We start from the raw sequence: 115343 nt of genomic DNA on the forward strand, positions 1-115343 counted from the left end.
CGCAACACAAAGCTCACGTGATGCAACGCAGATCAGTTTAATCAGCCAAGTGACTCAAGCATGGTTAAACTACTCATACGCGAATGCACAATTGAAACTTGCGGATCAAACGCTAAAAGCTCAACAAGACTCGTTTAACTTGAACAAGAAACGTTTCGATGTAGGTATTGATAGCGAAATCCCTGTGCGCCAAGCACAAATTTCAGTTGAAACGGCACGTAATGATGTCGCGAACTACAAGACTCAAGTTGCTCAAGCTCAAAACTTGTTGAACTTACTTGTTGGTCAGCCAGTTCCTCAGAACTTGCTCCCTCAACAACAAGTGGCGAGTATCACGCAACAAAACGTGTTTAGCGCTGGCTTACCAAGTGACTTGCTCAATAACCGTCCAGATGTGAAAGCATCTGAATACCAGTTAAGTGCTGCGGGTGCGAATATTGGTGCTGCTAAAGCCCAACTCTTCCCAACTATTAGCCTGACTGGTTCTGCAGGTTATGCATCAACAGATTTGAGTGATTTATTCAAATCAGGGAATGCGTTATGGTCAATTGGTCCAAGCTTGAATATCCCAATTTTTGACTGGGGTACACGTAAGGCCAATGTCAAAATCTCTGAAACTGATCAGAAAATTGCACTTGCTAACTACGAGAAGTCAGTACAGTCAGCTTTCCGTGAAGTAAATGATGCTTTGGCAACACGTGCCAATATTGGCGACCGTTTAACTGCTCAACGTCGTTTGGTTGATGCAACTAATACAACATACAAGCTTTCAAATGCCCGCTTCCGTGCTGGTATTGATAGCTATTTAACCGTATTGGATGCACAGCGTTCTGCTTATTCAGCAGAACAAGGTTTATTGTTATTACAACAAGCAAACCTCAACAACCAAGTTGAACTTTACAAAACACTTGGCGGTGGTCTCAAAGCCTCAACTAGTGAAACTGTAGCTCATCAACCATCGAGCTCTGAACAACATTACGCAAAAAAATAATTTCATCTTTTGCGAATAAAAAAAGCTCACTTCGGTGAGCTTTTTTATTGCAACCATGACCAATATTTCTTATCTTCAAACTCAATATATTGATGATTTAGAAAATACGATGTTACTAAGCAGTTTAGAGTCTGTACCTGGTCACGAAATCTTACGTCAACTAGATGTGGTTTATGGCAGCACCGTTCGTAGTAAACATGTTGGTCGTGATTTAATGGCAGGTTTAAAGAATATTGTGGGTGGTGAATTGACGGGATATACCGAATTACTAGAGGAATCACGCCAAGAAGCCACACAACGTATGATTGATAAGGCCAAAGCTTTAGGTGCCAATGCGATTGTCGGCATTCGTTTCTCAACTTCAAATATTGCCCAAGGTGCATCTGAGTTATTTGTCTATGGTACAGCGGTAGTGGTGCAACCGATTGCACCGAAACTTCCTGATCCATTCGGCGCATAGGCATAATTATGGATGGATTAATTTTTCAGATTGTCCTGTTTCTGATCCTATTTTCAGTCGGTTGGGGTTTTGGTCGTCATATCGAGCAAAAACACTTACGTGAGCTGGATCAGAAAGAAAAGCAATTTTCCCATATCCGTATTGATACCAATCGCTTTGTAGAAACCTCAGCCTATGGGCAAATGGTCAGTAGCAATGTGGTGATCTCCCACGATTATTTTAAGTATGTACTGGCAACCATTCGAAACTTCTTTGGTGGGCGCTTGGTCAGCTATGAAAGTGTGGTGGAACGGGCGCGGCGTGAAGCCGTGATTCGCCTGAAGCAAGAAGCGCATGCCATGGGTGCCAATCATATTATGGGAGTTCGACTCAGTACCACCGAATTAGGGATGCAAGGTGGTATGGTTGAAGTGTTTGCCTATGGTACGGCAATCATAGAATAGAGTTCTTGCATAAATCATTTTTTTGAGCTGTATTGAATACGCAATGAAAGTTCCCTCTCCTTTTTAAAGGAGAGGGCTAGAGGATTTATATGAAGAATCCCCCTCATCCTCTTACGGACTTTTAGCCCTCATCCCCAAGGGCGAAGGGACTTTCTACACCATTTTTACCAATGATTGATCATTTTCAACTTTTGAAAGAGCTCTAATAAACCCCTCTATTTTGGACGTTTGTCTCAGTAGCCTATTAGGGAATTACTGTAGTACCCATAAAATAAAAAATGCCTCAAATCATGAGGCATTTTTTATCGCTTAGATTTTTAAATTAATGAAATAAAACAATCGCCTTTTGCAAAGTAAACCAAATCCCTGCCAACAAAGGGAGACCCACCACCAACCAAGCAAGTACCACAGTAATGGTCTTGGATGGCGCATGTGCTACATTATTTTCTATGCTTAGATCTAGTGATACTTTCTCATGCGCTAAAGCCTTTTCTGCGGCTAATTCCGCATCAGTCATATATTGATCTTCATCAACAGGTTTAATCATGAGATTGAGCACAAACCCAACTGCCAACATCCCTGCCAAAATATACATAGCAACATCATAAGATTGAGCCTGAGTCACGCCATGTGCCAGTTGATAATCACGTATATTGGTAATCAATAAGGTCCCCAATATCCCTGCGACAGACCATGCGGTAAGCAAACGCCCATGAATGGCCCCAACCATTTGTGTACCAAAAATATCAGCCAAATAAGCAGGTACAGTGGCAAAACCGCCACCATACATCGACAGGATGACACAGAAGGCTAAAACGAATAATGGTAAATTTTCTGCATACGCCAAGTGTGGAATCGAGACATACAACAAAAAGCCCAATGCGAGAAAAATAAAGTAGGTATTTTTACGACCAATAAAGTCCGATGTCGATGCCCAAAAGAAACGCCCAGCAATATTAAACAAGGACAGTAAACCGGTGAAACCTGCAGCAAAGGTTGCTATCTGCATTTTTTGCTCTGCGTTTAATTCATTAATCCCCACATCTAAACCGAGTAGGCGTCCGCCAAATACCTCCTGTAACAACGGCGAAGCCATTGCCAAAATCCCAATACCAGCAGATACGTTTAAACAGAGTACGCCCCAAATCAACCAGAACTGCTTGGTTTTCCATGCCTTATTTAAATGCACATGACGATTGGTCACAAGACCCGTCGCCTGTGTTACTGCTGGTTGCCAGCCACTCGGCTTCCAATTTGAGGGCGGAATGCGATAACCAAAGGCACCGCCAATCATAAAAATAAAATAAACGGCAGCCAGTACCAAAAACGTTTGCCAGACACCCACAGAGGTATCCGTTGCAAAGAACTTCATTAACTTATCTGCCAATGGTGCACCAATCATGGCGCCTCCACCAAAGCCCATAATGGCAAGACCTGTTGCTAAACCACGACGGTCTGGAAACCACTTAATCAGGGTAGATACAGGTGAAATATAGCCAAGCCCAAGCCCGATGCCCCCTATTCCACCTCCCAACCACAATAGCCACAACTGATGCGTATAAACACCCAGCGCAGATAAGATCAAACCACTTGCCCAACAAAATGCCGCAACCACGCCTGCCTTTCGCGGTCCTGCATGTTCAAGCCAACCACCAAACAAAAATGCGGATGAACCTAAAAAGACAAAAAACAGCGTGTACATAATGCTTAATGTAGACACACTCCAGTCGCAGGTTGTAGTGAACAACTGCTCAAGCAGACCTATATTTTTACATTCGATTGGCGCATCAATTCCCAATGCTTTGGATAATGGCAACCAAAACACAGAAAAGCCATAGGCCATACCGATACTGAGATGAATTGCTAACGCGGCAGGAGGCAAGAGCCAACGGTTATAACCAGAGTGGGCAATCGTGCGCTCCTTGGCCAGAAGTGAAAGTCGTCTTTCCATGTACAATCTCCGTGCCTTCACTGCTAAAGAGAGGTTAGTATTATTCATTTGGATCTAGGCAGCGATTCGCGCTGATGCCAGAGCTTGGTATTATGCTTATTTTTCAGTGAAGACCGAATGATTGTGCAAAAAATATCTTGTTTTTATCAAGTAGTTTTTTTTAATAAAAAGTAAATAACAGGTTTAATGATTTTTAAAAATATCCTGTGTCATGCACAGGATATTTGCCTTACTCTGCAAAAATCGCTTGCCAATAGTGATAGATTTTCTCTTCCCCATCTTCTAACTTAAACTCGTATGACATCTGACGGATTTCAGCAATTTCAAATTCAACAGGATGCTTGAATAAACCGCCTGCATAAGCAAAAGTATGGTACTCGCCGTTTTCACCACAGACATCGACTTCGCTTGGCATCCGTTCAATCAAATCCGCATCGATATCTTGACCAATAAACGACTCATCTAACTTACTGGCATCAGTTACGATAATTTTGGTTTTAATGCCTGAATCTAAGAAATCCTGCATCACTTCAAGCGAGTTCAGATTCCATATCGGCTCAACCACTTCAATGCCTAAAGGATGTAACCGGTCTTCACGATATTTGCGCACATCGCTCAAGTAAATATCGCCAAAGATAAAGTGCTCAACGCCCTGTGCCTTAAAATGATTGGCTGCATCGAGCATCCGTTGCTCATAGATAGGCAAATTCTTCGGTAAAAATACAGGATAGAGTGGAATACCAATACTTTCAGCCTGCTTTTCAAGCAATGCATGCGGAATGGCATGCATGGATGACAATGCTGTTTCTTCATTGACCGTGGTTAATAAAGCAACCACCTCAAATTCATTTTGCTGTAAGACTTTATACAGTGCCAATGAAGAGTCTTTACCACCGCTCCAATTAAAAACAGCTTTCTTACGATTATTCACACTCATTTCACTTTCATTTTGCGAATCATCTTATACAACAAGTTTGGTGACAATCGAGAAACCAACACACCCAATTGTTCTTTTTTCCCACCGACCACAATATATTGCTCACCTGCCATCAAGGATTCCACCATACGCTCAGCAAATACATCGGCATCTAAACCATTTTCAATCGCTTCATCCTGATGGCCTTGAGGCTTGCCTTCACCATTTAAGGCATTAAAAGAGACATTGGTTTTGACAAAGCCCGGGAAGACCACCGAAACTTCAACACCTTCAGGTGCAACTTCAGCACGCAAACTGTTGGCCCACATATGAATGGCTGCTTTGGCTGCTGAATAGGTCGCGCGATATTGCGTACCGAGTAAACCTGCGACACTGGATACAAACACCACACGGCCTGATTTTTGTTTCAGGAAAGTTGGCAATACAGTCTTGGTAAAGAACACTTGCGAGAAATAATCAACCTCCATGATGGCACGTTCAGTTTGCATGGTGGTGTCTTGAATTAAAGCACGTTGACTTAAACCTGCATTATTGATCAGCCAATCAATACGCCCTTTACTTGCCAAAACTTGTTCATGAGCATGACGAACTTGGGCTTCATCGGTAATATCTGCGGCAATCGAAAGATGCTGTTCGGGTTTGAGTAATCCAACTCGCACTGCTTCCAGTTCATCATAACGACGCGAGGTCAGCATCACTTGTGCACCTTGCAATGCACATTCACGAGCTAAAGCTTTACCTAAGCCAGATGAAGCACCCGTAATCCAGACCACTTTATTTTCAAGAGTTTTGAGTTTTGCCATTTCCATGCCCTACCTATGCTTGATGACGCATAAATTTCAGGAAGTAATCTACATATGTTGCCGCTACTTGCTGATCAATTTGCGTGCCTAATTTTTCCAAACGTTTATAACCCAAATGTGTGGTCATATTAATCACCCCATTAAGAGTTTTATCGACCACAAAATTGAACTTGAGACATTTCTTTGGTTCACGAATCAAATGGGTGACACCAGCATCAATGACTTCGGTAAGAAGTTTGAGTGCATTTGAAATTTCTCGATGATCTCCTCCTGCCAACTTTTGGCTAGAAGCGATGACCTTTTGAGCCAAATGCTGCTCAACAGGATAAGTCATATATACCTGTTCATCTTCAAGTTGTAGGGTTTTAGAGAGATATTCCACCAAAGGGACTAAACGGTCATTGCCAAAAAATGAAATCGACCATGGCATATATTTGCGAATTGCTTCCAAAATTTGCTGAATCACTTTTTCAGATTCACCCGTTTGTGAATACTGCTGATTTTCTTGTAACAGCACCATAAATACTTGTTCAATTACTTCACAAGCCATTTCAGACAATACACTGCCCAAAGCATTGGCCTGACTTTCTTTACTTCCTTGCAATAATTGCGTCCGAATATGTGCAAAACGTGCATAAGTATCCGCATGAATATTTAAAAAAACGGCGGTGTTCATTCTCATAACCCTAATTGTAAGATTCCATAAAAAAAGAGCTTGTTCAACAAGCCCTTTAATCAGATCAATTTTTCTATCATTTTTGGCGTTGTACACGCCGAATTTAGCACACTCTATTCTGTATCGACATGCATAAATGCTAAAAAATGGTTGACGCAATCGGTTGCGGCATTGGCATCAACCTGATTGCCCATTTTCTCTAAACGCTTATAACTTAAATGTGCAGTCATATTGATCACCCCATTTAAAGTTTTATCGACTACGGTATTAAAGTTGAGACATTTTTTCGGTTCACGAATCAAGTTGGTCACGCCCAAATCCACAATCTGAATTAAGGTTTGAAATACATCAACCATGTCACTGATTTCATTATTCTTGAGTTGTGTGATCAATGTATGTGCCTGCTGCACCAACTGACGATCAATCGGATAAGACACATAAACCTGCTCATCGTGGTACTTGATCATATTGGAAAAATAATTGGCAAATGGACACAGACGTTCATTACCAAACAGTGCAATTGACCACGGCATATATTTACGTACCGCGCCAATGATCTGTTGAATGACTTTTTCCGACTCAACAGTGTACTTATGCGTCAATTGAGTTGGCTGACGATTCTGAATCAAGAGTACGGAAAACACTTGCTCGACAATATCACAGGCAATTTCGGATAACACTTCACCCAAGATTCGTGATTGACTCTCATGCGTACCTGCATTGAGCTGCTGGCGGATGGTTTCAAATTGTCCATGTGTGACGTCATTAATTTTCAACAGAATTGAATAACTCATGAGAAGCATCCCTTTTTTAGTTTTTCGCATTTTTATATTGTTGTTTTGAGCATCAATATTTTTAAGTTATGTGATGCATTACACAAATCTAATCCTATTTATTTAAAAATCCAACGCCTTTCATCGGCTTTTTTAGAAAAAAATGAAGTCTATAAAGTATTTATCTTGATTGAGCTGGCGATCATCAGTCATAAAAGCCAAATTATGAAGCTGTACTAAACACCTCCTCTATAAAAGCTCAAAAAACTGCAATTCAGACATTATTTAAGCAGCTTTTCGCATTAACACTTGGCATGGCTGAAATGCCTACAGAAGCGAGGATTTTTTGCTACAATAGATCTAATTTTTTATTCAATTTTAATCTTCTGTACTATGACTGACGCTCAATCTGCTCAAAATATTGCAACCACTTACGATCCAACCGAGATCGAAAAGAAATGGTATCAAATCTGGGAACAACAAGGTTATTTCAAACCATCAGGTCAAGGTGAATCATTCTGTATCATGATTCCACCACCGAACGTCACGGGTAGCTTGCACATGGGACATGGCTTTAACAATGCCATCATGGATGCACTGACCCGTTACAACCGTATGATGGGCAAAAATACCTTATGGCAGCCAGGAACTGACCATGCGGGGATTGCAACGCAGATGGTGGTCGAGCGTCAACTGGGTGCACAAGGTGTCAGCCGTCATGACTTGGGTCGTGAAAAATTCATCGAAAAAATCTGGGAATGGAAAGAGCAATCAGGCGATACCATCACCCGTCAGATTCGTCGTTTAGGCTCTTCAGTCGACTGGTCGCGCGAACGCTTCACTATGGATGAAGGCTTGTCTAATGCAGTAAAAGAAGTTTTCGTAAAACTGCATGAAGATGGCTTGATCTACCGTGGTAAACGCTTAGTCAACTGGGATCCGAAACTACAAACAGCGCTATCAGACTTAGAAGTTGAATCGGATAAAGAAGAAGCAGGTTCATTGTGGCACTTCAAATACTTCTTTGAAGATAAAAACCTTCGTACCCATGATGGTAAAGACCACATCGTTGTCGCTACCACTCGTCCTGAAACCTTGTTAGGTGATACCGCAGTTGCTGTGGCACTTGATGATGAACGCTATACCCACCTTGTTGGTCAGAAAATTATCCTGCCAATTACAGGTCGTGCTGTTCCAATCGTTAAAGATGAATATGTAGATAAAGAATTCGGTACAGGCTGTGTAAAAATCACCCCTGCACACGACTTTAACGACTATGAAGTTGGTAAGCGTTGTGAATTACCAATCATCAATATCTTCAATAAAAATGCAGAAGTATTGGCTGAGTTTGAATACATCGCCAAAGCGGGCGAGCAAATTTCTAAAACCATCCCTGCACCTGCGGACTATATTGGTTTAGAGCGTTTTGAAGCACGTAAAAAACTGGTTGAACAAGCAGAAGCTGAAGGCTGGTTAGATCAAATCCAATCTTATACGCTTAAACCACCACGCGGTGACCGTTCAGGTGTAATCGTTGAGCCATTATTGACAGATCAATGGTATGTAAAAATTGCTCCATTGGCGCAACCTGCAATTGAAGCGGTTCAAGACGGTCGTATCAAGTTTGTTCCTGAACAGTACAGCAACATGTACATGGCGTGGATGAACAACATCCAAGACTGGTGTATCTCTCGTCAGCTTTGGTGGGGTCACCGTATCCCAGCTTGGTACGACGCTGAAGGCAACATCTATGTGGGTCGTGACGAAGCGGAAGTTCGTGCCAAAAACAACATCCCTGCTGATGTTGTATTAAACCAAGATGAAGACGTACTGGATACATGGTTCTCTTCTGCGCTGTGGACCTTCTCAACCTTAGGTTGGACTGGCGATGCCAAGAAAGATGCGGAAAACTATTTCCTCAATACTTTCCACCCGACTGATGTATTGGTGACTGGTTTTGACATCATCTTCTTCTGGGTTGCTCGTATGATTATGTTTACGATGCACTTCATGAAGAATGAAGATGGTACGCCACAAGTACCGTTTAAAACGGTCTATGTTCACGGTCTGGTTCGTGATGGCGAAGGTCAAAAAATGTCGAAGTCGAAGGGTAACGTACTTGACCCACTTGACTTGATTGACGGTGTTGACCTTGAAACCTTGGTACAAAAACGTACGACGGGTCTGATGAACCCAAAACAAGCAGCGAAGATTGAAAAATCAACCCGTAAAGAATTCCCAGAAGGCATTCAAGCTTACGGTACTGACGCAGTTCGCTTCACGTTCTGTGCATTGGCGAATACGGGTCGTGACATTAAGTTCGATATGAAACGTGTTGAAGGCTACCGTAACTTTGCCAACAAAATCTGGAACGCGACTCGTTTCGTATTGATGAATGTTGAAGGTCAAACGGTTGCTCAAGAAGCGCGTCCTGAGCTGTGGGAACTTCCAGAAAAATGGATCATGAGCCGTCTGCAAAAAGCAGAAGCTGCGGTACATCAAGCATTCGCGACCTATCGTTTAGACCTTGCTGCACAAGCGATCTATGACTTTATCTGGAATGAATACTGTGACTGGTATGTTGAGTTAACCAAGCCAGTTCTGAATGATGCCAATGTTTCTGAAGAGCGTAAGGCAGAAGTTCGTCGTGTATTACTTGCCGTGATGGAAGCGTCTTTACGTTTGGCACATCCGTTGATGCCGTATTTGACTGAAGAAATCTGGCAAACGCTTGCACCGATGTTAGGCAAAGGCGGTGCTACGATTATGACTGCACAATATCCTGTGCCTGATCAAGCGAAAGTGAATGATCAAGCTGAAGCAGACATGCAGTGGTTACAAGGTTTGATTGGTGCGGTACGTAACATCCGTGGTGAAATGGGCTTAGGTAATGCGCGTTTATTGCCTGTATTACTCAAGAACATTTCTGATGCTGAACGTGAGCAAATCATCCGTATCGAAGCTTTATTCAAAGCATTGGCTAAAGTTGAAAGCATTGAGTTCTTAAGCAATGAGCAAGAGCCACCGTTGTCTTGTTCTAGCGTTGTTAGCCATGCATCGGTATTTGTACCAATGAAGGGCTTGATTGATCCTAAAGCTGAATTGGGTCGTTTGCAGAAGGACTTGGATAAAGTTCAAAAGCAACATGATCAAATTGCCAATAAACTTTCGAATGAAGGTTTTGTTGCTAAAGCACCAGCAGCGGTTGTTGAAGGTGAAAAAGTGAAATTGGCTGAGTTTGCTGATCAGTTAGCGAAGATTAAGCAAAGTATGGAGCAGATTGCTGCTCTGTAAAGTATTGTAATCTTAAAATTAATATGTAATATAAAGGGCTGATTATTCAGCCCTTTTTATTAAAAATAAATCTAAGTTTTTAGGTTCTTAAATTCCTTTCAAGTTGCGACATGTTGCCCTATAACTGATATACGATATTCCCTCTCCTTTTAGGAGAGGGTTAGGGAGAGGTCTTATTGGAAAGCGAACAACATTTATTCCATAAATCATCCAAAACTTTCTCAGTATTTTTTAAAATCTCATGATTCCAATATCTTACAACTCTAAAATCCAAAGCCTCTAAAAACTTAGTTCGTTCGGCATCATATTCAATCGCATCTTTAGTTCCATGCTGGCTGCCATCTAGTTCTATCACCAAACCCAATTCATGACAGTAAAAATCGACAATATAGGGGGCAATCACATGCTGTCTGCGAAATTTAAGATTCATAAATCGTTTAGCACGAAGTATTTGCCACATCAGGTGTTCTGCATCTGTCGCATTACTACGCATAGTTTTGGCGAATTCTAATAATTGTGGGTCTATTTTCATTTATTATTTTTACCTCTCCCTAACCCTCTCCTAAAAAGAGAGGGAACTTTCCTCATAAATTTTATGTAGGTATATAATAACTTGCAACTCCCTCTCCCTATGCGAGAGGGTAACTTATAATATCCCATGCCCCAATAACACCTCCACCCCACTCACCTTTTTCATATGCTTTAAACGTTCTTTTTCCCACTTCAATTGCTGCTTTAACTCAGCACAATCCGCATCTATGGCTTTATACACATCCCCAATATGCAGATGCTCAGCTTTGACTTTTTTCGCCAGCTGAAAAGAATCCAAAATCTCTTCAATTTGACTTTCAAGCTGCTGACTCTGAGCATCCAACGCCAGTTTATAAAACTTTACTTGCTCTGCCGATAACTCTTTAACTCCAACACCTTTGTTTTGCTCAAGCTGTAATTGAAGCTTGAGCAAATAAAACAAATCCTGCTGTTCATAGGCCTGACTCGCTTGCTGGAACAATTCAGTTTTTTCTTCTTTTTTAGTCTCATCTTGCTCACGGTCGGGGTGAATCATGGCAGCAATTTTTAAATATACGGTTTTCAATGACTGCGCTGCCATCTGCTCAGCTTGTTCACGTTTCTGCTGTTGTCGAAGTTGTTTGGCCTGTTCACGCGCCTGTTGTTGCTCGGCAGCATATTGCTCAAAGTCATCTTGTTCTAATGCTGCATCCTGCTCAGAATTTTCATCAGGTTCAAATTTGACTGACTGTATTTTTTTATTCTTTTTAGCCAATTGCTGGGCATGTTGCTGATAAAACATATCGATCTGCTTGACCAGCTTTAACTGTTCATCCTTCAACATTTTAGAACGCTTTAATATTTGGGCAAGCTGAGCAATTTTTTCATCCAGTTGCTGCATATCCGCTTTGGAAAACTCATGCTGCTGTAACAGCGTCCAAAGCTGATCTAACTGCTGAAACAATATTTCATGCAATTCACTATACACAGGCATCAGCTTTTGCCGTGTGTGTTGTTGAATCTCGGCTTGGGCATTCTGCCATGTGGCAAGGCTGATTTTTTGCTGTTCTATTTGATCAATCAGGCGATTCAGCTTTTTCTGCTGTGAGGAAGGTTCAGCCCTTTGCTTTAAACTGACTTTGAGATCAAAGGACATATGCTTCCGCCTAAAAATTAAAAAGTGTAGCAATAATCAGCCGACAAAGGCAGCAAACACCCTAAATATCGTGTTTGGAAAAACGAGTCGCTTAACTAAGCTTTACTCATCACCAAATAAGGCATTGGCTGAAACGACTTTGGTAATTTTAACCTTATCCTGTTTCAGCAAGGGATAGATTTTTTGTCTAAGTGCATCACTGGTCATACTGCCATTCAAATTCAGTAACACAGGCTCTTCGCTCAGTGATCCTTTGCCCAAGTACTCTTGATTCAAATCATTGGTGGTTGCTTGATTCACCACCACAAAATAGCCTGAAATGCCTTTGACCTGACCACAAGCCAAACTTTGTGGTGACCAATCCCCTTGGCGAATCACTTTTTGTAACGTATAGCCTTTGCTTTTTAATTGCTGCGTTTGTGCTGCGGTTGCAATTGGAAAATCAATGCGCTTTTGCTGTCCTTTCCAATTCACCAGCAAATAACTCGATTGACAAGATTCACGCATGACACCTCCACTTCCTCTCAATGCACCCTCATCTGGATCAAAACAGGATGAAATCACTTGAAAAGTTGCTTCACCACAATGCAACGGCTCAGATTGATAGGTCTTGAATGGCGTTGCTTGAGCGTGGCTCAACTGAGTTAAACATAAGGATATAAGACAAAAGTTGGCAAATTTATTGTTCATATAAGGTCGTATTAGAATTAAAGGCTGGTTCATTCTAACTCAAAAAATAGCGACTAAAGAAAGTCCTCATCCTCTTCGATTTGAATTAAACATTAAAAATGACAAACCCAACTTTTAAGCTAAAATCTGTTATATACATCATCATTTAAATACTCGAATTGTATGAAGAATAAAGTCCTATTACTCACCTCATTTATTTTGCTCACTGGATGTAATGAAAAACCTAAGCCTTCATCGGAAGGCGATCAACCCACACCAAAAGCAGCTCAGCAGACTCAAGCCGTATCAGAACCTGTGCTTATTCCTGCTACACCCGAATCCGATTATCTCGCCAATAATTCAACCCCACTACCAAAAGGCTATTCAGTCGATACAACCCATCTCAAAAAGCCTTTGTTTATTGATTTTGATGGCGATGGAGATCTGGATACCTTTCGAGTACTGAAAAACCCAAATAAAAAAGGAATGAAATATCTCTTTGAATTCCGTATCTCAAATAGCGACAAAGTTTATTACTACGAAAATACAGATAAAGATTATGACCTCGATATTTTCGGAACTTTTGAAGTTGCACCTAAAACAGATATTTACGTGGATGAAGACTATCGCTTTGATGAAGATGGAAATATCTTAGCTGATGAGCAAATTGACCCAAAACATTATCTAAAGTTCAAGGGTGATGGTATTTCTGTCAATGTTTTAGAAGAAACCTGTGCAACATCTGTATTTTTCTTAACAGATGAAAAAATTAAACGAATTGCGCTGTGCTAACTCATCACGTTCATTTCATAACAAAAGCCGCCCAATTGAGCGGCTTTTTCAATCACGTAAACGGATTACTGTGCGGTATAACCACCATCCATCACCACCGCCTGTCCTGTAATACCTGCGCCTTTGTTGCTGGCTAAGAAAATCGCATAGTCTGCAATTTCTTCAACGCTAAGTAGACGCTTCTGCGGTACCATCGCCAAAATCACATCTTCCAAAGCACTTTCCAGACTGACATTACGGGTTTTGGCTAAATCTGCAATTTGTCCACGCACCAATGGCGTATCCACATAACCCGGACATAATGCATTCACGGTAATGCCGTCACGGGCACATTCTAAAGCCGCCACTTTGGTTAAACCAATCACTCCATGCTTGGCACTGTTATACCCGGCCTTACCTGCAAAGCCAATCAAACCATTGATCGAAGACATATTGATAATACGACCATATTGCTGCGCTTTCATAATCGGAAAAGCATGTTTAATTCCGATAAATGAACCTGTCAACATTACCTGTACCAGTTTCTGATAAATCTCCGTTGAGAAGTCTTCAATTGCGGCGACATGCTGAAAGCCTGCATTATTGATCAGAATATCCAAACGCCCAAAAGTTTGTGTGGTCAAATCAATCGCGGCTTTATAAGCCTGTTCATCAGTCACATCACAAGGCGCAGACAAAGCCTCAAAACCCTGCTGTTTTAACTGCTCTACCGCTTGCTGGCATTTCTCTGCATTGACATCAGAAATCACCACTTTCGCGCCTTCCTGCGCAAATTTCTTCGCAATTTCCAAACCAATCCCACTAGCGGAACCCGTAATAAAGGCTACTTTGGCTTCGAGTTGTTGAGTCACTGTGTTACTCCTATTCTTGATGATCTTGATTGCTCACCCGTTAGTACTAGCAAGCTCAAATTAAAATTCAACTTAGACAATACCGAACCATGTAAATGCAGCAATCACCACAAATACTGCCAAGGTTTTAATAATGGTGACTGCAAAAATATCTTTATAGGATTGCTTATGAGTTAAGCCTGTAACCGCAAGCAAGGTAATCACCGCACCATTATGTGGGAGCGTGTCCATACCACCCGATGCCATCGCCACCACACGATGCATCACTTCTGGTGGAATGCCTGCCGCCAAAATTGCCGCGTTATAAGTTTCTGCCATCGCACTCAAGGCAATACTCATCCCACCCGATGCCGAACCTGTAATCCCTGCCAACACTGTCGTGGTCACTGCACCATTGACTAAAGGATTGGTAAAAGTGGTGCCCAGCGCATGACTAATCAAAGCAAAGCCCGGCAATGCCGCAATAATCGCACCAAAACCATATTCAGAAGCGGTATTCATCACCGCCAATAATGAACCACTGATACTGGCATTGACGCCTTCTTTAAAGTTGGTCACCACGCGCTGATAATCAAATAAAATTGCCGCAATAATCCCGACAATCAAGGCCAAACCGACTGCCCAAATTGCCCCAGTTTTCGCCACATCAACAGTGTAGTTGGCGAGACCAATCGCATTAAAATCAAAACCATTCGGATACCATTCTTTGATTGCTGTAGATAGATAACGGTTCATCACTGCAACCAGAATCAACGGCACAAAGGCCATGCCTTGACGTAGTACTGAACCATTGTTTTGGGTTGATGACTCAATATTGATTGCTGTTTGCGAGACGACATCTTCAGCAGCAAAACCTGCATAGCCTTCACCTGTACGAACAGCAGCTTTACGGCGTGACTCCAAATACAATAAGCCCATGCTCAAGACGAAGACCGCCCCAATGACACCCAAAAACGGCGCTGCATAAATATTGGTGCCAAAGAATGTGGTTGGAATCACGTTCTGAATTTGCGGTGTACCCGGTAAGGCATCCATGGTGAATGTAAACGCACCAAGGGCAATGGTGCCGGGAATCAAACGTTTTGGAATATTGGCTTGTTGGAACAACTGATTAGCAAATGGATAAATCGCAAATACCGCCACAAACAGACTGACACCGCTATAAGTCAAAATGGCACCAAGTAAAACAACCGTTAAAATGGCTTTCTTTGCGCCAATTAAATTGACAATGGTACGGGCAATCGACTCGGCAATACCCGACATTTCTACCACTTTGCCAAAGATTGCGCCTAGCAAGAACACCAAGAAATAGTCTTTAATGAAATTGACCATTTTCGGCATGAAAACGCCCGAATAAAACGGCAACACATTGGTGGGGTTAATCAGAAAAACCGCCAGCAATGCGCACAACGGCGCCATGAGAATCACTGAAAAACCGCGATAGGCCGTGTACATCAGCAAGCCTAAAGACAGCAGAATGACAAATAAGTCCCACATATTCTTTTACTCCATTCCAAAGAATATATGTCAGGGTCAACCAAATTATTTTTTTTATACTGTGTGGTGGTTATCCTAACCATAAATAAAATCAAGATACTGCCGATTGCAGTACAGAATATAAAACAATGGCGCATGTTAAAACGTATTTTAAAATAGCATTAAAATCACAAAAAACAAGATGATTAAAACAAAATAAATAATTTTAATTAATACTAAAAATCAACACCTTAAATAAATTAATATTAAATATTTTAATTGATTAATAAAACAAATTAACTATTCAAAAATACTCATCAATCCCATCGAGTTATATTTAGCTTATTCTTTTTAAAATCCATTTTTCGATATTGAGATAAAATAAATCAATAATCGCATGTTGGATTTTTAAAAATAAATGGCTTGCCACTCGCCACCGAATTAACAAAAATGCCAGTCACAATGTGCTGTTTTTTTTATAAATTACAGCATATAAATCAAAAACTTTCCGCATAGGTCGTCCACCATGACTTTAAAGCAACTCAAAGCATTTCTGGCTTTGACTCGTACCCTGAATTATGCAAATGCCTCTGCTGAATTGCATCTCAGTCAATCTGCTTTAAGTCTCAGTATCAAATCATTGGAAGAAGAACTGGGCGGCAAGCTGTTTAAACGCAATACCCGTCGGGTTGAACTAACCCAAGAAGGAAAATCATTGATCCCCTATGCCAAGAAGCTACTGGCCAATTGGGAAGATATGGAAAAAGACGTAAAACAGCGTTTTAAACTCAATCGCGGCACACTCAATATTGCCTCGATGCCCTTTGTCACGCATGCAATTTTACCGCAAGTGATTCATAGCTTTTTAGCCAAACATCCCAATATCAGCTTTTCCATTCATGATATTCCCAATGAGAAAGTACTGGAAAATGTTCAGGATGGCATTTTTGAAATTGGGATTTGTTTTGAGCCGCCACGCAATGATCAACTGGAATTTAAGCCTTTATTTGAGGAAGATTTTCTTGCGCTCTTACCAAAGACTCATCCTTTGGCAAGTACGGATTCGATCAGTTGGAAACAGCTGTGTGCCAATCCCTTTGTCACCTTACAACATCCCTCGATCGTTCGACATCTGATTGAAGAAAACTGTCTTAAAAACCATCTGACTTTAGATTTAAAAGTCGAATGTCATCAGATCAGTTCCCTCTCCAGCTTTGTGGCATTGGATATGGGGGTCAGTGCCATCCCCCGTCATTTTCAGAATTTTATCGACAAGGAACATAATGTCTTAATCGAAATTGAGGACGGCAAACTGCCCCAAGCGATTGGCATTGTCTATAAAAAAGACTTTGAGCTTTCCAATATTTCAGCCGAGTTTATCGAGATATTGCTACAACATGATTTTGGCTAAACCATTTCGGTCTCTACACCAACATAGACTCGCTCCGTCACAGTTCCTTTTGAACGGAATAGATGAAATTTATTATATTAATGAGTTTCCCTCATTAATCCTTTAAAAATTTAAACTTCTGTAAATAATCCCTGAGTGCTAAAACTATTAGAAACCAAGGAATTTACAGGTGAAAAAAATGAATAAAGTCTATTCAACCGCAGCACTGGCACTGCAAGATGTGGTGCAAGATCAACAAACATTTGCGGTTGGCGGTTTTGGCCTATGTGGTATTCCTGAGGCATTAATCCAAGCACTGAAAGAAACTGGTGTAACAGGCCTCACTTGTATTTCCAATAATGCAGGCATTGATGATTTTGGCTTGGGTGTCTTGCTCAAGACCCGACAAATTAAAAAAATGATTTCTTCTTATGTGGGCGAAAATAAAGAATTTGAACGCCAGTATCTGAATGGCGAACTTGAAGTTGAACTCACACCTCAAGGCACACTCGCCGAAAAATTACGCGCTGGTGGTGCAGGTATTCCTGCCTTTTATACCGCAACAGGTGCAGGCACCTTGGTGGCTGAAGGTAAAGAACAGCGTGAATTTAATGGTCGTACCTATATCCTTGAACCGTCACTGACCGCAGATGTGGCACTGGTTAAAGCCTATAAAGCCGACAAAGCTGGCAATCTGGTGTTCCGTAAAACCGCGCAAAACTTCAACCCTGAATGTGCAATGGCTGGAAAAATCACCATTGCCGAAGTCGAACAGATTGTTGAAATTGGCGACTTGGATCCAGATGAAATTCATTTAGCGGGCATTTACGTCAATCGTGTGGTACTAAATGCCACGCCAGAAAAACGTATCGAACAAAAAACCCTAAAAGCACAGGACGCATAATCATGGCATGGACACGTGAACAAATGGCACAACGTGCCGCGCAAGAATTACAAGATGGTTTCTACGTCAATCTTGGTATTGGCCTGCCAACACTGGTTGCCAACTACATCCCAGAAGATATGGATGTGTGGTTGCAATCGGAGAATGGTCTACTTGGGATTGGTGAATTTCCAACCGAACAACAACTCGATCCTGATTTAATTAATGCAGGCAAACAAACCGTTACTGCTCGTGCAGGTGCGGCATTTTTCTCAAGCAGTGAATCCTTTGCCATGATTCGTGGCGGACACGTCAATATCGCAATTCTAGGTGCTATGGAAGTCTCTGAACAAGGTGACCTCGCCAACTGGATGATTCCGGGCAAAAAAGTCAAAGGCATGGGCGGCGCGATGGACTTAGTTGCAGGCGTTCAACGTGTGGTGGTGCTGATGGAACACAATGCCAAAGATGGTACCGCTAAAATCGTTAAACAGTGCAGCTTACCACTCACAGGTCAAAAAGTCGTACATCGTATCATTACCGACTTGGGTGTTTTAGATGTTGTCGCAGAAGGCATCAAACTGGTGGAGTTAGCACCAGATGTCACTGAACAACAAATTCAAGATGCCACAGGTGTTGAGCTTTTGATTGAAGCCAAAGCTTAACGCTACACACCCTTTTATTTTTCTCGTTGAAGTGATGCTGTAATGGCATCACTTTTCGCTGTTTTCTCAACAGCAAAAACTCATTTAGGACAAATGAGTAAGGTGCAACAAAATTAAAAAAATGGATGCTAAAGATGAATAAACAACCTGCCCTGTTAGAACGGTTTGCCCTGCGTATTAGTAACTGGTCGGAAAAATGGTTTCCAGACTCTTATATCTTTGCCCTGCTCGGTGTGATTATCGTTTCCTTTGCTGCAATCAGTATCGGGGCTTCGGTACAAGATGTCGCCAGCTCCTTTGGGAATGGTTTTTGGAGTTTAATCCCTTTCACTCTGCAAATGACCATGCTGATTATTGTTGGCTATGTAGTTTCGGTTTCTGCACCTGTGAAAAAGCTGATTCAGAAGATGGCGCGTATCCCCCATTCGGGACGCAGTGCTATTGTATTGGTGGCTACGGTCAGTTTATTGATTTCTTTGGTCAATTGGGCGGTTAGTACCATTTTGACGGCTTTACTGGTGATTGCGCTGGCAAAGCGTAAAGAATTACAAATGGACTATCGTGCAGCAGCAGCTGCCGCAATCATTGGCATGGGTGCAACGTGGGCACTCGGTATCAGTTCTTCTGCAGCACAATTACAGGCCAATAAAGCCAGTCTGCCTGAATCGATCTATAACTTAACCGGTGTGATTCCATTTACAGAAACCATCTTCCTGTGGCAATCCATGTTAATGACTTTAATCTTGGTGATTGTTTCGATTGCGATTGCCTATTGGTCTGCACCTAAGGGCGACAATGTCAAAACCATGCAGGATTTTGAGCTGAGTTTTGAGGAAGAAGAAAAGACCGAAGTCAAATCGACCCGACCTGGGGATTGGTTGGAGAACTCACCGCTTTTGACCATTATTGTGGTGGCATTAGGCTTGATCTGGATGTTTATCGAGTTTTCAAAAACCAATCCTATCATCGCTATTTCCAGTCTCAATACCTATAACTTTGTGTTTTTGATGCTGGGTCTGGCACTACATCGTACCCCGCGTAATTTCCTCAATGCAGTGAGTCAGGCGGTGCCTGCGGTCTCAGGGATTCTGATCCAGTTCCCACTCTATGGCAGTATCGCCTTTATTATGACCCAAGCGCTGAATAGTCAGGATTTATCGCTGTCGCACTATATCGCTGAATTCTTTGTCTCGATTGCTTCCAAAGAGACCTTTGCGATTGTGATGGGCATCTACTCTGCGGTACTGGGTTTCTTTGTTCCCTCTGGCGGTGGTAAATGGATTATTGAGGCGCCTTATGTCATGCAGGCTGCCAATGATTTACAAGTGCATTTAGGCTGGTCGGTACAGATTTATAATGCGGCAGAAGCATTACCCAATTTGATCAATCCCTTCTTTATGCTGCCGATGTTGGGGATTTTAAAACTCAAGGCCAAAGACGTGATTGGTTTTACCGTGACTCAATTGGTGTTCCATCTTCCGTTAGTACTGTTCTTATTGTGGATTTTAGGACGTACCCTCAGCTATAGCCCACCTGTTATGTAAGACCAGCAACAATTGTACAGCGCTGCTTTTTATATTGAACATTACGGATATGAAAAGTGGCGTGAGCTGTTCTTGAACACAACAAAAAACATCTCCCCATTTACATTCAAATCCCTACGACTCCTTTCATTTAGAAGTGCCCAGAACTGTGCTATTTTTAAGCAAATTGCACCACTTTTCACCAAAATTACAATTTAATTTCTAAATTGGTGCGTTTTTTGCTTTATAAATTTCATCAAATTGAGTTGTTTCAATACAGCTTGAGTTTTTAGATTTACTAAATCTATTTTGGTGCAGAAAATGAATCAAATATTTGCATCAAAATAAAATTTAGCACTTTTTTTGAGCACCACTATGCAAAACGTAGATCTATTTTTCTTACTGCTCGGTGCAGTACTGGTATTAGCAATGCACGCTGGCTTTGCGTTCTTGGAATTGGGCACGGTACGCCATAAAAACCAAGTCAATGCATTGAGTAAAATCCTTACCGATTTTGCCATTTCAGCGATTGCCTATTTCTTTGTAGGCTATTGGATTGCATATGGTCAAAACTTTTTCCATGCAGGCAGTACCTTAGCAGCCGATCATGGCTATAACTTAATGCGTTGTTTCTTCTTACTGACCTTTGCCGCTGCAATTCCTGCGATTATTTCGGGTGGTATCGCAGAACGTGCCAAGATGCGTGCTCAAGCGATTGCAACATTGATCTTGGTAGCACTGATTTATCCTTTCTTCGAAGGCATGATTTGGAATGGTAACTATGGTCTGCAAAAGTGGTTAGAGAACTCTTTTGGTGCAAGTTTCCATGATTTTGCAGGTTCTGTTGTGGTTCATGCAATGGGTGGCTGGATTGCCCTTGCTGCGGTAATTTTGCTCGGTGCTCGTCATGGTCGTTATAAAAATGATGGTCGTGTCAGTGCCCATCCACCATCATCTATTCCATTCCTTGCTTTAGGTTCATGGATTCTGATTGTGGGCTGGTTTGGCTTTAACGTGATGAGTGCACAACGAGTTGAAGCCATCTCTGGTCTGGTTGCAATTAACTCTCTCATGGCAATGGTGGGTGGAACTTTAGCTGCCAATTTCATGGGCAAAGATGACCCTGGTTTCTTACACAATGGTCCATTGGCTGGATTGGTCGCAATCTGTGCAGGTTCCGATATTGTGCACCCAATTGGTGCGTTAGTAATTGGTGGTACTGCGGGTGCACTATTTGTTTACCTGTTTACTTACACTCAAAACAAACTCAAAGTCGATGATGTGCTTGGGGTATGGCCATTACACGGTGTATGTGGTGCATTAGGTGGCATTGCAGCAGGAATCTTTGGACAACAAGCTCTCGGTGGTCTAGGTGGTGTTTCCATCATTTCACAAATTATTGGTACCAGTTTAGGTATTGGCGTTGCGCTTGCAGGTGGTTTCATTGTCTATGGTCTACTCAAAGTAACCATAGGAATTCGTCTTTCTCAAGAAGATGAATACCGTGGCGCAGACCTTTCCATTCATAAAATTTCAGCGAATTCGGAAGAATCGATGTTCTAGTTTTTCACACCTTTTTAAGCGGCGGAAACGTCGCTTTTTTTATTTGATATCAAAAAGTATAAACTCAAATTTACGGATTCATTGCAACGCAAAAAAGCTGGTTGATTGGTCATCGCCAACGTTTGAAATACAACATCCCATACCGCTTTTTATGGTTGAATTAGAACTCTAAATCTACTTCATGGCACACATTATGCTTTATGTTTCTTGCAATTTTTACTGTAATTCATTCATTTAAAAATTGCTTAATTCATCGACAGTTACTATTAACAAAACGGTAAAGAATATCGCTTGAGCAATCGTATTGAAGTCTATTAAGATGAAAAATAATGTATTTTTTATGCATAAAAAAGAACACATTATTTTTCATAACAATGAACGGTTAAACCGCAACAATTACGAATGCGATCATAACGATACAAAAGGAGTTTTGTATATGACACCTAAACGCACCATGACCTCCCTGCTTTGTGCAAGCGCTCTGATGCTCGGATTAAGTGCTTGTAGTGACAATAAAGCACCCGCTGCGGGTGAAAAAGCTGCTGAAGGTAGTGCTTCCGCCTCTGGTACGTTAAACAAAATCAAAAGCTCTGGCACGATTGTGCTGGGTTATCGTGATTCATCTATTCCATTTTCCTATATTGCGTCCACCCCAAATCAGCCAGTAGGTTATGCACACGATCTACAACTTAAGGTTGTTGAAGCCGTAAAGCAGAAGCTGAACATGCCAGATCTGAAAATCCGCTATAACCTCGTCACCAGTCAGAACCGTATTCCATTGGTTTCGAATGGTACGGTAGATCTGGAATGTGGCTCAACCACCAACAATAAAGAGCGACAACAACAGGTTGATTTTTCTGTTGGTTTCTTTGAGGTCGGCTCTCGACTGCTGACTGCTAAAAACTCTGGAATTAAAGATTTCTCAGATTTAAAAGGCAAAAAATTGGTGACAACGGCAGGAACCACATCTGAACGCTATATCCGTCAACATCAACAAGAACTTGGGATTGGCGAAATTATTTCTGCCAAAGACCATGCTGAATCTTTCTTGATGCTGCAAAATGGTCGTGCTGTGGCATTTATGATGGATGATATTCTGCTCGCAGGTGAAAAATCTAAAGCCAAAGATCCAAATCAATGGGACATTGTCGGTACTGCGCCAATCCATGAAATCTATGGTTGTATGCTGCGTAAGGGTGATACAGGCTTTAAACAGGTCGTCGATGATGCCATCAAAGCAACCTATGCTTCTGGTGAAATCAATAAAATGTATGAAAAATGGTTCCAGCAACCGATTCCACCTAAAAATATTAATTTGAACTTTGCAATGTCCGATCAACTCAAAGCATTAATCAGCAGTCCGCATGATCGGGATCAATAATTTGTCCTTATAACCAAAATCTTATTATGGAACCGGGGAACAGTGGATGTTCTCCCGCTTCTTCTCAGGAGTTATTATGACTTATAGCTGGAACTGGGGAGTTTTGTGGCAATCTACAGGTATTGGGGATACAACCTACCTGAGCTGGATAATAACGGGTCTGGGATGGCTTGTGGTGATTGCTATTGTCGCATGGAGTATCGCCATGCTTCTCGGCAGTATCCTTGGCATTATGCGAACGCTCCCAAATAAAACAGCCAGAGCCATTGGTACAGCCTATGTCACACTGTTCAGGAACGTACCCTTACTTGTTCAGTTATTTATCTGGTTTTATGTGGTTCCCAACTTTCTCCCTGCACCAATCAAAAGCTGGTGGATGAATGATCTAGGTGCCAATACCACAGCCCTGATTTCTGCCAGTGTTGGACTCGGACTGTTTACGGCTGCTCGTGTTTGTGAACAGGTGAGAACAGGTATTGAAGCCTTACCCAAGGGGCAAATTAATGCAGGCTATGCCATGGGGTTTTCCACGGCACAACTGTATCGCTATATCATTCTGCCACAGTCTTTTCGTACCATTTTACCGCCACTGAGTTCAGAGCTGACCAACTGCGTGAAAAATACCTCGGTTGCCTCTCTAGTTGGGGTCGCGGAAATTATTTCACAGATGAAAACCATCAGTGAATATACCCAGAACACTATCGAAATTTATACCTATGTCACAATCATATTCATTGTGATCAATGTCTGTCTTATTTTTACCATAAACCTGCTGGAAAAACGTCTACGTATTCCTGGTTTAATATCAGGAGGAAAGTAGTATGGAATGGTTAACTTCTTTTCTAAATGATTTACAGCAGTCTGGACCTGCTCTCTGGTACGGTTTCAGCATTACCCTAAAAGTGGTTGTTCTGGCAACGATCGGCGGTATTGCGATTGGTACAATACTGGCACTGATGCGTCTATCTTCGATCAAGATTCTAAATTGGATTGCACAGGCTTATGTGGATCTGTTCCGCTCAATTCCCCTGCTGTTGGTGTTGATGTGGTTCTATTTCGCAGTTCCGTTTCTTTATACTGCGATCACAGGTCAATACCTGACCATTGATACTGCTCTGGTTTCAAGTATCGTGGCCTTTATGCTGTTTGAAGCTGCTTACTTTTCAGAAATTGTACGTGCCGGTATTCAATCTATTCCCAAAGGTCAAGCTGCTGCGGCTTCTGCATTGGGCATGAGCTATGGCCAATCCATGCGACTGATTATTCTGCCACAGGCTTTCAGAAAAATGACGCCGTTACTGCTTCAGCAAACAATTATCCTGTTTCAAGATTCGACCATGGTTTATGCCATTGGTTTACTTGACTTTTTCAGAACAAATTATGTTCGTGGCGATTTAATGTCCTTACTTACCCAATATATTTTATTTGCAGGACTGGTGTACTTCACCATCAGTGCTTTAGCGACATTCACAGTGAAACGTTTACAAAGGAGGTTAAGTGTATGAGCGACAATAACGTAATGATTGACCTCCAAAATGTCAGCAAATGGTACGAACAATTTCAGGTACTCACTGAATGTACGACCCAAATCTGTCAAGGCGAAGTCGTAGTGGTCTGCGGTCCATCAGGTTCGGGAAAATCAACCCTGATTAAAACCGTCAATGGGCTAGAACCATTTCAACAAGGTAAAATCTTTGTCGATGGCGTGCCAGTTCACGATCCAAAAACCGATATGACTAAACTACGTAGTCGTGTTGGTATGGTGTTCCAACATTTTGAACTGTTTCCTCACCTGAGCATTACCGAAAACCTGACTATTGCACAGATTAAGGTGCTTGGTCGTTCAGAAGCTGAAGCCAATAAAAAGGGACTGGCTTATCTAGATCGTGTCGGTCTGAGCGCTCATGCCAATAAATATCCTGCTCAGCTTTCAGGTGGCCAACAACAACGTGTTGCGATTGCCCGTGCCCTCAGTATGGACCCGATTGCGATGCTATTTGATGAACCGACCTCGGCACTTGATCCTGAAATGATCAATGAAGTATTGGATGTCATGGTCGGACTGGCCAAAGAAGGCATGACCATGATGTGTGTAACACATGAAATGGGCTTTGCCCGTCAGGTGGCTAATCGGATTATTTTCATGGACCAAGGCAAAATTGTTGAAGACTGTTCTAAAGATGAATTCTTTGGTACACCACGTGGCGAACGTGCCCAACAATTTCTGGATAAAATCCTACATTAAGCTGATCGTACTCAGTTAGAAAATAAAGCAGCCTTTTGGCTGCTTTATGCTGAGAACTCCATAAAATAAATGACCTCTCTTATTTTTCAACACTCACCATTCACTCTTTTAAGGCTCATTTAAGAGCCAATTAAGCTTCTCCGCATTAAATAACTAGAACATCATCCAGCCCTAACAGCCAGTTCCATGATATTGAAAGCACCCTTTTTTTTGTGGCTGAGTTTTTTGCTTTTCATCAGCTTTTTCATTCTGTTATGGGTGTTTCCTGTCGGAGGAACAATTGACTTAAACCTGATTCAGCCTTGGGTTAGCATGCATGGAACGTTCCCTTATAAGAATGATTGGTTCCTCGACAAACTGAACCACACTTATGTCAAACAACTGTTAACCGTTGTTTATGTCATTTTTTTCTTTTTATGGTGTGCTTCTTTTAAGCTTGAAAAACTAAAACCAAATCGTTGGCAATATGGCTATATGTTTTGGGTCAGTATGCTCTGTACTTGTATTGTCGGATTACTCAAAGCTCACTCTTATCATGCCTGTCCATGGTATATGACCCATGAAACTGCCACAGGCTTTGTCTGGGATTTCTCTGCGACTGCAGGACATTGTTTTCCTGGTGGACATGCTAGTACAGGTTTTGCGCTGATCACAGGCTTCTTTGTCTATCGTCTACATCAAACACAACGTGCTTGGTTTTATCTAATCGCAGGTATGATCCTCGGCTTTGCCATGGGCTGGGCACAAATGATGCGTGGCGCCCATTTTCTCAGTCATAATCTTTGGACCGCGTGGGTCTGTGTTGCTATTAATTTGTTATGTTATGCATTGACTTATAAGTATCATCAAGACGTTACAAATCGCAATTCCAGTACCGTTTCCAACATCTGATGTGGTAAAGTGAACGCCCGTGCTCATTGAACGAGTGCGTTTTACGCTCACATTAGGATTATTTTTGCTGCCGTATGTCTGACTACCAAACGTTTTTAGAATCTACTTTAACGACTCAATCCGACTCTATTCAATCTTATGAACTAGATTCACGTAAAGTCTGGCTGAAAAAAGCATCTGAACGTCATGGATTATGGCTTTATACGCCATTGAAATGGCTAGCAAAAATATTCAATTTGGGTTCAATTACTCCTGTTCCGAACCAAGGTGGATCTGTTGCAATCCAATGTGAATTCAAGCGTATCCAGCAGCTCAAAGCTTTGGGGATTTCAACGCCGAATGTATTGGCTCTCTCTCAAAAAGGCATCTTATTGGAGGATGTTGGCTCTCAGCGCCAAAGCCCTGTCAGTCAGCTTGATCAAAAGTTAGGAAGTTTGAAAGATCATCCTGAACAACAGTTCCAATTGTTTCATCAAGCAATTCAATCGATTAGTCGATTGCATCTACAACAAGGCTATTTAAGCGAAGCCTTCGCACGGAATATTTTGGTGGATCAACAAAATCAATTTACTTTCATTGATTTTGAAACTGACCCACAAGATGTGCTTAGCCTACATGATTGCTTTGTACGTGACTGGTTGCTGTTTATCTTTTCAACCGCCTATCATTTTGAGTTTGAACAACTAGAGCAAGCCAGTCAGGTGCTCTACCAAGCCTTGCAAGATGAACCTCAAGTCTACAAAGACATTTGTAAAGTTGGAAAACGCTTAAATTGGGTATTACGTTTAAATGTGAGTAAAGTTGGGAATGATGGCAAACGCATCCAAAAATGTGTGCTATTCCTACGCGATCTGAAACAGCAATCCGAAATCAATACAGCATCAAATTAAATCTTTAGTGCTGTTCATGATGATGCGCAAGCTTTTTTGGTAATTTGACCAACACACTCAAACCGCCTAATTCAATACTTCGGGATAAAGTCAGAATTCCGCCTAAACGTTGAGTGGCTTTATCAACAATTGATAAACCGAGGCCACTGCCCACTTCTAAATGGTGATGAACACGATAAAAACGTTTCAAAACTTTGTCGTATTGTTCAGGGTCAATTCCATTACCACTGTCTTCGATTTGAACATAGGCAAAATCATCGGTATCGCTATACACTGAAATATTAATAATGCCTTGGTTTGGGGTGTATTTAATCGCATTATCAATCAAGTTAAATATAATCGAATGTACGGTTGATTCAAGGCTCTGCATTTCAATCGGATCATTGCGCTCAAAGCCTAAATCAATCTCCTTTTGCATCGCTAAATTCACCAATTGCTCAACACAATTAAGTGCAACATCGTTCAATCTGAAATTAGTATTTGGTTCAATCAGACTCAGCGCAACATCTTGTTTAGCCAATGCCAAAAGCTGGGTGACTAAATGTTGAATACGGGCTAAGCCTTTACTCAGATTTTGCAAAGCCTCATGTTCAGGAAACTGGCTGATCAAAATTCGAGTTTGCAAATTCAATGCAGTCACAGGTGTTCTAAGTTCATGTGCGGCATCAGCAATAAATTGCTTTTGCTCGGTCTGAGCATGCTGAATCCGTTCAAATAAACGGTTCATTTCTTCAATCGTTGGTTGTAATTCTTGTGGATACTCACTGCTGTCAATCGGTACCAAACCGTCCGAATCACGTTGCGTCAGTTCAGCTTTAAAGTCATCTAAAGGCTTTAAACTCAAACTAATAATAAATGCCAGCACAATAATTGCGATTGGCAGCAAAAGTATATACGGAATAAACATACTGCCGGCCAGTTCCCATGCAAACGCATGGCGAACCTGCTCTTGTTGACTGACCTGTATCTGATAATCTTTTAGTGGAATGACATAAACACGCCACTTCCCTTGCGGTGTGTTCTGGGTGTAAAACCCAGCTTGTTCCACAGGAGGAACCAAAAGATGAGTCTGATGCCACAAATGACTTTGGTCTTTATAGGCCCAAATATCAATCAATAAATCTTCTTCATGATAAGTTCGATGTAACTCAACCCGACTCGCCAATGGTGTTAAAGGCTGCGAGGTTGAACGCTCTGCCATATACTGCATTTGCGTATCTAAAATTTCATCGACTTCATGTAATGAAATTTTATATGCCGCTAAAATTAAGAAACAACCTAACACTATACTGAAGATGGAAGTTCCCCAAATCAGTCTTTTTTTGAGCGAATAATGCTTGGTTGTTTTCATAAAGTTAAGACTGCCCCAAACGATAACCTAAGCCACGAATCGTACGAATAAAGTCTTTGCCCAGCTTGGCACGTAAATGATGCACATAAACCTCAATGGTATTACTAGTCACTTCACTATCAAAATCGTACAACTTATCTTCCAAATTGGCCTTCGAGAAAATTTTGTTTGGATGAGATACCATCGGGATCAAAATCGCCCATTCACGATTCGAAAGCTCGATTTGCTGACCTTTAAATGTTGCTAGATGCTGTTCTACATCCAAGGTCAGCTCACCACTTTTCAAAAGCTGTGACTGGCTCTTCAACTGTGCTGTTTCTACACTGCCACGGCGCAATAAAGCATTAATACGCGCAAGCAGCTCATCAAACTCATACGGTTTAATCAGATAATCATCTGCACCTTGATTTAAACCATCAACACGATTTTGTAACTGATCACGGGCAGAGATAATCAACACGGGTACAGTACTACGCTGACGAATCTGTTTAAGAATTTGCATTCCATCCATCAAGGGTAGTCCTAAATCCAAAAGAACCAAATCAAAAGACTGCTTGGTCAGTAAAGCCAAGCCATCTACCCCATTGTTGACCCATTCTACGTCAAACTGATGATATCGCAGTAAAGTCAATGTTGACTCTGCGATCATAAAATCATCTTCTATCATCAAGATCTTGGTCATGATTTCATTTCACCTTATGGGTTAGGACATGTTGCTAACATGTCATCTTTAGCATTAATTACACTGGTTTTAATATTGAGCAAACTCAACATGGTTGGGAACAGATTATCCTGACTCAGTTTGCTTTTATTTTGTTGCGCCAAACATCTCACTTGCTTCTCTGCTTGTTGTTGCCAAGCTTGCGAGAACCACATCACCATCGGAACATGGGTTTGTTGGGTAGGTGCAATCGCATAAGGTGCGCCATGCAAATACATGCCACTTTCACCAGTCGATTCACCATGATCTGACAAATACCATAAACCTGTTTGATATTTCGTTGTATTTTTTAATGTCTCAATCAATGAATCTAAAACATAATCAGTATAAAGCAAAGTATTGTCATAGCTATTCAGCAATGCTTCTTGGGTACAGCCTTGAATTGCATTGGTATCACAAGTTGGTTTAAACACACGATATGCAGGTGGCACACGCTTATAATAAGCAGGACCATGACTTCCCATTTGATGCAACACCACCAAATGCGGACGCGTATCGTCTTTTGGAATCGTTTCAATGTAAGCTTTCAGACTATCAATCAAAATGTCATCCAGACATTCGCCATCCTTACACCATTTTTGTTGAATTGGCTCTGGAATTTTAAACTGTTCAACACGGTCACATGTCCCTTTACACCCTGAGTTATTATCAATCCAAGTGACTTGATAACCTGCTCGTTTGGCAATATCCAGTAGTCCTTCACGATGGCTTGCCAAACGCTCATCATAATCTTCTCTTTTCATGCCTGAAAACATACAAGGTACTGAAACAGCTGTAGCTGTTCCACAAGAACTCACCTGAGAGAAATTCAGAATATCTTGTTTAGATAACTTAGGATTTGTATCTTTTGCATAACCATTTAAAGAAAAATTTTCTGCACGTGCTGTTTCACCAACCACCAACACCATCAGTTTAGGTGCACCTTTTGAGTTTTGGGAAACTTGTGCATCCTCACCGTAATGCACCAGAGGTAAATTCTCTTTAGGTGCTTTCTTTTTATAATATGAAATAAATGATGCAATCATATTCTGAGGTGAAATCATGCCTTTTAAATCGCGATTTTCACGAAAAATTGCAGCAAAATCCACATAAAAAACAAATAGTAAACTACCAACCATAGCTAAAGAAACAAGTGAAGCCAGCACCTTTTTCCAAACTTGTCGAATAACAGGTTCGGGTTTTAATTTAATCAGCAAAATAACAATAATTGGTACAATCACCATGCCAATGATCCAAACTAGCAAGTGCCAAGACCATGTATCTTTTGCTTCTGCGATATCCGTTTGCATCAAATTTTGAATTTGGTCTGAAGTGATCCAAACACCTAAAGTATTGACCGCATAAGAAGCAAAACCGCCAATAAAGACTAAGGCAATTGCAATCGGTTTTGCGGTCCATTTCCAGTTCAATACCTGAAAAAGAAAAGTATAGAATGCAGTTACCACACCGACAGAAGCTAAAACAAATAGTCCTGCTTTAAAGCCAGTATAAGGCGTAAGTGTTTGCATCTTTTCATAAAATGCAAGATTGAGAAAAACCCCTAACCAAACTGCGAGTAACACATTGAAGGTGAGTAATGAAATGGTCTTGGTTTTGAGTCTTTTTAGCAACATAAGCATCACAATCTAAAAATAAATTTCTTAGCTTTTTTTAAGATAAGAATAAAAACTTAAAAATGACTTAAACAAAACAATAGGAACCCAACAAAAATGACAGGTTAAAAAATTGAGTTAATTAAGCATTGAATGAATTATTAAAGAATTGAATTAATGAAAGTATGAATAATGTCCTTTTTTATAAATCCATGTTGAACTAACGCTCCATCCATTAGCCTAGAGTTTAACGAGAATAAATTATTCTATTTAAAGAAAAAAACAATATAAACAAAAACGCCCTTTAAGCAAACTTAAAGGGCGTTTTCTAACAAAAATAAATTAGAATTTAAATTCTAAACCTAGGCCAGCAACAGGTTGTTTATCCTTTTTACTTGCTTGCTCAAGTGTTAGATAACCTGCATAACCATAAGTTTTAACTTGTTTGTTAAAAGCATAGTCCGCACCTGCAATAATTTGTTTTGCTTTAAAGTCGGCTGTATTGGTTTTAAAGCTGGTGTCATTCTGGCTATATTGCCCCTTCACCGTCCAGTTTTTTGCTTGTGGGATATTATATTCCGCCCCCACTAACCAGCCTTGTGCATCATCAATATTTTCTGAACCAGCAGCATTTCCTTCTGCTTTTTCAACTTCTGAAGTTTGATACAGTGCTTTTAATGCCAAACCATCAATTGGCGTTACTTTACCAATTGCACGTACTGTATTTGCTGCTGCAAGTAAGTTACCACCAGCAATTGCAGGCTCAGCAGCATTTAAGAAACCACGACCAAGGAAAGTACTTGGAATGGCTTTGTCATAACCGATACCAGCAACTACCAATGAGTTTTCATAAGTTACAGATGCTGACCATGCATCACCTAGACCACGACCTGCAACTTTTGCACCACCGCTGGTTGCTTTAATACCAGAAGACTCACCTGTTGCAAGTAAAGCATTAAATTTAAATGCACCATCAAGTAATTTTACTGCTGGAGATTCATAAACCACTGTATTATCAATACGGTTTTCACCGGTAAAAATACCTGTAATATCAGCCTTGTTGGCAACATAGTTGTTAAAAGTATCAACCACACTTGATAATTGTTTTACTGGGGTATCATGCTTACCAATTTTCAAGGTACCCAATTGCGCATCTTTTAAACCCACAAAACGGTTACGTTGCGTCCAGTCATTGCTATCGCCATCGGCACTAAAACCCCATTCGATTGCATAGACAGCACTTAAACGCTCAGTCAGTTTTTCATCGCCTTTAAGTCCAAGGAATGAACTGTTTGAACTAATTTCCCAAACGTCTTTGTTTGATTTAGTTGCATTTTTTTCTGGTAAATAATCAACACTGGCATCGATCTCGCCATAAAATGTTGGTGCGGCAAAAGTGGTTGTTGCAAGCAAACTAAGCACTGCTGCTGTTACAATTTTGATTTTCATTGTTTACATCCTGGTTAAATTTGTAACAAATCCTACACATTAACTTTATATGACAAAACGATTAAAATCTTATTAATTTATTCCAATTTCGACTAAAGTTTAATTTTTATACACTCACTTTTTATGAGTAGAAAATATTTTTATGCTTTTATTTATGAATGAATTAATTGCAATATCAATTAATTAATATCGATCTATCAACCATATTTTCTGATTATTTTCTATATTCAAAAAAACAAAAAATCCGACAAATATCATTCCATTCCCATATAAGCCAATACTCTTTGTTTCACTCATCGCATGCTTAATAGAAAAATTGTAATAAAAAGTGACCTTTATCTTGCTTTATTTTTCCAATAATAAATTGGAACCAAACAAAGCATCGAAACAATACAAATCACGATCAAATAGCGATAGTATCCAAGCCAATCACCAATCACGCCACTGAATAAATAGAGTAATCCGCTCACCGTTGCCATGATAGAGACTTGGAAAGTAAAGTCTGTTGCTGCAAATTTCTTACGGCTGTACTGCATGACCAGTGTCAGCATCACCACCAATAACATCGCTGAACAGGCATCTTCTACTGCATTCACGACATAAAGCCAAATTGGTGTAATGTGATTCTGGGCTTCGTAATGATAAGCGAGAACTGTATATCCCCCTAAACTTATGATTTTCAGGAAGGAAAACACTATTAGGCACTGTACTCTGGAATAATGTTTCAATAATAAGCCTGCAATGCCAGCACCTAACAATGCAGCCACAGCACCAAACATGGTAATAAACACACCAATCTGTGTGAAATTCAATCCCATATCGACCATCAAAGGTTTCAATAAAGGTCCTGCTAGACCATCAGCCACTTTAAAACTGATCAATACTAACAGCCATGCTCTTAATTCTTGAGAGGATTGAAAATAATTTAAATAGGCTTTAATTGCCTGAGTAAAGGGTTGGGTATTTGCTTTATTGAGTGTCTCTTTGCTTTCATGTTGCGGCTCGGAATAAAACAAAACAGGCAAAGTGTTTAAAAAAACCAAACCTGCCAAAGCCAGAAATGTGCTTTGCCAATCCAGCCAATCCAAACACCACAGTACAGCTCCGCCCCCGACAATAAAGCCTAATCGAGATCCAATCACCTGAAAGGTGTTACCCCAATGCTGCTGATCACTTTTGAGTAAATTAACCGCCAAACCATCGGTTGCAATATCTTGGGTTGCACCAGTTAAATTCATCAACAAGAGTAAGCCAAAAAAAATCAGCAGATAACTCGGTTGATCCAAGGCATCAATAGGGAAAAATGAGAGAATAATCAGAATAACAACGCTGCAAAGTTGCGTCGGAATGATCCAGCTACGGTAGTGCCCAAATCCGGATAAGGCAAAACGATCCACATAAGCGGCCCAAAAAATCTTAATCGACCAAGGCAGCATTAATAAGCCAAAGCCACCAATATGGGCTAAAGACACACCTTGTGCTCTTAAAATTACAGGCAATGCATGGGTCATAAAACCTACAGGTAAACCCTGTGCCCAATATAAAGAAAACAATAAAATGTAAACCTGTCGAAGATTAAGCATTTAGAGTTTTCCATGGCTGCACAATAAGGTCGCTCAAGTATCCAATCCTTTCATCTGTAAGGCAATAAAATCTTATTTTTTGCCAATGCAGTCGCTGTCATGAGCGTTTAACATGATTATAGTTGTCATTACATATCGTGATTTATGCCACAGCATTTTCCAGATTTACCTCCGTTGGCTCCCCAACGTGGGACTGCTTATAGTCGTGCATTGTGTAAAAAACTTTTTCTCGGTCAAGGCTGGACTGTCGTAGGTGAAATTCCCAATCTACCCAAAGCTGTTGCGATTATCTCGCCGCATACCTCCAACATTGATGGTTGGTATGGCTTTTTAGCCATTGGCGGCTTAGGTCTAAAGATTACCGTCTTGGGTAAAGATAGTCTGTTCAAACCACCATTTCAGCCGTTATTAAATTGGGCTGGGCTGATTCCCGTGCGTCGTGACAGCGCCCATGGTTTGACTGAACAGGTAGTGGCCACGATTCATGCGCACGATAAAATCTGGATCGGCATGGCGCCTGAAGGCACGCGTAAAAAAGCCGAAAAAATGAAAAGTGGCTTTTATCATATCGCGCATGCCGCTGGGATTCCCATCGTGATGTTTGCCTTTGATTACGATCATAAAACCATTTACTGCTTAGGGGCTTTTACTCCGACAGGTCACTATCAACAAGACCTAGAGCAAATCATGCAACGCTATGTGGGACACTTCTCACCAAAGAATCCAGATTGGCTGGCTGAACCCTTACAAAAACTTGTGAAAAAAAACTAGAAAGTTGAGGGCAAATCTGCTCTGATGTGCCCATCTTTTTGTACATTTTATCTGCACCTGATATGAAAATTGCTCGACTGTCTTGTCTCACTATTGTTAGCTTGGCTTTATTTGGTTGTGATCAAACAGCAAAGAAAACACCCTCTACAACGGCAATTAAAGCGCGTGAACCCGTGATTGCACTCGCCTTAGGTGGTGGCGGTGCCAAGGGCTTTGCCCATATTGGTGTGATCAAAGTTTTAGAGTCTCATGGCATTAAAGCCAAAATCGTGACAGGTACCAGTGCAGGTAGCTTCGTGGGCAGTATTTACGCCAGCGGTCAAACACCTTATCAAATGCAAAATCTGGCTTTAAAACTGCAAGAATCTGATTTGCGTGACTTAACTATAAATAGTCAAGGCATTATTCTCGGACAAAAACTACAGAATTATGTGAATAGCCAAGTCGGCAATAAACCAATTGAACAATTTCCAATTCGATTTGCTGCGGTCGCAACGCGCTTAGATAATGGAAAAAAAACAGAGTTTATAAAAGGCAATGCAGGTCAAGCCGTACGTGCGTCTTGTAGTATTCCAAACGTGTTTGTCCCTGCGGTGATTGGCAATACCAAATATGTAGATGGTGGCTTAGTCAGCCCCATCCCTGTTAAAACAGCCAAAGATATGGGGGCCGATATTGTGATTGCAGTAGATATCTCTGCACGTCCAGTCGGTGGTAAACCCCTCAGTATGTGGGGCTTATTGGACCAAACTATTAATATTATGGGACAACAAAGTATTAATGAGGAGCTCAATCAAGCCACTGTCGTGATTCAACCTAAAGTTGGTCATCTCGGTGCACTTGATCTTAAATCAAGTAATGAAGCAATTTTGGAAGGTGAAAAAGCGGCTCAAGCCAAGATCACTGCGATTCGAAATGCGATTACGACATTTAAAAACTCCCCTGCTGCCCTTAAGCCTGCACCAAAGTCTAAATTCTAAAAACCCTCCACAAGGGCTGTTGATCTACATAACGACTTGCAATCCAAGCAAGATTCCTTGTGACCATCAGCCCTAAATCCTAAAAAAACAATCTTTGTATATTCATAAAGATAATGATCTGCTAGAGTGCTAAAGGTGAATATTTTTTCACCTCCACTCCGTTTAATGATGCGAGCAAATCTATGGAATTTGTAGTTGAACCTTGGCACTGGTTTGTATTAGGGATTTTACTGATTCTTTCAGAGTTAATTTTGCCTGCTTTTGCTGCATTATGGTTTGGCATAGCAGCAGTCATGGTCTGTATTTTACTGTGGCTTTTCCCGATGATGGGCTTTACGACTCAAGTGATTACTTGGGGAATTTTATCTATTTTATGCACGATTCTTTGGTTCAAATTTATCAAACCTCTCTCCATTGATAAAACCAAAGCAGGACTTCCTCGTGAAGCAACCATTGGTCAAGTGGGAATGGTGATCCAAACTGGACTTGAGCATGGACAAATTATTGTGCGCTTTCCGATGCCTGTTTTAGGTAATGATGAATGGAATTGCCGTTGTACCGTACCTGTACAAGTCGGTGATCGCGTTCGAGTTGTTGATATTTTGGGTAATGATTTAGTCGTTCAACCGCATAGCACGTCATAAACACAAAAGAGGGTTTTCAATGTCTGTCGGTACTATTGTTGTTTTAGCACTTTTAGCTTTTATTGCTATAACCATCTTTAAAGGGGTTCGTATTGTTCCCCAAGGTTATAAATGGATTGTTCAACGTCTGGGTAAATACCATACCACGTTGAATCCTGGTCTCAATTTCGTTATCCCATATGTAGACGAAGTTGCTTATAAAATTACCACGAAAGATATTGTTTTAGATATTCCTTCACAAGAAGTAATTACCCGAGACAATGCCGTACTGGTGATGAATGCCGTAGCTTATATCAACCTGACAACACCAGAAAAAGCGGTGTACGGGATTGAAAACTATACATGGGCAATTCAAAACCTTGTTCAAACTTCACTCCGTTCAATCGTTGGTGAAATGGATTTGGATGATGCGCTTTCTTCACGTGATCATATCAAAGCGAAGTTAAAAGCAGCTATTTCTGATGATATCTCAGATTGGGGTATTACCTTGAAAACGGTTGAAATCCAAGATATTCAGCCATCTCACACCATGCAGGCTGCGATGGAAGCTCAAGCTGCTGCTGAACGTCAACGTCGTGCAACTGTGACTAAAGCTGATGGTGAAAAACAAGCTGCAATTTTAGAAGCAGATGGTCGTTTGGAAGCTTCTCGTCGTGATGCAGAAGCTCAGGTTGTTCTTGCAGAATCTTCACAACGTGCGATTGAAATGGTCACTACAGCTGTCGGTGATAAAGAAATCCCTGTTGCTTACTTACTCGGTGAGCAATATGTAAAAGCGATGCAAGATCTTTCTAAATCAAGCAACGCAAAAACTGTGGTACTTCCAGCCGATGTACTCAATGCCATTCGTGGAATTATGGGCAAACACTAAGTCCTGTTTCCAATAAAAATAAAGCAGCGTTATCGCTGCTTTATTTTTTATACATTCTGAATCCTTTTTCGATCTTTAAGTGGAAGTTTTCCCACCACCAAATCATAAGAATCCTTAATCAGGTCTTGTAGCAAATCAGCTGTAATTTCATGACCACTGGCAATTGATATCCAGTGTTTCTTATTCATATGGTAGCCTGCCGAAATTGAAGGATACAGCTCCTGATATTCCAAACTTTTCTCAGGCTCACATTTAATCGTCACCAGTAGCTTGCCCGAATAGGCACCAATCAACATAAATACCTTGTCAAAGACCTTAAATACTTCACAATCTGGGCCAAAAGGCTGTGACTGGATGGAAAAAGCCAGTTGTTGTCCATATTCAAGCGCACATTGTTCTAATTGATCATCATTCATTAAAAGATATCCTATTATTATTAAAATGAATTTTAATATATGACCCTGCTTTTTTCATTTTAGTTGATCATAAAATACTTCGAACTCTACTTCCCCCCCCTTTGCTGATATCCCCTCAGGCTGGTCTGTCTTTATAATGCAACGTTCCCGTCCGTCTTGTTCCACCCATAAACGAATCATTTCACACGCAATCTTTCCATGTTGTGGATAGCTACTTTTTTCATGCAAATTTTGATCCGTAAAAATAGGGGCTTTATCTATAAAAAACCATTCTCGACCCGACGTATCAATTAATAGACATTCGACCCATCCAGGAAAAGATGAATCTACGAACCGAACAATTTGAACATTTACCATATACATCAAATATGTAACCTAGATTAAATTTCGATAATTAAACCTATCCCATTACTCTAAATAATTAATCAAGAATACATATTTTAAGAAATGAGTATCAGCTTTTCCGTGCCAGTAAAAACTGTGAAATTTCGACTAGCTCTTTGGCATCAGCACCAAAATAAGCCAAGGCTTCAAAAGCCTGATCATGTAAAGTTTGTGCATAAGCTTGTGCTTGCGCTAAGCCCATCAACGATGGATAAGTTGATTTCTGAACTTGCTCATCTTTACCCGCAGTCTTGCCTAAAGTCTCAGTGCTTGCCGTCACATCCAAAATATCATCTTGTACTTGGAAGGCTAAACCAATCGTTTGCCCAAATTGGCGTAATTTCGGAATGGCTTGATCAGTTCCATTAAAAATGGTCACCGCGCCCATCATAATCGCCGCTTGAATCAAAGCACCTGTTTTATTGCGGTGAATATTTTCCAATTCAGCTTGATCAACTTGCTTTCCTTCCCCTTCGGCCTGTAAATCCAATACCTGACCACAAACCATTCTTGAACTTGCTGTTGCTAAGATTTGCACTTGTTTTAAGACAATGGCAGCTTCAGTACCTTGCCCCTGCTCATCAAACAAACGGCTGCCCAATATTTCAAAAGCCATCGACTGCAAAATATCACCAGCCAATAAAGCAGTATCTTCACCAAATGCGACATGGCAAGTCGGTTGTCCACGACGTAGTAAATCATTGTCCATGCATGGCAAATCATCATGTGCCAACGAATAACAGTGAATCAATTCAACTGCAACTGCGGCACGGCGCGCTGCTGCAAAGTTATGATTCGGCTGTAATGACGCTGCTGCATAACAAAGTGCAGGACGAACCCGCTTACCACCTAACATTACGGTATGGTGAACGGCTGCTTTTAAAGGTTCTGGAATTGAAAATGCAGCCAATGCTGTCAATAAATCTTGTTGAATACGTTGTTGAGCTTGTTTTAGAACATCCGCATTAACTTGAGAGATAGATGACACAGTTGTTGCCTCAGGAAATCTGAATGGAAGAGTAAAATGACAAGACTTGTCAGAATCGCCACATCATAACATTATTTATCTCATGAAATTGTGTTTGTATTTTTAATAGATTTAAAATAATAAAGCCTTCAAATGAAGGCTTTACCAATAAAATTCAAAAAGAAAATAAACTAGAAGGTATCACCTGGCACACGAACCCAGCCTTCCATCAGCACACGTGCGCTACGACTCATGATGGCTTTTTTAACAGACCATTTACCATCAATCAATTCAGCTTGAGCACCCACACGTAAAGTTCCAGATGGATGACCGAAACGAACCGCTTCACGCTCACCGCCACCAGCCGCCAAATTCACCAAGGTACCCGGAATAGCGGCTGCTGTACCAATCGCAACAGCAGCAGTTCCCATCATGGCATGGTGTAATTTACCCATCGACAAAGCACGTACCAATAAGTCCACATCAGCCGCTTCAACAGTCTTACCACTTGATGAGGTATAGCTTTTTGGTTGTGCTACAAAAGCAATTTTAGGCGTATGCTGACGCGCAGCTGCTTCGGAAATATCTTTAATCAAGCCCATGTGTACTGCACCATAAGCACGGATTTTCTCAAAACGTGCTAAAGCTGCGGCATCACCATTAATCTGATCTTGTAATTCTGTCCCTTGATAACCAATATCTTCTGCATTAAGGAAAATGGTCGGAATACCAGCATTGATAAATGTGGCTTGGAATGCACCAATTTCAGGAACAACCAGTTGATCCACAACGTTTCCTGTCGGGAACATATCGCCGCCTTCTTCACCATCATCAGCTGGGTCTAAAAATTCAATCTGAACTTCAGCTGCTGGAAATGTCACACCGTCCAGTTCAAAATCACCTGTTTCCTGAACTTGACCATTAGTCACCGGAACATGTGCAATAATGGTTTTTTGGATATTCTTCTGCCAGATCCGTACCGTACAAATCCCATTTTCAGGAATATTTGCTGCATCGACTAAACCATTTGAAATGGCGAATGAACCCACTGCTGCGGTTAGGTTGCCACAGTTACCACTCCAGTCGACAAATGGCTGATCAATTGATACTTGACCAAATAGATAATCAACGTCGTGTTCTGGTTCTGAACTTTTAGCCAGAATGACAGTTTTACTGGTACTTGATGTTGCGCCACCCATCCCGTCAATCTGCTTACCGTAAGGATCTGGACTGCCAATCACGCGTAAAAGAAGTTGATCACGTGCCTTGCCTGCTACTTGTGCCGCTTCGGGTAAATCATCCAGTTTGAAAAATACCCCTTTACTTGTGCCGCCACGCATATAAGTTGCAGCGACTTTGATTTGCGGTACTGAGCTCATGTCAATGTCTTCCTTTTATCATATTCTTGGTGCAGATCAATTTTGAATCTAAAGGTACTGCACTGCTATCAAAAATACCATACGACTAATGGTTTTGGGATTGGTCATAATGCGTAAAATCTGTGCATTATAGTGAGTAGATTTCCAGGCTTTCACAATGGCAGAAATAGTGATCCATCCGTCGGGAAAAACTTGGGGATTTTTCAACTGTACAAAATTACAGCATATTTCATTTTAATATTCATATAAATATAAGATTTTAAATAACTTTTAAAAACAACTTTCCAGTCATAGCATCGCTGTACTTTTACTAGGCGAAAATCTTTCAATCTATTAGAATAATCCAGTTAATTCCTCGTCGAGCTCAGTCCTTTGAACAACGATTCTTCTCAACTTCAGCGTGGACTAAAAAACCGCCATATCCAACTCATCGCGATGGGTGGAGCGATTGGTACGGGCTTATTTTTAGGTTCTGCGCAAATTATCCAGTCTGCTGGGCCATCTATTATTTTGGGGTATGCGATTGGCGGCTTGATTGTTTTTCTAATCATGCGTCATTTAGGTGAAATGATTGTTGAAGAGCCTGTTGCAGGTTCATTTAGCCATTTTGCTTATAAGTATTGGGGTAAATTTCCAGGCTTTATCACAGGCTGGAACTATTGGGTACTGTATATCCTTGTCGCAATGACTGAGCTAACGGCAGTAGGTAAATACATTAATTACTGGTGGCCACAAATCCCCGCTTGGCAGTCAGTATTGTTCTTCTTTGTCGTGATTACGGCAGTGAACCTGACCAATGTTAAGTTCTATGGTGAATCAGAGTTCTGGTTAGCCATCATCAAGGTGACTGCCGTAGTCGCTATGATCTTGTTTGGCTTGTTCTTACTCTTCACAGCAGATGCAAACTCAACAGCTTCATTTAGCAACCTGTGGTCACATGGCGGCTTTTTCCCGCATGGCTTCGATGGCTTGTTCTATATGCTGGCTTTCTTGATGTTTGCCTTTGGTGGCATTGAACTGATTGGTATGGCAGCAGCAGAAGCCAAAGATCCAAAAACCACGATTCCTAAAGCGATTAACCAAGTGGTCATTCGTATTTTAGTGTTCTATGTGGGTTCTCTTGCTATTCTATTGTCACTTGTGCCTTGGAATCAGTTGGATCTCGGTGGCTTAGATAAAAGTCCATTCGTGATGATTTTCAGTCAAATGGGGATTGGTTGGGCAGCCCACCTACTTAACTTTATTATTCTGACAGCAGCATTGTCGGTGTATAACAGCGGGATGTATGCCAATAGCCGTATGGTGTTTGGCCTAGCTCAACAAGGTAATGCACCAAAAGTATTTACCAAAACCAATAAGCAAGGTGTCCCTGTTCCAGCGGTACTGCTCTCTGCATTCCTGATTTTTGGTTGTGTATTATTAAACTACTTTGTGCCTGAAGATGCGCTTGGACATTTGATGTATGTGGTTGTTGGTGCTTTAGTTTTAAACTGGGCAATGATTAGTTTGACCCATTTGAAATATAGAAGTCATATCAAAAAAGCTCAAATTAAAACCTCTTATCCTGCTTTGTGGTCTCCATTTAGTAACTATTTGGTATTAGGTTTTATTGCTGTAGTGCTTTACATCATGTGGCAACAAGGCTTTAAAGAATCTGTACTGATGATTCCGATCTGGATCGTATTCATGTTTATTTTCTATAAGTTTTTAAATCGTAAAACTGAAAATTAACAGCTGATCGGTTTCATTAAAAAGTGATTGCTTCTGCAATCACTTTTTGTTTTAGCCATCAAAAATTTTAGTTGTGGTGGCTAAAACATTTCAGGAAATTAAAAAGCTTAACTTTAAATATCCATTAAAAAAACTAAACAGTATGTTCTGTATATTGGTTGCTATTATCCTCCTATAAAAATTAAGAGGCTAAAATTATTTATGGCAACATCTTATGTAACGATTGGTTGCCCTACTACTGGTGGGGGCAAAGTACTGACTGGAAACAGCCTTTTTCAGATTGAAGGTGTCCCAATAGCCTGTACTGGCGATCAAGCAACCTGCCCTAAACATAAAGTTCTTGCGACCATCATTACTGGCGATCCTCACATGAATATTTTTGGCAAACTAGCCGCACGTGTTGGGGACAGTTTATCTTGTGGTTGTAAACTATTGCCAAAGCAAAATCTCGTTGTTCAAGATAATGGTGCTTCAGTTAGATCTATCACATCAAAAAACACTAGATCATTAATCAAAGAGTCACAAACAAATAATTTTTATGAAGACAAAGGAAAATACGAAAATTACTATATTGAACGTCAAAAAACTGAATATATTAAATTTAAGACTTTCGTAACGCCTTATGATGAAGACCGAAAAAGCGCCAAGGGCGTTATGTCTCAAGTACTTTCAGGTACAGCAGATTTTGTTTTAGACTATGATTTAACTGGAAAGAAACTGTTTATAAGTGTTTCTATGATTCCACCACGTTTAAAAAATGACGCAACAATTTTTCCTTTTGGAACTATTAATCTTTATCACGAAGGACAGAAAATTAATCAATCGACATTAAAAGTTGGTGGAGGTTTTTGGGATACATCAAGAGATAAACAGCCAGTAGGATCATGCACAATTGAATTACCCGAACCTAACCTACAAACTATCACAGTTGAATTGACTGCTGGCTACAGAGCAAAATTTGACGTTGGCCTCATTATTCCCATGCCCCCAACTACTACTTTTAAATTTGATCTAAATTCAGCAACTAGGCGAGTAAAATGATTAAAAAGTTTACATTTCCAATATTAATATTCTGTTCTTTTGCCCTGTTAGCATGTAATAACTCAGCAAATAGTATTGAGCCTTCAACTGTCTCAAGTAAAAAAGACAATTTAGAAGTACATGAAAAACTAAATGCCAAAGATCAAGAAATTGTAAATGAGTACAATCAGGCAACTGATCTTATTACAACGGGTGATGTAGCAGGGTTTCATAATCAGATCAAAGCACTTATACCCCAAATTAAGACTATCTCAGATGATAAGCAGCGCAATTTAATTTTAATGAATGTTTATACTCAGTTGGAAATGAATCAAGATGCCTTTGATCTTAATGAAAAGCTATTAAAAAAGAATCCATCATCGGATAAGCAAGAATTTCAGTGCTTCCTTTTAAAGCAACTCAATAAAAAAGAAGATCTACCTACATGTTATGAAACTGCGGCAGGATTATTAAAAAAAGAGCTTAGCCATCCTGAAGCCAAAAAAAATCCAGACTATCCATATTCACAATGGTCATATTACTTCTACATGTATCAAGCAGGCCATCCTGAATACAAAGAGAAAATGCTAAATCTCATCCAATCTACATCGGATACTAAAATTAAATCTAATTTACAAACCGCATTTGATGATGAGATCCTAAATAAATAAGGCGTAAAAAATACCAACTCTTCAGAATTGCTATTTTCTCTTTAACAGCTGATCGGTTTCATTAAAAAGTGATTGCTTCTACAATCACTTTTTTGTTTATAATCATTAAATTATGCGCTTATAGCTTAACTGGATAGAGCAGTTGCCTCCTAAGCGACCGACGTGGGTTCGAGTCCCGCTGAGCGCATACTCCATTGTTTCACAACGAGCTGTTAAATATCCCAGTTCTTTTCAATGGCCGTAATTTGACTATATACACTTTGGTACTCTGCCTGCTTTACCGTACACCAAAGCTCAACAAAGACTTTACCTAGATATTCAATTAAATATGTATTGGCTTTCAATAAGCTCAGTGCTTGCATTTGCTCAGTTGGCAATAACACATGCTCACTTTTGAGTTTTAATTGATGTACTTGCTTAGGAATATCTAATTGATGTGTTAGACCATGCAAAGTACCTATCAAAATTGTAGCGACTGCCAAATAAGGATTACAGTCTGCCCCTGCCACACGATATTCCAGTCTCTGATTTTCTTGATCTGAGCACGGAATACGAATCGCAACATTCCGATTATTCAGCCCCCAACTGGCTTCGAGTGGCACATGATGCCCCAACTTAAAGCGTCTAAAAGAGTTTAGGTTTGGTGCTAAAATTGCCATCGAATCTGGCATCAATAATAACAATCCACTCACTGCTTTTAATAATGCATCAGCTATATTGTCTTGTGATGAGCTAAAAATATTTTGCTGATTGTGATCTAAAAGACTCATATGGAAATGCATGCCACTGCCCGCTTTGTGCATATCAGGCTTAGCAAGGAAGTTCGCACGTAGACCATGCTTATTCGCAACCAGTTTGATGGTTCTTTTCAACAACATAATCTGATCGCATAAAGTCAAAACATCCGTTGTATGTTGCAGATTAATCTCATACTGGCCTGAAGATGATTCGGAAACGATTCCTGTAATTTGAATGCGCTGTCGCTTTGCGATCGCTTCAATCTCATTCAGAATATTTTGATAATGATCAGAGGTATTAATATCAAAACACTGCGTCATCGTTTCTTCAACATTACCTGTCTCACTTAAAGGATGTAAGTAGAACTCTATTTCTGCTGCGATGCAGGGATAATAATTTTTGTCATGAAGTTGATAGAGGACTTTTTTCAGCACATTTCTAGGTTCATACACACAATCTGTTCCATGATTGTCTTTCATACTAAGAAGCAACTGTGCATTGTGCTCGGAATCGATGGGATGAGGTTGTAAAGACCCTAAAATAGGTTCGCATAAATGATCTGGCTCTCCAATATATTTACCGAGTCCTGTCTCCTCAATAACCTTACCATCCAAACTCATGGCGTAAACTGACAATGGGAAATAACAGCCTTTGGTCAGATTTTTGAGGCACCCGATATCAATTCTTTTGCCACGTAAGTGCCCGTTTAAATCACATAAGTACACATCAACATGTTGGGTATTGGGATACTGTTTTAGATAAGCTTCAACTTCTTCTATAAATCGTTTTTTTTGCGTAACACCGTCAACATCATTTTTCAAGGCTGCGGTATGGATATATTTTTTAAACACAGATGGATGATTGATCTCAACAAGTACAGCACTCATCGCTGAAAGCTCAAGTTATATAGATAGATTTAGCTTAGTTAAAGCTTGGTTAGAAGTAACGTAAACAGTGCGTAAACTCTTGGGATAATCGAATAAATTTCTTATAACTCAGGCAATAAAAAACGGAGTCATGCTCCGTTTTTGATTAGATTGAAATCTTTAATCCGCAATGCGAATGATTTTCAACCTTTTGACTCTGATTGCCAATTCTTTTAAAGCATAATTGATAGATACAACCAACATAAAACCAATTACAAACGAACCAATCACATCAAACGGAAAATGGACCCCGACAAAAACCCGTGAGAGACCAACAATCACACTCAGGATCAAACCGATAATTCCAATTTTTTTAAACCCAGCCATCAAATAAGAAAATGAAATAATAACAATGGTTAGGGTATGTTGGCTTGGGAAGGATGAGCTAGAACCATGACCAATCAATTTATGACCTAAATCCAGCTGAAATGGGCGCGGATGATGATAAAAGAATTCAATAATGTCGCTTAGAAGTAAAGAAAGCAGAACAATGACCAATGTTTTTGCAAACAACAGGTTATAGATTTTCCATTGCGTGACCAACAAAAATACAAGAAAACTGATAAACACAGTGTTGAGATCATCGGCTAGAAAAATCGCGACCTTGTCTAATACTGCATGTTCCTTTGCAAAAGAATTTATACTATTAAACAAAGAGATATTTAATTCTTTAAAAATCATTTCCTTTTCTATCCACACTATCCATGAAGATCAATGCGCTCAATATACAGGAGAATAATGAAGAAATTATTAATAATTTTTATATTTTATTATTCACATATTCTAAAAGGAATTAAGTCATACATTGCTTCATCAGCGAGCAAAATTCTTCAAATAAAACCACCAATAAATAGGACAAAGTTATCCTATTTATTGATGTTAATTAACTGAAATTTAGAACTTAAATTCTAAACCCGTGCCCGCAATCGGTTGCTTGTCTTTAGCACTTGCCTGCTCGAATGTTGAATATCCAGCATAGCCATAGACTTTCACTTGTTTGTTAAATGAATAGTCGGTACCAAGTAATAATTGATTGGCATCGAAATCGGCATCATTGCTTTTAAAGCTGGTGCTGTTTTGACTATATTGTGCTTTCACCGTCCATTTTGACTGATTTGGTAATTTGTATTCCGCACCAATGAGCCAGCCTTGTGAATCATCAATATTACGAATAAATCCTTCTGGATCTAAAGTTGTTGGATCAACAACTTTATTGCCTGGCTTATCTACAATCTTTGATGTCTGATAAAGAGCCTTGATGGCAAGTCCTTCAATTGGTGTCAAACGACCAATCACACGCACGGTATTCGCAGCAGCAAACACTTCATCCACTTGCGTTTCAGTCTCAGCTGCATTTAATAAACCATGCCCCAAGAAATCACTTGGAATCGCTTTGTCATAACCGACACCCACTAAGAATACCGGATGGCTATAACTGAGCGATGCAGACCATGCATCCCCTAAGCCACGTCCTGCGGTATTCACCCCACCGCGTTTATCATCTTCAATCCCACGGCTTTCACCTGTTGCAAGCAAGACACTTGCTTCTAAATTACCACCATTCAAAGCAATTTCAGGAGAATCATACACCACTGCATTATTGACACGATTTTCGCCCGTCATAATGCCCGTGATATCTGCTTTATTACTAATATAGTTATTAAAACTATCAACAGGACTGGATAAATCTTTTAGCGGTGTATTATGTTTACCAATTTTGACTGTACCAAAACGATCATCTTTTAATCCGACAAAACGATTACGTTGCGACCAATCAGTTTTGTCGCCATCTGCATAAAATGCCCATTCTGCTAAATAAACCGCACTTAAGTTTTCGGTTAATTTTTCTTCACCTTTAATTCCAACAAATGAGCTGTTGCTATTTACTTTCCAAACATCATGATCTGCCGAATTTGCATTTTTTTCTGGTAGATAATCAATACTTGCATCAATTTCTCCATAAAATTTTGGTGCTGCAAATGCAGAATAAGTCGCAATACTCATCATTGTTGCGAGTGCAAGTTTCATCTTCATTGTTATGTTCCTAACCATCTAAAAAAGTGTAAAAAATCTCTATTTCGCTGTATTTCAAGCAAAATTTAAAATTAAGTGGGAATGCGTAAATAAGGATGCTTTTATATTCTCATGAATATAAAAGCATTATAACAAATTGATTTACATATTATAAAATGGAAATACACCGAATATTAAGGCACTACCCATCAACACGCAGCAGGTAATAAATGCCCATTTCAACGTGAATTTCTGATGATCACCCATTTCTACAGCAGCCAAACCACATAACAAATATGTTGAAGGAACCAAAGGTGATAACAAATGAATCGGTTGTCCAATAATCGACGCACGTGCAATTTCAACTGGCGAAATTCCATAATGCGATGCAGCTTCCGCAAGAATTGGTAAAACACCGAAATAAAAGGCATCATTCGACATAAAGAAGGTCAAAGGCATACTCAATACACCCGTAATTGGTGCTAAATAAGGCCCCATACTTGGTGGAATCACGGCAACGAAGCCTTTAGACATCGCTTCAACCATGCCTGTACCAGATAGAATCCCAGTAAAGACACCTGCAGCAAAGATCACACCCACTACCGCGAGTACGCTATCTGCATGCATGGCGATACGTTTTTTCTGCATGTTGACGCATGGATAGTTCACGACTAATGCAATACAGAAACCGAGCATGAATAGGATCGACATTGGTAAAATCCCTTTTACCAAAGAAGCCATTAAGACGACAGTCAAGATACCGTTAAACCAACGTAAATGCGGACGTTGTGCTTCTGGATCTTTTGAGATCGAAATATCATCGGCATGGCTGATGTCTACAAGTTCAATCACGCCTAAACGTTTGCGTTCATACATGCCATACATGTAAGCCAAGAAGAATAACCAAGCAGCAGCCACAATCATCGATGGGATCATTGGGATGAAGACTTCACTGGCATCAACTTGAAGTGCACTCGCAGCACGTGCTGTCGGTCCACCCCATGGTGTCAAATTCATCACACCACTACAAAGCAACATCAAGCAGGTCATGATCAATGGATTCATACCAACACGTTTGTATAGTGGCATCATTGCCGCCACACAAATCATATACGTGGTTGAACCATCACCATCTAAAGAGACCAATAATGTGAGAAAAACTGTACCTAAAGTGATTTTTAATGGATCGCCTTTTACTTTCTTTAAAATCCATCTTACCGAAGGGTCAAATAACCCCGAATCAATCATTAATGCAAAATATAAAATAGCAAAAAGAAGCATGACGCCTGTTGGTGCGAGCTTTTTAATACCCTCTAACATGGTATTGCCAAGTTCGGCCAATTGAATATGACTTAAGCTTTCAAAATAAAAACCTAAGCCCCAAGCGATAATAGCGAATATGAATGGGATTAAAATTAATGCAACTAATGCACTGAGACGTTTTGACATGATCAAATACATAAAGCACATGATCATGCTGATACCTAAAAAAGTCAGCATTGAATGCAATCCTTAGCATAATAAGTTTTTTTAATGGGTAGACCTACCCTAATCCAGCACAGATTCTATGCGATTTAACTTTAGCTAATTCATTTAATTTAATTATATAGTGAACGTAGTCATTCACATGAAAAATACCTTAAAAGTATACAAATATACTTTTTAATATAAGACTTTAATTATTAATATATTTTTATTAAAAAATTTAGATCAATCGATCAAAACACCTGAATAATAAACAATCAAAATGCTATATATTTAAAATTACAATGCAATATTATGGTGCACTTTTTGATTAAAAAATAACATTTTTAATTAAATGATAATTAAAACAAATATCATTCATTTATAAAACTTCTATTGTATTTAAATAAATATCTCTTTATGAGCATTCCAACAATTATAATAGTCATTATTATCGTGTGATATTAAAATTAAATTAAAAAATTCATATTTTGAGAATAAAACCTATTTTTTAAACTAAATTATCTTATTTTTATCGGCTCGATATTCATTTGGTGAAATCCCCACCCAATTACGATAGGCTTTTCTAAAATTTGAGGTATCCGAAAATCCTAAACGTTCTGCGATTTCATCAATGCTCAAACTTGTTGCCAAATATTCATCTGCAAGTCGCCTCCTGGTACTGTCTAAAATCTCTTGATAACTGACTTCCGCATCTGACAAACGGCGGTATAAAGTTCGCTTGGATAAATGCAATTGATCTGCAATCTCTTGTGCGCTCGGAAAGCTGCCAACCGCATCTAATAACATCATACGAATCGTTCGGACTAAATCGGGTTCTTGTTCGTCATCATCGCTCCCCAACATCCTTTCGCAAAAAGACTGACACATATCCGCAGTAATCGGATTGGCATTCGGGCACGGCTTCTCTAGCCAATCAAGATCAAAATGCCATTGCATCACCTCTGCATCGAACTCCACTGGACAGCGAAATACTTTTTCATATTCATCTGCATATTGAGGTGCTGGATAAGGCAGTAACAGTTTTTTCGCTTGAAATGGTGCCTCTAATACGCATTCAATCAGGGTTTGCATTGAACTAAACCAAAACTCACACACCAACGGCAATAATTGCCCTAGCGCAATAATTTCATGACCTTCAAAAATGGCGACGTGCTTTTGAATCGAAAAGCTTTTCTTGAGTACAGGTGCTGCGAGTTTGATATGACGAATCCCAAACTCTACCGCCTGTTGGAAATTACGAGAGGAAGACAGCGCATAGCCATAAACGCCAAAGTCCGATAGCCGCTGTTTTTGTCCAGCCCGTATGCCAATCAGCGGATCTTTAGATAAACGCTGAATGGTCTGAAAAAGTTGTAATTTTTGATAGGGAGAAATATGAGACGCTGCACTATTCAGCGCATCTTGAGAAATGCCTATACCTGCTAAAACTTCATCCAAACGATAACCTTGCTGTTGCATGGCTTCCAGCAGACTGGTTAGACCTAAAATCGGCGTACCTTGAGCCAATTGATTTTGATCATAACGCGCTTCAATCAGCATCGGGCGCACATCCTGTTTACGCATTTTTTCACCTCATCCCTTGAGTAATGATGCATAATGGCACTAAATTACCTTTTGTTGTCTCAATTTAACATCGACTACAAATCTCATCAATCATAAAGTCTATTCTACTAATAAGCATGAAAGGAGCAACAATGACACTTTCAACTTCACAACAATTCAGTGATCCTGCATCCGAACATATTTATTCGGTATTTAATCAACAGCGTGCTGCTTTTGATACTAAGCCCTACCCAGATCTCGACGATCGTCGTACTAAATTATTGCAAATAAAAAAACAAATTATCCGTTATCAAGATGTAATTGCGACAGCAATTAATTCCGACTTTAGTTCACGCTCCGTAGATGAATCAAAACTACTTGATTTACTCGGTTCAGTGCTTGAAGCAGAACATGCCATTCGTCATTTAAGACGTTGGATGCGACCAAGTAAACGTAGCACTGAATTGTTATTTTTATCGAATCGCCTACGTGTGCAATACCAGCCTAAAGGTGTAGTAGGTGTCATTGTTCCGTGGAACTTCCCTGTTTATTTAGCCTTAGGGCCATTAATTGCCGCAATTGCAGCGGGCAATCGGGTGATGATCAAGTTACCTGAAGTGACTCCTGCTACCAATGCCGTAGTAAAACGGATGTTGGCCGAAATTTTTAGTGAAGATGAGGTTGCTGTTTTTGGTGAAGAGATCCTTGATCCAGCACAATTTACCTCACTCCCCTTCAACCATATTGTATTTACAGGTTCGCCAGCAATTGGGCGGGTAGTCATGCGTGCGGCGGCAGATAATTTAACCCCAGTCACCTTAGAACTTGGTGGAAAATCCCCTGCTTTAGTCAGCCGTAACTACCCACTGGCTGATGCTGCAAAACGCGTTTTACACGGTAAGGCGACCAACTGTGGTCAGATCTGCGTTGCGCCCGACTATGCATTGGTACCAAAAGAAAAAGTGGATCAATTCGTTGCAGAATGCCAAGCGAATTTCACTGCGATGTATGGCAACAATATCAGCCAAAATTCCAACTACACTTCGATTGTCAATGATCGTCACCTAAAACGCTTGCTTGATATCTTAGATGATGCCAAAGCCAAAGGTGCTCAAATTATTGCTTGCGGTGAATATGACCGTGACAAAGATGCGCGTCGTATGCCAGTGCATATCGTCCTGAATTGCACAGCAGATATGCGGATTCTTAAAGAAGAGTTATTTGGCCCAGTTTTGCCTGTGGTTGCTTACGGTACAGTAGATGAGGCCATTGATTATATTCAAGCGGGTGAACGACCATTAGCCTTATACCTCTTTACCCACGATGCAAATGAACGTGATTATGTCTTAAAACAAACCCATTCAGGGGGGGTGACCTTGAATGATTGGGGCTGGCATGTGGTGAACCATGATGCGCCGTTCGGGGGTATTGGTAACTCTGGCATGGGCACATACCATGGAGAAGAAGGTTTCCGTGAGCTTTCCCATGCTAAAACCATCTTTGCGCGTCATCGTTTCTTCCCAACGCAGTTGTTCTATCCTCCTTATGGTACTTGGGTACAGAAACTCGCCTTACGTTTCTTCTTGAAACAAGGTGACCCAAATATTAAATAGGATTCAAGAATAAAAAAGCCTCATCAAGAGGCTTTTTTATTCTGCAGATGAAATATGGATTACTTCACAACACCATCTTGTTGGTATTTAGGAGAACGAGGTCCATAGAGCAAGCCCAAACCAGGGGTATGCTGTGTCGGGGTAAAGAGTTGGGTATTTACAATCGTTGCCAAAGGATAAGCACGATCATTTACACTCCCCGCGATTTGTTCAACCAATGCGCCAACTAAAGAAGTAAGTAAATCGTTGTTACTATTATTACTCGATTGAACAGCTTTCTTCTCACCAGTCCAAAGCGTCTCGTTGGTTTTTAAATCAACCAGTTTCGCATCCACACTGACTGTAGCAACACTTTGAATAACTTGATACTGAGAACCATATTCTTTAATTCGAATATAAAGTGCAGCATCAGCACCAAAGATTTCCTGTAATTTCTGCGGTGATATGCTTTGTGCATCATGACCGTTGGTCACGCCGTTCTCTTTAAACATCGAATCCACAACAGAAATTGGAAAAACATAATAACCCGCTTCAGCAACAGGCATAACGACTGTCGGCCAATAGCTATAAGTTGCCTTTACATCAGGAGAATCATTGACAGGCGGTAATACCAAAATAGATTTCGGCATATGCTGTTTATAAACCGTCATATCCTTATTTACCGATGGAGATGAAGCACAGCCCGCCAATACCAAACCCGTCAGCAGAAGAGTTGTAACTAAGAAGGTCTTAATCATGGCTGCATCGATCCCACATTGGCATTCATTTTCCGCAACAACCGATCCATCAATACCGTAGATTCAGGATAGACTTTTCGTTCCAATTGAAAATATTCAACTGCTTTTTGCGCATTATTCACTTGTAAAGATAACAATCCTAGATGTGCATATAAGCCTGGTGGAACGGCCAGATTCTTCGCTTTGGCTTTTTCAATTTCCGCTTCTAACTTAATGATTTGTGCACTCGGTGTAGCTTTTTCTGGCTGGTTATACATCAGATAGGTCTGTTGTGTATAAGAACCCCAACTATATAAAGGTTGAGGCCCCGCAGCACAGCCAACCAAGCCGATCGTGATTAGACTGGTGAACAGAATTTTTTTCATTTTACAGAGGTCCAGCCTTATTGCGCAGTCCAACGATTATTCTGAATATCAGTCACTAAGTTATTCACTGCTTCACGTACAGCCAAGTCTAAAACCTTACCATTTAAAGTCGAATCATAAGATGCGGTAGAACCAAAACCGAGTACTTCACGTGCGCTCAATGCATATTCCCCCGCGCCTTGTACTGAATGTACAATCTCTGAGGTTTTTACATCCACAATATTCAAGTTCACTTTGGCATAAGCAATTTGTTGTTTACCGCGACCTAAAATACCGAATAACTGCTGATCACCCACTTCTTTGCGACCAAATTCAGACACATCACCAGTGATCACATAACGTGCACCTTTAATGGTTTGGGCAGTATTGCTATAACCAACTTCTTGTTTGAGTTCAGACAAATTATCGCGATTTAAAACAGAGAAATAACCCGTTTGCTGCAGATGTGTTTCTAAAATGGTTTTTGCTTGTCCACCAAGACGATCAACATTATCAGAGAAGATGCCTCTCATATAACTTGAACGGTTATCAAACTTACCAATCGAAACAGGTACTTTCACCCCATTATATTTAATCTGTTGAACTGCTGCCGTCACTTGAGGACTTTGAATTGATTTTGATGTTTCTGTTGTTGAACAGGCCATTAGACCTAAAGAACTGAATACTGTAACTGCTAATAATTTTTTCATTGTCGCTCTATCAAAATAAAGATTAAAAACGTGAAAATTATAGCTTAAAAACCGTGAACTAGCTAACACTCTACTCTTTAATAGCACATCAATTCTTTAATAAATGTTTTTATAATCCAACCAATTAGATCGGATTAATCATAATTATTCACCAAAGCGTAACCCTACGCCTGCAATGGTAAAAATATACCTCGGTGTTACTGCAGAATCGCCGATTTTTGTTCTAAGCTTTTTCACCAAGATCCGAAGATAATGGGTATCTTCTTCATGGGTAATGCCCCATAACTCGGTCATAATTTGTTTTTGCGTCACGATCTTGCCCTGATGACGAATCAATAAAGCCAGCAATTGAAACTCTTTTTTAGTTAGGGCAATTTCTTCACCTAGCAATTTAGCAGTATGTTCAGCTACATCGATACAAAGCTGCCCATCATTGAAGACTAAATTATGCTCCAACTGTTGTGGCATATTCCGAAACATCACCCGAATACGCGCACAGAGTTCTTGAATACTAAACGGCTTGGTGACATAGTCATTCGCTCCAGCATCCAATAATCTTATTTTTTGATTTTCATCAGGGCGCGCAGATAATACAATCACAGGAATCGCAGACCACTGTCGTAACTCAATCAAAACTTCTTGCCCATCCATATCCGGCAGGCCCAGATCTAAAATCAATAAATCAGCACCACGTGTCGCCAAAGTCTCCAGACCCTTCATACCATTTTCCGCGACATGCACCTGATAACCTTGTGCACGTAAAGCGATATCCAGAAATTTTCGAATTTGTGGCTCATCATCAATAATCAGAATCGATGCTTGAGAATTTAATGTTTGCGGCATAAATAATAATTTTAATCCTGATGCAGTGGTAATCGTATTCTAATTAAGGTGCCCTGACCATATGTACCGGCCAAAGCTTCAATACTACCCATATGTGCACCGATAATGGCTTTGACAATGGCGAGGCCTAATCCCGTTCCTGTTTTACCCCGATCACCACGTTGCATGGTATAGAACATATCAAAGATTTGCTCTCGCTCCTCTTCGGGAATGCCAACACCTTGGTCGATAATATCAATTTGAAGATAACCTTCATCCTGTTGGATATGTACTTCAATCGGGATATCATCTGGTGAAAACTTGGCTGCATTTTCTAGCACGTTAAATATCGCTTGCTCAATCAACGCAGGATGCACATGCAATTGCGGCAAGTCATCTGTCATTGTGACATCAATATTGACCTTGGGTTGATAACGCTTCAGGCGTTGCGTCGCAGAACCAATCAGCTCTTCGACACCAATCCAGTCGCGACTGACACTCAAACCTTGATGACCGAGTCGGGTCATATCCAGTAAATTTTGAATATAACGATCCAACCGTTCACCTTCGACATGAATGGTATCTAACAATTCATGTCGGTCTTCCTCTGACATTTGCTCGCCATAGTATTTCAGACTATCTGCAGAACCAATCATTGCCGCCAATGGTGAGCGTAAGTCATGCGAAACTGACGACAATAATGCAGAGCGTAACTTTTCAGTTTCAGCAACTACACGGGAGTTTTCCAACTGTAAAGACAACTGCACCCGCGAAGAGGTTTGAGCAATATCATCAATCATCAATTCTGCAAGGCGTTGTTGTTCAAAACTAATGCTGTCTGTATTTTGATTAAATCGAATGGCAATGACACCATAGTCCCCCACCAAATTCAGCGGATTAAACCACCATTCGGATTGCGTTAATGTATTGGTAAAACGTCCACAAGGCTTAGCATTCTTCTGGGTCCAATTTGCTGCGATCTGATCTTTTTCATTGAATAAAGAGTGATCACCTAACTCTTGTGTTCCGATCCGTAGCCAAACAGCTGCATTTAAAGAGCTTTCTAAATGTTGCTTGGCGATATTCAGAACTTGTTCAATATCGACACAGCTGGATAGTTTCCGTTCTAATTCTTGCATTTGTAGGGAAACAGAATTTGCGGCACGTAAACTCAGTACCTGAGCACGTAATTGATTGGCTAAACGACCCACCAATAATGCTGAAATGATAAAGATGATGATGGTCATCACCCCTCGTTCAGCACTGATGCGAAGCGTAAATCGTGGTTCAATAAAGAAATAGTTATACAGCAAGAAGCAAATCAGGACACTGATAATGGTGATGAACATCCTTGCTCGCATCGCCACAATAAGTACGGTGACCACAAAGATTAAAGCCAATTCACTATAACCAATAAAGTGATCACTCACAGTTGCCGCAACCAATCCCAATAGAACAATCAAAATACTTTCGATCATCTCACGTGGATTAAATGCCAAGCCTTGTTCTAACCAAGAAGAACGGACATTATCTGTCTTTATTTTAGCTTCATTATTATTTTTAGCTTTCAAAGGTTGAACAAATGTGATCTCAAAGGGATGCTGTTTTTCTAATAGTTGATCCGCAATATGATCGGAGAACAGGCGTTGCCATAATGATTTTTTAGGACTTTTACCGAGTAAAATATTGGACGCACCATAATCATAGGCTGCTTGTAAAATGGTCGATGCAATATGATTACTATGTAACAAATAAGTATCAGCCCCTAGCTTACGTGCCAAGTTGAATGCTTTGGTCACTGCAAAAACTTGTGTATTCGAATTTTGGCTCTTTTGAATCGAAATCACACTCCAGATTGCATTGCGTCTTTCCGCAATACGATGTGCCCGACGCACTAAATCTTCCGAAAACTCCGAACCATCAATCGCCAACATCACATGATTCTGGATCGGGATGATCTGTCCTTGTGCAACAAACTTTTCCCGATAATCAATTTCAACTTGCCCTGCAACGGTTTGAATCGCCAAATCACGTAAAGCTGTTAAATGTGCAGGTTTAAAAAAACCTTGCAGTGCATGAGGTGCAACATCGGCCAAATAAATTTTGCCATGATTCATGCGCTCTAATAATTCAGGAACAGGCAAATCAACCAAACGAATATCTTTCAAACGTTTTAATAACGCATCAGGAACCGTTTCACTGACCCGAATGCCCGTGATTTGATAGACCACATCATTCAGACTTTCTAGATGCTGAATGTTTAAAGTGCTATAGACATCAATGCCTGCATCCAATAATTCATTCACATCTTGCCAGCGAAATTCATGTCGGCTATTGGGTACATTGCGATGTGCGAGTTCATCCACCAACACGATTTCAGGCTTTAATTTGAGGATTTGATCAAGATCCATCTCTTCCAGCATTCGCTCTTGATATTCCACCATCTTTCTAGGAATAACATTAAGCCCCTGAATCAAACGCTCGGTATCAGATCGACCGTGGGTTTCTACGATCCCAACCATTACATGCTGCCCTTGCTGCATCAATTCATGTGCTCGAGTCAGCATGGCATAGGTTTTACCAACCCCCGGTGCTGCGCCCAAGAAAATGGTCAAACGTCCAGACTGCTCACGCTGGCTATGAGCCAGCCATGCATCTGCTTTGTGATTACGGTCGATCTGCATAAACGAGGCTCTATCAATGAGGTGTAGATGACAATTGATCTAAGGCTAGATTCAACTGCAGTACATTGACTCGTGCTTGCCCATATAAACCAAACTGCGCATGCTGAATCTGTTGTTGCACTAAATCTTGCAATTGCTGCTCTGATAAATGACGTTGTTGCGCCACCCGTTTCACTTGTAATAATGCACTCTCAGGTGAAATATCAGGATCAATCCCACTGCCTGATGCCGTAACCATATCGTTCGGTACCTGCTGTTCTGAAATATGATTATTCTGGGCAAATTGCACTGTTCTTTCCTTAATTTGTTTTTGTAAGTCAGGATTAGAAACCGCCAAATTACTGCCTGCCATCCCATCAACACTATAACTTACCCCACTGGGGCGACCATGAAAATATTGTTCACCAACAAAATTTTGCCCCACCAAACTTGAACCAACAATTCTGCCATCAAGTTCGATTAAGCTACCATTGGCCTGCTTCGGAAAAATTAACTGGGCAATCGATACACTCACAGCCGAATATAAAACACCTGCGACAAGGAACCCCACCAAGATCAAACCAAGGCTTGGACGTAAGAGCGAATGTACTGGATTGGATAATTTTAAATTCTGCTGATTCAATAAAGTATTCATCACTCACTCCTAAATCCACAATGACACAACAAGGTCAATTAACTTGATCGCAATAAACGGAAAGATCACACCACCTACACCGTAAATCAGCATATTACGGCGTAGCAATTGCAATGCACTGGCGGGTTTGAATTGCACACCTCTTAATGCCAATGGAATCAGCATCGGAATAATCAACGCATTAAAAATCAAGGCTGAAATTACTGCACTGCTTGGACTACTGAGTTGCAGAATATTCAACACCCCAAGTTGCGGAATTGCTACTGCAAACAATGCAGGTAAAATCACAAAGTATTTGGAGACATCATTTGCCAGAGAAAAGGTGGTTAAGGCGCCACGGGTAATCAATTGCTGCTTCCCAATTTCCACCACATCTAGCAGTTTGGTTGGATCGGAGTCCAAGTCCACCATGTTGCCGGCTTCCTTGGCTGCTTGGGTGCCTGAATTCATGGCCAAGCCGATATCAGCCTGTGCCAGAGCTGGTGCATCATTGGTTCCGTCACCGACCATTGCCACCAATTTACCAGCGGCTTGCTCTTTACGGATACAGGCCAATTTATCTTCAGGTCTTGCTTCAGCAATATAATCATCCACCCCAGCTTCAGCCGCGATAGCCGCTGCAGTCAGCGGATTATCCCCTGTGACCATAATGGTTTTTATACCCATCTCACGTAACAGTGCAAAGCGTTCCTTAATCCCAGACTTGATCACATCCGAGAGCTCAATCACCCCTAAAATGCTGTGATTCGAAGCCACTACGAGTGGTGTTGCACCTTTTGATGCCACTTGTTCGACACGAGTCTTAAGCTCAACGTTATCCTTAATATCTTGATGGGTGAATTTAAGAATGGCATCCACTGCACCTTTACGAATCTTTTGCCCTGTGCCCAAGTCCACCCCAGATAAACGTGTCGATGCACTAAACTGAATAAACTCCGCACTAGCTGGTTCTTTAATACTTTCACCCAACTCTTTGCCAAGACTCACCACGGATTTACCTTCAGGGGTTGGGTCAGCAAAAGAGGTCAGCATGGCTGCTTGGCGTAACTCACTAGGGCTCACACCAGCCAAAGGATAAAAAGCTGTGGCTTGACGATCACCATAGGTAATCGTGCCGGTCTTATCCAACAGCAACACATCAATATCACCCGCAACTTCCACGGCTTTCCCTGATTTGGCTAAGACGTTGGCTTTTAAAGCACGGTTCATCCCCGCAATACCAATCGCAGGCAGCAAGCCTCCAATTGTGGTTGGAATCAAACATACCAATAGAGCAATCAGCAATACGATACTAATTTTGATCCCCACCATTGAACCAATAAAAGGTAAGGTTGCCACCACCACAATAAAGGTAATGGTCATGATATTGAGCAAAATACTCAACGCGATCTCATTTGGTGTTTTTTGGCGGTTTGCACCTTCAACCAAGGCAATCATACGGTCTAAGAAACTATGACCAGCCTCATTACTGACCCGAATAATAATTTCATCTGACAAAACTTTAGTCCCACCAATCACGCCTGAGCGATCGGTGTTGGCTTCACGCAATACAGGCGCAGACTCACCCGTAACAGCTGATTCATTGATGGTCGCAAAGCCTTGAATAATTTCACCATCCGCAGGAACTATCTCACCTGCTTTAACAACGACGAGATCATCTTTTTTAAGTAAATTTGCAGAAATCGTATTCGGTACCGCATTTAAATCAAGGATACGATTTGCGGTTAAGTTTTCACGTGCCTGACGCAATGATGCAGCTTGTCCTCGACCTTTGGCTTCTGCAACTGCTTCTGCATAATTAGCAAATAATACCGTCACCAATAAGATCAGACTCAAGAGCAGACCAAAACCTAAGCTAGCACTGCCCATCACGGTTGCGACAATGGTTAAGATTGTTCCCACCCAGACACATGCCATCACTGGGTTTTTAAAAGCATACTGTGGCAACAGTTTATGAAAGGTTTGTTGAATAATTTCTTTATTCAAAATATCCATCTGTTGTGTCGCATTTGAATGTTTCATTGTGTTTGCTCCCCACTTAAACTTTTATAGACAAGTAGTCAGCAATTGGCCCGATCACCAACACTGGCATGAATTGTAATAAGGTCAGAATCAACACGATCCCGATTAAGGTCAGTGCAAATGTCGGTGATTCAATATGTAAAGAACCTTTGCTTTCGGCTGCTTGAGCTTTGGTTGCTAAACTGACTGCAATCAAGACTGGAATAATCAACACGCTATAACGCCCTGCCAATAAAGCCACACTGGCACTGAGATTCCACCATAGGGTGTTATCACCTAAACCTTCAAAACCAGAACCATTGTTGGCGTAAGCAGAGACATACTCATAAAACACTTGGCTGATGCCATGGAAAGCTGGATTTGAATTCCCTGTAATGGATGGGAAAGCGATTGCGATGGCAGTCAAACCAAGAATCACCACAGGCTGTAATAAAATCACCAACGCTAACAACTTAATTTCAGTCACTTCAATTTTTCGGCCAAACAATTCAGGAGTACGTCCTGTCATCAGACCTGCAATAAAGACCGCTAAAAACAGATAAATAAAGAACTGCAATAAACCACAACCAATCCCGCCCCAAATGGCATTGATCAACATATTGCACAGTTCAACCAATCCCGTCAGTGGTGAGGCAGAGTCATGCATCATGTTGACCGAGCCGTTATTCACTTGTGTGGTCAAACTTCCCCATAATGCAGATGCATCCGCACCGAAACGAAGCTCTTTCCCTTCCATTAATGCAAGATTCGGAGTCAAGGATGATTTTTCAGTCCAGAAGGTCAGTGAAGTTGAAAGCAATGACATCAACAACATGCTACCAAAAATCATCCACATCAATTTCTTACGTTGAATAAAATGCCCAACCATAAACACCACTGACAACGGGATCAGTAAGATCGCGATCATCTCAATTACATTGGATAAAGGTGTTGGATTTTCTAAAGGCACACTACTGTTTGGGCCATACCAACCGCCACCGTTACTCCCCAATTGTTTAATCGCGACCATGGGTGCAACAGGACCGAGCGGAATATGCTGTGTTTGTACCTCAGCGCTTTGTTCTAAGATCTGCGCTGTTGGACCTGCTGAAAGTGTTGCAGGGACACCTTGAAAGGTCAGTAGCAAAGAAAAAATAAGACCTAATGGAATAAAGAATCTAAATAATGGTCGGATGATATCCATCCAGTAATTACCCAAATTAACTGTATTCCAGTCTTTCTTATCCGCACCGTCCTCCCTGCCAGATTGTAGGAATAAGGCTCTTAACATCGCTACCAGCAATGCCAAGCCAATAATAGGCGATAAATATTGCAGACCTACAATCACCGTCATTTGCGATAAATAAGACAGTTGAGCCTGTCCTGAATAATGCTGCTGATTAGTATTGGTTAGAAATGAAATGGTGGTATGCAATGCCAGATCCCAATTCATATTTGGAATATGGTCAGGATTCAGCGGCAGCCATGCCTGTGTCATCAAGATTGTGACACTTGCAGCAAGCAGTAAAATATTGCTAAAGATAAAAGCAGCAAGATATTGTCGCCAGTGCATACCGTGCTGCTTCACATTTAGAACAGCATAAATTGGTTGCTCAATCCATTTAAAGAATCGGTCACTTTTCATCGGCTTTGCCTGCATTACATCAGCAAGATAAGCACCGAGCGGATAAGCCAACAGCAAGGAAAGGATAAATACAGAAATAAATTCCCACATAGCAAATGCCATTTAAAAATAGGTCAGCTTTAGTATGGAAATTGGGGACGTAAATTCTCTATATTGAAAGAACCTGAAGACGTAAATTTTACGTAAATTATTTGAATGAAATTTAAAGTGCTTAAAAAAGATACCTAAAAAGTAAATATGGAGAAATAAATCCTAGTTTTTACAAAAAATCTTTGACCGTATGAAAAAACTTTTTCTGAAAAATGCAAAAAATAATGATTATTATTTTAAAATAATAATTTATATTTATCATTATTTTACAAATAAAAACACATATGTATATAAATTTTTTAAGATTTATTTTTGTCCGTTTTCATCCAATCCTTCGTACTGCTTAGTTCATTTAGAACATTTACTCTTATTTTAATTATGGTATTTTTGTTACATGAAGTTATAGCCAATCACGATAGATAACTTTTTTGTTGTCAGATCATAGCTTCTTAACACTTAAGAATCTTGAAGTTCAAGGAAAGATTACAATGAAATTAAAACATCTTAGCACTGCCATGATCTTAGCAACGCTACCTGCAACTGGAGTTTTTGCAGCCGCGTTAGACCGTTCAGGTCAATCTATTTCTGCTTTTTTACAGCCGGGTAATTATTTTGAAGCGGGTATTTCGGTTCTAGACCCAACTGTTAAAGGGAAAGAGGCAGGTACATCAAAAACTACTCGTAACATTAGTGATATGGGCGATGATTATTATTTCCCAAGTGCTGCATTAAAACTTCAACTCACAGATAAATTCTCTTTCGGTCTTCTTTATGACCAACCATTTGGTGCTGATGCGCAATACACAGGCAATAACGTATTTGTAGCAAGCCCTTCAGATCCTATTCTTGGTAGCCTACCAATTACAACTGGTGCCCTAGGTGGGACTCAAGGTGGAACATCTGTTGAAGTTGATAGCCAAAACATCTCGATGATTTTCGGCTTCCAACCAACTGAAAACTTTAATTTCTATGGTGGTGGTGTTTATCAGACTATTAAAGGGAATGTTCAATTACGAGGCTCAGCATACAGCGTATATAACGGTTACGATGCATCTATTCCAGAGGATGGTGCTGCTGGTTGGTTAGCAGGTGCTGCTTTCCAAATTCCTGAAATTGCACTTAAAGCATCTATTACTTATCGCTCGGAAATCGACCATAAAATCAATGCAAATGAGACAATTGCTCTTGCTGATGCAATTGGCGCAAATTCAGCAATGTTAGGTGGTGCAATTACACAATTGGTTCAAGCTGGTCAATTAACTGCTGCCCAAGCTGGTGCTATTCAGCAAACAATTGGTAAAGCAGTTGCTGCGAATCAGTTAGAAGGTCAAACAAAAATTACCACCCCTCAATCGGTTAACTTAGATTTCCAAACAGGTATCATGGCGAACACCGTTGCATTTGCAAATGTACGCTGGGTAAACTGGAAAGACTTCTCTATTCGTCCATATAAGTTTGGCAAAGTTTCAGAAGCTGTCGGTGGCTTAGTTGGTCGTCCAAATGGCTTTAACTTAGTTGAATACTCTGATGACCAATGGTCTGTAAACGCAGGTGTTGGCCGTAAGCTCAGCGAGCAATGGGCGGGTAACGTTTCTGTAGGTTGGGATTCTGGCGCAGGTAATCCTGTAACTACACTTGGTCCAACAGAAGGTTATTGGAACGTGGGTGTAGGTCTTCAATATAGCCCTACTCCTGCAACATTTATTGCTGGTGGCGTGAAGTACTTCTGGTTAGGCGATGCTAAAGCGCAAACTGGTGCTCAAGCAGGCGGTAATGACTATGTTGCTGAGTTTGAAGATAACAAAGCAATCGCATATGGTTTAAAAATTGGTTATAAATTCTAATTAGAGTTTATAAAAGAAAGGTCATCTTAGGATGACCTTTTTTATTGTGCTTTAATAAATAAAATCAAAATAATAGATCAATATCTAACAATCATTTGAAACCTAAGAACCACCAAGATAAAACTTGAATGCTCAACTATTTTTCGTGACCTTGCCAGTTCATTTATTGACATTTGTAAAATATTTAAGCGAATAAAAATTATGTTACTTTCCGCGCCATTCTGTTACAAAGTGATTTGAGAGAACATATTAATGAAGCTGAATGCTATTCAAACGGCTCTACTACTTAGCTTAGTACCAACAACGACAACATTTGCCGCAGCACTGGATCGCTCAGGTCAATCAATTGCAGCTTTTTTACAGCCAAACAATTATTTTGAAGCGGGTATTACAGTTCTTGATCCAAATGTATCAGGTAAGGACATATCTCAAAACAATACTGGGAATATGGCGAATCATTACTACTCGCCAAATGCGGCCCTAAAAATTCAAGCAACGGATAAATTCTCGATTGGTCTTATTTATGACCAGCCTTATGGAGCAGATGCAGAATATACGGGCAAAAGTAACTTTATTGAAAGTCGCCCTGTTCCCTTTAAAGGTGGTACATCCGTTACAGTTGATACTGAAAACTTAAACCTGCTATTTGGTTACCAACCAAATCAAAACTGGAACCTGTATGCTGGTGCGGTTTATCAAACCTTAGACAGCACCGTGTTATTACGTGGCCAAAGCTATAGTGCCTATAGTGGTTATGATTTTAAAACTGGTAAAGATGAAGCTGTAGGTTGGTTAGCTGGTGTTGCCTATCAAATTCCTGAAATTGCACTCAAGGCTTCATTAACTTATCGTGCCAAGATCAAGCATGAAATGAATGCCTATGAAACGCATGGTGTAGCAGGCATGACAGGCAATGCGGGTTTTGATGCAATTTTAAATAAAATTAATCATTCAGAAGGCACCACTGAAATCACCACCCCTCAATCGGTTAATCTTGATTTCCAAACAGGGATTATGGAAAACACGGTTGCCTTTGCGAATTTACGTTGGGTGAATTGGAAAGACTTTGCCATTCGTCCATATAAATTTGGTGCAGCTTCGACTCTCCCTCCAATCGTTGCTTCAACAGGTAAAAAAGACGGTTTTGATCTGGTAGCCTATACCGAAGATCAATATTCAGTGACTGCAGGTGTTGGTCGTAAAATTAATGATCAATGGGCTGGTAATGTATCAGTCGGTTGGGACTCTGGCGCAGGTAATCCTGTGACGACATTAGGTCCAACTGAAGGTTACTGGAATGTCGGTGTCGGCGTTCAATATAGCCCGACGCCTGCGACCTTTATTGCGGGTGGTGTGAAATACTTCTGGCTTGGCGATGCGAAAGCGCAATCAGGTTCTCAATTCAATACACCAGGCTATGTAGCTGAATTTGAAAATAACGATGCAATCGCATATGGTTTAAAGATTGGTTATAAATTCTAACTATCGACCCAAAATAAAAGGCGCTATTTAGCGCCTTTTATTTTTCAATTTTCCCCAACATACTTAAAAGAAAGCTGAGGAGAATTCATTATTCTGGAATATCACGTTGTGATACAGAACGAATCGCCTGTTTTAACGCTTCATAACCATGTAATGGTGGGAATTGTGGAAACTCAGCAATCACATTTGCAGGCGCATCAAACAAGAAGCCATGATCAGCTTCACCTAGCATAGTCGTATCATTATAAGAATCACCTGCCGCAATGACGCGGAAGTTTAAACCGTGTAATGCTTTTACCGCTTGACGCTTTTGATCAGGTTGACGCAACTTATATGCGGTGATCATGCCATTTTCGTCAGTTTCAAGCTTGTGACAGAAAATCGTTGGCCATCCCAATTGCTTCATCAATGGATGCGCAAACTCATAAAAAGTATCAGATAAAATAATCAATTGAAAATGAGTACGTACCCATTCCACGAACTCTTTTGCCCCTTCGAAAGGCCCCATATCAGCAATCACAGCTTGAATATCATTTAAACCTAAACCATGCTGTTTCAAGATATTCAGACGTTGAGTCATCAACACATCGTAATCTGGAATATCACGTGTAGTTGCTTCAAGTTCTTTAATCCCTGTTTTTTTTGCAAAGTTGATCCAAATTTCTGGAACTAAAACCCCTTCAAGATCTAGGCATACGATTTCCATGCTTATCCAACTATCCTATGTGTTAAAAATTGCGCTAGTTTAACATGGAGAGCTGTTCAAGAATCGCTCTTTTTTCATGGTCTAACCATAGATTTTTTGAATAAGAATTTGCTTGGTGGACATATCCGACTCGACATAATTGCATTACTATATGGCGTAGTGTGTCGTGTATACGATAAAGACCGATGATCATAAAAGGCAACGCGTTATGACTTTAAACTTGGATCAAATCAATACAGAATTTGGCAATGATGCTGAAAAACTAGTTGAATGGGCATTGAGCTTAAATGAAAAAGCTATTGTGACAACTAATTTTCGTCCATTTGAAGCTGTCATTTTACATATGTTGACCCGTGTCAAACCTGATATCCAAGTGGTATGGATGGATAATGGCTACAACACCGAAACAACCTATAAGTATGTTGATGAGATTACAAAACTTTTGAATCTAAATCTTCTGACTTATTTGCCAAAACGCTCACGTGCACATCGCGAAGCACTGGAAGGCACTGTTCCAGCATTGGATGATCCAAAGCATGAAGCTTTTACTGCTGAAGTAAAATTAGAACCTTTTGAGCGTGCATTACGAGAAACTGCACCCAAAGTTTGGTTTACGGCATTACGTGCAACTGACACAGCTGTCCGCGCAGAAATGGACCCAGTGAGCATTAATCCAGATGGTCTTATCAAGGTTGCACCATTATTAAAATGGACTTCAAAAGACCTGTGGGAATATATGCAAAAACATAATTTACCTGATAATGAAGATTATTTTGATCCGACAAAAGGTGAAGAGCATCGCGAATGCGGTTTGCATCTAAACCACTAAATCCCCCTTTCCATTAAAACAAAACCACTGATTCGTCAGTGGTTTTGTTTTTTATGACTCGCTTGTCTAAAGTCATATTTTAACCAGAACAAACAGTATATACTGCGCAGAACGGTTCCAATAATTCTAATAAGAGCTCCATGAGAGTATCTTAGAAAAAATGCGATGAGAGGCTAGGTCAGCTATGCGCCCACTACACCCAATTGATTTTATCTTTCTCTCGCTAGAGAAAAGGCAACAACCTATGCATGTAGGTGGATTGTTTTTATTCGAGCTTCCAGAGAATGCTTCACCGACGTTTGTGCACGATCTAGTCAATGAAATTCGCCAATCAAAAAGTATCCCTGTTCCACCATTTAACAATCAGTTGAATGGTTTGTTTTGGGGAGAAGACAGTGAGTTTGATCTAGACCATCATTTCCGCCATATTGCGCTACCAAATCCAGGGCGTATCCGTGAACTGCTGGTGTATATTTCACAACAGCATAGCTCTTTAATTGATCGTGCCAAGCCACTTTGGACCTGTGACATTATTGAAGGCATTGAAGGCAACCGTTTTGCCATGTACTTCAAAATTCACCATGCAATGGTGGATGGCGTGGCAGGTATGCGTCTGATTGAAAAATCACTCTCTCAAGATCCAAATGAAAAGCATGTGGTACCATTATGGTGTGTGGAAGGAAAACGAACCAAACGTTTGAAAGCACCAAAACCACCAACGGTGAGTAAAATTAAAGGCGTGATGGAAGGGATTAAATCTCAGCTTGAGGTTGCTCCTAAGGTCATGCATGAACTGTCACAAACCATCTTTAAAGAGATTGGTAAAAATCCTGATTATGTATCAACGTTTCAGGCACCGCCTTCAATTCTAAACCAGCGTGTTAGCTCTTCACGTCGATTTGCTGCGCAATCTTTTGAACTCGGTCGTTTCCGTCGTATTGCCAAATCTTTGGGTGTAACGCTCAATGACGTGATTCTAGCGGTATGTTCAGGTGCTTTACGTGAATATCTGATCAGTCATAACAGCTTGCCAAAGAAACCTTTAATTGCAATGGTTCCTGCATCTTTACGTACTGACGATTCTGATGTCAGCAACCGTATTACCATGATTTTGGCAAATCTTGCGACCCATATTGAAGATCCAATTGAACGTCTAGAAATCATTCGTCGTAGCGTACAGAACTCAAAACAGCGTTTTAGCCGTATGACTGCCAATGAAATTTTAAATTATAGTGCGGTTGTGTATGGTCCAGCTGGTTTAAACATTGCATCAGGCATGCTACCTAAACGTCAGGCATTTAACCTTGTCATCTCAAACGTACCCGGTCCGCGTGAACCACTCTACTGGAATGGTGCCAAACTAGATGCGCTCTACCCTGCATCAATTGTGATGGATGGTCAGGCACTGAATATCACCATGACCAGTTATTTAGATAAACTGGAAGTCGGCTTGATTGCATGTCGTAATGCTTTGCCTAAAATGCAAAACCTACTGACACATTTAGAAGAAGAAATTCAACATTTTGAACAAGCCATTCAAAACTTGCCACAACAGAAAGTTGCGAATTAATTGTAGAGAAAAAATTAAGGGGCTTTCGTTAGCCCCTTATTTTTTAATTGTGCGACAACGCTGTAAAAGCTGATGGCAGGCTGAACGAATCATTGCCGTGGTAATTGGAACTTCTTTACCTTGGCTATCTACCATATAACATGTGTTTACAGGATTACTGTCTAATACATGCTTAAAACCGTGACTTACTAATCTTTCACTTACATTCATAATTAGATACCTCATATTATTTGCTAAGGCACCGAAAAGTACCTATGGCTCATTCTATGTTCCTAGTATTTAAAATTCATGATAGAAAGTAAAATTTCAGTTGTAACAAGGATTAAGCGAAATCTTGTTACAACTTTAGGTCAAAATGATATCGTATTGCTCTTGCGTATATAGATTTTCCACTTGGAATTTGATCACACGATTCACAAAATGTTCTAGATCCGCGACAGCTGGGGCTTCTGCTGTTAATAGCCGATCTATCACGGCTGGATGCGCAACGACAGTAAAGCCACCCTTGGAATCAAATGCACGCGCATAACGCATGATCTCTCGAAATATTTCGTAACATACTGTCTCTGCTGTCTTCACATAGCCCCGCCCTTGGCAGGTTGGACATGATTCACAAAGCAAATGCTCCAATGATTCACGAGTCCGTTTACGTGTCATTTCAACTAAACCCAGCTCTGAAACTTGGGTAATTTTAGTTTTCGCATGATCGCGTTCCAGCATTCTTTCAAACTGACGCATTACTTCTTCACGATGCTCAGCTTCTTGCATGTCGATAAAATCAATAATCAGAATACCACCCAAATTACGCAGACGTAGTTGTCTTGCGATCACTTGAGTTGCTTCCATATTGGTTTTAAATACTGTGTCTTCTAAGCTACGGCCGCCAACATATGAGCCTGTATTGACATCAATCGTAGTCATCGCTTCGGTCTGATCAATCATCAGATAGCCGCCAGACTTGAGTGCGACACGGGTCTGCAATGCTTTTTGAATATCCTCTTCGACGTTATACAAATCGAAAAGTGGCTTTTCACCCGGATAATGAATTAGACGACTTTGAATCGTGGGAACAAACTCCTCAACAAACTCACTGAGCTTGCCATGGATCTCGCGTGAATCGACATAGATCTTCGCCGTTTCATCACTGGCTAAATCTCTAATAATACGTTGCGGTAAAGGCAGTTCTTCAAAGATCAGTTCAGCAGTTGCCGCTTCTTTTTGTTTGCGCTGAATAAATTCCCAGAGTTTACTGAGATAACACATATCTTGTGCAATCGCAGCTTCATCAACGCCTTCAGCCGCAGTACGAACAATCACACTGCCCGGCAAATTATGTTCTGCCTGAATATGTTCAATGATACTACGTAGGCGATCGCGCTCCTCTTCAGACTCAATTCGCTGCGACACACCAATGTGATTGCCATACGGCATGAGCACGAGATAGCGCGATGGGATCGAAAGATCGGTACTTAGACGAGCTCCTTTGGTCCCTAGCATATCTTTCATGACTTGGACAGTGAGCATCTGCCCCGGATGTAACAGCTCAAAAACGTTTGGTGTCGGTTGCGAACGCGACCACACCATATCGTTAATATGCAAAAAAGCGGTTCGAGACAAACCAATATCAACAAAGGCAGCCTGCATACCCGGCAGTACACGAACCACTTTACCCTTGTAGATATTACCCACTAACCCACGTTTTACAGTTCGCTCAACGAATAATTCATTGACCGTACCATTTTCAATCAATGCCACACGACATTCCATCGGCGTGACGTTAATCAGCAACTCTTCTGCCATAACAAACTCAAAATTTTATAAAAATTCTTATAACCGAAAGTGTCGTTCCCTGTATTGAAATACTTAGGTTTTAACGCTTTCTAATAACTGTGCAATCTCATGCAAAGGCAAACCGACGACATTGCTATAACTGCCTCGAATTTGTGGAATATATTGTGCTGCAATTCCTTGTATCGCATAGGCACCTGCTTTACCAATCGGTTCGCCCGTTGCCCAATATTTTTCCATTTCCGCATGACTGAGTTGCTGTAACTCAACTTGCGTTCTCACCACTGTACTTAATATCTGAGCCGAACTTGCGACACAAATTCCGGAATAGACATCATGCCATTGCCCAGAAAGCATCGACCAGATGGAAAAAGCATGTTGCTTTGACGCTGGCTTACCAATGATCTGCCCAGCAAAACTTAAACTGGTATCTGCCGCAATCACAATTGCGTCAGTATATTTATTTAAAACAACTTGTGCCTTCTCTCGCGCCAAGCGCTCAACATAATGCTCGACACTTTCTCCATCATGCACCGTCTCATCGACATCTGGACTATAGATTTCAAAATCCAAGCCTAGTTGCTGTAGTAGCTCCTGCCGACGAGGCGAGCTTGATGCGAGAATTATATGCGCCATTTATGTAAGCAATAATAAACCAATGGCCATACCAGTACACTTGTCACAACAGGCTGCCAATGGCGCGCAATCGAAAAATGTGTACCAGCAATGGTCTGGCTTATCCATAAAAAAGTAATATGTGCAACAATCGCAATCACCGCGATGACCCACGAATTCCCAAACGTGAGAATACGTCGTTCACGAATTAAATAGCGAATACCAAAACTGATCAGCACAAAACTCAGCGCATTTAAACCGAACGGCGCATCAAGCAGCAGGTCTGCAAAAAGCCCCATACCAAAAGCAAACCAGACACCACACCATACAGGCTGATAGAGAATCCAGAACAGCATAATCATCAACATGATGGATGGTCGCCAACCCGAGGCCTCATAGGCCATTGGATAAACCATCAATACAGAACCAATCACGATGGATAGGATAATCATCCATAACGGATCTTTGCGTTTCTCATAATTGAGCTTAGCGATCGGCATACGGTTGCTCCTGCGCTAAGGATTCAGAGAACAGCACCACCACATGATGACCACTGGCAAGTTGAGCAGCGGGTGTAACATCAATTTCAGCAAACTCACCCGAAGTATGACGACTGACTTTAGACACAGTCCCCACTAAATAACCTGCTGGGAAATGTTCGCCTAAACCTGAACTAAAGACTTTGTCCCCAACCTGAATATTGGCACTGGTTGGTACATATTCCATTTTGAGTTGACCCAAATCGCCAGTACCCGAAATGATCGCACGCATACCAGTACGTTCTAAACGTACAGACAATGAATGCTCCTTATCAGACAGCAACATGATACGGGCACTATGTGGATAGACATTAATGATCTGCCCCATAATCCCTTTATCGTCTAGAACTGTTTGTCCAACGCTGAGATGATCAACTGAACCACGGTTCACGATAATAATATGCCGTAACGGGTCTGCATCCGTTCCAATCACTTCCGCAATTTGCATACGTCCATCAATAATCAATGGCGTATCCAAAAGCCCTCTTAAGCGGTTATTTTCCGCAGAGAGTTCTGACAGTTTTTGGAGGCGGACTTGTGCTTGTAGCAGTTCAGCTTGCATTGCGGTGTTTTCACGACGCAATTGCGCTTCAGATTTGGTTTGTTGGTTAAGCCATTCTCGCGACAGTACAGGATAGCTTGCCAGCGCATAAATTGGATTATACGCGGCGTACAAGACATCCCTTGCAGGTTGAATTACATAAGGCATGCGCCAATCAAAGAAAAGCACCACCAAACATGTAATCACCGCAATGACAAATGAGCGAAAAGATGGCGGTTGTCTTGAAAAAAGATTCGGTTGCACCGCCTAGTCCTTATGATTTAACCAACGAAAAGCATGTCGTGGTTTGGATTGTCAAAGAACTCTAATACTTTACCGCCACCACGAGTGACACAAGTTAAAGGATCATCTGCAACAATTACAGGCAAACCTGTTTCTTGCGCAAGCAATTTATCCAGGTTACGCAATAATGCACCACCACCTGTCAACACAATACCGCGCTCTGCAATATCCGAAGATAATTCAGGAGGCGTTTGCTCTAGTGCAGATTTAACAGCACTCACAATGCTTTGTAACGGATCAGAAATGGCCTGCGTAATTTCATCAGAAGTCACCGTAATCGCGCGAGGTACACCCTCAGCCAAGTTACGACCGCGAACTTCGATCTCTAGGGTCTTGCCATCAGCAACAGCCATACCCACTTCTTTTTTAATGACTTCGGCTGTCGTTTCCCCGATCACACAACCGTGTGCTTTACGCACATAATTGATGATTTGCTCATCAAATACATCACCACCGATACGTAAAGAATCAGCGTAGACACAACCTTGTAATGAAATGATTGCAATTTCAGTGGTACCACCACCAACATCGACAACCATCGAACCACATGCTTGCTCAACAGGCATACCCGCACCAATCGCAGCAGCCATTGGCTCTTCGATTAAACGTACATCACGCGCACCTGCATTAAATACAGCCTCGCGAATCGCACGACGCTCAACCAATGTCGATTTACAAGGTACACAGACCACAACACGCGGTGCTGGCGGGAATAAACGCTTTTCATGCACTTTGCCAATGAACTGATTCAACATGGTCTCAGTGACTTCGAAATCAGCAATCACACCGTCTTTCATCGGACGAATTGCTGAAATATTCGCTGGTGTACGGCCTAACATTTGTTTAGCATCAATACCTACAGCGGCAACAATTTTTTGTGAACCACTGTGACGAATTGCCACAACAGTTGGTTCATTTAATATAATGCCACGGCCTGGTGCATAAATAAGTGTATTTGCAGTACCTAAATCAATGGCTAAATCCGGCGAAAACAAGCCAATTAGTCGTTTTAGAATCACGGGGGCGTTCTCAATTAAACTTTGTGTGAATACAAGGTGGCAACTTTAACTAAATGTGATGATTTGAACAAGTCAATCGCTTATTATAACGCACGATATTTTGAAATTTTTTAATACTGAATTAGGTAAAGTTATGTCTACATCATCAGATGCTCAGCAGACAACTGACTTAAATGCGCAAACGGTCTCGCAAATTGCACACCTTGCACGTTTATCTCTCAATGACACGCAATCTGCTGAATATGCTCAAAGTTTAAATAAAATCCTTGGCATGATGGAAAGCTTGAAAGGCATTAATACCGATGATGTTGAGCCTTTAAAGAGCCCATTTGACAACCCGCAACCCTTACGCGCTGACGTTGTGACTGAAAGCAACCATCGTGATGAATATCAAGCGGTCGCACCTGCTACAGAAGCAGGTTTATACCTCGTACCTCGCGTAATTGAATAAGTTTTATTCGATTAGTCAATATTTTATATTTAGAATGTAAAGAAATTTTTCATATGACAGATTTACATCGCTTATCAATCCGTGAACTCTCTGAAGGCTTAAAAACAGCCCAATTTTCATCACGCGAATTGACTGAACATTATTTAAAGCGTATTGCCCAAATTGACCCGAAAGTAAAAAGTTATGTGACGGTCACCGCAGAACAAGCACTTGCTGAAGCGAATGCAGCCGATGCTGCACTTAAAGCAGGCAATGCACACGCGCTGGCAGGTATTCCACTTGCCCACAAAGATATTTTTTGTACCCAAGGCATTAAAACCACTGCGGGTTCAAAAATGCTGGATAACTTCATTTCACCTTATGATGCAACTGTAGTTGCAAAAGCTAAAGCTGCGGGTCTCGTGACTTTAGGTAAGGTGAACATGGATGAATTCGCCATGGGTTCAACTTCTGAAAACTCTTATGTCGGTGCAACATCTAACCCTTGGGCGCTGGATCATGTTCCGGGTGGTTCATCAGGTGGTTCTGCAGCAGCCGTAGCGGCTGATCTCGCGCCAATCGCAACAGGTACTGATACAGGTGGCTCAATTCGTCAACCTGCTTCATTCTGCGGCTTAACAGGCTTAAAACCAACCTATGGTCGTGTATCTCGCTTCGGTATGATTGCGTATGCATCATCACTCGATCAAGGCGGTCCAATGGCACGTTCTGCGGAAGACTGTGCTTATTTGATGAATGTGATTGCGGGTCACGATGCCAAAGACTCCACTTCGATCAACAAAGAAGTGGATGATTATGTTGCTAACCTAAATGGCACAGCAGTGAAAGGTTTACGCATTGGTATTCCAAAACAGTACTTCAATGTTGCTGGTTTAGATGCCGATGTGAAAGCACGCGTTGAAGAGTCATTGAAAAAGCTTGAAGAGATGGGCGCTATCTTGGTTGAGATTGACCTCAACATGACTGAAGCCTATGTGCCGACTTACTACTTGATCGCGCCTGCGGAAGCTTCTTCGAACCTGTCACGTTTTGACGGCGTACGTTATGGCTACCGTTGTGAAAACCCTGTGGACTTGATGGACTTGTACAAGCGTTCACGTTCAGAAGGTTTTGGTGCTGAAGTACAACGTCGTATCTTGATCGGGACTTATGCCCTTTCTGCGGGTTACTACGATGCATATTATGTGAAAGCACAAAAAGTACGTCGTTTGATTCAGCAAGATTTCCTCAAAGCATTTGAAAATGTTGACGTGATTGCTGCGCCATCTGCACCAACCACTGCCTATAAGATCGGTGCGAACCTTAGCCCGACTGAAATGTATTTAGGCGATATCTATACCCTTGCTGTGAACTTGGCAGGTCTACCAGCCATCAACGCACCTGTTGGTTTTGATAAAGACAGCTTGCCTGTGGGCTTACAGTTGATTGGTAACTACTGGTCAGAATCACAATTGCTTTCGATTGTGCATCAATATCAACAAAATACAGACTGGCATACCAAACGTGCGGCAATTGCTGAGGAGAATGCATAATGACTGAAGCTCAAAAGTTAAAGCTTATTGACGGTTGGGAAGTCGTTATCGGGATCGAGATCCATACTCAGTTGGCGACCAAGTCTAAAATCTTCTCAGGTTCATCGACTGAATTTGGTCAAGACCCAAATACACAAGCCAGCCTTGTTGATTTAGCCATGCCGGGTGTATTGCCTGTATTGAATGCCGAAGTGGTTGATCTCGCGATTCGCTTTGGTTTGGGTATCGATGCCTATATCGACCAAGCCTCTGTGTTTGCGCGTAAGAACTACTTCTATCCAGATTCGCCAAAAGGCTACCAGATCAGCCAAATGGACAATCCGATTGTGGGCTTGGGTCATATCGACATCCAGCTTGAAGATGGTACTGTGAAGCGTATTGGCGTGACTCGTGCCCATCTTGAAGAAGATGCAGGTAAATCGATTCATGACCAGTTCGAAGGAATGTCGGGTATCGACTTAAACCGTGCTGGTACGCCATTGCTTGAAATCGTATCTGAGCCAGATATGCGTTCGGTTGAAGAAGCGGTTGCCTACATCAAATCGATTCACACCCTTGTGCGTTGGTTAGGTATTTCTGACGGTAACATGGCAGAAGGTTCATTCCGTGCCGACTGTAACGTGTCGTTGCGTCGTCCGGGTCAACCTTTTGGTACGCGTTGCGAGTTGAAAAACCTCAACTCATTCCGTTTCATTGAGCAAGCGATCAATGTTGAAATTGAACGCCAAATGGAAATCTTGGAATACGGCGGCGAAATTGATCAGGAAACCCGTTTGTTCGATCCGAACAAGATGGAAACCCGTTCAATGCGTTCAAAAGAAGAAGCGAACGACTATCGCTACTTCCCAGATCCAGACTTATTGCCAGTGATCATTGCTGACGAGCAAATCGAAGCAGCACGCGCTGCCCTTCCAGAATTGCCTAAAGCACGCCGTGCACGCTTTATTGCTGAATTCGGTGTGACTGAGTACGATGCACATGTATTGACGCTGTCACGCGAAATGGCGGATTTCTACGAAGCAGTTGTGGCTGCTGCTGGCGGTGCGAAGCAAGGTAAAGTCTCTGCAAACTGGGTAATGGGTGAATTCTCAGGTGCTTTAAACAAAGCAGGTCTAGAATTGGCGGACTCTCCTGTTTCTGCTGAGCAGTTGGGTGGCATGATCGCGCGTATTGTCGACAACACCATTAACGGCAAAATTGCGAAGCAAGTGTTTGGCTTTATGTGGGAAGCAGAAGGAAAATCTGCGGATGACATTATTGCTGAGAAAGGCTTAAAGCAAGAAACCGATACGGGCGCGATTGAAGCGATTATCAAAGAAGTGCTTGCAGCCAATGAAAAAATGGTTGAAGAGTACAAGTCTGGTAAAGAAAAAGCCTTTAACGGTCTGGTTGGTCAAGTCATGAAAGCTGCAAAAGGTAAAGCTAACCCAGCTCAAGTGAATGAACTCATGAAGAAATTGATTGGTTAAACTGATCTGATTTCAAAAGAAAACCCGCTTTAAAGCGGGTTTTTATTATTCAGAGGCTAATAAGAATATCTCTTCTGCGACTAAACCATCTTTAACATACAATCGTGGCGTATCAACCTCATCAATACCTTCTAGAAGTAGAGCTGCTTTTGCTTGGTCAAATGATTTTTTAACAGATAAACCAAAGCTTAAAGATGAATAAAATTGTGCTGAAAAATATTGTGCTGCTTCATCACTAATAGTATTACTCATACCAATTGCACAATCGACATGCTCCGTAACTAAATCAGCCTGATTGTAAGAAAAACATGTATTAAAAAACACCAATCTGAGATTCTCATTTGCTACACTCATAGCTTGAACAATAGCATCTAGTGAAACCAACTTTGTTTGATCATTTTTATCCATAAGAACTAGCTCATCATTATCACTTCCATGCCCACTAAAATGAACAATAGTAGGTTCACATGTATTGATATGTTGAAGAATATCTCCTGGTCTTACAGCCCAGCGTGATTCTAAAATTAATGATTCTCTATGACGAGCTTTACTGATTTGTTCTTCTATACCACGAACTTCAATATCAAGGCTTAATTGAGCTTGATCTCTAGGGTTAGAAGCTAGAAAAAGAACTGTTATCTTTTTCGGAAGTTCTTTTAATTTTTTAATTTCATATTCATGGTGCTTAACAGTCATAGTTAAACTATTCATTAAATTGTTCTGTTGTCTATTTAACTCTTCAGATTTTCTTTGATTTTGTTTTGAAATTTTATTTTCCTCATTGATAATTTTAGTAGTATATTCATTTTTCTTCTTCTGTTGGTTTGCAATATCTTTTTGTAGCTTAGCAATATTATCTTGGTTTTTAGATATTATAGTTTCACAACGATCGATCTCTTTGATCTTTGAATTAATTAATAAAATTGATTTAGTACTACTTATTTGTTTTCTAAGAGAAATCATTCTGGCATTTTCTCTAGAAATACTTAATGTTTCTTTGCTAATTTTTTCATTTAGTTGCAAAATTTTTTTTGCGCAATCTTGCTCTGATCGTCTGTATGAATCTAATAAAGACATTTTTCTATTCCCCCTATTAACTTTATGATTTAAATTTATTTAAATTCAACTCTAACAGCTGTATAATTATAAGTATTATTCCTACACTTTAATATAGAACTGTATTAATTTTTCTCACAAGTAGACAGTATAATCTTTTTAACTTAACATCCACATTATTTAAAAAATTAGTATTGTCTTCTTTCAATAAATATATCTAAACTTAAAGTCCTTGTAATTGAGCCTCACACCCAGCCCATTCATTAATATTACGCAGATATTTTAATGGTTTCAGCTCAATTCTTTCACCCGTCGATAAAATTTCGTGAACTTCTAAAGAACATTGATTACCACCTTCACGATCAAGCAGCTCATAATTCTTGTTTGATGCAAACTTATAAACTGCTTCTACACTACAGCCACGTAACTCTGTACCAGTGTGATAACTTTTATATGCACTTAAAGCAATAAAACGTTCTGATGGTATTTTAAATTCCGCAAATTGAATATTTTTAGGTGGATAAGGCATATTTAACGATTTAGGTTTGTACCGAGCCTCCCCCCCTAATACACCAATACTTTCAACTTCTGGTGACATTAAAAACTTGGGTTGCATTGAGGTTATACATCCATTCGGATATAGTCTTACACTAAAATTTTGGCCTTGCTCTATACGGATATTACTAGCTAAACTATCAATTGAATCTTGATATAGTTTATGGCCGATTAATTTTTTTGATTGGTTCACAACACTAGCCGTACAGCCAGCAAGCAGCGTAATTACAAGAATAAGCAATGTTTTTTTCATAGTTTATAAAAAAGAACTAAAATTAGTGTAAATTCTAGCAAACAACATTGCTGATACAAGGTATCTTAGCTGCTATTTTTTATCCTTTGATAAAGGCCGCGAGAAACCAGCATCAAATGACTCATCACTGCCCTCTTAACACACCCAACTTATTCCAGATATCAGGTGTTAGAAAAGTCGTGACCAATTTATTTAAATCAATATAACGCAAGGTGCCTTGCAACTGCTGTCTAACCGCAGGGTCTTTGACAATATCCTGACCTGCACTCTGACCTAACTGCTGAAAAGCCTGTCCGACTGCTTGAATGCCTTCAGCTTTAATCACGGCTTTGGTCTGCGTCGAACACTGCTCCACAATCACACGCTGTAACACCTGCGCCAGTTTCTGATCCAACTGAGTTTTCTGCTCAGGCGTAACATTACTGAAAGACTTTAAATCTGGATGCGCAGCCAAAGCACTAAAAGTCCATTGCAAAACCGTGGTCTTATCCGCTGCTGTCGTGGCTTTCACTAAACAATCACTCAGTTGATCGACTGTTGGCCCTGCCATCGCTATTTGGGTTGTACCCAACACAGCCGCAGCCATGAACACAGAACGACTCAAATGAGAAAATTTACGGCGGGCAGAAGTATAAACACGAGACATAAGCACAGTTCCAAATTGCAATCTTTCCCTTTGTATCATGCTCTGGCTAGATCATCTGTTATGAGGCTGTAAATTGCGTAAGTCCTCGCCTCTAAAGCTTTGGCAAAATGTAAAAGCGTTCATTGTTGTAAATTCTCAACCTGCACCCTCATAATCCCATTCTTCTGGAATATTCGGCTGCTCAGGTGCTTTATTTAAGTCAATATTCAAGTTGCGGCTGCCCTTAAACGATTTCTCACCAGAATCTGACGCAGGTGATACATCCAAACTATAGCGATAACGGAACTGCCAAAGCATCGGCTTGATAGGACGAATATCCAGACTTAAACCATCTTCATCATGGCACTTGCCTTTAGAGCTTTCATAGTCCTGTTCAGAGAAACAGGCACGAATCATACGGTTAAAACTAAAAGGATAATTTTCAATAAAGCGATGCGTCTTACCTGAATCCTTTAACTCATAAAAGCTGGCACGTTCAATTCCTGCCCCACCACCCGAATACATTTCTGAAAAGGTATCAATCACTGCAACGGCATAACGGTTTTGATCCATTGGAAACAATTTAGGAAAAATATATTGCCCCGATCTAGCCATCTCCTCCGCGGGTGCTAACGGGATATTCCATTGGTGCAACAGTTTTAAACCAGTAGTCGAACGAACGAACTGGGCAATATTTCCTTCCGATAATAACCATAGAGCTTGATCAGGTGTTTTTAAACTCAACCATTGCGCTTGCTGCTGACATAGGTCTTTCACCTGTTCACAGAGTTGTGTCTGTTCCGTTGCACTCAGTTGCCCCTTTTTAAAGTCAAGAATCTGTAAAGGTGCCGCAAAAACAGATGTACCAAAACAGGCGAATGTCCCCACCAAAATCATTGTAGCCAGTGCAATCTTATTCTTCAGCATGATATTTCCTTAGGCTATTTTTATCTCTACACAGTATTATTTGACAATCGCTTCAACCTGATCAAGCTCCCATACCCCACCTGCAGCAAGTCCCTTACACATCCCTGTCCACATATCTTTGGTATGCACAAATTTCTGCCCATCCCACACCCATTCATCACTCGACCAACAATCACCAATACCACGCCCTTTCTGTGAGCTACTGATAATACCCGCATAAAACTCGGAGGCATGTTCAGTCACGAAATTCGGTTTTGTCGAGAGTGATTCATCCAACACCCATGCGCCAGATCCTTCGTTATAAGCACCACGCCAACACAAGGTCATGGCCAATACTTTTTTATTGGTCAGTTTATACAGCTCAATCGCTTGCGGCTTTGTTTCATCACCATCATAAATCCCTTCACAAAAACCCTCCTGTTTTGGCGTCGGCTGTGCTGCCATCAAATTACGATATAACGCAGCATAACGTTTATTGTTTGGCTGCAAAGTCAGATAAGGCTTATTCGGGGTTTTAATCTGTTTTACCGTGAATTTTGGCTGTGCAGCCAAGACATGCGACTCATCCGCTTTGCCCTTTTTAATCAATGCGCCAACAGTACCAACACGCTTTTGAAAATCATCCATTTTCAATAAGATTGCGGTCATACCCAAATCCGAAATTTGCCATTGCAAGTTCGCATTTTTAAAAATGATTCCGGTCTTTTTCTTGGATTGCTGCAATAAGGCATTAACTTGTTGTCCAGACAATCGCCCCATTAACGGAAATTCAGTTCCTTCAAACGAGACCGCACCCAAATCTTTACCATTCACATAGAAATGAATATTTTTAAGCTTAGCTAGTGGAAAAGAGGGCTCTTCATAGCGTGCTAATGCAAATTCCACTTGAACAGGCTGCCGTGCACCCGCCTGACGCGTCAAAAGTAGAGAAGCAGGCTCGTTGCGATATTCCTCATTCTGATAACCTGCGGCACGACAAGTGCCTGTGTTACTACAATAAATTTCCCAATCTTGGTGCGAGAATGAAATCCCCTTAATGTCTTGGGCAAAAGCACTAGAACTCATCGCAATAAAGCAACAGGCTGAAAAGATCTTGTTCATAAGACGTATTTCTCAATGCAATTTATTTATTATTCATTCAAAATATTCTAAATCTTTTAAATTGATCGCTTTGTAGGTTCTTGTATTCAAGAATATGTTAATTTGAAATGAAACTCAAAACACTGAATTAAAATGAAAATAGCCCACACTGTCTCTATTATTTTACTGTCTGGCTCAACTGCGATGGTGCATGCTGAGGTACATAATTTCAAACCGATCTTTCCCAAATTCTCAAATACAGCACAGCAACGCCAAGCCGAAAATCAGATCTATGCACTCGGTGAGGTATCCTTTGCTAACGATGTCCGTGTTCCCTTTTATGGAGTTACTGCACTCAACCCTGCCGATGATGGTCTATTGAAAGACTTTAAAAGCTGTACCGCAAAAAGCTGTCATTTTGATTTTAAACTGGATGCAAATCAGGCCAAACAACTTAAATTATTTGCGCTACCTGAAATAGGTCTTGTGCTGGTACCTAAAAATTGGAGTGACGCAGAAGCAAGTGCTGGTGCAAATGGAACAGGTTCAGCCCTGCTGATGAGTCCAAATCAAAAACAGGCGATTGAATTATACGATTCATCTTTCTGTGTCGGTTGCGGTATGCCCAATGCCACGCTTTATTTTCCTAGCCTGTTAAAAGAAAGTATTCAAAATGAGTTTGGCGGCTATAAAGACCCGCAAAAATTGGTGACCGTGGTCCATCCATCTAAACAAGTGGCTTTCTTTAGTTATCAAATTCCAAACTTGAATAATAAAACCCATGGCGTCGCAAAATACCATGATGAAGACACCTTTAATTTTAGAGAAATTATCGTAACGCTAGATCAATCACAACAGCACTTGGTTGGACCAATTTTAAATTTCTATCACTTTAGCCATTAGCAATCGCTATTTTTAATCGGCTTGACTAGCCCTGAGCAAACTTAAGAAATGTTCAACCCGAATATTATTTTCTTTGGCTCGACAAATTGCGTAAATCGGTGCAATACAAGGTTTCTTGGCTTCTAAAGGTCGATAGATAATCTGTTTATTCCAAAAGTCCTGAATCGAAGCTGGCACAATGGAAAGTCCAATCCCAGCAGCAATCAAATTGAGACTGGAGGTTAAACGTGGTGCTTCTTGTACGATATTGGGACTAAATCCTGCCTGATAGCAATTTGCCAGAATATTATCAAACAAGTCCTGTCCTGCAATACGGCGATACAGCACGAACTCATAAGGCTCTAAATCGACTAAGCGGATTGCCCCATCTTTGTCTGTTAATGGATGATTACTGGGTAATGCGACAATCAATGGTTCATTCAGAACATGAATACTTTGTACTTGTGCATGGATGGGTGCGGGTTTACGTAGAAACACGATATCCAGTTTTTCATTGATCACGGCATCAGTTAAAGCCGTACTGCTATCCTCTTCCAAATGAATGGCAACAGCAGGAAACTTCTCCCTAAATTGACGCAATAAGGCAGGAAGAAATGGATGTAAGCCTGCAGAGTTAGTAAAACCAATATTGATCTGACCTTCTAAGCCTTGCGCAATGTTTTTTACCCGTTTCGGAATCGACTGGGCATGCGCCAAAATTGTGATAGCTTCTTGATATAAAGCCTTCCCTGCCTCGGTTACTTCTACGCCTCGTGGTAAGCGTTTCAGCAAAGCAGTATCCAATTCCTCTTCCAAACTTTTAATCAAGCGAGTCAGTGGCGGTTGTTGCATATGCAGTCGAACGGCGGCTTTAGAAATATTACTTTCCTCGACCACAGCAACAAATGCATTGAGCTTATGAACATCAATCATACATACCCTAAAAGTATAGATAACAGCAAAAATAGCATTTGTGAATATACCACAAATCATCCATTCTATAGCTCACAAGGTTGAACAGAAAGGTAATCCAATGAAAGCCCAAGCCATATCAATACAGAATGAGCCACTCACCACTGCTCCTGATTGTAAGGCATTATTTACGGGATTTATGAAGTTGGGATTGATGGGTTTTGGTGGTGTTCTACCACTGGCACATCGCATTATCGTTGAAGAACACAAATGGATCGATGAAGGAAAATTTACCGACTTACTCGGTGTATGCCAATTATTACCGGGTGGAAACATCATCAACATGTCAGTTGCAATCGGCATGGAATTCCAAGGCGTCAGAGGTGCAATCAGTTCAGTGCTCGGTTTGATCTCCGCCCCGACTGCAATTGTGCTGATCATCTACCAAGTCTATGAGTATTTTCAGTACCTTCCCGCAGTCAAACACATGATTCAAGGTTTGGCTGCGGCTGCCGCAGGCTTACTGTTTGCAACAGGCTTTAAGATGCTCAAGCCAATTTTAAAAAGTTATCTGACTATTTTTACGATTGGATTAACCTTCGCGTTTATGATCTGGATCAAGCTGCCCTTAGCACTGACTTTAGCCATTCTACTCGCCATTAACATGTTAGTTTTAGGAGTGAAAAAGTCATGATCTTAGTTACCCTTGCTGTCGTGTTTACTCAGCTCTCGCTACTGGCTTTTGGTGGTGGTAATGCCATTCTCCCTGAAATGCAACACCAAGTAGTGACCGTGCATCAATGGATGAGCGCAGAACAATTCAGTTCACTGTTTGCCATGGCACAGGCTGCCCCTGGCCCCAATATGATGATCGTACCTTTGGTCGGTTGGCATGTCGCAGGTCCAGCAGGTTTATTGGTTACTTCTCTGGCGAAGTTCGGTCCATCTTCAATCATTACCATTTATGCACTTAAATTCTGGGAACGCTTTAAAGACAATCCGTTACGCGCACGTTTTGAAAAAGCCTTAAAACCGATTACCGTGGGTTTGGTTCTGGTCAGTGCATGGTTGATTGCGGATGCATCTGCGCAAAACCTGCTTTTGGTCATGATCGTGATTGTCACTGCAATCCTCGGTATGTTTAAAAAGATTCACCCACTCTGGGTCATGGCTGCGGGTGCCGGACTTGGAATTGCTTTCCTTTAAGCTTTAAGCATCAATAAAAAAACCTGCACGATGCAGGTTTTTTATTGAATCTCGAATTACCAAATGCTGACACGCTTTTCAGGTGCCAAATACATTTTATCTCCCGCTTTAATCTTGAAAGCGTCATAAAACGGTGCTTGATTGACTAAAGCACCATTGGCACGAACCTTATCTGGTGCGTGTGGATCTGTTTTTAAATACACAATCGCTTGCGCTTCACGAGTTTTGGCACGCCATACTTGCGCCCAACCCATATAAAAACGCTGCTCTCCTGTCTGCCCATCAATGATTGGTGCAGGTTTACCAGCCAAGGATAGTTGATACGCTTTATAGGCAATCGATAGACCTGAATTATCGGCAATATTTTCCCCCAAGGTCAGCTCACCATTGACGTGATAACCCGCAATCGGCTCATAAGCATTGTACTGTGCCACTAAAGCCTGTGTTTTGGCTTTAAAGCGTTTATGATCCTGTGCTGTCCACCAATTGCGCATATTGCCCAATTCATCAAACTGACTGCCTTGATCATCAAAACCATGGCTGATTTCATGTCCAATGACACTCCCGATTCCACCATAATTCACCGCATCATCGGCATCGATATTAAAGAATGGCGGTTGCAAGATTGCGGCTGGGAATACAATTTCATTTGAGGATGGATTGTAATAAGCATTTACGGTTTGAGGGGTCATAAACCACTCATCACGATCCACAGGTTTACCGAGCTTATCTAAATCATCTTGATGTTCAAATTCTCTGGCCCGAATCACGTTACCAATCAAATCACCATCTTTAATGTCCAGTGCTGAATAATCACGCCATTTCTTTGGATAGCCGACTTTAATCGATAAGCTGGCTAATTTCTTTTTAGCCTGCACTTTAGTTTCAGGGCTCATCCAATCTAACTGGCTAATACTTTGATCATAAGCCTGTATCAAGTTTTGAACCAATGTATCCATGCGTTGTTTTTTCTCTGCAGAAAAATGTTTTTCCACATAAATTTTGCCCAGACCATCGCCCAACACTGCATTTACTGTTTGTACACCACGCTTCCAGCGAACTTCTTGTTCTGCAACATCCCTCAAAGTTTTGCCATAAAATTCAAAACTTTCATCCACAAAAGCCTTGTTTAAGAACGGTGAAAAATTACTGATCAAGTTCCATTTAAAATAAGCTTTCCATACACTTAAAGGAGTTTTATTGATCACTGGATCAAGTGCTTTGAAATAACTTAATTGATGTACTTGAATGGTCTGGGTTTTATCCTTGACGCCAACTGTATTGAGATAACTATCCCAATCAAAGCTACGACTCAACTTATTTAAATCTTTAAGTGAGTAAATATTGTAGCGTTTAGATAAATCACGATTTTGAACATTACTCCACTGAATCTTGGCCAAGTCTGTTTCAAGCTTGAGAATATCTTTTGCATGCTGCGCTGCTTGCTGATCACCTGACAGTTGTAGCATTCGTTCAATATGCTTGAGATATTTGGCACGCGTTTCAACAAACTTTTTATCATCTTTTAAATAATAATCTCGATCTGGTAAACCCAGTCGACGCTGTGCCAGACCTGCAATCATCACATCAGAGCGTTTCATATCTTGATCAATACTGATATCAAATGGTGTTCTGACGCCAATACGTGAGAAATGCCCCATTAATTGAGCAAGGTCTTGTTTGTTATGAATTGCATCAACCTGTGCCAGTTCCTGCTGTAAAGGTTGAATTCCTTTCGCTTCAATTTCTTTTTCATCCATAAAACTGGCATATAAACTTGAAACTTTTTGCTCAACCGTTCCTGTTGCCCATTTTTGAGCGTTAAGCTCCTCAACAATGGTATGTAACTGATTAGTCGATAATTCATGTAATTCGTTGAATGCGCCCCAACGTGATTTGTCTGCGGGAATCTCAGTATCTTTTAACCATTTTCCATTCACATAGTCATAAAAATCGTGATTGGCAGATACGCTTGGATCGATATATTGCTGGTCTATGCCTGAAATTTTTTCAGTTGGGGAGGATTTTATTGCTTGGTCTGCCCAGACATTTGCAGTAAAAGCCGTCAGTGCAAGTGCTAATGCACTTTTGAGCAATACAGGTCTCATGATTTATCCTATTTATTTAAGTTTTAAGCGATACAAGCGAGAAATGAAAAAAGATCATTAATTTTATCAAAGGACTATAGTGAAACCACACGCTCAAATAAAGTAATTTTCACAGAAATACATATGCAAACGTCACATAAGAAACAAATTAGATGAAACAAAAAAAGCCTTAGCATCAGGCTAAGGCTTTCTCAATTTAAATCGTTTTGACTAATCGAGTATTTTTTCAAAGGCTTTAAGACGCTTATGAATCGACAATAATTCGATAATTGTTTTCCATGAGCTAATTAGATATTGGAAAGATTCACGAACCTTACCAAAAACCCCACCAATCTGGTTAATTAAACCAAGCGTTAACTTGCCTGCTGCAATCGCTGGGAATAAAACGAATAGGTTGTAAATAACATCCAGTTGTCCATACCACGTTGCAGTTAAATTAAAATAGGTGTAGTGAAAATATAGTCGAAAATAGTTGTGACGAACACGACTAAATAATTCTTTTAACGTTGCAGGTTGTGCCCGATCTTCATGATCTTCGCCATAAACCAATTCCTTACGAAATGCAGCTTCAACTTTTTGGTTGTTGAATTGCAAACCAGGCAGTTTTATTCCGACCACCATGAGCAATACTGTACCAAAGATTGCCCAAACGACCGCGGCCCAAACTAAAGAATATTGTAGCTCGCCTATAAATGGAATTTCAGGAACATGTTTTGAAAGTTGAAATAATAATGGCAAAAATGCAATTAAAGTCATGATTGCCTTAACTAATTCAACGCCCAAATCTTCCACAATGGTTGCAAAACGCATAGTGTCTTCTTGCACACGTTGCGCCGCACCTTCGATATGGCGCAGCTTAGGCCAATGCTCGGTATAGTACTCATTCATTGCTGTACGCCAACGGAAGACATAATGACTGGTAAAAAAAGCATTCACCACAGATAAAGTTACACCGACCATAGCAATATATAAAAACACCATGGTTTCTTTATATAAATCAGTAATACTGCCCCCACCATTGTCGAGCATATTTTGAATCATATCCCAGAATGGTACATACCAAGCATTTACAGCGAGGCTGACCTGCACCCCAAACCAGATATTAAACAAGATAAATGCAGAGCCCCAAATCGACCAACGCTGCCATTTATTAGCAGAGAATATTCGCCAAAACCCTGCAAATAATGCCGTTGCCACAATAAACCACAGATAGAACCAGAGTGAAGAAGGCTCCCAGAATCGATTAACTCCGACAGATAACTCGGCTTCAGCATAGCCCTTTGGAAAACCTAGATATTCACCCCAACTATGACCGCCTGTATACCAGAGCAGCATATTGAGTGCTAACCACACAAGCACTGAAATAAAAAACAGGCGTGGGCTCGGAAAGAATGACTTAAACATCGTGCTTAACAATCCTTGTCATGTCGCAATTAATCATATAGGTCATCCTATGACCTAAAGCTTAAGATTAACTGATAAAAAAGTTTTATGATTTGTAGTTATTTACCTGTTTTTCTCTATTTTTAATAGCGTTTTGTAGAGGTTTTACAATTTGTTTTTGCCTGAATATCTGTTGAGTAAATGGGCTCAACAACTTAAGCCCATTAGACCTCATTCGAAGGCTTATTGGCGAGGCGAAGAAGTACTCATTTTTAAGGCAATATCTTGCCGTTCCGTTTGTGTTGGATAAGTCTTACTTTGAATTGCCCATTGGATTTCAGCGAGTTTTTCATTGGCCGCATCGGCACCTGCCTGCATGGTCATCTCACGACCTTTCACATCAAAAATATGTGCCTTCTCACGTAGGTCAGGTTGAATCACAATATCTGCATCTTTCAGCTCTTCTTCAGCCAAACGCCCTTGCATGATATTAATGTTTTGATTGAACAACCCCCACACATTGCTGGTCTCGGTATGGATTGGCTGTGCCAAGATATCCACGGCGATGACAACATCTGCACCCAGCTCGCGCGCGACTTGAACAGGTACTGGACTAACTAAGCCACCATCAACATATTCAACATCATGAATCTTGGTTGGCACAAACATGCTTGGGATTGATGCCGAAGCACGCACTGCTTGTCCTGTATTGCCGTAGTTAAAGACGGTTCTGGTACCATCTTTTAATTCGGTCGCCACCACATACATTGGGATTTTCATCCTTTCTAATGGCATGTTATGGACTTGCTGGTTGATATAGTCTTCAACCTTCTTACCATCAAAAAAGCCTTTTAAACTGACATTCACTTCACGAACATCATTGGCTTTGAGTTTTAACGCAATATCTCGTAATTCGGCAGGACTTTTACCACTGGCATAGATAGATCCAACAATACTCCCAGCACTGGTTCCAACAATAAAGTCTGGACGAATTCCTTGTTGCTCCAATACTTCAATCACACCAATGTGTGCATAGCCACGTGCACCACCACTACCCAAGACCAATGCAATTACGGGACGTTTTTGTTGCTGTTTAATTAAGCTAAATGGTTGGTTGACAGCATGGGCTTGTGCATCTTCAATGACAGGTGCTAATTGTGATGTGGTTTGACAAGCTGTCAAAACCGTCATTGAAAGACCAAGCATCCATAATTTAAGCTGTTTCATACGCAACAATTGCCATATCTACGATATTTCTTGGCTAAATTTTAGCGTTTAGCTGATCTAAAAACTGTAGTATTTTTTGTATTTGTCATAAAAACAACATAAAAAAGCTCCTCGAAAGGAGCTTTTTAGGATCTCAGCTTAACTTAGATCAAATTACCAAATATCAGAATCGACTTTTTTCTTCAATTCTGGATAGTTATCAATCTTAAACTCAGGCTCTTTAATACCTCGTTTAAGTTGAGAGGTATAGTCTTTCAACAATGTACGTGCCATCGGTGTTAACAACAAGATTGCGATCAAGTTAATAGTTGCCATGATACCCATGAACAAGTCAGCCATCGACCAAACCAGTGGAACACTACCAATCGCACCGAAATACACCATCACCAATACAAAGATTCGGAAGATGAACATGACTTTCGGATTGTTATTAATAAACTGCACATTACTTTCTGCATAAGCATAGTTGCCTAGAACAGCTGAATAACAGAATAAGAACAACAGAACTGCCAAGAAGTCAGCACCCCAATGTCCGACTTGCGTCTCCAATGCACGTTGGGTTAATTCAACCCCAACAAAGCCTGCATCGTGATAAACACCTGACACCAAGATAATGATCGCCGTACTGGTACATACAATGAAAGTATCTACGAATACACCGAGCATTTGTACAAGACCTTGGTTCACGGGGTGTTTTACATCAGATGCTGCAGCCGCATTCGGTGCAGAACCCATACCCGCTTCGTTTGAGAACAAACCACGCTTGATACCTTGCATCATCGCCATTGAAATCATGGCACCAAAGAAACCACCCGCTGCCGCATTAAACTGGAATGCTTCCGTGAAGATTAGTTTGAAGATACCTGGAAGAAGTTCGTAATTGCTGATTGCAATATACAAAGCAACCGCTAAATACAGACCCGCTTTTAATGGTACAAACATTTCTGCAAATTTAGCGATACGTTTGATACCACCAAAAATTGCCAATGCAACCAAAACAACCAGTGCAAGACCAACCCATGAAATTTCTAGATCAACACCACCTAAGTGAGCGATGAGATTTGCTTTGTCCCAACCCCAAGCGTGCGAAGAAGCATTGGCAATCGCATTGATCTGAACTGAGTTAAATACAAAACCATAGGTAAAGATTAGTGCAAGCGCGAAGATCACACCAAAGGTTTTGCTACGTAAGCCTTGAGTAATATAGTAAGCTGGACCACCGCGGAATTGCTTACTATTACTGTCTCTCACTTTAAATAATTGTGCGAGTGAAGATTCGATAAAAGCTGAACTCATACCGAGTAATGCTGTAAACCACATCCAAAACACAGCACCGGGTCCACCAATCGCAATCGCGATCGCAACACCAGCAATGTTACCTACACCAACTCGACTTGCTAACCCCGTTACAAAAGCCTGAAATGGTGTAAGACCATGTGAATCTTTTTCTTCACCTTTGGTGCGACTGCCTCTCATCACCTTGATACTGTGAAAGAACATTCTAATCTGTACAGCTTTGGTCGCAACAGTATAGAAAATACCTACAGCAAGCAGGAAAACAACGAGGAAGTCCCATAAAGGATCATTGAAAAAACTTACCCAAGCCATCAGGGTGTCATTTAATTTTTCATTCATCACTTATTCGCTTTTAAATATTTTATGTACATCCGTACATATACGATAACAATGGATGAATCAAAAAAGCCCCACTTGGGGCTTTTGATCCGACTTAGGCAAAGAATTTCAAAATTAATTGAATTACTGTTGCGTTAATTAAATCAACGAAGAACGCACCACAAAGCGGAACAATCAAGAATGCTTTATGAGATGGTCCATACATATTGGTAATCGCTTGCATGTTTGCAACCGCAGTTGGTGTTGCCCCCATACCAAAACCACAGTGACCTGCTGCTAATACGGCTGCATCGTAGTTTTTACCCATTACACGGAAAGTAATGAATGCAGCATACAATGCCATAGTAATGGTTTGCGCACCTAAAATAACGACAAGTGGACCAGCTAAATCCGCCAATTGCCATAATTTCAATGAAAGCAATGCCATCGCAAGATAAAGTGATAATGATGCATTACCAAACACATCAATTGCACGGTCAAAGATATCTACTTTTAATACGCTTTCTAAGATATTACGTAAGATCACACCACCGCCAAGTGCCCAAACAAATGTTGGTAACTCGAACCAAGTGCCTTTACTGAAACCAGTCATGAATTCTGCAAATGCTAAACATGCAGCAAACATACCCAAAGTGGTAATCGCATTATCGGCTGTAATTAAACGAACCTGATGTGGGTTTTCAAATGGTGCTAGCTCGTCAGGATGTTGATCTAAATGCGTATCGCGATCTTTAATCTCTGCTGGAGTCTGTGCTTGAGCAAGGCTATAACGATTGATCAGCAATTTTGCCAATGGACCACCGATAATACCACCGATAATCAGACCAAAAGTTGCACTTGCCATACCTAAGGCTAAAGCACCTTGAATCCCATGCTGAGTTTCAAGAATTTCACCCCATGCACCTGCAGTACCATGACCACCAGTCAGTGTAATTGAACCTGCAATCAAACCGATTAAAGGATCAATACCTAATATGGTCGCTAGGCTCATACCCACAGCATTCTGCACCACAATAAATGAAGCGACACAGATCAGGAATAGAACTAAACCGATTCCCCCCTCTTTCAACTTCATGAAATTGGCACTTAAGCCAATCGAAGCGAAAAAGATCAGCATAAAACTGGTTTGTAATTCACTACTAAAAACAATACTGTAACCCCAAAGCGAGTGTACAAGTAGTGAAAGTACCGCTGCAACCAAACCGCCTGCTACAGGCTCAGGAATGTTATAGCGTTTTAAAAAGTCAATTTTATTAACCAGTAAACGTCCTAATAACAAGACGATCACCGCCGAAATTAGGGTATAGAAACCATTAAAAGTAAATTCCATATCTTCTTCCGTATATTTTATCAGTTAGGTCGATGGTTTTTTGCCATCTCGAAACTCATAAAATAGTAACTCTCAAAATGAGTGAAAACTCAATCAGCTTTATAAAAAGCATACAGTTCTATATATGAACTTTTGCTAATTATGAGTGATTCAGTTTTCACGGATGATTTTCATCTGCTGGGTAGATGGCTTAGAAATTGTAGCGAGCCATTGCCCCTACACGATTATCTGTACCCTTTTGCCCATCAAAGGTTTTACGCTCGCCATAGATATACTCAAGACCAAACGTAATCGGTGTAACTGGTGAATACATGATATTCCACCAACCTTGTTGCAAAGTCTTGTTCTGTGCAGCATCTTTTGCGATCACAGCCTGCTTAGCAAAGTCATTACTGTCATCAGCAAACATTGCACCATAAGCCAAAGTACTACGTAATTTAGGGTTAATTTGATAAGTTGCACCTAAAGTTAGGGCATCGAACTCATTCAGATTTAAACCGAAATTATTAGGATTTACATTGTAAGCATTGTTGGTATACAACAAGAATTTACTATCGCCCTTCACATGTGAATAGTCGATCATCGCCTGCAATGCATCGGTGAACTTATATTTTGCACCAACCGCAACACCCCAGCCTAACTCTGAATCATTAGCACTGAGTTGTTTGTCATTATTATAAGCAGCTCGACTGCGTGCTTCAGTAAGCAATGCACGTGCCGAACTTGTGCCTTTGCCTTCAGCAAAATCATATTTCACTTTTGAGGTTAAAGCTGGCGCACGGTTATCGTCACTGCCTTTTTCTAAAGCAACGGCATAACTCGTTTCAGGGTTAAACTTGCCACTATAACGAACCATTGGCGTACGGTAAGTCCCGATCCCCAAAGGTGAGTTAAAATCAAGCATTTCAGGCTGTAAGTCAGTTGCCAAGAATGTTGAGGTAGTTTGACCAAATAACCAGTCATTCATTGTTAAATAAGCATGACGGATGCGGATGGTGTCATTGCTTGTGCCGCCACGGAAGTCAACTTCTAACTTACCGCCAACGTTAGCACCTTCAACAGGTGCTTTAAAATCAAGACCAAGACGGGTTACGGTCGCAGTGCTATAAAAACGGTCACTGTTCTTTTCAGCCCCTTCCAGATCAACTTTATTGATACGGTTAAAAATACCGTCACCACCTTTAGATTGATAAGACGCATCACCACGTAAGAAACCGTATAGCTTCACTTCTGCACCAGAAGCAGTACTAAACGTTAATGGAGATTTTTTTGAAGTAGCCGCAGTCACAACTGAGGTATTTTGATTTTGGGTTGCAACAACTGGTGTGGCAGGCGCTACAGCGACCTGAGTCGCATCATTTTGTTGTTTTGCCTGGGGAACATATTGCTGTAATAACGCTTTTAATTCCTTGACTTCATCGCGAAGTTGCTGAATCTGTTCTTGCTCGCTGGCAGCATGTGTACTGTTCATCATTAAGGCTGCAACAGTGATTGCTAAACCTTGCATTACGAACGGCTTACGGATGAGAGATAAACTCATGAGAAGCTCCTTGTATGTAGTGTATATTTCAACATTTCCCACAGCGCTTGAACTGGATAAATTCAAGCTATCTGTAAATAGAAAATTCCTCCTTACTCAACCAGCAAGGAAAGCCTAATCAATTTTAAAAAGGGCGTATTATGCATAAATTTCGGATATTGTGTGTACTTTTTATTTAAGGAGTTCTCGTCATTTTCGCGTGAATAAAAAAATAGTTTTTCGATTTCATTATGTTACTAATAGTTTTATTTTTCACACAAACCAAACAAAACACATAAAACACACTACAACTTATCTTAAAGCATTCTTTTTGTGATTATTTTTTACACACCGCTAAAGTTGTATGTGAAAAACTATCTGCAAAAACCATTTATTGATTTATAGTCTGCACACATTAAAAGATCAAAATGATGAGGAGTTTTTTATGAACACGGAACAAGTCCGCTATGTAGATGAAGCGATTACGTCTCGTCATTCAGTCCGTGCATTTTTAGATACCCCTGTCGAAACACAAACCATCAAAGATATTTTAGCGGTAGCAAGTCGTGCGCCTTCTGGCACCAATGTTCAGCCTTGGAAAGTCTATGTGGTGACAGGGCAAAAACGTGCAGAGATGATTGATCGTGTTTGCACTGCCCAAATTGAACTGCTACAAAAACCTGAGCTTGCAGCACAATATCAAGAGACTTTTGCCTATTATCCTGCAACTTGGATTTCACCGTTCATTGATCGTCGTCGTGCCAATGGTTGGGGTCTGTATGGTTTGCTGGGCATTCAAAAGGGTGAAAAAGAAAAAATGGCAGCACAACAATTGCGTAACTTTCAATTGTTCGATGCCCCCGTTGCTTTATATTTCACTGTGAATAAAGTCATGGGTATCGGCTCCAAAATGGATATTGCCATGATGATTCAAAATGTCATGGTGGCCGCTAAAGCGCGTGGCTTAGATACTTGCCCGCAAGCAGCATGGAATCATTTCCACCCAATCGTACTCGATATTTTGGGTGCGCCAGAAGATGAAGAACTGGTCTGTGCCGTAGCTTTAGGTTATGCCGACTCAGACCATATTGTGAATACTTTCATTACACCACGCGAGCCAGTGGAAAACTTTACGGTGTTTCTCGATTAAGCATGTAGATAAAGCAGTTTCTCTAAGCTGAGAGACTGCTTTGCTGTTTCCCTACTTTTAAAATGGCGAACAATCCCGCACTGGTAAATAACAGCATCATGATGCCCATGTTCAAAGATGCCTTCCACACCAAGAAGTTCAAGATAATCCCAGCCAACAGACCACAAGCAAATTGCATACTGCCCATAATCGCACTTGCCGTACCAGCACGCGCCCCTTGCTGAGACATCGCCAAAGCCATCGCATTCGGGCCAGTTAAACCAATTCCAGACACCACCAAGAATAAGCCCGACATTAACAGTAATAACGGTGCATCCGCCATAAGACCCGCACTTAGCACAATCAATGCCCCAAAACATTGAATCAAACCACCCAAACGCAGGCGTTGGAAAATTCCCATTCGGGTATTCAAATGTTTATTCAGTGAGGACATCAACATAATCCCTGCTGCATTCAACGCAAATGCATAAGAGAAATGTTGCTGAGACAATCCATATTGCCCCATAAACACTTCGGAAGCAGAGCTGATATAGCAGAATAAAGCTGCGCCGGTTAAGCAGCCCGCAAACATTGGTACTCTAAAGCTCTCATCTTTGAGAATAGCAGCATAGAGTGTGGTGACTTGATAAGCCGATAATTTTAAACGGCGTTCAACAGGCAGTGACTCTTTAAAGAAGAAATGTACACAGAGCCAGCACATCACCCCAATCATCGATAAAGTGATAAAAATCGCTTGCCATGGAAAGAAATTAAGAATCCATGCACCAAAGATTGGTGCCAGAATCGGTGCCAGCCCCATCACAATCATCATGCTGGAAAAGGCTTGTGCAGAACCGTGCATATCCAGACGATCACGAATGGTTGCTCGCGCCATGACCACACCTACACAGCCACCTAAAGCTTGAAATATACGAGCTGCAATCAGTGCCCACTCATTGGTCGCAAAGACACAGGCTAAACTGGCAATCGCATAAAGCCCTAAGCCAAAATATAATGGCTTTTTACGTCCAATACGGTCACTGACAGGCCCATAAATCAACTGTCCAATCGCCAATCCCAAAAAATAAGCGGGTAAGGTATTGGCAACCATTTGTGTACTGACCCCGAACTCATCTGCCATTTGCGGCAAAGCGGGTAAATACATATCGATCGACAACGGCCCTAATGCGGTTAACAAAGCAAGCAACAAAATCCATGCTGTTGAATATTGACGCTGATTGGTTTGCTCTGCCTGCATAATGCTCTACTTTTCATGTTAATCACCATTCTAAGCTTAGCATCCTCAACATATTTGTGCATAATAAGAATCAGAAAATTGATTGCAGAATACAAAAAGGACAAACTTTGAATCCTTGGTTCGGACGTTTAAGACAAGCAACCTATAACACCACGTTTATGTATAACGTGCGTATGTTAATCGCCTTTACGGGGACTGCTTTTGTTCCCTACCTTTTAAATTACCAATTGGCAACGATTCCCTTAACACTCGGTGTCGTTGCCGCAGCCATTAGTGATATTGATGACCGCTTTTCTGTGCGCATCATGAACCTGATTTATACCTATATCGGGTTCTTCATTACAGCGGCTTCGGTTCAACTGTTATTCCCCTATCCGATTGCCTTTGCAATTGGATTAATCGCCTCTTGTATCGGCTGGATCTTATTGGGTTCTTTAGGTCGTCGCTATGCCACCATTGCCTATGGTTGTTTAGTCATTTCGGTCTATTCAATGTTGGGCGTACATTTATTTGAACAATGGTATCTGCAACCTGCTCTGCTTGTTGTTGGTGCGGCTTGGTATGGTTTACTTTCTACTATCAGCTTTCTATTGTTCCCTGTACGTAAAGTTCAAGATCAATTGGCTGCGTCCTACACCGCCTTAGGGAGTTTCTTATTCGCTAAATCAAACTTATTTGATGTGGATATGACCCCCTCTAGCTATCAACAAAGCATGATTGATATCGCCATGGAAAATGGCAAGTTAGTGGCGATCTTTAACGATATGCGCATGTCACTGTTGACACGTCTCAAAGGTGACCGTGGACAAAAGGGAACTCGACGCAGTCTGCAATACTATTTTGTCGCTCAAGATATTCATGAGCGCGCCGATTCAGCGCATATCGACTATCAAAAACTGGCAAAAGTCTTTCAACATAGTGATATTTTATTTCGCTTTCAAAGGATCTTATCAATCCAAGGCAAAGCCTGTCAGGATTTGGCTCAATCTATTTTAAGTCGTACCCGTTATGTGCATAACAAGCGCTTTAAACATAGTTTTGAGAACTTGCGTTTATCATTAGAAAAACTGCGCAAAGATGGACACTATGACCAAGTCAGAATTAATGCCTTATTTGCACTTTATCAAAATCTCAAATCGATTGATGCACAATTACAAAACCTAGAAACTGAACGAAATCTGCAAAAGATCAATGCACAACATACTGAAAGTCAGTTAAAAGATGATGATCTAAAAGGCTGGAATGACATTATGGTGCGGGTGAAACAGCATCTCACACCTGAGTCTGTATTGTTCCGTCATGCGGTACGTTTATCGATTGTATTGTTTATTGGCTATCTGTTTATTCAACTTACCAATATCGCCTATGGTTACTGGATTCTGCTCACCGCGTTATTTGTATGCCAACCCAACTTCAATGCCACCAAACGACGTTTGTATTTACGTATCGTCGGAACATTGGTCGGTATTATCGTTGGTCTCGCCATCATCTATTTTATTCCTTCAATAGAAGGGCAATTGGTGATGTTGATTCTGAGTGGTGTACTGTTTCTGGAGCTGCGCAGTAAGCAATATGCGCAAGCTACTGCTTTTATTACCATCCTTGCGTTAATCAACTTTAATCTGGACGGCTCTGCATTCGCTGCAGGTTTACCACGTTTTATTGACACCGTGATTGGCTGTGCCTTGGCATGGTTTGGTGTTAGCTTTATTTGGCCAGACTGGAAATTCCGTAGACTGCCGCGTTCGATTCAACGTTCTCTTCAGGCGCAATGTAAATATCTTGCCGAAGTGGTAGAGCAGTATCATCAAGGTCGTAATAATGCCTTGAATTATCGTGTTGTTCGACGTGCCGCACATAATACCGATGCTGAAGTGGCTTCCCTGATTTCAACAATTGCAACTGAACCAAATATTGATGTGAATCAAAAAAGTTTAGCTTTTGAATTTTTATGCCTGAGCCATACTTTTTTAAGCTATATCGCAGCATTAGGCGCACACCGTGAGCAAATCCAAGATCAGGAAGTATTGGGTTTACTCGATCAAGCTTTAGATGACATTCAAGGTGCGCTGCTCAGAGATGAAGTTCCTGATTTATCAGCACAAAATCTGATGCAAACCATCCGTGATCGTCTCAGCCGCAATGAAGATAATGATCCAGAATCGCTGATTATTTTGCAGCAACTTTCACTGATGCTCAGTGTGTTAACACGTTTAAGTATGTTAAAACAAAGCCTCAGTCATGAGCCTAATGAAGATGGTACCGAATTTGCTTCACTTTAAAGGCTGCTGAGATTGCAGCAGCCCGCCAGGATTCGCCTTTGGCATAATATCTTTGCATGCCAATAGGTGTTAAACTTAACCCAGTTATATACTCGTTTTCTATATTATGACCGCCAAAACGCTATACGCTTATACGCTACAACCTGTTCCTTACGAAGTTTCTGAAGCTGAACAACGTCAAGCTCAACTTATGATTTGGCGTAGTACTAACAAATTCAGCCGCAAAGCATGGATGATTATGATTGCACTGGTTGTGCTTTCTTTAGTTGCTGCAGGACTTATTAAATATTACTCCACTTACTCAACTGTGATTTGTTGGGTAGTGATTATCGGTGTGGCACTTTTCTACCTGATCAAACGATTTGGTTTGGAATGGTATGTCAAACGCAAGATGACCGAATTCCCTGTTCAAGAAATCAAAGGACTCCGTTTAGGTGTACAACCTCATGGTATCGTGATGCGCCAAAAGATGGGCTTGCAAGAAGGTACAGCAACGATTGGTTGGAAAGACATTTACGAATGGTATAGTTCGCCTGACTTTATTTTGGTGAACTTTAAGGTAAAAACAAAAGGCGAAGAACAACAAGGCGCCTATATTTTGCCAAAGCGTATGGACTCGAAAAATTTCTCGTTCAATACCGTACGTAAACACTTAAACGAAACTGTTGGCGCACCTAAATCAATTTAAGTTTTAGTCTCTGACTTAAAAAACCTCCCTACATGGGAGGTTTTTTTAATGGTATCAACAATATTTAGCGTCTCTAATCATTGCAATTATTGGTGGAGTCGTTGTCGCACTTCTTATCAAGTTTATAGGAATCTAAATGAAAAAGATGAGCCTGTTTTTAGTCTCATCTTTTCTTTAAGTAAATATTAGCGCCAGATCCAAACATATTTACCAGTTGATATTTAAACCCAGTGATCCATTACGAGCTTCGCCTATATTGACTGCTCCCCAATCTCCGCCAGCCCAATATTTTTTATTCAGTAGATTATTAATATTGGCATTGACCGTAGCATCATGCCCAGCCAATTTAAATTTATAAGATAACCCCGTATTAAGGATACTATAAGCTGGAAGTTTGAGATCATTACTTGTAGATGTATAAGAAGCCCCGTTGTAACGGACATTACCATGCAAGCTTAATCCTCCAATAGCTTTTAACTGATATTCAGTATTTAAGACAGCCTGCCACTTGGCTGCATTTGCGGGCCTATTGCCCAGAATAGCTTGATTAGCTTCTGAAACCCGATCAATACTTGCATCCAAGCCAATCACACTAACGCCCAATTTCCATTGATCGCTAGGACGATAACTGCCATTTAACTCTATACCTTGATAAGTGGTTAAACCATCTTGTTTTAAGTAGCGTTGTTCATCTTGAAATCGATCAATCACTGCAGCTCGTTCAATTTTAAATAAGGCAGAACTCAAGCTAAACGGTGCAATATCATATTTAAACCCTATTTCATATTGCTTGCTCACCGTTGCTTTTAAAATTTCTCCAGCATTGGCGTACATTTCACTTACACGAGAACCGGGTTCCAGACCTTCAACATAACTAGCGTATAAGGTTGCATCAGTGTTTGGCTTATATAAGACTGCAACTGTTGGGGTCGTGGTTTTAGTGCTATAACCTGAATTTTTAGTTGGATCCCGATCGACATCTTCACGATCAAAATAAGTATAGCGTAAGCCAAGAATCGTCTGCCAATGGTCATTTAAATGGATAGTATCGCTTAGGAATCCATAGCTTTGGCTTTCATCACGGTTTTTAGGCGCAAGACTAAAATCAGGAGTACGTGCAATGATAAATTTTTGTTCTTGATAAATATTTCCATTAAAATCATTTCCATAATACATTTCATTGCTATAACGATCTAGGCTCCGCTGATACCCTCCCCCCATCACCACTTCATGCTCAATCACGCCAGTGCTAAATTTACCATTGAACATCAGCTGATTAACGTAGCTTTCTAACACGCCCGCAAAATCATATAATCTTCCAGAATAATCCCCATTCCGGTTTTGTAAATTTGCAAAGGTCTTCCTTGATTCATGTTCCTTTGTCGTATATCCAAATTGATATTTACTGTCCCAATTTTCATTAAACTTCCAGTTAAAGCCAGTTGAAGCGATAAAGGTTGAAGTATCATAGTAAGCATTATCAACATTCAGATTTTTGTAGTCGTAGGTCGGTTGTGGCAATTTCCCACCACTCCCCGCAACAATATAAGCACTTGAATAAAATTGAAAGGGTTCGTGTTTGAGCTTGTTTTTTTCGTAAGTAAAATTCGCATCCCAGCTCAGCCGATCATTAAATTGTTTATCTAATGCCAAAGAACCCACAAAACGATTTGAATCTGCCGCATTGTAGGCTTCGCCTTTTTCTCCGCCCATGACGACGCGATAGCCAATATCACCAATACTGCTTCGATCACTACTGTCTATGAATGCTGAAAATAAGCTGCTATTTCGATAACCCACATCCACCACGGTTTCAGGAACCTCTTTCGGACGTTTTAAGCTATAGCTGATTGCCCCACCAGGTGAGCCAAAGCCATACATAAAACCTTTTAAGCCTTTTAAAGCTGTGACGGTTTCGGCAGCTTCAACTGGAAAATCACCTCCCCAATATAAATCCATTGGCAGACCATCGGCATAAAAATTACGGACACTTAACCCACGAATTTGCGCTCCCCACCAATCGGTCGTGGCTGAACTGGTCGGTGAATAAACAGATGCATCATTGGCAAAAATTTGTGCGATAGACTTTGCGCCCCGTTTACGAATATCTTCACTCTCTACCACTGTCATAGAAAAAGGCGTATCCAAAACAGAACGCCGCCCTAAAGCACCAGACTCGATTTGTTTTTTTAATTCATCCTGTTGATTAGCCCTAACTTTAATTACAGGAAGCGAAGAAGTATCAGTATCATCACTAAGTGGCACCGCATCGTTCATCATTGTAGGCTTAATTTGCCCCTCCTTTTCAGCATAAGCCGTAGAAGAACTTCCAAAAAACATACTGAATAGTGCAATTTGAATTGTTGTTGCAAGTACTGTTTTTCTATGTTGAAAGGACATATTCCCTCCTCATCAATAAAAAATATTTCCTTTCGTGCAATGAATGTTTTGATCTCAACAAAATGACAAGACTGTTGTTACAAGCGCTTGATAAAATGAAATATTTGTAACCAAATCTGTGATCAAGCTATAGATCAATTGCAGGGTTAGGACTAATAAAATTGTTGTTTTGAATGATGAGAAAGTCTTAGAAACATCATCACACCATCAGGTGAATAATAATTATTATCATTTTAAATTTAAATTAATTTTACTTCCTCTTGGTCACATCAATTTAGCAATCATTTGTTTTTATTAAATTTTATAATTAATCATGCGCACATTTCGTCCTTAAATGGTAAATAATAATCAAAATCAATATTATCTGCAAAATCCATATTATGTACTTATTCTTAGGTTATAATTTTTTACATGAATTTCATTATCTTTCCATTTTTTGACCATGTTTAAAAAAGTTTTCTTCCAGATTCATTGGTTTTTAGGGATTACCGCGGGACTCATTCTCTCTTTAATGGGAGTCACGGGTGCAATCTACTCATACGAACCACAGATTCTAAAATGGATTAACCAAGACAGTTATGTGGTTGAGGCTGCTCAAACACCAAAACTCACCCCTGCCGAGCTGTATCAACATTTCAATCAACAACAACCCGAGATTGAAATTAATAGCATTACTATCGCCGCCGATCCAACTGAATCGTCAACCGTCAATATTAAAAAAGAAGGTGCGCGTCGTGGTTATAACATGATGGTAAACCCGTACACAGCAGCAGTCTTACCTGAAGTTAAAGGTCGCGATACACTGCAATTTATTCAGCGTTTACACCGTAATTTAACCGCTGGTGAGTTTGGCGCACAGATTACTGGGGCATCGACTCTGATGCTGATTTTCTTTGTATTGAGTGGCATCTATCTACGTTTTCCAAAGAAACATAGCTTTAAACAATGGTTGCTTATTAAACCTAAATTGAAAGGTCGTAATTTTATTTGGGATCTTCATGCAGTAGTAGGAACCTGGGTGGTTGTGTTCTATCTACTGTTTGCATGTACAGGCTTATATTGGTCTTATGACTGGTGGCGTGCTGGCATGTTCAAAGTTATGGGAGTTGAACAACCACAACGTAATCAACAAAATAATGACCGTAGTAAAGATAAACAACCAGAGTTAGAAAAAACGCAGGTCAATACCATCCTGACGCAAACATGGACAGGGGTAAATGCACAGATTGGCCGTGAATATTCCAGCCTGACCTTAAATATTCCTAAACGTGATGATGCCAAGGTTGAACTTTCATTTGTCGATGCTATTCCACAACATGAGCGTGCACGCAACCAAGCGGTTTATAACTATCAAAACAATAAATTCGAAAAATTTGAACTCTATGAAGACAAGAAGCTCAATGAAAAAATCATGAGCAGCATGTTGCCGGTACACCGCGGTAGCTTCTTTGGTTCAACCTATCAATTTATTGCCATGTTGGCTTCATTAGCAATGCCACTGTTCTTTGTAACTGGTTGGATGCTGTATCTAAAACGTCGTAAACAGAAGAAATTAACTCAAGCGGCACGTCAGTCACTCAACGCACAGCCGATTGATCCAAATGCCAAGCCTTGGCTGATTACTTATGCAACGCAAACTGGTGTGGCTGAACAATTGGCTTGGCGTACAGCAACAAGCTTGCAAGAAGCGCAACAGCCAACCACGGTTAAACCAATTCAGCAACTGACTGAGCAAGATCTATTACAAGCATCACAGGTTTTATTCGTAGTCAGTACCTATGGTACAGGTGAGGCACCTGATCTTGCTGCAAGTTTCAGCAAGAAACTGATGCAACAAAAACTTGATCTTAGCCAAATGCAATATGCTGTACTGGCACTGGGTTCAAAAGAATACCCTGATAGTTATTGCAGCTTCGGCTATGCAGTAGATGCATGGTTAAAGCAATGTCATGCGCAACCATTATTCGACTTGATCGAAGTGGATAATGCCAATGCCACTGATATTCAGCGTTGGAATCAGGGTTTGTCTGCGGTAACCCAGCACGAGCTACATGCGATGAATATCGAAAAAGTGTTTGACCAATGGACGCTAAGCGAACGCACCCTACTTAATCCAGATAGCTTAGGGCAAGCAGCTTATAATATCGAGCTGACCTCAGCTTCAGATATGACATGGCATGCGGGTGATATTGCAGAAATTCAACCTGCCAATAGTTTGGCTGATATTCAGAACTTCTTGATCAAGTATCAAACCCCAGCACATAGTATCGTTAAATCATTGAACCAAAATATCGAACAAGCGCTGTGGGATAGAAATCTGCGGGTTGAAATCCAGCCTTTTAGTACGCTTGAAGATTTACTGGAACAGTTACCCACCCTACCCGCACGTGAATATTCGATTGCCAGTATTCCATCTCAACAAGTACTAAGACTGGTGGTTCGCCAAAAACGCGATGAAAATGATCAACTCGGTCTTGGTTCTGGCTGGTTAACCGAATTTGCGCAACTAAAACATACTATTGCCCTGCGTATTCGAACCAATGAATCATTCCATTTAATTGATGATAACCGTCCTATTATCTGTATTGGTAATGGTACCGGTATCGCAGGTCTCATGAGCTTGTTACAGCAACGTAATCGCCAAAATTACACAGCCAACTGGCTGATCTTTGGTGAACGTCAACGCGAACATGATTTCTTCTATCAAGAAACCATTCAAGCCTGGTTAAACATGGGAACACTACAACGTTTAGACCTCGCCTTTTCTCGCGATCAAGAACAGCGTATCTATGTTCAGGACGTATTGCGCAACAATGCTGAAGAACTGATCAAATGGGTTGAGCAAGGTGCTGTGATTTATGTCTGTGGTAGCATTGAAGGCATGGCTTCTGGCGTCGATCAGGCATTGATGGATATTCTTAGCGAAGAAAAACTGGATGAGTTAAGACAAACTGGTCGTTATCGCCGAGACGTTTATTAATTCTTCTCTATCTAAAAAACGAGTGCTAGCCACTCGTTTTTTTATACGACAATAAGAGGATTTGCCTTTCTCTGAATTTTGCATACACTTAGCACGGTTCAAATCGACACAATTAAGATTATGCAAATAAGTTCATGGGTTCGTATTATTTTAGCCCTTATCGGTTCAGTTCTGTTCTTAGATGGCGCAATTCTGATCGCTTTTAAAAAGATTCATATTGGAACAGTACTCCCGCTGCTACTTGGACTATTTTTCTGTCTGTATGCTTATTTCTATTATCATATTGAACGTTTCTTTTTCTATCATTTCCGCTTGCATTCAATCTGGCGCTTCGGCTGGCTCTGCTTCTGGGTTTGGTTAGTTAGCTTAGGCTATTTCTTTGATTATCTTTCAGATAATAATGCCAAAACTCAAAACATCCCTGCGGTTAAAGCGATTATCGTACTAGGTAGTGGCGTGGAGAAAGGACAACCATCTGCAACACTCGCAAAACGCTTAGATCGTGCTGCACCTATTGCTTTAGCTCAACCCCAAGCAAAGTTAGTCATGACAGGTGGTATTGATTTTGGTGAAACTGATAGCGAAGCCGTGGTGATGTCACGCTACGTACAACAGCACTATCGCATTCCTGCATCACAAATCATTTTGGAAGATAAAAGCACCAGCACTGAGCTGAATCTCAAAAATAGTCAAACCTTATTGCAGGCACAACACATCAATATTCAGCAGCCAATTGCAATCGTGACCAGTGACTTCCATACCTTACGTGCTGCTGCCATTGCCAAGAAACAAGGCTACAGCAATATCACCATGCTTGGTGCAACCACACCTTTGGCAACACGTTATAACGCCTGGTTGAGAGAATACTTTGCCTATGCGAGTGGCTGGATCTTAAATGAGTATTGATTGAGAGATTATCCTCTCAATTAGGATGAAGCTGAGTTATGCAAACGAATATCACGTGGTAAAGGTAGCTTTAACTCAGCAAAAACATCTGGGCGCTGTAAATAAACTTGGTACAGAAAATTCTTAATATCCAACAATAACGCATCAGGGGAAACCAAGAGATTATTTCCTTCCGGAGTCAAATCTAAAGATAAAATCGTATTGTTTTCTTTTAAAAATGGAATCAACTTTTCAATAAAAGCCAGTAATGGCACTTCTTGAATTTCATATTGCGCCCAATTGTCTTTAATCAGTAATTTTGCCAGACTTTTATTCTGCCAGACTGATAGTGCATGCTGTCCAGATGGCGTTGAGCATAAGGCCCAACCATCGTGATACAGTGCAATCACGTGGCGTTGCATAATAATATTTTGAATAAACTGACGGTAAGCGTCTTTGAGTGAAGAACCAGAAGGTGTAGTTTGAGATTTCGACGCAGCCTTGCGTTGATAAGGGTTTCTCATAAAGTACTTCAATATTAGAATCATTATTGACGCTAATCATAAAATAACTTTGTATGGATTACAATGATATGAGATTTAAGGAAGATATATGGTGGGCGCTGACGGGATCGAACCGCCGACATTCTGCTTGTAAGGCAGACGCTCTACCAACTGAGCTAAGCGCCCTGAGCGAGGATAAACAAAGCGAAGCTTTGTCTGAGCGCAAGAGAAAAATCTTTGATTTTTCCAATGGCATCTCGAATCAGAGATCAAGTATAAAGATACTTGTTAAAACTAACACTCTCTTAAACTGATATCAAGAGAATGGCGCAGCGGACGGGGCTCGAACCCGCGACCCTCGGCGTGACAGGCCGATATTCTAACCAACTGAACTACCGCTGCACTGTATTACTTCATAATGAGAAGTAAGTGTCACAAATTATGGTGGGCGCTGACGGGATCGAACCGCCGACATTCTGCTTGTAAGGCAGACGCTCTACCAACTGAGCTAAGCGCCCTAAGGAATAAAAACTGATTAACTATCAATCTTTATGACGCAAGATAAAAATTATCATCTTGTATCCCAAGGTTTTCATTCTTGCAAATTTAAGTGGCGCAGCGGACGGGGCTCGAACCCGCGACCCTCGGCGTGACAGGCCGATATTCTAACCAACTGAACTACCGCTGCACGATAATTTTGCAATCATGACAAACAATTATTAAAACTTAAGTGGCGCAGCGGACGGGGCTCGAACCCGCGACCCTCGGCGTGACAGGCCGATATTCTAACCAACTGAACTACCGCTGCACTTGAGTTTTAACGTAAAGGCTTGGTGGGCGCTGACGGGATCGAACCGCCGACATTCTGCTTGTAAGGCAGACGCTCTACCAACTGAGCTAAGCGCCCTTAACGTCTTCATCGTTTGTGAGGTGCATTATAGAGAATCTTTACAGCCTGTCAAACGCTTTTGCCACTGTTTTCCTAAAAAACCGCACGAATGATTAAAAAATAAGTAATTCTTTGAAAAAATCAACATTTCCGTATTTTATTTAAGCACTTATTTGCATTTTCATGCATTATTTTCTAAGGCTTGTTCAGAAATATAAACCACGGCTTGCTCTGAAACGAGTTCAAACAGTTCAAGAATTTCATCATTCTTCATACGAATGCAACCATGTGACATTGGAATGCCCATCGGTTCTGTATCAGGAGTACCATGGATATAGATATAACGCTTAAAGGTATCGTGCCCTTCCCCATGGTTAAAGCCTTCCTCTAAACCATCCAACCATAAGATTCGTGACAATATCCAATCTCGTTGTGGAAATTGTTGCGCTAATTGTTGGTCATATACTTCACCCGTGGGTTGGCGTGCAATAAAGACAGCATTTTTAGGCGCATCACCACCAATCTTTTGTGCAACCTGATGCCAACCTCTTGGCGTCTTGCCACTATTCTCTTGTTCGCCAATACCATTTTTACCTGAAGAGATCACATAGAATTTATTATGTTTTGGCAAATGTAAGGTTTGTTTTGCTAAATCAATGACGATATCTGCCTGATCTAGGGTATAGCTCATTTTTATCTCGATAGATGATAGAACACTTTTATTTCAACATAGAGCGTAATCTTTTTCTTGTATTTTTAGGTAGTTTTAATGATAGGTGTGTTTTAAATATAAAAACAAAACGATGTAGCGTAATTTAATCTTGTTCTGATCTTTTGGATCGGCGATAAGCAATGTTTTATCGATTCTCAGAACAATGGATTGCTTTTCTTAACTCGCCACTCGCAGCATAGCTGCCCGTCTTGCGCTTCGGGCAAAGCGTTGCTTTTCTTAACTCGCCACTCGCAGCATGGCTGCTCGTCTTGCGCAGCTAAAAAGCGTTGCTTTTCTTAACGCTGCTCAGGCTCGGGGCGTAACCACAGCCACACAGCCACGATAAACATAGTGACATCAGTAAAAACTTTTACCCAAAATGGCGCATTGGTAAATAACATTAAGATACCGCTGATCAGCATCATAATACTGGCAATCCATTTCGCCTTGCGCGGAACTGTGCCATGCTCACGCCAGTTGCGTAAGGTCGGCCCATACTTCGGATGATTCAATAACCATGCATCCATTTCAGGCCAGCCTTTTGAAGCAGCCCATGCTGCTAAAATCAGAAAGACAGTGGTTGGCATCCCCGGTAGAATTGCCCCAATAATTCCTAACGTAATAAAAATCACGACTAAACTACGCCAGAATAATGTTTTCATTGAGCAATTAACCAACACCGATTTACAACCGTGCTAGTATAAAGCGTTTTTATCGTTCTTTCTTAAACTTCACTTATTATTTCAATGATTGAGTTAATTCATGCCTAACCTGATTACCACTTCCAGTTATTTTGAACCGTGGTTACAGTTTAATAACCCAATCGTACGACATTTAGCATTTTGTATTGCCAGCCCGAGTATATTGGCTCAGATTCCCAATGAGCTTAATGTAAAACATCATTTTGAGCTTCATCACGATTCGATTTGGCACACTCATTATCAAAACTATGAGCAGCGATTAAAGCAGTTGGATCAACAGCCTCAGCCACTGATTGATTTTCTGACCCAACTCAAAAGTACCCGTCTCGGTTTACGTTTTGAGAATTTACTCTGGTTCTGGTTATTGGATGATAACTATCATCCCTACCAACTGCTGGGACATAGTATTCAAAAAATTGCAGGTGCAGTGACCTTAGGTGAACTCGATTTTGTTGTACTCAATACACGAACAAATGAAATCGAACATTGGGAAGTGGCATTAAAATATTATCTGGGTGAAAACGAATTAGATTTAGCACAATGGTACGGCCTAAACCGCGAAGACACCTTGCACCGAAAGTTAAAACATTTTACTGAACGTCAATTTCAGTTTTCAGAAGCCAATCACCATCAAATTCAAAGAAAGTTTGCAGTGATGAAAGGTCAACTCTATCTACCTGAGCAACAAAACAGCTTAAGTTTACCGTCTTGGATCAATGCATCACGGCGTTTAGGACAATGGGGAACCCACATCCCACAAACGCCTTATTATCGCTTACAACGTCATGAATGGCTCTGCCCTGATTTAGAACCATCATCACAAACCGCTGTCTGGTGGACCAATGGTTTGTATTATCAGGATCAGCCAACACATTCTTATTATATGTTTCGCCAACCTTCGCTTTTATTTATGAAATAAAGTGAATAATTATTCTACAAATTAACATTTTATAACACATCTACCATCAAACCCACATAGTCATTTACTGTTAACTTTTTTAGCCTCTTAAGTACATCATAATTAAATTGAAATGGAGACGATGATGAAAAAAATTTTAGTTGCTTCAATCATGACTGCTTTTGTTTTAACTGGCTGTAATACATTCAAAGGTATTGGTAAAGATGTGTCTAAGGCAGGTGATAAAGTCACACAAACTGCGGAGAAAACACAAGATAAAATGTAATCCCTGAAAGCAACTTACCAAAACCTTATCTAAACCTAGATAAGGTTTATTTTCCCATACCTTTCTGCTGCATATTCCCCTATTATATCGGTTCACATTTCACCAGATTTAGCTACATCTCGCATGAACCATTCCGATACGCTTGAACTTAGTTTACAACTCCTTCGTCAACCTTCTGTAACGCCTGTAGATCATGATTGTCAAAACATCATGGCAGAACGTTTAGCAAAGATTGGCTTTAATATCGAAAACATGCGTTTTGAAGATGTTGATAATTTATGGGCACGCCGCGGTACTGAAAATCCAGTATTCTGCTTTGCAGGACATACCGATGTTGTACCAACTGGCCATTTAGACGCATGGAATTCAGATCCATTTTTACCAAGTATTCGTGATGGTAAGTTATATGGGCGTGGTTCTGCTGATATGAAAACGGCATTGGCTGCGATGGTGGTTGCTTCTGAGCGTTTTGTTGCAAAACATCCAAATCATAAAGGTTCTATTGCCTTCCTAATTACTTCAGATGAAGAAGGTCCATCAATTAACGGTACAGTTAAAGTCGTTGAAACATTAGAAGCGCGTAATGAAAAAATGACGTGGTGCTTAGTTGGCGAACCATCAAGCACAAATCAACTGGGCGATATCGTCAAGAATGGCCGTCGTGGCTCTCTAAATGCTGTACTGACTGTTCATGGCAAGCAAGGTCATGTTGCCTATCCACATCTCGCTGAAAACCCAATTCATTCTGCTTCTAAAGCCATCAATGAATTGTGCGAAGCAGTTTGGGACAATGGCAATGAATACTTTCCTGCAACCTCATTCCAGATTTCAAATATCCAAGCAGGCACTGGCGCAACCAACGTCATTCCAGGGACATTAAAAGTGACCTTTAACTTCCGTTATTCAACCGAAGTGACTGCGGACATCTTAAAACAACGTGTACTTGAGACCTTAGATAAGCATCAATTGAATTATGATATTCAGTGGACTTTATCGGGTTTACCATTCCTTACGCCTGTCGGTGAGTTGGTGAATGCTGCAAAAACAGCGATTAAAAATGTTACAGGCATTGATACGGTACTTTCAACCAGTGGCGGAACTTCAGATGGTCGCTTTATTGCCCCTACAGGTGCGCAAGTACTTGAACTCGGTGTATTAAATGCAACCATCCATCAGATTAATGAGCATGTCAATGTCGCTGAACTTGAACCATTGGCTGAAATCTATGAACAGATTTTAATTGAACTGCTTGCTTAAAAATAAAAAAAGATCAATAAAAAAGGAACTCAAATGAGTTCCTTTTTTATTACAACCCGAGCTGGGTTTGTATATTTTGCAAATGAGGAACATAGAATTCATGCTCCCCCATTTTTACATATTTAAAGACTTTGTCGTCATCGGTTTCGCGCTCTTCATCCACAATTTCTGAAATACGTACACGAATCGATTCAGGCATTTCATCGCAGACCAAAGCAAACCGCTCAGAAACATCATCCCCTTCAATAACCAATGCAACCCCTTGTTTTTGCTTAGGATCATTCACGGCATAGACTGGAAGTTTTAAATCATGCCATTCAATATGATCAATATTGGTTTGCGTATCCATTGCCGATAACACAATATTTTGCGGTAATAGCATCGGTACTTTTTGATGGCATTGAATAATATATGCATCAATAAATCCCGTTGAAACCGTGATTAAATGTTGTAATTCTTGCTGGTCAATCTGCCCCAGTGTCGAATTTGCGCTTTTCTTAGCCATTATTTTTCACCTCTTAGCGCACAGCCAGTAAGCTTTCAATATTTTCCAAAAGTGCCTCTTCTTGGAATGGTTTACCCATATATTGGTTTACACCGAGCGATAATGCACGTTCACGATGCTTCTCACCCGTACGTGATGTAATCATGATAATTGGTAAGTCACGGTGGATTTCATGATGTCGTACCAAATTCGATACTTCAAAACCATCCATACGTGGCATCTCGATATCCAATAACATCAGATCTGGCTTAATCGTCTCAAGCTGTTCTATTGCATCAACACCATCTTTCGCAGTGACAACGTCATAACCTTGGCGTTCTAACAAACGTGAAGTTACCTTACGTACCGTAACCGAGTCATCGACAATCATAATCAAGCGGCGTTCATCATAACGCTGCTTGGTATAAGTCTCATCTGCCTGTTTACTACGTGCAGTTGACTGTGCTTGTCGAGCAATATTTTGGCCATCCAAAATCAAACAGACTTGACCATCACCGAGAATGGTAGCACCGGCAATTACCCCAATACTGGAGAACTGTTGACCGACAGGTTTTACAACAATTTGTCCTCGCGAACCAATCAACTGGTCAACCAGCAAAGCTGTAGTTTGACCTTGCGCACCTTTAATCAACAGCACTGGTAATGAGTGAACTACACCGCTCAAACGTGGAATTGGTTGCCCAGCAACAAACTCCGACAAATAACGTAAACGATAGCGTTCTTGGTCAATACTGAAGTAGTCTTCTTGACTATCGAAGTACTGCTCTAATGCCATTGGTGAGATACGCACAATACGATCGATCTGTGCCAATGGGAACGCGAATTGTTGATCGCCTGCTTTTACCATCAAGGCATCGCTCACCGCCACGGTAGTTGGTACGCGAATGGTAAAAGTCGTTCCTTTACCTAAAGTGGAATCAACACTGACGTGACCACCGAGGGTTTTAATATCACTTTGTACAACATCCAGACCTACACCACGTCCAGAAATTTGAGTGACTTGAGCCGCTGTACTAAAGCCTGGATGGAAGATAAATTGTAGAATTTCTTCCTGATCAAGCTTTTGATCTTTGGTCATTAAACCAGTCTGTAATGCTTTTTCTTTAATGCGGTTAACATCAATACCTTTACCATCGTCACTAAAGGTCACAACAACATCCGTGCCTTGACGACCAATGTTCAACACAATATGTCCAGTCTCTGGCTTTTGTGCCTGTAGACGTTGTTCACGGTCTTCAATCCCGTGGTCAATCGCGTTACGTAACATATGTTCAAACGGCGCAACCAAACGTTCAAGAATACTGCGGTCTAATTCACCTTCAGTATTATTCACCACCAGTTCTGTTGGGCGGTTTAAGGTCGATGCTGTTTGACGCACAATACGTTGTAAACGCGGCAATAGACGTGAGAATGGCACCAGACGAGTACGCATCAAGCTTTCTTGAATTTCAGCCTGAATACGTGACTGCTGTAACAACAAACCTTCGGTATCACGAATCTTTTCAGACAGTGTAGTTTTAAAGTCAACCAAATCCGATGCAGACTCGGCCAAAGACTTGGACAATTGATTCAACGATGAATATTGGTCCATTTCTAATGGGTCAAAGTCGGCATAACGTGAGTTTTCACCACCATGTCGTGCAATAATCTGACTTTCTAGCTCGCCTTCCATTCGGCGTAACTGATCCGCCAAACGTTTGATTGCCAGTTCCATTTCCGTCAAGGTACCGCCCAACTGACCTAAGTCCATCTCGATACGTGAACGGTTGATCGCATTCTCCCCTGACAAATCAATCATCTTCTCGATGACGTCAGCAGAAACACGGATCATTTCATTATTCTGTTCAATGCGTTCTGTGGTTTCCCACTCGCCTAACATTGACGGTGGCTCAGTTCCATCGCCCTGTACAAACTCCATTGTATAATCAGGGGTAAAGATATCTTTAGCAGAAAGTTTCTGTGGCAGTTGTGCAGAAACGTCTACAAACTCCATCTTCTCTAGACTTTGTTTTAAGCCATCAAAGTTTGCATATTGGCGTTTAGAGATCGCATCCTCAAGCCACGCAAATGCAGTGTTGAGTAGGTTGTCATACACATTTGAATTGAAATGATGTACACCAAATTGCTCGAATGCATTTTCTAAGTGGTAGGCAATAATGGCAATCGCATCCATTTCTGCCATACGTGCACCACCTTTGAGACTGTGGGCATTACGCTGTAACTGCAACAGTAAACTACGGTTACCGCGTTGATCAAACCATTGTTTTAATAAGCCTTGTGCCTGCTCTATTAGTTCTTCCGCTTCTTCAAGGAAAGTTTGTTCAACCAGAGAGCGAACATCGTCATCTGCTGACGCGGTCTCTGTCTCAACCGTTTGAGCTGCTGAAGTATCTTCCAGCACTTCCTCTTCAACTTCAACACTGCTGGCTTGCTCTTCAAGTGCTATTGGCTGTACGTCAATTTCAGCTTCAGCCTCAACAAGTTCAAGTACTTCTGCCTGAGTATCAACACGCTCACTTTCATTGACTTCATCTACAGGCGTATCCTCAACAGCTGTTTCAAACGTTGCAGGAGCAACCGCTTGATCGGCCTGTTGCAGTAGTTGTACAACATGCGTTGATGGATAATCTGTTTGCTGATCGCGAATGGTTTGAATACGATCGGCAATATCATCTTGAACTAAACGAATGATCGCAATCAGTTGTGGCGTTGCCTGAATCTGTTGGTTGATCAGTTTTTCATAAATTGTTTCCAATTCATGCGCTATCAAACCAATATGACGCGCTTGAATCATATTTGAACCACCTTTTAAGGTGTGCAAATAACGCATCAAGTTCTTTAGAGCATTGATATTTTGGTGATCGGCAGTCCATGTATTTAGATCCGCATCAATCCCCCCCATCAACTCATCTGCTTCTTCTAAGAAGATATCCAATAGGTCAGGATCAAAGTCACGGTTTGCATCAGTTGATTGTAACTGTTGCTTATCCAAAGCCAACTGAGCAGCGAACGTGGTGACATCAATCGTTGCTGACACAGATTCAGCTTGGACTGACGCAACCGTCATAGTTGCATCTAATGACTCAGCAACATCTTCGATTACAGCTGATTGATCTTGCAGCGGTGCTGGTACCGACTCAGTTTCAACTGGATCTGCCACAGCAGCTGTTCTCGATAAATTAGCCAGCACAACTAAAGTGTGTGTCGATGGATAGTCCACTTGTTGATCACGAATAGTTTGAATACGATCGGCAATATCATCTTGCACTGAACGAATCGTAGCAATCAATTGTGGCGTTGCCTGAATCTGTTGATTGATCAACTTCTCGTAGATGCTTTCTAATTCATGCGCAATTAAGCCAATATGACGCGCTTGAATCATATTCGAACCACCTTTCAAGGTGTGTAAATAGCGCATCAAATTCTTTAAGGCGTTGACATTTTGATGATCCGCAGCCCATGTATTCAGATCAGTATCAATCCCACCCAGTAACTCGTCGGCTTCTTCAAGGAAGATATCTAGTAAATCAGGATCAAAATCACGATTCGCATCATCTGACTGTAACTGCTGCTTATCTAAAGTAAATTGAGCAGCTAAATCTGTACTCGCAATAACCGGCGTAGTTGCTTGTTGGAGTTCAACTGTATTTGTCTCTTCAACGGCCTCAGTCACTTCAACAACAGCTGTTTCCAGAGCCTCAACATTTTGTTGAGTGAATGAACTTAATTCATTTAAAACCAGTTCATGCGCTTTGCTTAAGGTAACACGCTGTCCTGCGGCCAAAGTATCAAACAGTTGAATAAACTGTTGATGGACCTGGTGATAAAGCTCAAACGCATAATCAAGATGCAGCAGACTTGATTTAAAGAGAATATCTTGATAGCTAGAACGCAACTGACTGGTGTATTGATACATACCAATAGTTGCATGGTGATGAGTATGCTGCAACAAGGTCTCAGCTTGCTGGCTGAGTAACTGAATATACTGAGGGAACTCCTGACGTGCACGCTTTTCAAAATCAAACTCGACGTCTAAGAGATCATTAATATTGAGTTCAAGCAGCTCAGAAACTAAACCTTGTGGTCGAACAATGGTTCCATTCTTTTCTTCGAGTTGGAAATCATAGCTATCCCATGCTACATTAAAGGTTGCATAAGTTTCATCAAATTTCTGCTGTGAACCTTGCTGTTTCAATGTATGTAAATAATCACGCACAAATTGAGCATAATGCGTGAGTAATGCAGTCTCATCTGAACTTGAATCTAACTCTTCTTGTAATAATGTTTTAAATAGATTTTCAACTTTAGAGCTAGCTTCAAACACATGATCTACATGCGCCATGGCAGAGCTACCACGTAAAGTATGTAATGCTCGAATCAGCGTATTATAGTGATCATTACTTGGACGGTCATTTACCAAGAATTGATCAATTGTAGCAAGATGTTCTTCGGCTTCTTCCAAGAAGATGGCCAAAGTTTCCTTCGCAAGAACTTCATCATCAGTATGAACTGTTGTCTCAGCAGGAAGGGATTCGACCACAAGGACGTCAGAAACAGTTTCTTCAACTGTTTCTGCATCAACCCATTCAAGACCCGTCACGACATCATCATGTGTTAAATCAGTTGCAAGCTTAAATAACTCCGCTAATGCTGGCTCAGGACTTTGCTGTTGTTGTAATTGTTGTCCCAATAATACCAGTGGTCTGAAATCGATAAGATGACTTTGAACTGCTTTAAAATCATGAATCAGTTTAAAACGGTAAAGATTGAAAACGGCTTGTATATAGCGTTGGATATCCGTATTTAAGGTAATCGTACCCGCAATAACACGATTTAAAGTATCTTCAACCGTCC

The 115343-nt window shown here is 40.8% G+C and carries 99 protein-coding genes and 7 tRNA genes (2 of these 106 cut by a window edge); 43 read left to right on the forward strand and 63 right to left on the reverse strand.

Annotated elements, in window-relative coordinates:
* The 3 genes from adeK to GBI66_RS02315 form a co-directional block, all read left to right on the forward strand.
* Positions 1-991: the 3' portion of a multidrug efflux RND transporter AdeIJK outer membrane channel subunit AdeK gene (gene adeK / locus GBI66_RS02305; protein ID WP_005150275.1), read on the forward strand. 473 nt of this gene lie to the left of the window's left edge; only the last 991 of its 1464 coding nucleotides appear in the window; its start codon lies off the left edge, out of view; the stop codon is at positions 989-991.
* A gap of 109 nt (positions 992-1100) precedes the next feature.
* Entirely contained in the window at positions 1101-1451 is a 351-nt protein-coding gene (locus GBI66_RS02310; RefSeq protein WP_151715162.1) for a YbjQ family protein, read from the forward strand.
* An 8-nt stretch (positions 1452-1459) separates the two neighbouring features.
* The gene (locus GBI66_RS02315) at positions 1460-1894 is read left to right on the forward strand and encodes a YbjQ family protein (protein ID WP_005192622.1); all 435 of its coding nucleotides are present in this window, start codon (positions 1460-1462) and stop codon (positions 1892-1894) included.
* A 322-nt stretch (positions 1895-2216) separates the two neighbouring features.
* Here the strand turns inward: GBI66_RS02315 and GBI66_RS02320 are convergent, their stop codons facing one another.
* The 5 genes from GBI66_RS02320 to GBI66_RS02340 form a co-directional block, all read right to left on the reverse strand.
* The gene (locus GBI66_RS02320) at positions 2217-3845 is read right to left on the reverse strand and encodes an OFA family MFS transporter (RefSeq protein WP_151715031.1); all 1629 of its coding nucleotides are present in this window, start codon (positions 3843-3845) and stop codon (positions 2217-2219) included.
* Between the two features lie 229 nt (positions 3846-4074).
* Positions 4075-4782 (reverse strand): diphthine--ammonia ligase, encoded by a 708-nt coding sequence (locus tag GBI66_RS02325; protein ID WP_151715032.1) that lies wholly within the window; start codon positions 4780-4782, stop codon positions 4075-4077.
* Positions 4779-5585 (reverse strand): SDR family NAD(P)-dependent oxidoreductase, encoded by an 807-nt coding sequence (locus GBI66_RS02330; protein WP_151715033.1) that lies wholly within the window; start codon positions 5583-5585, stop codon positions 4779-4781. Before GBI66_RS02330 ends, GBI66_RS02325 begins: the two co-directional genes overlap by 4 nt.
* Before the next feature lie 13 nt (positions 5586-5598).
* On the reverse strand, positions 5599-6261 hold the full coding sequence (locus GBI66_RS02335; protein WP_151715034.1) for a hypothetical protein: 663 nt from the start codon (positions 6259-6261) through the stop codon (positions 5599-5601).
* A 113-nt stretch (positions 6262-6374) separates the two neighbouring features.
* Positions 6375-7055 carry a hypothetical protein gene (locus tag GBI66_RS02340; RefSeq protein ID WP_151715035.1) on the reverse strand — a complete coding sequence of 227 codons (681 nt, stop codon included), beginning with the start codon at positions 7053-7055 and terminating at the stop codon, positions 6375-6377.
* Between the two features lie 372 nt (positions 7056-7427).
* Here GBI66_RS02340 and GBI66_RS02345 point away from each other — a divergent pair, with 372 nt between their 5' ends.
* Complete coding sequence (locus GBI66_RS02345; protein ID WP_151715036.1) at positions 7428-10328, forward strand: valine--tRNA ligase; 2901 nt, start codon at positions 7428-7430, stop codon at positions 10326-10328.
* 160 nt (positions 10329-10488) lie between these two features.
* Here GBI66_RS02345 and GBI66_RS02350 read toward each other — a convergent pair whose 3' ends face one another.
* The 3 genes from GBI66_RS02350 to GBI66_RS02360 form a co-directional block, all read right to left on the reverse strand.
* Positions 10489-10860 carry an endonuclease domain-containing protein gene (locus GBI66_RS02350; protein WP_151715037.1) on the reverse strand — a complete coding sequence of 124 codons (372 nt, stop codon included), beginning with the start codon at positions 10858-10860 and terminating at the stop codon, positions 10489-10491.
* 114 nt (positions 10861-10974) lie between these two features.
* Positions 10975-11994 carry a molecular chaperone DnaJ gene (locus GBI66_RS02355; RefSeq protein ID WP_151715038.1) on the reverse strand — a complete coding sequence of 340 codons (1020 nt, stop codon included), beginning with the start codon at positions 11992-11994 and terminating at the stop codon, positions 10975-10977.
* A gap of 102 nt (positions 11995-12096) precedes the next feature.
* Positions 12097-12684: a hypothetical protein gene (locus GBI66_RS02360; RefSeq protein ID WP_151715163.1), complete on the reverse strand. Its 588-nt coding sequence runs from the start codon at positions 12682-12684 to the stop codon at positions 12097-12099.
* Positions 12685-12846: 162 nt separating this feature from the next.
* Here GBI66_RS02360 and GBI66_RS02365 point away from each other — a divergent pair, with 162 nt between their 5' ends.
* A complete protein-coding gene (locus tag GBI66_RS02365; RefSeq protein ID WP_151715039.1) occupies positions 12847-13455 on the forward strand; it encodes a hypothetical protein in 609 nt (202 codons plus the stop codon).
* 65 nt (positions 13456-13520) lie between these two features.
* Here GBI66_RS02365 and GBI66_RS02370 read toward each other — a convergent pair whose 3' ends face one another.
* A complete protein-coding gene (locus tag GBI66_RS02370; RefSeq protein WP_151715040.1) occupies positions 13521-14306 on the reverse strand; it encodes a 3-hydroxybutyrate dehydrogenase in 786 nt (261 codons plus the stop codon).
* Between the two features lie 72 nt (positions 14307-14378).
* Entirely contained in the window at positions 14379-15803 is a 1425-nt protein-coding gene (locus tag GBI66_RS02375; protein WP_151715041.1) for a GntP family permease, read from the reverse strand.
* Between the two features lie 505 nt (positions 15804-16308).
* Here GBI66_RS02375 and GBI66_RS02380 point away from each other — a divergent pair.
* The 11 genes from GBI66_RS02380 to GBI66_RS02430 all read left to right on the forward strand — a co-directional run bounded on the left by GBI66_RS02380 (position 16309) and on the right by GBI66_RS02430 (position 27213).
* Positions 16309-17193: a LysR family transcriptional regulator gene (locus GBI66_RS02380; RefSeq protein WP_151715042.1), complete on the forward strand. Its 885-nt coding sequence runs from the start codon at positions 16309-16311 to the stop codon at positions 17191-17193.
* Between the two features lie 178 nt (positions 17194-17371).
* Positions 17372-18076, forward strand: coding sequence for a CoA transferase subunit A (locus GBI66_RS02385; protein ID WP_151715043.1), 705 nt, complete (start codon positions 17372-17374; stop codon positions 18074-18076).
* 2 nt (positions 18077-18078) lie between these two features.
* Entirely contained in the window at positions 18079-18720 is a 642-nt protein-coding gene (locus GBI66_RS02390; RefSeq protein ID WP_151715044.1) for a CoA transferase subunit B, read from the forward strand.
* Positions 18721-18854: 134 nt separating this feature from the next.
* Positions 18855-20264 (forward strand): short-chain fatty acid transporter, encoded by a 1410-nt coding sequence (locus GBI66_RS02395; RefSeq protein WP_151715045.1) that lies wholly within the window; start codon positions 18855-18857, stop codon positions 20262-20264.
* Positions 20265-20618: 354 nt separating this feature from the next.
* Positions 20619-21806 carry an ammonium transporter gene (locus GBI66_RS02400; RefSeq protein WP_004803075.1) on the forward strand — a complete coding sequence of 396 codons (1188 nt, stop codon included), beginning with the start codon at positions 20619-20621 and terminating at the stop codon, positions 21804-21806.
* A gap of 436 nt (positions 21807-22242) precedes the next feature.
* A complete protein-coding gene (locus GBI66_RS02405; RefSeq protein WP_151715046.1) occupies positions 22243-23187 on the forward strand; it encodes a transporter substrate-binding domain-containing protein in 945 nt (314 codons plus the stop codon).
* 76 nt (positions 23188-23263) lie between these two features.
* The gene (locus GBI66_RS02410; RefSeq protein WP_151715047.1) at positions 23264-24007 is read left to right on the forward strand and encodes an amino acid ABC transporter permease; all 744 of its coding nucleotides are present in this window, start codon (positions 23264-23266) and stop codon (positions 24005-24007) included.
* Between the two features lies 1 nt (position 24008).
* Positions 24009-24692: an ABC transporter permease subunit gene (locus tag GBI66_RS02415; RefSeq protein ID WP_005208573.1), complete on the forward strand. Its 684-nt coding sequence runs from the start codon at positions 24009-24011 to the stop codon at positions 24690-24692.
* Positions 24693-24706: 14 nt separating this feature from the next.
* On the forward strand, positions 24707-25432 hold the full coding sequence (locus GBI66_RS02420) for an amino acid ABC transporter ATP-binding protein (protein ID WP_171494254.1): 726 nt from the start codon (positions 24707-24709) through the stop codon (positions 25430-25432).
* 186 nt (positions 25433-25618) lie between these two features.
* Positions 25619-26323, forward strand: a complete 705-nt coding sequence (locus GBI66_RS02425; protein ID WP_151715049.1) for a phosphatase PAP2 family protein — start codon at positions 25619-25621, stop codon at positions 26321-26323.
* Positions 26324-26397: 74 nt separating this feature from the next.
* On the forward strand, positions 26398-27213 hold the full coding sequence (locus GBI66_RS02430; RefSeq protein WP_151715050.1) for a lipopolysaccharide kinase InaA family protein: 816 nt from the start codon (positions 26398-26400) through the stop codon (positions 27211-27213).
* A gap of 4 nt (positions 27214-27217) precedes the next feature.
* Here GBI66_RS02430 and GBI66_RS02435 read toward each other — a convergent pair whose 3' ends face one another.
* The 5 genes from GBI66_RS02435 to GBI66_RS02455 form a co-directional block, all read right to left on the reverse strand.
* Complete coding sequence (locus GBI66_RS02435; protein WP_151715051.1) at positions 27218-28564, reverse strand: ATP-binding protein; 1347 nt, start codon at positions 28562-28564, stop codon at positions 27218-27220.
* 4 nt (positions 28565-28568) lie between these two features.
* A complete protein-coding gene (locus tag GBI66_RS02440) occupies positions 28569-29246 on the reverse strand; it encodes a DNA-binding response regulator PmrA (RefSeq protein ID WP_005192678.1) in 678 nt (225 codons plus the stop codon).
* 14 nt (positions 29247-29260) lie between these two features.
* Positions 29261-30898, reverse strand: a complete 1638-nt coding sequence (locus tag GBI66_RS02445) for a phosphoethanolamine transferase (RefSeq protein WP_151715052.1) — start codon at positions 30896-30898, stop codon at positions 29261-29263.
* Positions 30899-31219: 321 nt separating this feature from the next.
* Entirely contained in the window at positions 31220-32326 is a 1107-nt protein-coding gene (locus GBI66_RS02450; protein ID WP_151715053.1) for a porin, read from the reverse strand.
* Between the two features lie 335 nt (positions 32327-32661).
* Positions 32662-33909, reverse strand: a complete 1248-nt coding sequence (locus tag GBI66_RS02455) for an MFS transporter (RefSeq protein WP_151715054.1) — start codon at positions 33907-33909, stop codon at positions 32662-32664.
* A gap of 144 nt (positions 33910-34053) precedes the next feature.
* Between GBI66_RS02455 and GBI66_RS02460 the strand changes: the two genes are divergently transcribed.
* The 4 genes from GBI66_RS02460 to GBI66_RS02475 all read left to right on the forward strand — a co-directional run bounded on the left by GBI66_RS02460 (position 34054) and on the right by GBI66_RS02475 (position 37175).
* A complete protein-coding gene (locus GBI66_RS02460; protein ID WP_151715055.1) occupies positions 34054-34680 on the forward strand; it encodes a lysophospholipid acyltransferase family protein in 627 nt (208 codons plus the stop codon).
* Between the two features lie 62 nt (positions 34681-34742).
* Positions 34743-35660 carry a patatin-like phospholipase family protein gene (locus GBI66_RS02465; protein WP_151715056.1) on the forward strand — a complete coding sequence of 306 codons (918 nt, stop codon included), beginning with the start codon at positions 34743-34745 and terminating at the stop codon, positions 35658-35660.
* A gap of 182 nt (positions 35661-35842) precedes the next feature.
* Positions 35843-36304, forward strand: a complete 462-nt coding sequence (locus GBI66_RS02470) for an NfeD family protein (protein WP_005192694.1) — start codon at positions 35843-35845, stop codon at positions 36302-36304.
* A gap of 19 nt (positions 36305-36323) precedes the next feature.
* Complete coding sequence (locus GBI66_RS02475) at positions 36324-37175, forward strand: SPFH domain-containing protein (RefSeq protein ID WP_005150204.1); 852 nt, start codon at positions 36324-36326, stop codon at positions 37173-37175.
* A gap of 47 nt (positions 37176-37222) precedes the next feature.
* Here GBI66_RS02475 and GBI66_RS02480 read toward each other — a convergent pair whose 3' ends face one another.
* The 3 genes from GBI66_RS02480 to prpF form a co-directional block, all read right to left on the reverse strand.
* Entirely contained in the window at positions 37223-37591 is a 369-nt protein-coding gene (locus tag GBI66_RS02480) for an MmcQ/YjbR family DNA-binding protein (protein WP_005192697.1), read from the reverse strand.
* Between the two features lie 454 nt (positions 37592-38045).
* Positions 38046-38963: a polyprenyl synthetase family protein gene (locus GBI66_RS02490; protein WP_004803041.1), complete on the reverse strand. Its 918-nt coding sequence runs from the start codon at positions 38961-38963 to the stop codon at positions 38046-38048.
* 170 nt (positions 38964-39133) lie between these two features.
* On the reverse strand, positions 39134-40321 hold the full coding sequence (prpF, locus tag GBI66_RS02495; protein WP_151715057.1) for a 2-methylaconitate cis-trans isomerase PrpF: 1188 nt from the start codon (positions 40319-40321) through the stop codon (positions 39134-39136).
* A gap of 372 nt (positions 40322-40693) precedes the next feature.
* Here prpF and GBI66_RS02500 point away from each other — a divergent pair, with 372 nt between their 5' ends.
* From GBI66_RS02500 to GBI66_RS02515, 4 genes are all read left to right on the forward strand, one after another.
* Positions 40694-42052 carry an amino acid permease gene (locus GBI66_RS02500; RefSeq protein ID WP_005192701.1) on the forward strand — a complete coding sequence of 453 codons (1359 nt, stop codon included), beginning with the start codon at positions 40694-40696 and terminating at the stop codon, positions 42050-42052.
* Positions 42053-42253: 201 nt separating this feature from the next.
* Positions 42254-43093 (forward strand): PAAR domain-containing protein, encoded by an 840-nt coding sequence (locus GBI66_RS02505; protein ID WP_151715058.1) that lies wholly within the window; start codon positions 42254-42256, stop codon positions 43091-43093.
* A complete protein-coding gene (locus tag GBI66_RS02510; RefSeq protein WP_151715059.1) occupies positions 43090-43743 on the forward strand; it encodes a hypothetical protein in 654 nt (217 codons plus the stop codon). The genes GBI66_RS02505 and GBI66_RS02510 overlap by 4 nt, the downstream gene beginning before the upstream one ends.
* Before the next feature lie 114 nt (positions 43744-43857).
* A tRNA-Arg gene (locus GBI66_RS02515) sits at positions 43858-43930 on the forward strand.
* A 25-nt stretch (positions 43931-43955) separates the two neighbouring features.
* Here GBI66_RS02515 and GBI66_RS02520 read toward each other — a convergent pair.
* From GBI66_RS02520 to GBI66_RS02540, 5 genes are all read right to left on the reverse strand, one after another.
* Positions 43956-45368 carry a glutamine synthetase family protein gene (locus tag GBI66_RS02520; protein WP_151715060.1) on the reverse strand — a complete coding sequence of 471 codons (1413 nt, stop codon included), beginning with the start codon at positions 45366-45368 and terminating at the stop codon, positions 43956-43958.
* 159 nt (positions 45369-45527) lie between these two features.
* Positions 45528-46088 carry a phosphatase PAP2 family protein gene (locus GBI66_RS02525; protein WP_151715061.1) on the reverse strand — a complete coding sequence of 187 codons (561 nt, stop codon included), beginning with the start codon at positions 46086-46088 and terminating at the stop codon, positions 45528-45530.
* A gap of 213 nt (positions 46089-46301) precedes the next feature.
* Positions 46302-47441 carry a porin gene (locus GBI66_RS02530; RefSeq protein ID WP_151715062.1) on the reverse strand — a complete coding sequence of 380 codons (1140 nt, stop codon included), beginning with the start codon at positions 47439-47441 and terminating at the stop codon, positions 46302-46304.
* 141 nt (positions 47442-47582) lie between these two features.
* Positions 47583-48920, reverse strand: a complete 1338-nt coding sequence (locus tag GBI66_RS02535) for a CitMHS family transporter (protein ID WP_151715063.1) — start codon at positions 48918-48920, stop codon at positions 47583-47585.
* Between the two features lie 480 nt (positions 48921-49400).
* Positions 49401-50471, reverse strand: a complete 1071-nt coding sequence (locus tag GBI66_RS02540; protein WP_151715064.1) for an AraC family transcriptional regulator — start codon at positions 50469-50471, stop codon at positions 49401-49403.
* Positions 50472-50602: 131 nt separating this feature from the next.
* On the opposite strand from GBI66_RS02540, the gene GBI66_RS02545 reads away from it, so the two are divergent.
* Positions 50603-52063 (forward strand): coniferyl aldehyde dehydrogenase, encoded by a 1461-nt coding sequence (locus GBI66_RS02545; protein WP_151715065.1) that lies wholly within the window; start codon positions 50603-50605, stop codon positions 52061-52063.
* A gap of 59 nt (positions 52064-52122) precedes the next feature.
* On the opposite strand, the gene GBI66_RS02550 is transcribed toward GBI66_RS02545, so the two are convergent.
* The 8 genes from GBI66_RS02550 to kdpA all read right to left on the reverse strand — a co-directional run bounded on the left by GBI66_RS02550 (position 52123) and on the right by kdpA (position 61730).
* Positions 52123-52800 carry a GNA1162 family protein gene (locus tag GBI66_RS02550; RefSeq protein ID WP_151715066.1) on the reverse strand — a complete coding sequence of 226 codons (678 nt, stop codon included), beginning with the start codon at positions 52798-52800 and terminating at the stop codon, positions 52123-52125.
* Entirely contained in the window at positions 52797-53165 is a 369-nt protein-coding gene (locus tag GBI66_RS02555) for a DUF4810 domain-containing protein (RefSeq protein WP_151715067.1), read from the reverse strand. The genes GBI66_RS02550 and GBI66_RS02555 overlap by 4 nt, the downstream gene beginning before the upstream one ends.
* Before the next feature lie 17 nt (positions 53166-53182).
* Complete coding sequence (locus GBI66_RS02560) at positions 53183-53854, reverse strand: CsgG/HfaB family protein (RefSeq protein WP_005192746.1); 672 nt, start codon at positions 53852-53854, stop codon at positions 53183-53185.
* A 144-nt stretch (positions 53855-53998) separates the two neighbouring features.
* A complete protein-coding gene (locus GBI66_RS02565; RefSeq protein ID WP_005192749.1) occupies positions 53999-54697 on the reverse strand; it encodes a response regulator in 699 nt (232 codons plus the stop codon).
* Between the two features lie 11 nt (positions 54698-54708).
* On the reverse strand, positions 54709-57360 hold the full coding sequence (locus GBI66_RS02570; RefSeq protein ID WP_151715068.1) for a sensor histidine kinase KdpD: 2652 nt from the start codon (positions 57358-57360) through the stop codon (positions 54709-54711).
* 13 nt (positions 57361-57373) lie between these two features.
* A complete protein-coding gene (gene kdpC / locus GBI66_RS02575; protein ID WP_151715069.1) occupies positions 57374-57994 on the reverse strand; it encodes a potassium-transporting ATPase subunit KdpC in 621 nt (206 codons plus the stop codon).
* Positions 57995-58003: 9 nt separating this feature from the next.
* Positions 58004-60016 (reverse strand): potassium-transporting ATPase subunit KdpB, encoded by a 2013-nt coding sequence (gene kdpB / locus GBI66_RS02580; RefSeq protein WP_151715070.1) that lies wholly within the window; start codon positions 60014-60016, stop codon positions 58004-58006.
* A 16-nt stretch (positions 60017-60032) separates the two neighbouring features.
* A complete protein-coding gene (gene kdpA, locus GBI66_RS02585) occupies positions 60033-61730 on the reverse strand; it encodes a potassium-transporting ATPase subunit KdpA (protein WP_151715071.1) in 1698 nt (565 codons plus the stop codon).
* Positions 61731-62218: 488 nt separating this feature from the next.
* On the opposite strand from kdpA, the gene GBI66_RS02590 reads away from it, so the two are divergent.
* Positions 62219-63574 carry an outer membrane protein transport protein gene (locus GBI66_RS02590; RefSeq protein WP_151715072.1) on the forward strand — a complete coding sequence of 452 codons (1356 nt, stop codon included), beginning with the start codon at positions 62219-62221 and terminating at the stop codon, positions 63572-63574.
* A 252-nt stretch (positions 63575-63826) separates the two neighbouring features.
* Positions 63827-65056: an OmpP1/FadL family transporter gene (locus GBI66_RS02595; RefSeq protein WP_151715073.1), complete on the forward strand. Its 1230-nt coding sequence runs from the start codon at positions 63827-63829 to the stop codon at positions 65054-65056.
* 88 nt (positions 65057-65144) lie between these two features.
* On the opposite strand, the gene thrH is transcribed toward GBI66_RS02595, so the two are convergent.
* Positions 65145-65762 carry a bifunctional phosphoserine phosphatase/homoserine phosphotransferase ThrH gene (thrH, locus tag GBI66_RS02600; RefSeq protein WP_004652299.1) on the reverse strand — a complete coding sequence of 206 codons (618 nt, stop codon included), beginning with the start codon at positions 65760-65762 and terminating at the stop codon, positions 65145-65147.
* 208 nt (positions 65763-65970) lie between these two features.
* Between thrH and GBI66_RS02605 the strand changes: the two genes are divergently transcribed.
* Positions 65971-66591, forward strand: a complete 621-nt coding sequence (locus tag GBI66_RS02605) for a phosphoadenosine phosphosulfate reductase family protein (RefSeq protein ID WP_005192766.1) — start codon at positions 65971-65973, stop codon at positions 66589-66591.
* Between the two features lie 184 nt (positions 66592-66775).
* Positions 66776-68161 (forward strand): wax ester/triacylglycerol synthase family O-acyltransferase, encoded by a 1386-nt coding sequence (locus GBI66_RS02610; protein WP_005192767.1) that lies wholly within the window; start codon positions 66776-66778, stop codon positions 68159-68161.
* Between the two features lie 36 nt (positions 68162-68197).
* On the opposite strand, the gene GBI66_RS02615 is transcribed toward GBI66_RS02610, so the two are convergent.
* From GBI66_RS02615 to GBI66_RS02640, 6 genes are all read right to left on the reverse strand, one after another.
* Positions 68198-68371, reverse strand: coding sequence for a PA1571 family protein (locus tag GBI66_RS02615; RefSeq protein WP_005150146.1), 174 nt, complete (start codon positions 68369-68371; stop codon positions 68198-68200).
* A 135-nt stretch (positions 68372-68506) separates the two neighbouring features.
* Positions 68507-69961 (reverse strand): ribonuclease G, encoded by a 1455-nt coding sequence (gene rng / locus GBI66_RS02620; RefSeq protein ID WP_005192768.1) that lies wholly within the window; start codon positions 69959-69961, stop codon positions 68507-68509.
* A gap of 63 nt (positions 69962-70024) precedes the next feature.
* Positions 70025-70585 (reverse strand): Maf-like protein, encoded by a 561-nt coding sequence (locus tag GBI66_RS02625; protein WP_005192769.1) that lies wholly within the window; start codon positions 70583-70585, stop codon positions 70025-70027.
* The gene (gene mreD / locus GBI66_RS02630) at positions 70573-71064 is read right to left on the reverse strand and encodes a rod shape-determining protein MreD (RefSeq protein ID WP_005208649.1); all 492 of its coding nucleotides are present in this window, start codon (positions 71062-71064) and stop codon (positions 70573-70575) included. The genes GBI66_RS02625 and mreD overlap by 13 nt, the downstream gene beginning before the upstream one ends.
* A complete protein-coding gene (gene mreC / locus GBI66_RS02635) occupies positions 71051-71908 on the reverse strand; it encodes a rod shape-determining protein MreC (RefSeq protein WP_005192771.1) in 858 nt (285 codons plus the stop codon). The genes mreD and mreC overlap by 14 nt, the downstream gene beginning before the upstream one ends.
* Positions 71909-71925: 17 nt before the next feature.
* Positions 71926-72966 (reverse strand): rod shape-determining protein, encoded by a 1041-nt coding sequence (locus GBI66_RS02640; RefSeq protein ID WP_004652309.1) that lies wholly within the window; start codon positions 72964-72966, stop codon positions 71926-71928.
* A 133-nt stretch (positions 72967-73099) separates the two neighbouring features.
* Here GBI66_RS02640 and gatC point away from each other — a divergent pair, with 133 nt between their 5' ends.
* Genes gatC through gatB form a run of 3 tightly spaced genes read left to right on the forward strand, consistent with a single transcriptional unit; the run spans position 73100 to position 76418 of the window.
* Positions 73100-73417, forward strand: a complete 318-nt coding sequence (gene gatC, locus GBI66_RS02645; RefSeq protein WP_004652310.1) for an Asp-tRNA(Asn)/Glu-tRNA(Gln) amidotransferase subunit GatC — start codon at positions 73100-73102, stop codon at positions 73415-73417.
* A gap of 53 nt (positions 73418-73470) precedes the next feature.
* Positions 73471-74949, forward strand: coding sequence for an Asp-tRNA(Asn)/Glu-tRNA(Gln) amidotransferase subunit GatA (gatA, locus tag GBI66_RS02650; protein ID WP_004652311.1), 1479 nt, complete (start codon positions 73471-73473; stop codon positions 74947-74949).
* Positions 74949-76418, forward strand: a complete 1470-nt coding sequence (gene gatB / locus GBI66_RS02655) for an Asp-tRNA(Asn)/Glu-tRNA(Gln) amidotransferase subunit GatB (protein WP_005192777.1) — start codon at positions 74949-74951, stop codon at positions 76416-76418. Before gatA ends, gatB begins: the two co-directional genes overlap by 1 nt.
* A gap of 45 nt (positions 76419-76463) precedes the next feature.
* Here the strand turns inward: gatB and GBI66_RS02660 are convergent, their stop codons facing one another.
* From GBI66_RS02660 to GBI66_RS02680, 5 genes are all read right to left on the reverse strand, one after another.
* Complete coding sequence (locus GBI66_RS02660) at positions 76464-77495, reverse strand: CHAT domain-containing protein (RefSeq protein ID WP_151715074.1); 1032 nt, start codon at positions 77493-77495, stop codon at positions 76464-76466.
* Between the two features lie 202 nt (positions 77496-77697).
* The gene (locus tag GBI66_RS02665; RefSeq protein ID WP_171494251.1) at positions 77698-78282 is read right to left on the reverse strand and encodes a hypothetical protein; all 585 of its coding nucleotides are present in this window, start codon (positions 78280-78282) and stop codon (positions 77698-77700) included.
* 124 nt (positions 78283-78406) lie between these two features.
* A complete protein-coding gene (locus tag GBI66_RS02670) occupies positions 78407-78928 on the reverse strand; it encodes a hypothetical protein (protein ID WP_151715075.1) in 522 nt (173 codons plus the stop codon).
* A gap of 135 nt (positions 78929-79063) precedes the next feature.
* Complete coding sequence (locus tag GBI66_RS02675; RefSeq protein WP_151715076.1) at positions 79064-79834, reverse strand: hypothetical protein; 771 nt, start codon at positions 79832-79834, stop codon at positions 79064-79066.
* 36 nt (positions 79835-79870) lie between these two features.
* Positions 79871-80935, reverse strand: a complete 1065-nt coding sequence (locus tag GBI66_RS02680; RefSeq protein WP_151715077.1) for a DUF1176 domain-containing protein — start codon at positions 80933-80935, stop codon at positions 79871-79873.
* A gap of 132 nt (positions 80936-81067) precedes the next feature.
* On the opposite strand from GBI66_RS02680, the gene GBI66_RS02685 reads away from it, so the two are divergent.
* Positions 81068-81817 (forward strand): DUF4850 domain-containing protein, encoded by a 750-nt coding sequence (locus GBI66_RS02685; protein ID WP_151715078.1) that lies wholly within the window; start codon positions 81068-81070, stop codon positions 81815-81817.
* A 12-nt stretch (positions 81818-81829) separates the two neighbouring features.
* Here GBI66_RS02685 and GBI66_RS02690 read toward each other — a convergent pair whose 3' ends face one another.
* Positions 81830-82729, reverse strand: coding sequence for a LysR family transcriptional regulator (locus GBI66_RS02690; RefSeq protein WP_151715079.1), 900 nt, complete (start codon positions 82727-82729; stop codon positions 81830-81832).
* A gap of 100 nt (positions 82730-82829) precedes the next feature.
* Here GBI66_RS02690 and GBI66_RS02695 point away from each other — a divergent pair, with 100 nt between their 5' ends.
* Together GBI66_RS02695 and GBI66_RS02700 are read left to right on the forward strand one after the other, a co-directional pair.
* Positions 82830-83402, forward strand: coding sequence for a chromate transporter (locus GBI66_RS02695; RefSeq protein ID WP_151715080.1), 573 nt, complete (start codon positions 82830-82832; stop codon positions 83400-83402).
* Positions 83399-83914, forward strand: coding sequence for a chromate transporter (locus GBI66_RS02700; protein WP_005206042.1), 516 nt, complete (start codon positions 83399-83401; stop codon positions 83912-83914). The genes GBI66_RS02695 and GBI66_RS02700 overlap by 4 nt, the downstream gene beginning before the upstream one ends.
* A 56-nt stretch (positions 83915-83970) precedes the next feature.
* Here GBI66_RS02700 and GBI66_RS02705 read toward each other — a convergent pair whose 3' ends face one another.
* The 6 genes from GBI66_RS02705 to GBI66_RS02730 all read right to left on the reverse strand — a co-directional run bounded on the left by GBI66_RS02705 (position 83971) and on the right by GBI66_RS02730 (position 93137).
* Positions 83971-86022: a M13 family metallopeptidase gene (locus GBI66_RS02705; protein WP_151715081.1), complete on the reverse strand. Its 2052-nt coding sequence runs from the start codon at positions 86020-86022 to the stop codon at positions 83971-83973.
* 210 nt (positions 86023-86232) lie between these two features.
* Positions 86233-87426 (reverse strand): peptide antibiotic transporter SbmA, encoded by a 1194-nt coding sequence (sbmA, locus tag GBI66_RS02710; protein WP_151715082.1) that lies wholly within the window; start codon positions 87424-87426, stop codon positions 86233-86235.
* A gap of 222 nt (positions 87427-87648) precedes the next feature.
* Entirely contained in the window at positions 87649-88632 is a 984-nt protein-coding gene (locus tag GBI66_RS02715) for a patatin-like phospholipase family protein (protein ID WP_151715083.1), read from the reverse strand.
* A gap of 153 nt (positions 88633-88785) precedes the next feature.
* Positions 88786-90267, reverse strand: a complete 1482-nt coding sequence (locus tag GBI66_RS02720; protein WP_005192817.1) for a sodium:alanine symporter family protein — start codon at positions 90265-90267, stop codon at positions 88786-88788.
* Between the two features lie 94 nt (positions 90268-90361).
* Entirely contained in the window at positions 90362-91597 is a 1236-nt protein-coding gene (gene gltS / locus GBI66_RS02725) for a sodium/glutamate symporter (protein WP_005192821.1), read from the reverse strand.
* 190 nt (positions 91598-91787) lie between these two features.
* Positions 91788-93137: a DcaP family trimeric outer membrane transporter gene (locus GBI66_RS02730; protein WP_151715084.1), complete on the reverse strand. Its 1350-nt coding sequence runs from the start codon at positions 93135-93137 to the stop codon at positions 91788-91790.
* A 424-nt stretch (positions 93138-93561) separates the two neighbouring features.
* On the opposite strand from GBI66_RS02730, the gene GBI66_RS02735 reads away from it, so the two are divergent.
* Complete coding sequence (locus tag GBI66_RS02735) at positions 93562-94266, forward strand: nitroreductase (protein ID WP_151715085.1); 705 nt, start codon at positions 93562-93564, stop codon at positions 94264-94266.
* Positions 94267-94288: 22 nt separating this feature from the next.
* On the opposite strand, the gene GBI66_RS02740 is transcribed toward GBI66_RS02735, so the two are convergent.
* A complete protein-coding gene (locus GBI66_RS02740; protein ID WP_005192829.1) occupies positions 94289-95503 on the reverse strand; it encodes a multidrug effflux MFS transporter in 1215 nt (404 codons plus the stop codon).
* Between the two features lie 107 nt (positions 95504-95610).
* Here GBI66_RS02740 and yccS point away from each other — a divergent pair, with 107 nt between their 5' ends.
* Both yccS and GBI66_RS02750 read left to right on the forward strand, forming a co-directional pair.
* Entirely contained in the window at positions 95611-97785 is a 2175-nt protein-coding gene (yccS, locus tag GBI66_RS02745; RefSeq protein WP_151715086.1) for a YccS family putative transporter, read from the forward strand.
* 106 nt (positions 97786-97891) lie between these two features.
* Complete coding sequence (locus GBI66_RS02750) at positions 97892-98473, forward strand: YcxB family protein (protein WP_151715087.1); 582 nt, start codon at positions 97892-97894, stop codon at positions 98471-98473.
* A gap of 207 nt (positions 98474-98680) precedes the next feature.
* On the opposite strand, the gene GBI66_RS02755 is transcribed toward GBI66_RS02750, so the two are convergent.
* Positions 98681-100873 (reverse strand): TonB-dependent siderophore receptor, encoded by a 2193-nt coding sequence (locus tag GBI66_RS02755; RefSeq protein WP_151715088.1) that lies wholly within the window; start codon positions 100871-100873, stop codon positions 98681-98683.
* A gap of 442 nt (positions 100874-101315) precedes the next feature.
* On the opposite strand from GBI66_RS02755, the gene GBI66_RS02760 reads away from it, so the two are divergent.
* The gene (locus GBI66_RS02760; RefSeq protein ID WP_151715089.1) at positions 101316-103853 is read left to right on the forward strand and encodes a sulfite reductase flavoprotein subunit alpha; all 2538 of its coding nucleotides are present in this window, start codon (positions 101316-101318) and stop codon (positions 103851-103853) included.
* A gap of 120 nt (positions 103854-103973) precedes the next feature.
* Positions 103974-104759: a YdcF family protein gene (locus GBI66_RS02765; RefSeq protein ID WP_151715090.1), complete on the forward strand. Its 786-nt coding sequence runs from the start codon at positions 103974-103976 to the stop codon at positions 104757-104759.
* A gap of 20 nt (positions 104760-104779) precedes the next feature.
* Here GBI66_RS02765 and GBI66_RS02770 read toward each other — a convergent pair whose 3' ends face one another.
* The 9 genes from GBI66_RS02770 to GBI66_RS02810 form a co-directional block, all read right to left on the reverse strand.
* Complete coding sequence (locus GBI66_RS02770) at positions 104780-105262, reverse strand: DUF2750 domain-containing protein (RefSeq protein WP_005192839.1); 483 nt, start codon at positions 105260-105262, stop codon at positions 104780-104782.
* An 89-nt stretch (positions 105263-105351) separates the two neighbouring features.
* Positions 105352-105427: transfer RNA gene (locus GBI66_RS02775), tRNA-Val, on the reverse strand.
* A gap of 139 nt (positions 105428-105566) precedes the next feature.
* A tRNA-Asp gene (locus GBI66_RS02780) sits at positions 105567-105643 on the reverse strand.
* Positions 105644-105683: 40 nt separating this feature from the next.
* Positions 105684-105759 (reverse strand) — tRNA-Val (locus GBI66_RS02785).
* Positions 105760-105852: 93 nt separating this feature from the next.
* A tRNA-Asp gene (locus tag GBI66_RS02790) sits at positions 105853-105929 on the reverse strand.
* Between the two features lie 43 nt (positions 105930-105972).
* A tRNA-Asp gene (locus tag GBI66_RS02795) sits at positions 105973-106049 on the reverse strand.
* 23 nt (positions 106050-106072) lie between these two features.
* Positions 106073-106148: transfer RNA gene (locus tag GBI66_RS02800), tRNA-Val, on the reverse strand.
* A 163-nt stretch (positions 106149-106311) separates the two neighbouring features.
* Entirely contained in the window at positions 106312-106821 is a 510-nt protein-coding gene (gene elsL / locus GBI66_RS02805) for a cell wall-recycling L,D-carboxypeptidase ElsL (RefSeq protein WP_005192842.1), read from the reverse strand.
* Between the two features lie 317 nt (positions 106822-107138).
* Complete coding sequence (locus GBI66_RS02810) at positions 107139-107504, reverse strand: YbaN family protein (RefSeq protein WP_004802942.1); 366 nt, start codon at positions 107502-107504, stop codon at positions 107139-107141.
* Positions 107505-107604: 100 nt separating this feature from the next.
* Between GBI66_RS02810 and GBI66_RS02815 the strand changes: the two genes are divergently transcribed.
* The 3 genes from GBI66_RS02815 (at position 107605) to dapE (ending at position 109984) form a co-directional block, all read left to right on the forward strand.
* Positions 107605-108462 (forward strand): DUF1853 family protein, encoded by an 858-nt coding sequence (locus GBI66_RS02815; protein WP_151715091.1) that lies wholly within the window; start codon positions 107605-107607, stop codon positions 108460-108462.
* A gap of 121 nt (positions 108463-108583) precedes the next feature.
* On the forward strand, positions 108584-108727 hold the full coding sequence (locus GBI66_RS02820) for an entericidin A/B family lipoprotein (protein ID WP_016541456.1): 144 nt from the start codon (positions 108584-108586) through the stop codon (positions 108725-108727).
* A gap of 123 nt (positions 108728-108850) precedes the next feature.
* Positions 108851-109984 carry a succinyl-diaminopimelate desuccinylase gene (gene dapE / locus GBI66_RS02825; protein WP_151715092.1) on the forward strand — a complete coding sequence of 378 codons (1134 nt, stop codon included), beginning with the start codon at positions 108851-108853 and terminating at the stop codon, positions 109982-109984.
* A 49-nt stretch (positions 109985-110033) separates the two neighbouring features.
* Here dapE and GBI66_RS02830 read toward each other — a convergent pair whose 3' ends face one another.
* Positions 110034-110489 carry a hypothetical protein gene (locus GBI66_RS02830; protein WP_151715093.1) on the reverse strand — a complete coding sequence of 152 codons (456 nt, stop codon included), beginning with the start codon at positions 110487-110489 and terminating at the stop codon, positions 110034-110036.
* Between the two features lie 13 nt (positions 110490-110502).
* On the reverse strand, positions 110503-115343 hold the 3' portion of the coding sequence (locus GBI66_RS02835) for an Hpt domain-containing protein (RefSeq protein WP_151715094.1). Its footprint extends 253 nt past the window's final position; the window shows 4841 of its 5094 coding nt (coding positions 254-5094); its start codon lies off the right edge, out of view — the gene reads right to left on this strand; the stop codon is at positions 110503-110505.

It is taken from the genome of Acinetobacter sp. TUM15071, from assembly GCF_008980925.1.
GTDB classification, from domain to species: Bacteria; Pseudomonadota; Gammaproteobacteria; order Pseudomonadales; family Moraxellaceae; genus Acinetobacter; species Acinetobacter dispersus.

Coding starts and splice junctions, on each gene's coding strand:
- GBI66_RS02310 (WP_151715162.1), top strand. CDS start 1,101: ATGTTACTAAGCAGTTTAGAGTCTGTACCTGGTCACGAAATCTTACGT.
- GBI66_RS02315 (WP_005192622.1), top strand. CDS start 1,460: ATGGATGGATTAATTTTTCAGATTGTCCTGTTTCTGATCCTATTTTCA.
- GBI66_RS02320 (WP_151715031.1), bottom strand. CDS start 3,845: ATGGAAAGACGACTTTCACTTCTGGCCAAGGAGCGCACGATTGCCCAC.
- GBI66_RS02325 (WP_151715032.1), bottom strand. CDS start 4,782: ATGAGTGTGAATAATCGTAAGAAAGCTGTTTTTAATTGGAGCGGTGGT.
- GBI66_RS02330 (WP_151715033.1), bottom strand. CDS start 5,585: ATGGCAAAACTCAAAACTCTTGAAAATAAAGTGGTCTGGATTACGGGT.
- GBI66_RS02335 (WP_151715034.1), bottom strand. CDS start 6,261: ATGAACACCGCCGTTTTTTTAAATATTCATGCGGATACTTATGCACGT.
- GBI66_RS02340 (WP_151715035.1), bottom strand. CDS start 7,055: ATGAGTTATTCAATTCTGTTGAAAATTAATGACGTCACACATGGACAA.
- GBI66_RS02345 (WP_151715036.1), top strand. CDS start 7,428: ATGACTGACGCTCAATCTGCTCAAAATATTGCAACCACTTACGATCCA.
- GBI66_RS02350 (WP_151715037.1), bottom strand. CDS start 10,860: ATGAAAATAGACCCACAATTATTAGAATTCGCCAAAACTATGCGTAGT.
- GBI66_RS02355 (WP_151715038.1), bottom strand. CDS start 11,994: ATGTCCTTTGATCTCAAAGTCAGTTTAAAGCAAAGGGCTGAACCTTCC.
- GBI66_RS02360 (WP_151715163.1), bottom strand. CDS start 12,684: ATGAACAATAAATTTGCCAACTTTTGTCTTATATCCTTATGTTTAACT.
- GBI66_RS02365 (WP_151715039.1), top strand. CDS start 12,847: ATGAAGAATAAAGTCCTATTACTCACCTCATTTATTTTGCTCACTGGA.
- GBI66_RS02375 (WP_151715041.1), bottom strand. CDS start 15,803: ATGTGGGACTTATTTGTCATTCTGCTGTCTTTAGGCTTGCTGATGTAC.
- GBI66_RS02380 (WP_151715042.1), top strand. CDS start 16,309: ATGACTTTAAAGCAACTCAAAGCATTTCTGGCTTTGACTCGTACCCTG.
- GBI66_RS02385 (WP_151715043.1), top strand. CDS start 17,372: ATGAATAAAGTCTATTCAACCGCAGCACTGGCACTGCAAGATGTGGTG.
- GBI66_RS02390 (WP_151715044.1), top strand. CDS start 18,079: ATGGCATGGACACGTGAACAAATGGCACAACGTGCCGCGCAAGAATTA.
- GBI66_RS02395 (WP_151715045.1), top strand. CDS start 18,855: ATGAATAAACAACCTGCCCTGTTAGAACGGTTTGCCCTGCGTATTAGT.
- GBI66_RS02400 (WP_004803075.1), top strand. CDS start 20,619: ATGCAAAACGTAGATCTATTTTTCTTACTGCTCGGTGCAGTACTGGTA.
- GBI66_RS02405 (WP_151715046.1), top strand. CDS start 22,243: ATGACACCTAAACGCACCATGACCTCCCTGCTTTGTGCAAGCGCTCTG.
- GBI66_RS02410 (WP_151715047.1), top strand. CDS start 23,264: ATGACTTATAGCTGGAACTGGGGAGTTTTGTGGCAATCTACAGGTATT.
- GBI66_RS02415 (WP_005208573.1), top strand. CDS start 24,009: ATGGAATGGTTAACTTCTTTTCTAAATGATTTACAGCAGTCTGGACCT.
- GBI66_RS02420 (WP_171494254.1), top strand. CDS start 24,707: ATGATTGACCTCCAAAATGTCAGCAAATGGTACGAACAATTTCAGGTA.
- GBI66_RS02425 (WP_151715049.1), top strand. CDS start 25,619: ATGATATTGAAAGCACCCTTTTTTTTGTGGCTGAGTTTTTTGCTTTTC.
- GBI66_RS02430 (WP_151715050.1), top strand. CDS start 26,398: ATGTCTGACTACCAAACGTTTTTAGAATCTACTTTAACGACTCAATCC.
- GBI66_RS02435 (WP_151715051.1), bottom strand. CDS start 28,564: ATGAAAACAACCAAGCATTATTCGCTCAAAAAAAGACTGATTTGGGGA.
- GBI66_RS02440 (WP_005192678.1), bottom strand. CDS start 29,246: ATGACCAAGATCTTGATGATAGAAGATGATTTTATGATCGCAGAGTCA.
- GBI66_RS02445 (WP_151715052.1), bottom strand. CDS start 30,898: ATGTTGCTAAAAAGACTCAAAACCAAGACCATTTCATTACTCACCTTC.
- GBI66_RS02450 (WP_151715053.1), bottom strand. CDS start 32,326: ATGAAAATCAAAATTGTAACAGCAGCAGTGCTTAGTTTGCTTGCAACA.
- GBI66_RS02455 (WP_151715054.1), bottom strand. CDS start 33,909: ATGCTTAATCTTCGACAGGTTTACATTTTATTGTTTTCTTTATATTGG.
- GBI66_RS02460 (WP_151715055.1), top strand. CDS start 34,054: ATGCCACAGCATTTTCCAGATTTACCTCCGTTGGCTCCCCAACGTGGG.
- GBI66_RS02465 (WP_151715056.1), top strand. CDS start 34,743: ATGAAAATTGCTCGACTGTCTTGTCTCACTATTGTTAGCTTGGCTTTA.
- GBI66_RS02470 (WP_005192694.1), top strand. CDS start 35,843: ATGGAATTTGTAGTTGAACCTTGGCACTGGTTTGTATTAGGGATTTTA.
- GBI66_RS02475 (WP_005150204.1), top strand. CDS start 36,324: ATGTCTGTCGGTACTATTGTTGTTTTAGCACTTTTAGCTTTTATTGCT.
- GBI66_RS02480 (WP_005192697.1), bottom strand. CDS start 37,591: ATGAATGATGATCAATTAGAACAATGTGCGCTTGAATATGGACAACAA.
- prpF (WP_151715057.1), bottom strand. CDS start 40,321: ATGAGCTCAGTACCGCAAATCAAAGTCGCTGCAACTTATATGCGTGGC.
- GBI66_RS02505 (WP_151715058.1), top strand. CDS start 42,254: ATGGCAACATCTTATGTAACGATTGGTTGCCCTACTACTGGTGGGGGC.
- GBI66_RS02510 (WP_151715059.1), top strand. CDS start 43,090: ATGATTAAAAAGTTTACATTTCCAATATTAATATTCTGTTCTTTTGCC.
- GBI66_RS02520 (WP_151715060.1), bottom strand. CDS start 45,368: ATGAGTGCTGTACTTGTTGAGATCAATCATCCATCTGTGTTTAAAAAA.
- GBI66_RS02525 (WP_151715061.1), bottom strand. CDS start 46,088: ATGATTTTTAAAGAATTAAATATCTCTTTGTTTAATAGTATAAATTCT.
- GBI66_RS02530 (WP_151715062.1), bottom strand. CDS start 47,441: ATGAAGATGAAACTTGCACTCGCAACAATGATGAGTATTGCGACTTAT.
- GBI66_RS02535 (WP_151715063.1), bottom strand. CDS start 48,920: ATGCTGACTTTTTTAGGTATCAGCATGATCATGTGCTTTATGTATTTG.
- GBI66_RS02540 (WP_151715064.1), bottom strand. CDS start 50,471: ATGCGTAAACAGGATGTGCGCCCGATGCTGATTGAAGCGCGTTATGAT.
- GBI66_RS02545 (WP_151715065.1), top strand. CDS start 50,603: ATGACACTTTCAACTTCACAACAATTCAGTGATCCTGCATCCGAACAT.
- GBI66_RS02550 (WP_151715066.1), bottom strand. CDS start 52,800: ATGATTAAGACCTTCTTAGTTACAACTCTTCTGCTGACGGGTTTGGTA.
- GBI66_RS02555 (WP_151715067.1), bottom strand. CDS start 53,165: ATGAAAAAAATTCTGTTCACCAGTCTAATCACGATCGGCTTGGTTGGC.
- GBI66_RS02560 (WP_005192746.1), bottom strand. CDS start 53,854: ATGAAAAAATTATTAGCAGTTACAGTATTCAGTTCTTTAGGTCTAATG.
- GBI66_RS02565 (WP_005192749.1), bottom strand. CDS start 54,697: ATGCCGCAAACATTAAATTCTCAAGCATCGATTCTGATTATTGATGAT.
- GBI66_RS02570 (WP_151715068.1), bottom strand. CDS start 57,360: ATGCAGATCGACCGTAATCACAAAGCAGATGCATGGCTGGCTCATAGC.
- kdpC (WP_151715069.1), bottom strand. CDS start 57,994: ATGAATACTTTATTGAATCAGCAGAATTTAAAATTATCCAATCCAGTA.
- kdpB (WP_151715070.1), bottom strand. CDS start 60,016: ATGAAACATTCAAATGCGACACAACAGATGGATATTTTGAATAAAGAA.
- kdpA (WP_151715071.1), bottom strand. CDS start 61,730: ATGTGGGAATTTATTTCTGTATTTATCCTTTCCTTGCTGTTGGCTTAT.
- GBI66_RS02590 (WP_151715072.1), top strand. CDS start 62,219: ATGAAATTAAAACATCTTAGCACTGCCATGATCTTAGCAACGCTACCT.
- GBI66_RS02595 (WP_151715073.1), top strand. CDS start 63,827: ATGAAGCTGAATGCTATTCAAACGGCTCTACTACTTAGCTTAGTACCA.
- thrH (WP_004652299.1), bottom strand. CDS start 65,762: ATGGAAATCGTATGCCTAGATCTTGAAGGGGTTTTAGTTCCAGAAATT.
- GBI66_RS02605 (WP_005192766.1), top strand. CDS start 65,971: ATGACTTTAAACTTGGATCAAATCAATACAGAATTTGGCAATGATGCT.
- GBI66_RS02610 (WP_005192767.1), top strand. CDS start 66,776: ATGCGCCCACTACACCCAATTGATTTTATCTTTCTCTCGCTAGAGAAA.
- GBI66_RS02615 (WP_005150146.1), bottom strand. CDS start 68,371: ATGAATGTAAGTGAAAGATTAGTAAGTCACGGTTTTAAGCATGTATTA.
- rng (WP_005192768.1), bottom strand. CDS start 69,961: ATGGCAGAAGAGTTGCTGATTAACGTCACGCCGATGGAATGTCGTGTG.
- GBI66_RS02625 (WP_005192769.1), bottom strand. CDS start 70,585: ATGGCGCATATAATTCTCGCATCAAGCTCGCCTCGTCGGCAGGAGCTA.
- mreD (WP_005208649.1), bottom strand. CDS start 71,064: ATGCCGATCGCTAAGCTCAATTATGAGAAACGCAAAGATCCGTTATGG.
- gatC (WP_004652310.1), top strand. CDS start 73,100: ATGTCTACATCATCAGATGCTCAGCAGACAACTGACTTAAATGCGCAA.
- gatA (WP_004652311.1), top strand. CDS start 73,471: ATGACAGATTTACATCGCTTATCAATCCGTGAACTCTCTGAAGGCTTA.
- gatB (WP_005192777.1), top strand. CDS start 74,949: ATGACTGAAGCTCAAAAGTTAAAGCTTATTGACGGTTGGGAAGTCGTT.
- GBI66_RS02660 (WP_151715074.1), bottom strand. CDS start 77,495: ATGTCTTTATTAGATTCATACAGACGATCAGAGCAAGATTGCGCAAAA.
- GBI66_RS02665 (WP_171494251.1), bottom strand. CDS start 78,282: ATGAAAAAAACATTGCTTATTCTTGTAATTACGCTGCTTGCTGGCTGT.
- GBI66_RS02670 (WP_151715075.1), bottom strand. CDS start 78,928: ATGTCTCGTGTTTATACTTCTGCCCGCCGTAAATTTTCTCATTTGAGT.
- GBI66_RS02675 (WP_151715076.1), bottom strand. CDS start 79,834: ATGCTGAAGAATAAGATTGCACTGGCTACAATGATTTTGGTGGGGACA.
- GBI66_RS02680 (WP_151715077.1), bottom strand. CDS start 80,935: ATGAACAAGATCTTTTCAGCCTGTTGCTTTATTGCGATGAGTTCTAGT.
- GBI66_RS02685 (WP_151715078.1), top strand. CDS start 81,068: ATGAAAATAGCCCACACTGTCTCTATTATTTTACTGTCTGGCTCAACT.
- GBI66_RS02690 (WP_151715079.1), bottom strand. CDS start 82,729: ATGATTGATGTTCATAAGCTCAATGCATTTGTTGCTGTGGTCGAGGAA.
- GBI66_RS02695 (WP_151715080.1), top strand. CDS start 82,830: ATGAAAGCCCAAGCCATATCAATACAGAATGAGCCACTCACCACTGCT.
- GBI66_RS02700 (WP_005206042.1), top strand. CDS start 83,399: ATGATCTTAGTTACCCTTGCTGTCGTGTTTACTCAGCTCTCGCTACTG.
- GBI66_RS02705 (WP_151715081.1), bottom strand. CDS start 86,022: ATGAGACCTGTATTGCTCAAAAGTGCATTAGCACTTGCACTGACGGCT.
- sbmA (WP_151715082.1), bottom strand. CDS start 87,426: ATGTTTAAGTCATTCTTTCCGAGCCCACGCCTGTTTTTTATTTCAGTG.
- GBI66_RS02715 (WP_151715083.1), bottom strand. CDS start 88,632: ATGAAACAGCTTAAATTATGGATGCTTGGTCTTTCAATGACGGTTTTG.
- GBI66_RS02720 (WP_005192817.1), bottom strand. CDS start 90,267: ATGAATGAAAAATTAAATGACACCCTGATGGCTTGGGTAAGTTTTTTC.
- gltS (WP_005192821.1), bottom strand. CDS start 91,597: ATGGAATTTACTTTTAATGGTTTCTATACCCTAATTTCGGCGGTGATC.
- GBI66_RS02730 (WP_151715084.1), bottom strand. CDS start 93,137: ATGAGTTTATCTCTCATCCGTAAGCCGTTCGTAATGCAAGGTTTAGCA.
- GBI66_RS02735 (WP_151715085.1), top strand. CDS start 93,562: ATGAACACGGAACAAGTCCGCTATGTAGATGAAGCGATTACGTCTCGT.
- GBI66_RS02740 (WP_005192829.1), bottom strand. CDS start 95,503: ATGCAGGCAGAGCAAACCAATCAGCGTCAATATTCAACAGCATGGATT.
- GBI66_RS02750 (WP_151715087.1), top strand. CDS start 97,892: ATGACCGCCAAAACGCTATACGCTTATACGCTACAACCTGTTCCTTAC.
- GBI66_RS02755 (WP_151715088.1), bottom strand. CDS start 100,873: ATGTCCTTTCAACATAGAAAAACAGTACTTGCAACAACAATTCAAATT.
- GBI66_RS02760 (WP_151715089.1), top strand. CDS start 101,316: ATGTTTAAAAAAGTTTTCTTCCAGATTCATTGGTTTTTAGGGATTACC.
- GBI66_RS02765 (WP_151715090.1), top strand. CDS start 103,974: ATGCAAATAAGTTCATGGGTTCGTATTATTTTAGCCCTTATCGGTTCA.
- GBI66_RS02770 (WP_005192839.1), bottom strand. CDS start 105,262: ATGAGAAACCCTTATCAACGCAAGGCTGCGTCGAAATCTCAAACTACA.
- elsL (WP_005192842.1), bottom strand. CDS start 106,821: ATGAGCTATACCCTAGATCAGGCAGATATCGTCATTGATTTAGCAAAA.
- GBI66_RS02810 (WP_004802942.1), bottom strand. CDS start 107,504: ATGAAAACATTATTCTGGCGTAGTTTAGTCGTGATTTTTATTACGTTA.
- GBI66_RS02815 (WP_151715091.1), top strand. CDS start 107,605: ATGCCTAACCTGATTACCACTTCCAGTTATTTTGAACCGTGGTTACAG.
- GBI66_RS02820 (WP_016541456.1), top strand. CDS start 108,584: ATGATGAAAAAAATTTTAGTTGCTTCAATCATGACTGCTTTTGTTTTA.
- dapE (WP_151715092.1), top strand. CDS start 108,851: ATGAACCATTCCGATACGCTTGAACTTAGTTTACAACTCCTTCGTCAA.
- GBI66_RS02830 (WP_151715093.1), bottom strand. CDS start 110,489: ATGGCTAAGAAAAGCGCAAATTCGACACTGGGGCAGATTGACCAGCAA.